At 58.7% G+C, this 112,626-nt stretch carries 109 protein-coding genes and 6 pseudogenes (1 of these 115 only partly in view); 67 read left to right on the forward strand and 48 right to left on the reverse strand.

The window, feature by feature from the left end; all coding sequences use genetic code 11:
• Window positions 1–543, forward strand: a 543-nt coding sequence (locus ACIK7D_RS22885; protein WP_400157426.1) for a LysR substrate-binding domain-containing protein, incomplete at its 5' end; no start/stop codon positions are given.
• Between the two features lie 209 nt (window positions 544–752).
• Here the strand turns inward: ACIK7D_RS22885 and ACIK7D_RS22890 are convergent.
• Window positions 753–1,270, reverse strand: a pseudogene (locus ACIK7D_RS22890) (helix-turn-helix domain-containing protein); the annotation flags it as partial.
• A 159-nt stretch (window positions 1,271–1,429) separates the two neighbouring features.
• Window positions 1,430–2,020: a recombinase family protein gene (locus ACIK7D_RS22895; RefSeq protein ID WP_400157427.1), complete on the reverse strand. Its 591-nt coding sequence runs from the start codon at window positions 2,018–2,020 to the stop codon at window positions 1,430–1,432.
• A gap of 527 nt (window positions 2,021–2,547) precedes the next feature.
• Here ACIK7D_RS22895 and ACIK7D_RS22900 point away from each other — a divergent pair.
• Window positions 2,548–3,324 carry an EAL domain-containing protein gene (locus ACIK7D_RS22900; RefSeq protein WP_400157428.1) on the forward strand — a complete coding sequence of 259 codons (777 nt, stop codon included), beginning with the start codon at window positions 2,548–2,550 and terminating at the stop codon, window positions 3,322–3,324.
• Between the two features lie 437 nt (window positions 3,325–3,761).
• On the opposite strand, the gene ACIK7D_RS22905 is transcribed toward ACIK7D_RS22900, so the two are convergent.
• Complete coding sequence (locus ACIK7D_RS22905) at window positions 3,762–3,926, reverse strand: hypothetical protein (protein ID WP_400157429.1); 165 nt, start codon at window positions 3,924–3,926, stop codon at window positions 3,762–3,764.
• A gap of 1,039 nt (window positions 3,927–4,965) precedes the next feature.
• Between ACIK7D_RS22905 and ACIK7D_RS22910 the strand changes: the two genes are divergently transcribed.
• The 6 genes from ACIK7D_RS22910 to ACIK7D_RS22935 all read left to right on the forward strand — a co-directional run bounded on the left by ACIK7D_RS22910 (window position 4,966) and on the right by ACIK7D_RS22935 (window position 9,839).
• The gene (locus tag ACIK7D_RS22910; protein ID WP_400157430.1) at window positions 4,966–7,155 is read left to right on the forward strand and encodes an autotransporter outer membrane beta-barrel domain-containing protein; all 2,190 of its coding nucleotides are present in this window, start codon (window positions 4,966–4,968) and stop codon (window positions 7,153–7,155) included.
• A gap of 128 nt (window positions 7,156–7,283) precedes the next feature.
• Window positions 7,284–7,973: an aquaporin Z gene (gene aqpZ, locus ACIK7D_RS22915; protein ID WP_400157431.1), complete on the forward strand. Its 690-nt coding sequence runs from the start codon at window positions 7,284–7,286 to the stop codon at window positions 7,971–7,973.
• A 121-nt stretch (window positions 7,974–8,094) separates the two neighbouring features.
• Entirely contained in the window at window positions 8,095–8,649 is a 555-nt protein-coding gene (locus tag ACIK7D_RS22920; protein ID WP_400157432.1) for an invasion associated locus B family protein, read from the forward strand.
• Between the two features lie 122 nt (window positions 8,650–8,771).
• Window positions 8,772–8,948 carry a YegP family protein gene (locus ACIK7D_RS22925; protein WP_400157433.1) on the forward strand — a complete coding sequence of 59 codons (177 nt, stop codon included), beginning with the start codon at window positions 8,772–8,774 and terminating at the stop codon, window positions 8,946–8,948.
• Complete coding sequence (locus ACIK7D_RS22930) at window positions 8,932–9,591, forward strand: L,D-transpeptidase (RefSeq protein ID WP_400157434.1); 660 nt, start codon at window positions 8,932–8,934, stop codon at window positions 9,589–9,591. The genes ACIK7D_RS22925 and ACIK7D_RS22930 overlap by 17 nt, the downstream gene beginning before the upstream one ends.
• A gap of 20 nt (window positions 9,592–9,611) precedes the next feature.
• Entirely contained in the window at window positions 9,612–9,839 is a 228-nt protein-coding gene (locus ACIK7D_RS22935) for a hypothetical protein (protein ID WP_400157435.1), read from the forward strand.
• A 699-nt stretch (window positions 9,840–10,538) separates the two neighbouring features.
• Here the strand turns inward: ACIK7D_RS22935 and ACIK7D_RS22940 are convergent.
• The 3 genes from ACIK7D_RS22940 to ACIK7D_RS22950 form a co-directional block, all read right to left on the reverse strand.
• On the reverse strand, window positions 10,539–11,489 hold the full coding sequence (locus ACIK7D_RS22940; protein ID WP_149744261.1) for a phytanoyl-CoA dioxygenase family protein: 951 nt from the start codon (window positions 11,487–11,489) through the stop codon (window positions 10,539–10,541).
• A 253-nt stretch (window positions 11,490–11,742) separates the two neighbouring features.
• Entirely contained in the window at window positions 11,743–13,941 is a 2,199-nt protein-coding gene (locus ACIK7D_RS22945; RefSeq protein WP_400157436.1) for an EAL domain-containing protein, read from the reverse strand.
• 762 nt (window positions 13,942–14,703) lie between these two features.
• The gene (locus tag ACIK7D_RS22950; protein WP_400157437.1) at window positions 14,704–15,348 is read right to left on the reverse strand and encodes a hypothetical protein; all 645 of its coding nucleotides are present in this window, start codon (window positions 15,346–15,348) and stop codon (window positions 14,704–14,706) included.
• A 271-nt stretch (window positions 15,349–15,619) separates the two neighbouring features.
• On the opposite strand from ACIK7D_RS22950, the gene ACIK7D_RS22955 reads away from it, so the two are divergent.
• Both ACIK7D_RS22955 and ACIK7D_RS22960 read left to right on the forward strand, forming a co-directional pair.
• Window positions 15,620–17,053: a sensor histidine kinase gene (locus ACIK7D_RS22955; RefSeq protein ID WP_400157693.1), complete on the forward strand. Its 1,434-nt coding sequence runs from the start codon at window positions 15,620–15,622 to the stop codon at window positions 17,051–17,053.
• On the forward strand, window positions 17,050–17,694 hold the full coding sequence (locus tag ACIK7D_RS22960) for a response regulator transcription factor (protein ID WP_149744263.1): 645 nt from the start codon (window positions 17,050–17,052) through the stop codon (window positions 17,692–17,694). Before ACIK7D_RS22955 ends, ACIK7D_RS22960 begins: the two co-directional genes overlap by 4 nt.
• On the opposite strand, the gene ACIK7D_RS22965 is transcribed toward ACIK7D_RS22960, so the two are convergent.
• Together ACIK7D_RS22965 and ACIK7D_RS22970 are read right to left on the reverse strand one after the other, a co-directional pair.
• Window positions 17,691–18,185 carry a hypothetical protein gene (locus ACIK7D_RS22965; RefSeq protein ID WP_400157438.1) on the reverse strand — a complete coding sequence of 165 codons (495 nt, stop codon included), beginning with the start codon at window positions 18,183–18,185 and terminating at the stop codon, window positions 17,691–17,693. The genes ACIK7D_RS22960 and ACIK7D_RS22965 overlap by 4 nt on opposite strands.
• Window positions 18,186–18,712: 527 nt before the next feature.
• Window positions 18,713–18,925: pseudogene (locus ACIK7D_RS22970) on the reverse strand (hypothetical protein); the annotation flags it as partial.
• 117 nt (window positions 18,926–19,042) lie between these two features.
• On the opposite strand from ACIK7D_RS22970, the gene ACIK7D_RS22975 reads away from it, so the two are divergent.
• Both ACIK7D_RS22975 and ACIK7D_RS22980 read left to right on the forward strand, forming a co-directional pair.
• Window positions 19,043–19,693 carry a LysE family translocator gene (locus ACIK7D_RS22975; RefSeq protein ID WP_400157439.1) on the forward strand — a complete coding sequence of 217 codons (651 nt, stop codon included), beginning with the start codon at window positions 19,043–19,045 and terminating at the stop codon, window positions 19,691–19,693.
• 115 nt (window positions 19,694–19,808) lie between these two features.
• A protein-coding gene (locus ACIK7D_RS22980) for an IS3 family transposase (RefSeq protein WP_400157440.1) occupies window positions 19,809–20,998 on the forward strand; the annotation gives its coding sequence in 2 pieces (ribosomal slippage) (window positions 19,809–20,058 and window positions 20,058–20,998; 1,191 coding nt in all).
• A 228-nt stretch (window positions 20,999–21,226) separates the two neighbouring features.
• On the opposite strand, the gene ACIK7D_RS22985 is transcribed toward ACIK7D_RS22980, so the two are convergent.
• The gene (locus tag ACIK7D_RS22985; RefSeq protein WP_400157441.1) at window positions 21,227–21,790 is read right to left on the reverse strand and encodes a hypothetical protein; all 564 of its coding nucleotides are present in this window, start codon (window positions 21,788–21,790) and stop codon (window positions 21,227–21,229) included.
• A gap of 287 nt (window positions 21,791–22,077) precedes the next feature.
• Window positions 22,078–23,013, reverse strand: coding sequence for an energy transducer TonB (locus ACIK7D_RS22990; RefSeq protein ID WP_400157442.1), 936 nt, complete (start codon window positions 23,011–23,013; stop codon window positions 22,078–22,080).
• 701 nt (window positions 23,014–23,714) lie between these two features.
• On the opposite strand from ACIK7D_RS22990, the pseudogene ACIK7D_RS22995 reads away from it, so the two are divergent.
• Window positions 23,715–24,023 (forward strand): annotated as a pseudogene (locus tag ACIK7D_RS22995) (ATP-dependent DNA ligase); the annotation flags it as partial.
• Between the two features lie 239 nt (window positions 24,024–24,262).
• Here ACIK7D_RS22995 and ACIK7D_RS23000 read toward each other — a convergent pair.
• The 8 genes and pseudogenes from ACIK7D_RS23000 to ACIK7D_RS23035 all read right to left on the reverse strand — a co-directional run bounded on the left by ACIK7D_RS23000 (window position 24,263) and on the right by ACIK7D_RS23035 (window position 30,091).
• Window positions 24,263–24,538, reverse strand: coding sequence for a hypothetical protein (locus tag ACIK7D_RS23000; RefSeq protein WP_400157443.1), 276 nt, complete (start codon window positions 24,536–24,538; stop codon window positions 24,263–24,265).
• 10 nt (window positions 24,539–24,548) lie between these two features.
• Window positions 24,549–24,848 carry a DUF982 domain-containing protein gene (locus ACIK7D_RS23005; protein ID WP_137454907.1) on the reverse strand — a complete coding sequence of 100 codons (300 nt, stop codon included), beginning with the start codon at window positions 24,846–24,848 and terminating at the stop codon, window positions 24,549–24,551.
• A 71-nt stretch (window positions 24,849–24,919) separates the two neighbouring features.
• Window positions 24,920–25,396 carry an Hsp20 family protein gene (locus tag ACIK7D_RS23010; protein WP_400157444.1) on the reverse strand — a complete coding sequence of 159 codons (477 nt, stop codon included), beginning with the start codon at window positions 25,394–25,396 and terminating at the stop codon, window positions 24,920–24,922.
• A 174-nt stretch (window positions 25,397–25,570) separates the two neighbouring features.
• A pseudogene (locus tag ACIK7D_RS23015) lies at window positions 25,571–25,834 on the reverse strand (ATP-dependent DNA ligase); the annotation flags it as partial.
• 151 nt (window positions 25,835–25,985) lie between these two features.
• A pseudogene (locus ACIK7D_RS23020) lies at window positions 25,986–26,150 on the reverse strand (Ku protein); the annotation flags it as partial.
• Between the two features lie 192 nt (window positions 26,151–26,342).
• A complete protein-coding gene (locus ACIK7D_RS23025; protein WP_400157445.1) occupies window positions 26,343–27,017 on the reverse strand; it encodes a hypothetical protein in 675 nt (224 codons plus the stop codon).
• Window positions 27,018–27,578: 561 nt separating this feature from the next.
• Window positions 27,579–28,964, reverse strand: a complete 1,386-nt coding sequence (locus ACIK7D_RS23030) for an MFS transporter (RefSeq protein WP_400157446.1) — start codon at window positions 28,962–28,964, stop codon at window positions 27,579–27,581.
• A gap of 179 nt (window positions 28,965–29,143) precedes the next feature.
• Window positions 29,144–30,091, reverse strand: a complete 948-nt coding sequence (locus tag ACIK7D_RS23035) for a dihydrodipicolinate synthase family protein (RefSeq protein ID WP_175416920.1) — start codon at window positions 30,089–30,091, stop codon at window positions 29,144–29,146.
• Window positions 30,092–30,255: 164 nt separating this feature from the next.
• On the opposite strand from ACIK7D_RS23035, the gene ACIK7D_RS23040 reads away from it, so the two are divergent.
• Complete coding sequence (locus ACIK7D_RS23040; RefSeq protein ID WP_400157447.1) at window positions 30,256–31,281, forward strand: LacI family DNA-binding transcriptional regulator; 1,026 nt, start codon at window positions 30,256–30,258, stop codon at window positions 31,279–31,281.
• A 413-nt stretch (window positions 31,282–31,694) separates the two neighbouring features.
• On the opposite strand, the gene ACIK7D_RS23045 is transcribed toward ACIK7D_RS23040, so the two are convergent.
• The 6 genes from ACIK7D_RS23045 to tmk all read right to left on the reverse strand — a co-directional run bounded on the left by ACIK7D_RS23045 (window position 31,695) and on the right by tmk (window position 38,405).
• Complete coding sequence (locus ACIK7D_RS23045; RefSeq protein WP_400157448.1) at window positions 31,695–32,804, reverse strand: hypothetical protein; 1,110 nt, start codon at window positions 32,802–32,804, stop codon at window positions 31,695–31,697.
• Between the two features lie 151 nt (window positions 32,805–32,955).
• On the reverse strand, window positions 32,956–33,564 hold the full coding sequence (locus tag ACIK7D_RS23050) for a hypothetical protein (protein WP_400157449.1): 609 nt from the start codon (window positions 33,562–33,564) through the stop codon (window positions 32,956–32,958).
• A 151-nt stretch (window positions 33,565–33,715) separates the two neighbouring features.
• Complete coding sequence (locus ACIK7D_RS23055; RefSeq protein ID WP_400157450.1) at window positions 33,716–34,057, reverse strand: exonuclease domain-containing protein; 342 nt, start codon at window positions 34,055–34,057, stop codon at window positions 33,716–33,718.
• A complete protein-coding gene (locus ACIK7D_RS23060; RefSeq protein ID WP_400157451.1) occupies window positions 34,057–36,075 on the reverse strand; it encodes an ATP-binding protein in 2,019 nt (672 codons plus the stop codon). The genes ACIK7D_RS23055 and ACIK7D_RS23060 overlap by 1 nt, the downstream gene beginning before the upstream one ends.
• Window positions 36,072–37,367, reverse strand: coding sequence for an SIR2 family protein (locus ACIK7D_RS23065; protein ID WP_400157452.1), 1,296 nt, complete (start codon window positions 37,365–37,367; stop codon window positions 36,072–36,074). Before ACIK7D_RS23065 ends, ACIK7D_RS23060 begins: the two co-directional genes overlap by 4 nt.
• Window positions 37,368–37,793: 426 nt before the next feature.
• Entirely contained in the window at window positions 37,794–38,405 is a 612-nt protein-coding gene (gene tmk, locus ACIK7D_RS23070; RefSeq protein ID WP_400157453.1) for a dTMP kinase, read from the reverse strand.
• A gap of 44 nt (window positions 38,406–38,449) precedes the next feature.
• On the opposite strand from tmk, the gene ACIK7D_RS23075 reads away from it, so the two are divergent.
• Window positions 38,450–39,835 carry a B12-binding domain-containing radical SAM protein gene (locus ACIK7D_RS23075; protein WP_400157454.1) on the forward strand — a complete coding sequence of 462 codons (1,386 nt, stop codon included), beginning with the start codon at window positions 38,450–38,452 and terminating at the stop codon, window positions 39,833–39,835.
• Between the two features lie 168 nt (window positions 39,836–40,003).
• The gene (gene dgt, locus ACIK7D_RS23080; RefSeq protein WP_400157455.1) at window positions 40,004–41,335 is read left to right on the forward strand and encodes a dGTP triphosphohydrolase; all 1,332 of its coding nucleotides are present in this window, start codon (window positions 40,004–40,006) and stop codon (window positions 41,333–41,335) included.
• A gap of 169 nt (window positions 41,336–41,504) precedes the next feature.
• Here dgt and ACIK7D_RS23085 read toward each other — a convergent pair whose 3' ends face one another.
• Window positions 41,505–42,413, reverse strand: coding sequence for a DUF4365 domain-containing protein (locus tag ACIK7D_RS23085; protein ID WP_400157456.1), 909 nt, complete (start codon window positions 42,411–42,413; stop codon window positions 41,505–41,507).
• Window positions 42,414–42,636: 223 nt separating this feature from the next.
• On the opposite strand from ACIK7D_RS23085, the gene ACIK7D_RS23090 reads away from it, so the two are divergent.
• The 4 genes from ACIK7D_RS23090 to ACIK7D_RS23105 are packed head-to-tail and all read left to right on the forward strand — an operon-like array spanning window position 42,637 to window position 46,380.
• Window positions 42,637–43,209: a hypothetical protein gene (locus ACIK7D_RS23090; protein WP_400157457.1), complete on the forward strand. Its 573-nt coding sequence runs from the start codon at window positions 42,637–42,639 to the stop codon at window positions 43,207–43,209.
• Entirely contained in the window at window positions 43,190–44,584 is a 1,395-nt protein-coding gene (locus ACIK7D_RS23095; RefSeq protein ID WP_400157458.1) for a 7-cyano-7-deazaguanine synthase, read from the forward strand. The genes ACIK7D_RS23090 and ACIK7D_RS23095 overlap by 20 nt, the downstream gene beginning before the upstream one ends.
• A complete protein-coding gene (locus ACIK7D_RS23100; protein ID WP_400157459.1) occupies window positions 44,568–45,758 on the forward strand; it encodes an ImmA/IrrE family metallo-endopeptidase in 1,191 nt (396 codons plus the stop codon). The genes ACIK7D_RS23095 and ACIK7D_RS23100 overlap by 17 nt, the downstream gene beginning before the upstream one ends.
• The gene (locus ACIK7D_RS23105; protein WP_400157460.1) at window positions 45,733–46,380 is read left to right on the forward strand and encodes a DNA-binding protein; all 648 of its coding nucleotides are present in this window, start codon (window positions 45,733–45,735) and stop codon (window positions 46,378–46,380) included. The genes ACIK7D_RS23100 and ACIK7D_RS23105 overlap by 26 nt, the downstream gene beginning before the upstream one ends.
• Window positions 46,381–46,452: 72 nt before the next feature.
• Here ACIK7D_RS23105 and ACIK7D_RS23110 read toward each other — a convergent pair whose 3' ends face one another.
• Window positions 46,453–47,583, reverse strand: a complete 1,131-nt coding sequence (locus tag ACIK7D_RS23110) for an RHE_PE00001 family protein (protein WP_400157461.1) — start codon at window positions 47,581–47,583, stop codon at window positions 46,453–46,455.
• 521 nt (window positions 47,584–48,104) lie between these two features.
• On the opposite strand from ACIK7D_RS23110, the gene ACIK7D_RS23115 reads away from it, so the two are divergent.
• Window positions 48,105–49,022 carry a recombinase family protein gene (locus tag ACIK7D_RS23115; RefSeq protein ID WP_400157462.1) on the forward strand — a complete coding sequence of 306 codons (918 nt, stop codon included), beginning with the start codon at window positions 48,105–48,107 and terminating at the stop codon, window positions 49,020–49,022.
• Window positions 49,023–49,202: 180 nt separating this feature from the next.
• Here the strand turns inward: ACIK7D_RS23115 and ACIK7D_RS23120 are convergent, their stop codons facing one another.
• Window positions 49,203–50,132, reverse strand: coding sequence for a LysR substrate-binding domain-containing protein (locus ACIK7D_RS23120; RefSeq protein WP_400157463.1), 930 nt, complete (start codon window positions 50,130–50,132; stop codon window positions 49,203–49,205).
• Window positions 50,133–50,240: 108 nt separating this feature from the next.
• Here ACIK7D_RS23120 and ACIK7D_RS23125 point away from each other — a divergent pair, with 108 nt between their 5' ends.
• The 4 genes from ACIK7D_RS23125 to ACIK7D_RS23140 all read left to right on the forward strand — a co-directional run bounded on the left by ACIK7D_RS23125 (window position 50,241) and on the right by ACIK7D_RS23140 (window position 53,516).
• On the forward strand, window positions 50,241–50,771 hold the full coding sequence (locus ACIK7D_RS23125) for an ester cyclase (RefSeq protein ID WP_400157464.1): 531 nt from the start codon (window positions 50,241–50,243) through the stop codon (window positions 50,769–50,771).
• Window positions 50,772–50,840: 69 nt separating this feature from the next.
• On the forward strand, window positions 50,841–51,590 hold the full coding sequence (locus ACIK7D_RS23130; protein ID WP_400157465.1) for a 3-oxoacyl-ACP reductase family protein: 750 nt from the start codon (window positions 50,841–50,843) through the stop codon (window positions 51,588–51,590).
• A 60-nt stretch (window positions 51,591–51,650) separates the two neighbouring features.
• Window positions 51,651–52,250: an NADPH-dependent F420 reductase gene (locus tag ACIK7D_RS23135; RefSeq protein WP_400157466.1), complete on the forward strand. Its 600-nt coding sequence runs from the start codon at window positions 51,651–51,653 to the stop codon at window positions 52,248–52,250.
• Between the two features lie 72 nt (window positions 52,251–52,322).
• A complete protein-coding gene (locus tag ACIK7D_RS23140) occupies window positions 52,323–53,516 on the forward strand; it encodes an MFS transporter (protein WP_400157467.1) in 1,194 nt (397 codons plus the stop codon).
• On the opposite strand, the pseudogene ACIK7D_RS23145 reads toward ACIK7D_RS23140, so the two are convergent.
• The 8 genes and pseudogenes from ACIK7D_RS23145 to ACIK7D_RS23180 form a co-directional block, all read right to left on the reverse strand.
• Window positions 53,510–54,145, reverse strand: a pseudogene (locus ACIK7D_RS23145) (sulfite exporter TauE/SafE family protein); the annotation flags it as partial. The gene ACIK7D_RS23140 and the pseudogene ACIK7D_RS23145 sit on opposite strands and share 7 nt — an antisense overlap.
• A 146-nt stretch (window positions 54,146–54,291) precedes the next feature.
• Window positions 54,292–55,488 (reverse strand): arsenite efflux MFS transporter ArsK, encoded by a 1,197-nt coding sequence (gene arsK / locus ACIK7D_RS23150; protein WP_400157468.1) that lies wholly within the window; start codon window positions 55,486–55,488, stop codon window positions 54,292–54,294.
• Entirely contained in the window at window positions 55,485–56,210 is a 726-nt protein-coding gene (arsH, locus tag ACIK7D_RS23155; protein ID WP_400157469.1) for an arsenical resistance protein ArsH, read from the reverse strand. The genes arsK and arsH overlap by 4 nt, the downstream gene beginning before the upstream one ends.
• Window positions 56,185–56,607: an arsenate reductase (glutaredoxin) gene (arsC, locus tag ACIK7D_RS23160; protein ID WP_400157470.1), complete on the reverse strand. Its 423-nt coding sequence runs from the start codon at window positions 56,605–56,607 to the stop codon at window positions 56,185–56,187. The genes arsH and arsC overlap by 26 nt, the downstream gene beginning before the upstream one ends.
• 4 nt (window positions 56,608–56,611) lie before the next feature.
• Window positions 56,612–57,652: an ACR3 family arsenite efflux transporter gene (gene arsB, locus ACIK7D_RS23165; RefSeq protein WP_400157471.1), complete on the reverse strand. Its 1,041-nt coding sequence runs from the start codon at window positions 57,650–57,652 to the stop codon at window positions 56,612–56,614.
• A 10-nt stretch (window positions 57,653–57,662) separates the two neighbouring features.
• Window positions 57,663–58,100, reverse strand: coding sequence for an arsenic resistance N-acetyltransferase ArsN2 (gene arsN2 / locus ACIK7D_RS23170; RefSeq protein ID WP_400157472.1), 438 nt, complete (start codon window positions 58,098–58,100; stop codon window positions 57,663–57,665).
• On the reverse strand, window positions 58,097–58,627 hold the full coding sequence (locus ACIK7D_RS23175) for an arsenate reductase ArsC (protein WP_400157473.1): 531 nt from the start codon (window positions 58,625–58,627) through the stop codon (window positions 58,097–58,099). Before ACIK7D_RS23175 ends, arsN2 begins: the two co-directional genes overlap by 4 nt.
• A complete protein-coding gene (locus ACIK7D_RS23180; RefSeq protein WP_400157474.1) occupies window positions 58,624–58,980 on the reverse strand; it encodes an ArsR/SmtB family transcription factor in 357 nt (118 codons plus the stop codon). Before ACIK7D_RS23180 ends, ACIK7D_RS23175 begins: the two co-directional genes overlap by 4 nt.
• Window positions 58,981–59,021: 41 nt before the next feature.
• On the opposite strand from ACIK7D_RS23180, the gene ACIK7D_RS23185 reads away from it, so the two are divergent.
• The 9 genes from ACIK7D_RS23185 (at window position 59,022) to ACIK7D_RS23225 (ending at window position 68,225) form a co-directional block, all read left to right on the forward strand.
• Window positions 59,022–59,543, forward strand: a complete 522-nt coding sequence (locus ACIK7D_RS23185) for a DUF6428 family protein (RefSeq protein WP_400157475.1) — start codon at window positions 59,022–59,024, stop codon at window positions 59,541–59,543.
• 154 nt (window positions 59,544–59,697) lie between these two features.
• The gene (locus tag ACIK7D_RS23190) at window positions 59,698–60,846 is read left to right on the forward strand and encodes a site-specific integrase (protein WP_400157476.1); all 1,149 of its coding nucleotides are present in this window, start codon (window positions 59,698–59,700) and stop codon (window positions 60,844–60,846) included.
• 187 nt (window positions 60,847–61,033) lie between these two features.
• Window positions 61,034–61,825 (forward strand): hypothetical protein, encoded by a 792-nt coding sequence (locus ACIK7D_RS23195; RefSeq protein ID WP_400157477.1) that lies wholly within the window; start codon window positions 61,034–61,036, stop codon window positions 61,823–61,825.
• A gap of 51 nt (window positions 61,826–61,876) precedes the next feature.
• Window positions 61,877–62,821 (forward strand): hypothetical protein, encoded by a 945-nt coding sequence (locus tag ACIK7D_RS23200; protein WP_400157478.1) that lies wholly within the window; start codon window positions 61,877–61,879, stop codon window positions 62,819–62,821.
• 10 nt (window positions 62,822–62,831) lie between these two features.
• Complete coding sequence (locus tag ACIK7D_RS23205; protein WP_400157479.1) at window positions 62,832–63,353, forward strand: hypothetical protein; 522 nt, start codon at window positions 62,832–62,834, stop codon at window positions 63,351–63,353.
• Between the two features lie 716 nt (window positions 63,354–64,069).
• Window positions 64,070–65,284 (forward strand): plasmid partitioning protein RepA, encoded by a 1,215-nt coding sequence (gene repA / locus ACIK7D_RS23210; protein ID WP_400157480.1) that lies wholly within the window; start codon window positions 64,070–64,072, stop codon window positions 65,282–65,284.
• Window positions 65,281–66,273, forward strand: coding sequence for a plasmid partitioning protein RepB (gene repB, locus ACIK7D_RS23215; protein WP_400157481.1), 993 nt, complete (start codon window positions 65,281–65,283; stop codon window positions 66,271–66,273). The genes repA and repB overlap by 4 nt, the downstream gene beginning before the upstream one ends.
• 195 nt (window positions 66,274–66,468) lie before the next feature.
• Window positions 66,469–67,740 (forward strand): plasmid replication protein RepC, encoded by a 1,272-nt coding sequence (gene repC, locus ACIK7D_RS23220; RefSeq protein WP_400157482.1) that lies wholly within the window; start codon window positions 66,469–66,471, stop codon window positions 67,738–67,740.
• Between the two features lie 242 nt (window positions 67,741–67,982).
• Window positions 67,983–68,225, forward strand: a complete 243-nt coding sequence (locus ACIK7D_RS23225; RefSeq protein WP_400157483.1) for a hypothetical protein — start codon at window positions 67,983–67,985, stop codon at window positions 68,223–68,225.
• A gap of 742 nt (window positions 68,226–68,967) precedes the next feature.
• Here ACIK7D_RS23225 and ACIK7D_RS23230 read toward each other — a convergent pair.
• Window positions 68,968–69,330 carry a transcriptional regulator gene (locus tag ACIK7D_RS23230; protein WP_400157484.1) on the reverse strand — a complete coding sequence of 121 codons (363 nt, stop codon included), beginning with the start codon at window positions 69,328–69,330 and terminating at the stop codon, window positions 68,968–68,970.
• Window positions 69,331–69,423: 93 nt separating this feature from the next.
• On the opposite strand from ACIK7D_RS23230, the gene ACIK7D_RS23235 reads away from it, so the two are divergent.
• From ACIK7D_RS23235 to virB11, 13 genes are read left to right on the forward strand one after another with little or no spacing between them, the layout of a single operon-like run.
• Window positions 69,424–69,963 (forward strand): hypothetical protein, encoded by a 540-nt coding sequence (locus ACIK7D_RS23235; RefSeq protein ID WP_400157485.1) that lies wholly within the window; start codon window positions 69,424–69,426, stop codon window positions 69,961–69,963.
• 2 nt (window positions 69,964–69,965) lie between these two features.
• Window positions 69,966–70,652 carry a lytic transglycosylase domain-containing protein gene (locus tag ACIK7D_RS23240; RefSeq protein ID WP_400157486.1) on the forward strand — a complete coding sequence of 229 codons (687 nt, stop codon included), beginning with the start codon at window positions 69,966–69,968 and terminating at the stop codon, window positions 70,650–70,652.
• On the forward strand, window positions 70,649–70,948 hold the full coding sequence (locus ACIK7D_RS23245) for a TrbC/VirB2 family protein (RefSeq protein ID WP_400157487.1): 300 nt from the start codon (window positions 70,649–70,651) through the stop codon (window positions 70,946–70,948). The genes ACIK7D_RS23240 and ACIK7D_RS23245 overlap by 4 nt, the downstream gene beginning before the upstream one ends.
• Window positions 70,949–70,950: 2 nt before the next feature.
• Window positions 70,951–71,292: a type IV secretion system protein VirB3 gene (locus ACIK7D_RS23250; RefSeq protein WP_400157488.1), complete on the forward strand. Its 342-nt coding sequence runs from the start codon at window positions 70,951–70,953 to the stop codon at window positions 71,290–71,292.
• Window positions 71,285–73,666, forward strand: a complete 2,382-nt coding sequence (locus ACIK7D_RS23255; protein ID WP_400157489.1) for a VirB4 family type IV secretion/conjugal transfer ATPase — start codon at window positions 71,285–71,287, stop codon at window positions 73,664–73,666. The genes ACIK7D_RS23250 and ACIK7D_RS23255 overlap by 8 nt, the downstream gene beginning before the upstream one ends.
• Complete coding sequence (virB5, locus tag ACIK7D_RS23260) at window positions 73,666–74,364, forward strand: P-type DNA transfer protein VirB5 (protein WP_400157490.1); 699 nt, start codon at window positions 73,666–73,668, stop codon at window positions 74,362–74,364. Before ACIK7D_RS23255 ends, virB5 begins: the two co-directional genes overlap by 1 nt.
• Window positions 74,361–74,594: an EexN family lipoprotein gene (locus ACIK7D_RS23265; RefSeq protein WP_400157491.1), complete on the forward strand. Its 234-nt coding sequence runs from the start codon at window positions 74,361–74,363 to the stop codon at window positions 74,592–74,594. Before virB5 ends, ACIK7D_RS23265 begins: the two co-directional genes overlap by 4 nt.
• Window positions 74,595–74,598: 4 nt before the next feature.
• Window positions 74,599–75,534: a type IV secretion system protein gene (locus ACIK7D_RS23270; RefSeq protein ID WP_400157492.1), complete on the forward strand. Its 936-nt coding sequence runs from the start codon at window positions 74,599–74,601 to the stop codon at window positions 75,532–75,534.
• A gap of 35 nt (window positions 75,535–75,569) precedes the next feature.
• Window positions 75,570–75,836, forward strand: a complete 267-nt coding sequence (locus ACIK7D_RS23275) for a hypothetical protein (protein ID WP_400157493.1) — start codon at window positions 75,570–75,572, stop codon at window positions 75,834–75,836.
• Between the two features lie 3 nt (window positions 75,837–75,839).
• Complete coding sequence (locus ACIK7D_RS23280; RefSeq protein ID WP_400157494.1) at window positions 75,840–76,511, forward strand: virB8 family protein; 672 nt, start codon at window positions 75,840–75,842, stop codon at window positions 76,509–76,511.
• Window positions 76,508–77,359 carry a P-type conjugative transfer protein VirB9 gene (virB9, locus tag ACIK7D_RS23285; RefSeq protein ID WP_400157495.1) on the forward strand — a complete coding sequence of 284 codons (852 nt, stop codon included), beginning with the start codon at window positions 76,508–76,510 and terminating at the stop codon, window positions 77,357–77,359. Before ACIK7D_RS23280 ends, virB9 begins: the two co-directional genes overlap by 4 nt.
• A gap of 12 nt (window positions 77,360–77,371) precedes the next feature.
• Window positions 77,372–78,541 carry a type IV secretion system protein VirB10 gene (gene virB10 / locus ACIK7D_RS23290; RefSeq protein ID WP_400157496.1) on the forward strand — a complete coding sequence of 390 codons (1,170 nt, stop codon included), beginning with the start codon at window positions 77,372–77,374 and terminating at the stop codon, window positions 78,539–78,541.
• 8 nt (window positions 78,542–78,549) lie between these two features.
• On the forward strand, window positions 78,550–79,551 hold the full coding sequence (virB11, locus tag ACIK7D_RS23295; RefSeq protein ID WP_400157497.1) for a P-type DNA transfer ATPase VirB11: 1,002 nt from the start codon (window positions 78,550–78,552) through the stop codon (window positions 79,549–79,551).
• 56 nt (window positions 79,552–79,607) lie between these two features.
• On the opposite strand, the gene ACIK7D_RS23300 is transcribed toward virB11, so the two are convergent.
• Window positions 79,608–79,952: a hypothetical protein gene (locus ACIK7D_RS23300; RefSeq protein ID WP_400157498.1), complete on the reverse strand. Its 345-nt coding sequence runs from the start codon at window positions 79,950–79,952 to the stop codon at window positions 79,608–79,610.
• Between the two features lie 472 nt (window positions 79,953–80,424).
• Between ACIK7D_RS23300 and ACIK7D_RS23305 the strand changes: the two genes are divergently transcribed.
• The 5 genes from ACIK7D_RS23305 to ACIK7D_RS23325 all read left to right on the forward strand — a co-directional run bounded on the left by ACIK7D_RS23305 (window position 80,425) and on the right by ACIK7D_RS23325 (window position 86,359).
• Window positions 80,425–82,584: a ParB/RepB/Spo0J family partition protein gene (locus ACIK7D_RS23305; RefSeq protein WP_400157499.1), complete on the forward strand. Its 2,160-nt coding sequence runs from the start codon at window positions 80,425–80,427 to the stop codon at window positions 82,582–82,584.
• Window positions 82,585–82,652: 68 nt separating this feature from the next.
• The gene (locus tag ACIK7D_RS23310; protein WP_400157500.1) at window positions 82,653–83,309 is read left to right on the forward strand and encodes a hypothetical protein; all 657 of its coding nucleotides are present in this window, start codon (window positions 82,653–82,655) and stop codon (window positions 83,307–83,309) included.
• A gap of 198 nt (window positions 83,310–83,507) precedes the next feature.
• A complete protein-coding gene (locus ACIK7D_RS23315; RefSeq protein WP_400157501.1) occupies window positions 83,508–83,930 on the forward strand; it encodes an antirestriction protein in 423 nt (140 codons plus the stop codon).
• Between the two features lie 152 nt (window positions 83,931–84,082).
• The gene (locus ACIK7D_RS23320; RefSeq protein ID WP_400157502.1) at window positions 84,083–85,273 is read left to right on the forward strand and encodes a DUF932 domain-containing protein; all 1,191 of its coding nucleotides are present in this window, start codon (window positions 84,083–84,085) and stop codon (window positions 85,271–85,273) included.
• Window positions 85,274–85,357: 84 nt separating this feature from the next.
• On the forward strand, window positions 85,358–86,359 hold the full coding sequence (locus tag ACIK7D_RS23325; protein WP_400157503.1) for a hypothetical protein: 1,002 nt from the start codon (window positions 85,358–85,360) through the stop codon (window positions 86,357–86,359).
• Between the two features lie 37 nt (window positions 86,360–86,396).
• Here the strand turns inward: ACIK7D_RS23325 and ACIK7D_RS23330 are convergent, their stop codons facing one another.
• Complete coding sequence (locus tag ACIK7D_RS23330) at window positions 86,397–87,587, reverse strand: DUF1173 domain-containing protein (protein ID WP_400157504.1); 1,191 nt, start codon at window positions 87,585–87,587, stop codon at window positions 86,397–86,399.
• Between the two features lie 251 nt (window positions 87,588–87,838).
• Between ACIK7D_RS23330 and ACIK7D_RS23335 the strand changes: the two genes are divergently transcribed.
• The 6 genes from ACIK7D_RS23335 (at window position 87,839) to ACIK7D_RS23360 (ending at window position 95,869) form a co-directional block, all read left to right on the forward strand.
• Window positions 87,839–88,153 (forward strand): DUF6117 family protein, encoded by a 315-nt coding sequence (locus ACIK7D_RS23335; RefSeq protein ID WP_400157505.1) that lies wholly within the window; start codon window positions 87,839–87,841, stop codon window positions 88,151–88,153.
• Window positions 88,137–88,481: a hypothetical protein gene (locus tag ACIK7D_RS23340; protein WP_400157506.1), complete on the forward strand. Its 345-nt coding sequence runs from the start codon at window positions 88,137–88,139 to the stop codon at window positions 88,479–88,481. The genes ACIK7D_RS23335 and ACIK7D_RS23340 overlap by 17 nt, the downstream gene beginning before the upstream one ends.
• Window positions 88,482–88,628: 147 nt before the next feature.
• A complete protein-coding gene (locus ACIK7D_RS23345) occupies window positions 88,629–88,973 on the forward strand; it encodes a hypothetical protein (RefSeq protein WP_400157507.1) in 345 nt (114 codons plus the stop codon).
• Window positions 88,974–89,071: 98 nt separating this feature from the next.
• A complete protein-coding gene (locus tag ACIK7D_RS23350) occupies window positions 89,072–93,508 on the forward strand; it encodes a strawberry notch-like NTP hydrolase domain-containing protein (protein WP_400157508.1) in 4,437 nt (1,478 codons plus the stop codon).
• Between the two features lie 4 nt (window positions 93,509–93,512).
• Complete coding sequence (locus ACIK7D_RS23355) at window positions 93,513–94,550, forward strand: toprim domain-containing protein (protein WP_400157509.1); 1,038 nt, start codon at window positions 93,513–93,515, stop codon at window positions 94,548–94,550.
• Window positions 94,551–94,927: 377 nt separating this feature from the next.
• Window positions 94,928–95,869, forward strand: a complete 942-nt coding sequence (locus ACIK7D_RS23360) for a DUF2493 domain-containing protein (RefSeq protein ID WP_400157510.1) — start codon at window positions 94,928–94,930, stop codon at window positions 95,867–95,869.
• Window positions 95,870–95,919: 50 nt separating this feature from the next.
• On the opposite strand, the gene ACIK7D_RS23365 is transcribed toward ACIK7D_RS23360, so the two are convergent.
• The 5 genes from ACIK7D_RS23365 to ACIK7D_RS23385 form a co-directional block, all read right to left on the reverse strand.
• Complete coding sequence (locus tag ACIK7D_RS23365; RefSeq protein WP_400157511.1) at window positions 95,920–96,225, reverse strand: HU family DNA-binding protein; 306 nt, start codon at window positions 96,223–96,225, stop codon at window positions 95,920–95,922.
• An 85-nt stretch (window positions 96,226–96,310) separates the two neighbouring features.
• Window positions 96,311–96,820 carry an RES family NAD+ phosphorylase gene (locus ACIK7D_RS23370; RefSeq protein WP_400157512.1) on the reverse strand — a complete coding sequence of 170 codons (510 nt, stop codon included), beginning with the start codon at window positions 96,818–96,820 and terminating at the stop codon, window positions 96,311–96,313.
• A complete protein-coding gene (locus tag ACIK7D_RS23375; protein WP_400157513.1) occupies window positions 96,817–97,302 on the reverse strand; it encodes an antitoxin Xre/MbcA/ParS toxin-binding domain-containing protein in 486 nt (161 codons plus the stop codon). The genes ACIK7D_RS23370 and ACIK7D_RS23375 overlap by 4 nt, the downstream gene beginning before the upstream one ends.
• Window positions 97,303–97,378: 76 nt before the next feature.
• On the reverse strand, window positions 97,379–97,963 hold the full coding sequence (locus ACIK7D_RS23380; RefSeq protein WP_400157514.1) for a nucleotidyltransferase family protein: 585 nt from the start codon (window positions 97,961–97,963) through the stop codon (window positions 97,379–97,381).
• A gap of 41 nt (window positions 97,964–98,004) precedes the next feature.
• Window positions 98,005–98,550 (reverse strand): peroxiredoxin, encoded by a 546-nt coding sequence (locus tag ACIK7D_RS23385; protein ID WP_400157694.1) that lies wholly within the window; start codon window positions 98,548–98,550, stop codon window positions 98,005–98,007.
• A gap of 204 nt (window positions 98,551–98,754) precedes the next feature.
• Here ACIK7D_RS23385 and ACIK7D_RS23390 point away from each other — a divergent pair, with 204 nt between their 5' ends.
• The 4 genes from ACIK7D_RS23390 to ACIK7D_RS23405 all read left to right on the forward strand — a co-directional run bounded on the left by ACIK7D_RS23390 (window position 98,755) and on the right by ACIK7D_RS23405 (window position 100,866).
• Complete coding sequence (locus tag ACIK7D_RS23390; protein ID WP_400157515.1) at window positions 98,755–99,021, forward strand: type II toxin-antitoxin system Phd/YefM family antitoxin; 267 nt, start codon at window positions 98,755–98,757, stop codon at window positions 99,019–99,021.
• Window positions 99,018–99,416 (forward strand): type II toxin-antitoxin system VapC family toxin, encoded by a 399-nt coding sequence (locus tag ACIK7D_RS23395; RefSeq protein ID WP_400157516.1) that lies wholly within the window; start codon window positions 99,018–99,020, stop codon window positions 99,414–99,416. Before ACIK7D_RS23390 ends, ACIK7D_RS23395 begins: the two co-directional genes overlap by 4 nt.
• Window positions 99,417–100,032: 616 nt before the next feature.
• Window positions 100,033–100,356: a DUF736 family protein gene (locus ACIK7D_RS23400; protein WP_099086584.1), complete on the forward strand. Its 324-nt coding sequence runs from the start codon at window positions 100,033–100,035 to the stop codon at window positions 100,354–100,356.
• A gap of 342 nt (window positions 100,357–100,698) precedes the next feature.
• On the forward strand, window positions 100,699–100,866 hold the full coding sequence (locus ACIK7D_RS23405; protein ID WP_400157517.1) for a hypothetical protein: 168 nt from the start codon (window positions 100,699–100,701) through the stop codon (window positions 100,864–100,866).
• Window positions 100,867–101,006: 140 nt separating this feature from the next.
• Here the strand turns inward: ACIK7D_RS23405 and ACIK7D_RS23410 are convergent, their stop codons facing one another.
• A complete protein-coding gene (locus tag ACIK7D_RS23410; protein ID WP_400157695.1) occupies window positions 101,007–101,345 on the reverse strand; it encodes a WGR domain-containing protein in 339 nt (112 codons plus the stop codon).
• A gap of 366 nt (window positions 101,346–101,711) precedes the next feature.
• On the opposite strand from ACIK7D_RS23410, the gene ACIK7D_RS23415 reads away from it, so the two are divergent.
• Together ACIK7D_RS23415 and ACIK7D_RS23420 are read left to right on the forward strand one after the other, a co-directional pair.
• Window positions 101,712–102,110, forward strand: a complete 399-nt coding sequence (locus tag ACIK7D_RS23415; protein ID WP_400157518.1) for a hypothetical protein — start codon at window positions 101,712–101,714, stop codon at window positions 102,108–102,110.
• A 164-nt stretch (window positions 102,111–102,274) separates the two neighbouring features.
• Window positions 102,275–102,424, forward strand: a complete 150-nt coding sequence (locus tag ACIK7D_RS23420; protein WP_400157519.1) for a hypothetical protein — start codon at window positions 102,275–102,277, stop codon at window positions 102,422–102,424.
• A gap of 4 nt (window positions 102,425–102,428) precedes the next feature.
• Here ACIK7D_RS23420 and traG read toward each other — a convergent pair whose 3' ends face one another.
• Genes traG through ACIK7D_RS23435 form a run of 3 tightly spaced genes read right to left on the reverse strand, consistent with a single transcriptional unit; the run spans window position 102,429 to window position 104,855 of the window.
• On the reverse strand, window positions 102,429–104,348 hold the full coding sequence (gene traG, locus ACIK7D_RS23425; RefSeq protein WP_400157520.1) for a Ti-type conjugative transfer system protein TraG: 1,920 nt from the start codon (window positions 104,346–104,348) through the stop codon (window positions 102,429–102,431).
• The gene (locus ACIK7D_RS23430) at window positions 104,345–104,578 is read right to left on the reverse strand and encodes a conjugal transfer protein TraD (RefSeq protein WP_400157521.1); all 234 of its coding nucleotides are present in this window, start codon (window positions 104,576–104,578) and stop codon (window positions 104,345–104,347) included. Before ACIK7D_RS23430 ends, traG begins: the two co-directional genes overlap by 4 nt.
• A complete protein-coding gene (locus ACIK7D_RS23435; protein ID WP_400157522.1) occupies window positions 104,568–104,855 on the reverse strand; it encodes a TraC family protein in 288 nt (95 codons plus the stop codon). Before ACIK7D_RS23435 ends, ACIK7D_RS23430 begins: the two co-directional genes overlap by 11 nt.
• Before the next feature lie 221 nt (window positions 104,856–105,076).
• On the opposite strand from ACIK7D_RS23435, the gene traA reads away from it, so the two are divergent.
• Genes traA through ACIK7D_RS23450 form a run of 3 tightly spaced genes read left to right on the forward strand, consistent with a single transcriptional unit; the run spans window position 105,077 to window position 112,481 of the window.
• Window positions 105,077–109,696, forward strand: a complete 4,620-nt coding sequence (gene traA / locus ACIK7D_RS23440) for a Ti-type conjugative transfer relaxase TraA (RefSeq protein ID WP_400157523.1) — start codon at window positions 105,077–105,079, stop codon at window positions 109,694–109,696.
• A 44-nt stretch (window positions 109,697–109,740) separates the two neighbouring features.
• Window positions 109,741–110,010 carry a hypothetical protein gene (locus tag ACIK7D_RS23445; RefSeq protein ID WP_400157524.1) on the forward strand — a complete coding sequence of 90 codons (270 nt, stop codon included), beginning with the start codon at window positions 109,741–109,743 and terminating at the stop codon, window positions 110,008–110,010.
• 2 nt (window positions 110,011–110,012) lie between these two features.
• The gene (locus tag ACIK7D_RS23450; RefSeq protein ID WP_400157525.1) at window positions 110,013–112,481 is read left to right on the forward strand and encodes a zeta toxin family protein; all 2,469 of its coding nucleotides are present in this window, start codon (window positions 110,013–110,015) and stop codon (window positions 112,479–112,481) included.
• 36 nt (window positions 112,482–112,517) lie between these two features.
• Here ACIK7D_RS23450 and ACIK7D_RS23455 read toward each other — a convergent pair whose 3' ends face one another.
• On the reverse strand, window positions 112,518–112,626 hold the end of the coding sequence (locus tag ACIK7D_RS23455; RefSeq protein WP_400157526.1) for a DUF2218 domain-containing protein. It continues 239 nt past the right edge of the window; the window shows 109 of its 348 coding nt (coding positions 240–348); its start codon lies off the right edge, out of view; it ends in the stop codon at window positions 112,518–112,520.

Raw genomic sequence — 112,626 nt, forward strand, 5'->3', positions numbered from 1 at the left:
ACTGCCGCGCCTCAGGTCGAACTCGAACTGGTGCAGATGGAAACGGCCGAGCAGCTTCAAGCGATCAATGCCGGCGATATCGATCTCGGACTTTCCCGCCCGCTTACCGGCAATCATCATCTGGAAAACCTGTGCGTTGCGCGCGAACCCATGATGCTCGCCATCCCCCGCGCGCATCCGCTTGCCGCAAAACGCCGACCTGCGCTGGATGCGCTCAATGGTGAGCCCTTCATCATGTTTTCCCCGCCCGCACGCTATCTGCACGACAAGCTGACCAGACTGATAGAGCAGAACGGTATTGCCCCCCGCGTCGTTCAAAGCATGACCCATTCTCAGGCCATCCTCTCACTGGTCAGCGCCGGCATCGGCCTGGCGCTAGTTCCGGCCGGCACCCAAAACGCCTGCTTCGATGATGTGATCTTTCGATCCTTGGATTTGCGAGAAGAATGTCTTGCAGAGCTTCACGCCATTTGGAGTCCCGACAACCGCAATCCTTTGCTGCCGGAAATACGCAACATCCTCACTCTTCGGCATTCCTCGTAAGCCACCGATCACTAGGATGCTTTTGAACCGCGTGGTGGCCAACGAAGTTATCAATGTTGTGAGCGTATTTGCCGTCCTCGGCACGTCGCCCATGAATGCCAAGCAGTTGATTTCCATCGGGTGGCGTAAGATACCCCGACCGTTGCAGGGGCCCCGGAATATAAAACCTCTTCTTCATGCCGGGCTACGCTGCCAAGCTCCAGTTCTGGCCCCGCTCGACAACGCTCACCTCGAATGGCACGCCCTCGCAGGCGCGCCATCTTCGTCGAGAGACCGGTTTCGTCTATAAAGATCCAGCTTCTCCGGATCGAGGCCGAGCTGCCCTTCAAACCAGGCTCGCCGGCGCTTCAAGACATCCGGTCGATCCTGCTCCAATGCATGTGCGGACTTTTAAACGTCCACCCGCGGCCTCGCAGCCAAGCACCGAGCGCACTCCGGCTGACGCCGACCTGCCGCTCAACGCACAGACGCTCGACCATTTCGTCCAGCGTCACGTCCTTGCAATCGTCGATCATCTCGACTACGAACGCCTCGTGCGCATCCAAGCTCGAGGACCTTCGCCAACCTTGCGGCCGTGATGTCGGCTCATCATTGCTGGCCCTTGCGATCCACCGGATTGCCGTCGAAATCGCAACCCCGAACCGGCGGCGGCCTGCCGTGCAGACATACCCGCCGCAGACGTTTTCAATACGGGTAATCGAAGATCGTCGCTCAGTGCTCGAGCCAACATCCACCTCTTCGCTGTGGATGTTGATCAGTTTCGCCGCGCCGCGTCACCTCACAATCGATTCATCAATAGCAGGATCTGCTCTAGTGAGCACCGAGTATGCTTCGCGGTGCATGACTTCGTCTTGTCGCTCCTCGTAAACGCTGCAGATGTTTCAAGTTAAACCGAACGCTCCTCTTCGTTCGCTTTCTTCATCAGTCGCAACTTGGTCAGTCGTCTGAGACTCCGTTGAGAGATGTCAAAACGCTTGGCTACATCCCCAAGATCTTCACGATTAATATGGACCGCGGCAATTGCCTCATCAATCTGTTCGATCGTTAGAGAAGGCCGCCGTCCCAGGTGTTGCCCGCGCTCCCTTGCGGCCCGCATACCGGCACGCGTCCTCTCGCTTATTAGCGAACGCTCGAACTCCGCAAGCGCTGCCATTACGTGGAAAATCAGTCTGCCGCCGGACGAACTTGTATCAATATTCTCGCAAAGTGAGCGGAATTCAATGCCACGCTCACCTAGCTCTTCAACTAGCTCGAGGAGTTTTGACAGCGATCTGCCGAGGCGGTCCAGACGCCACACGACAAGCATGTCGCCTTCTTTCAGGACATCAAGTGCCGCGCCCAAGCCACGTCGCGCGAACGACTTCCCCGATACGCCTCGATCTTCGTAAATCCGCAGACACCCCGCCCGCTGCAGTGCTTCCATTTGCAAGTCCAACTTCTGTTCTTCTGTTGAAACACGTGCGTACCCGATCTTCATTACTATTACATCTCGCTGGAATATTGACTTGCTCCAGCAAAACTCAATCAGACATAGTTTTTATATCGACTATCTCCATTGCGTAGATTGTCTGACGGTTTTGGTGAGCGCTGTTGACAATAAGGGTTCCCTTTCGCCAACTTCCGAACTCTCCGAAATCTGTAGTTGAAATTCTGACAAATCGCCGGGAGATATTTGGAACTGATCTCTGTCCTAATGCGTACTATAAGGGAACCCTTTGTGCGCTGAGGAATTGCAGAAGTCAGGATATATTGGCCTGTTTGGCGGGCCGATCACGGCTCGCCCGTTTGTGCCGGCTAATCCGCAAGCCAGCGAGCGAACAAGCTTTCTCCTTTCGCTTAATTTTTATGCATTGATTTTCCGTGCCATTCTATTTGGCAGCCACGATTCGGTGCAACCGAATTCGGCTCCCAGGCGGAACTGCAACCAGGTATTTTTGACCGCCTGCCTGCACATGTCGTCTGTCCTTGTGGTCCTCCTCTATCCTCCGATGGAAGGGGGGAGCCATGGCTGAAATGCGCGACGTCTTTAAAGCTGAAGTGGCAAGGATCGTCGAGGAAGCGATAACGAATGGCCGTGTGGGTCTCCTCATTCAGGATGTCAGCGCTGTCGATGATTTCGACAAGATCCTCTACGGCGAGTGCCTGGCTCGACTCGGCAGGCCAGATGGGCGCGTTTATGATGCAGCTGAATTTATCTCGTGTTTGGAGGTATCGGGTGCCGTATCGGCCTTCGATCAACATGTCGTAGGGCTCGTTCTGGATAAACTGGATGACGACCCGGACCTGGTCCTTAGCTGCAATCTGTCGGCGGACAATCTGCGCGGTCACGCGCAATGGGATGCGATCGCCGGGCAAATCCAGCTTCGCCCGCATCTGGCCGAGCGACTGGTCCTTGAGCTGACTGAGACGCAAGCTCTGCAGAACGTCTCCTTTGCTGCGACAATGATCGCCGGCATCCGCCACTGTGGCTGCAGGGTGGCTTTGGACGACTTCGGTACGGGCTCCGCCACTCCTGAACTGCTGCAGTTGATCGACTTCGATATCATAAAAATCGACAGGCTCTTCCTTCACAAGAACCGTCGTTCGGCTGATGGGTTTGACAGCATACGGCACTTGGTCGGGTTCGCATCCTGTTTTGCGCCGACAGTGGTCGTGGAAGGGGTGGAGACAGCCGCGCATGTGGCGCATGCCCGCATCGCTGGAGCGACCCACGTGCAGGGGCATTTTATCTCAATGCCGAACGCTCGCGATCACGCCGCCGCAAGAAGGCAGGAGACTTAACCTGAGCTGTCGCGACCGTACTTATTTCGCCCGAAGGGACCCGCCTCCTGTCTTCTATTTCAGACACAAGGCCGTTTTCACTTCGGCACTGTCTGCCATGTCCGGCCCGGTCTCTTCCTTTCCGGAAGTTTCGCCATCAGCGTCGCTATGCTGGTTTCAGGTTCGATCGCAGACCGGATCAGCCGGAGGACATGAGGGCTCTACGACTGAATGGAGCTTGTACTCACTTCTTTCCGGCTTCGATTTACACGGATCTTCAGGGGCGCCGGAGCGGCGGCACACATATCGACGCGGCTGGTCCCCGCAGAATACGGCATCTGCCTGTCTACCTATCGAAACAGGTTCAGGAATATCACCGGCGCCACAGAGTCGACAGGAGGCCCCCCTGACGACGGCCGCCGCGTCCCGCACGGGTGATCAGAACAGCTTGCTTACATTCAAACCGGGCATTCCAGGAAATGAGAAAATGGAGAGATACTCATGACGATCAACTGCGAGACAATCCCGCGTACTTCCAGGATCAGGGACAGGGTGAACAGCAGGTCGCCAGCCATCCCGCGCGAGGGCCGCATGACCAAGTGGAAGGGAATGGTCGCTTCCATTGCTCCAGTTGGCGATGCCGCTTTTCGGTCTGCGGTGTTTGCTGTTGTCGCTCCCGTATTTGTCGGGACCGGTTTGTCAATAGTGTCTGGCACGCCCGCTATGGCGGTGAACGAATGCGGTACGGTCGCGGCAGGTGGGACTGTTATCTGCAACGGTGATGGGACACCCGTAACCGACAGCAGCCCTTACGCCAACGGCATTTTCTATTTCACCCAGGACACGCGCCTTATCATTGATGGCACTGCCGGTGCGCTGACGGTACAACCGGCGACGTCGATAATCAGTATTGCCAACAGAGGCGGGGGCGGTGTCGGAACGCGCGAAGTCCAGATCAACGGCGATGTAACCATAATCACACAGGCGGATGCTACAGCAACGCCGATTTCTGGTGTCCAGTCGTATCAACAGCAGGGTGGCGACGCGCTTGTTGTGCAGAACGGGGGCTCGATCATCAGCCTTGGCAACGGTGCTTTCGGCGCCGTGGTCCGCACCGATGGAACAGGCAACGCAACTGCCATCCAGAATGGTGGTTCGATCTCGACAAATGGTACCGGAGGGTCCGGTGTCGCACTGTTCGCCGAGACCTATGGATCCGGTAATGCTGTTGCCACGCAGAACGGCGGAACAGTCACCACAGATGGATCACATGCCGTATACGCCTTGGCGCGCGGAAGCGGCAATGCCACAGCGACGCAAACCGGCGGAACCATCACGGCGTTGAGTACGACGTTCGTTAACGGAGGTATTGTTGCCCAAACTCTGGGCGTTGGTGACGCACGTGCGACCCAGTCTGGCGGAACCATCGTCACAAATGGCCAAGGCGCCGCGGGTGTGTCTGTCGCCAGTGGCAACGGAGACGCAATCGCTGAGCAGTTTGGAGGTACTGTTACATCCAATGGTAACAATGCGAGTGGTATCGGCGCCGTAACCAATGGAACCGGGAACGCAATAGTCATCCAAGGACCAGGAGGCAGCGCTACGGCGACCGGTGTCAACAGTAATGGTATTGTCGCCTTTGCCCGTGGAACCGGCCTGTACATGGTTTCGGCCGCCGGATCGGTGACCGGCGGTTCGGGAAGCGCTGCCGCTGCGGTCCATACTTCTGGTGCGGCAGGCGGAACGATTGATATCGCATCAAGCGCAGTCCTTGACGGTTCCCGATCCGGGATCGCCATCCTGGACGAGAGTGGTGCTGTCGTCGTGACGACATCCGGCGCTCTCAGTGGGGATATTCTGACGAATGGTGGAAACGACACCATTAACCTGATCGGTGGATCGGTTGCGGGAAAGATCGATTCCGGGGCTGACGACGACACCTTTGTCTGGACTGGCGGCACGCTGACGGGTGGGTTTTACGGTCAGAACGGCTCGGACACGGCGGTTGTGAGCGCTGCGGGGTACGATGGTAGCCAGGTGCTCGACGGCGGCGATGACGTGTCCGTGGCGGATGGCTGGGTGGACAGCCTGACGCTTTCGGGCGTGACGGTCACGGCTCCAGGAGCGAACATCGTCAACTGGGAGACGGTGAAGCTGGATGCGGCCAATCTGACGGTCTCGGATGGGGCGCTGACGGTCGGTTCCGATCCGGGCATGGGCCTTTTCCTGACCAGTGGCTCGACAATCGATGGTCTCAACGCCTTCGCGCTGACCGGCAACATGGATATCGACGGCACGTCGACCTTCACCGCGACAGGCAGCGGCGCCGGGGTCTATTCGGTCTCGGGTGATCTGGTGAGCGCCGGCATCATCACGATGCAGGACGGCGTGCCGGGTGATGTGTTGACGGTCGGCGGCAACTATATCGGCAACGGCGGCACGCTGGTGCTGGACACCTACCTGGGTACGGACGGGTCGGCTTCGGATCTGCTGCATGTGGTTGGCGACACGTCGGGTACAAGCCTGCTCAAGGTGGTCAATGCTGGTGGTCCTGGCGCACAGACGGTCAGCGACGGCATCAAGGTCGTGCAGGTCGACGGCGCCTCGAACGGTTCCTTCTCGCTTTTGGGCGATTACGTGCTCCGGGGCCAGCAGGTAGTGATCGGCGGAGCGTATGGTTATGCGCTCTACAAAAACGGTGTTGCCGATCCCGCCGATGGTGACTGGTATCTGCGCTCACAGCTTCTGCCGGTCGATCCAGTCGACCCCGTCGAGCCGGTCGTTCCGATCTATCAGCCTGGTGTTCCTTTGTATGAGGCCTACCCACAGGCGCTGCTGGCGCTGAACGGTCTTCCGACCCTACAGCAGCGCGTCGGCAACCGCTACTGGAAGGAAGCGACACCGCACGAGCCGCAGACCGTGTTCTGCAAGGATCCCGCGCAGAATTTCAAATGCGCAGTCACCGACGAGCAGGCCGGCTACTACGAGGACAACGGCGCGCGCTCCGTTATCGAAGGCAACGGCATCTGGGGTCGCATCGAGGGTGCGCACGGCCGCGTCGAACCGGCGGTCACCACGAGCGGCACGGATTACGATTACAATCTGTTCAAGCTGCAGGCTGGTCTGGACGGACTGCTTTCGGAAAGCGAAAGCGGCAAGCTGCTCGGCGGCATCACGGTGCATTACGGTTCGATCAACACGGACGTCCGCTCGTTCTACGGAACCGGCAGCATCGATACGCAGGGCTATGGCCTTGGCGCCAACCTGACCTGGTACGGGACGAACGGCTTTTATGTCGATGCGCAGGGTCAGGCGACCTGGTACGCCAGCGATCTTTATTCCGACATACTGGGCCAGACCATGGCCAATGGCAACAACGGCTTCGGTTATGCGCTGAGCCTTGAAGCGGGCAAGCGTATCGACCTGTCGGACGGCTGGGCTGTGACGCCGCAGGCGCAACTGGTCTATTCGTCGATCGACTTCAAGAGCTTCAGCGATCCGTTCGGAGCACGGGTGTCGCTCGATGATGGCGACAGCCTGCGGGGCCGTCTCGGGCTTGCTGTGGAGCGTCAGGCGATGTGGGACGAGGACGGAGAGATGCGTCGTCTGAATGTCTACGGCATCGCCAACCTCTATAACGAGTTCCTCGACGGGACGCAGGTGGATGTCGCGGGTGCGAAGTTCGAAAGCCGCAAAGACCGGCTTTGGGGCGGCATCGGGATCGGCGGTTCCTACAACTGGGCCGACGACAAATACTCCATCTATGGCGAAGTCGCCGCCAACACCAGCCTGAAGAACTTCGCAGACAGCTACACCGTCAGCGGTACAGTCGGATTCAGGGTGAAATGGTGATGGCTCGCCGGCACGCGTGATGCGAATCCACCCATGGCGCCTCCAGCAGGTGGATCTGCTCTCCCCCGGACGTCATCACCGTTCCGGGGGAGAGGTCAGAAACAACAAAATATGACAAAGGAAACAAAATGAACAAGCTCGCGGCGGAATTTATCGGCACTTTCTGGCTGGTGTTCGGGGGATGTGGCAGTGCTGTCCTTGCGGGCGCATTTCCGGAACTGGGTATCGGCTTCCTCGGTGTGGCCCTCGCATTCGGCCTCACAGTGCTGACGATGGCCTATGCCGTTGGCGGTATTTCCGGTGGTCACTTCAACCCGGCGGTCTCCCTCGGGCTTGTGATTGGTGGCAGATTGCCAGCCAGGGACCTCGTCCCCTACTGGATCGCTCAGGTTCTCGGAGCCATTGTAGCGGCTGCCGCCCTTTACCTGGTAGCGTCGGGGAAGAGCGGCTTCGTCGTGGGTGGGTTTGCGTCAAACGGTTATGGCGACCTGTCGCCTGGTGGCTACGGTCTGACGGCGGCATTGATGATCGAAGCCGTACTGACGGCTTTCTTCATCATCATCATTTTGGGCTCGACCGCACCGAACGCACCAGCCGGCTTTGCCCCCATCGCCATCGGTCTCGGCCTCACCCTCATTCATCTGATCTCGATCCCGGTCACCAATACCTCGGTCAATCCGGCCCGTTCCACCGGCGTTGCGCTTTTCGCGGAAACCGCCGCTCTCGGGCAACTCTGGCTGTTCTGGATCGCACCACTGGCCGGCGCGGCAATCGGAGCACTTGTCTGGAAGGGTTTGCTCGCCAAAAACCGGCTTTGAATATGGCTTGGCACAGTACTGTATATGGCGCGGAGTGGTCCCCTGAAACAAGGCCCTCACGCCATCGTCCCGCCCGGCCCGCACTGTCGGGTGGGACACACCCCCACATCAGGTCGATATAATGCTCCGCAAATCCAAAATCATATCATCCATCATTGCCATCGCCGGACTGGCAGTCGCTGCCACCAGCCACGAGGCTTTCGCTCAGGCCGGGGCAACCTTACCCGGTGGTGCCTCCTCGTTGCAGGAAACCTATGACGACTGGATGGTCGCCTGCGTTGTCAATGATCAGAGTAAAAACCAGAAGTTCTGTGCCCTGTCGCAACAGCAAGTCGACAAAAATTCGCGTCAACGGGTTCTGGCCGTCGAATGGCGTCCCAAGGGGGATGGCATCGAGGGGACTATATTCTTGCCTTTTGGCCTTGCTCTCGCCAAGGGTGCGGCCTTTCAGTTCGATGACGGCCCGTTCGGTAAACCAGCCGACTTCAGCACGTGTCTGCCTGCCGGCTGCCTTGTGTCAATCGACTTCAACAAGGACATTCTGGCAGCGATGCGCAGGGCGTCCCGTTTCAATGTCAAAGCCATCGGCCAGGACGGGAAGCACGTCTCATTCACCATTTCCCTCAAGGGATTTGCTACAGCCTTCGACAGAACAAAACAGCTCGTCGGAGGCTGATATCGGACCGATCTTCCACGCGTATCCGCAAAGCAAAAGCCAGGACGCTGCCTGAAGCAAATCAATCAGACGACGATCTTTCTTATCCACGACCATATCAATATAGTAAAACGGAAATCATCATGGCACATAAATTCGAAATCTATCGCGACAAGGCCGGCGAATATCGCGTTCGCTTCAAATACAACAGCGAGATCATATTCGCCACTGAAGGCTATACGTCAAAGTCGGGCGCCCAGAATGCCATTTCCTCTATCAAGAAAAATGGTCCGGAAGCGCCTGTTGAAGACAACAGCTGAAGTAATTCGCGATCCAACGATGTGCGTCTCAAAACCACTGAAGCTTCTTTTTTTCCTCGGTCTGTCGTACCTTGCGGCCTGTGCTCCGCAGGACAAGCTCGGCCGAACGCAGGCCGAACTGGAGCTTCTGCGGACTGGTTATGCCCAGGAACCTTACAAGGTCCACCTCGTGGACAGGAAGAAGTTCAACCGACGTTTCTGGCCCGCGACGGTGCCTGCGCCTGTCGCTGCGGATCCAGGCACCATTCTCATAGATACCAAGGAACGGTCGCTTTATCTGATCCAGCCCGGCGGTATGGCGAGGCGATACGGCGTGGCCGTCGGGGCCAGCGGCTATTCCTGGTCGGGAACGGCAACGATCGATCGCAAGGCGAAATGGCCGGCCTGGTATCCAACCGACGACATGCACAACAGGACACCCCATCTGCCGCGTCGCATTGAGCCCGGTGAACATAACCCCCTGGGTGCCCGGGCGCTTTATCTGTTCCAGAACGGACGGGATACGCTCTATCGCATTCACGGAACCTCGGAACCCTGGTCGATAGGAACGGAGGCATCCTCCGGATGCATCCGTATGCTTAACGAGGACATCATCGAACTTTACGACAGCGTTTCGATTGGAGCGCGCGTCATCGTCAAATGATGATCGCGAACGGAGGGCCAATGGCAGTACATAAGAACGTTTCATTCGGTGACGAGATCAAGCGAGCCGCGCAGGCATTGGAGACCGATAAACAGGGCCTCGCCCGGCATCTTGGCCTTCCTGTCGGAACCTTACGGTCGTGGGAAGCCCGCGGAGCTCCGGCTTATGCGCGTCTTGCCCTTGCAGCTCTCGTGGTCAATCTGAATCCCGATGATGTTCTAAACACGTCGGTAAAGTCCGGAAAGTGAAATCCTGCAAGGCAGCGGCCTCCTCGCCGGCTTGGATCATCCACTGAGGCAGCGTCTCTTTGCTGACGGTTTTGTTGGTTTAGGCTGAACCGCGACGTTCGATGCAATCCGACCGGCCCCATTTGTGGCGGCAGTTTATTTGAAACACTTCGCCAGTGTCCAGTTACGGGGCTTGTCATGGCTCCGTGGCAAAACCATAGCAATCTCGATGCGGTAACCGAGCCACCGCTCTGGTCAGATACATGAACGCCAATGGCAGAGATGGTTTGGCGGTCGGCGGATGACCGGGAAACCGTGTAAGAAAGGTGACGTGTTCGAGCGCGGTGTGTCTCAGTCTTTTCCAAAAGCCGTCGGGTGACAGATGCTGATGCTGGCTTCGGTGGGCCTATTTTGGGCCGCGTACATCTCCCTCGGTGCAGGGCGGGGTCAGCCGGCCAGTCGGCTTTCCGTGACACTATCCCGCACTGTGCCAAGCTAATTCGCAAAAAGCCTTCAGGCACTTGCCACGCCAGAAAAGAAGCCGCATCTACCGGTAAGCAAATAGATTTCCGGTCAGCTCTTACAACAATGTCGGAGAGGATTTCGATTACCGCTCCGCGGAACAGATGCAATGCGCATCCGGACATCCCGACCGGCGTAAAGGCCTCAAGTATGAGGCCTCTTCATTCATAGCCGCATGAGCCGGTTCTGGTTGATGAGTTAACGGACGATGGGCTCACCATGGTACCGCCGCTTTGACGGTTTCGAAACGCCGAAGCCCACCTCCATCATCAGGCGCGGGGTTGTCTTTGCCGGAGTTCCCATATGAAATCCGAAAGGATCTTCAACGAAGCCGGTTCCGGCTTTACCTGTCAATTCGACAACATTCTCTGAGCCGTAGTACTCCAGAATCTCTTCTGCAGGATGACCAACAAGAAGCGTGAGCTGATGTTTCAAACGACGGCGATTATGGCTGCCGCGAATATAGACGTGAGGGCCGCTGTCCCTGTCCACGTCCGACAGATAAAAAAAGAACTTCAGCATACGCCAGTCATCAAGATCGAAATGATATTTGAAGGACGCACGGCTCAGGTCTGCCTCGGATGCTGATTTCGTTGGAAAGCTCCACCAGGTCCGTGTGGTAATCAGTTTCGCTTCCCCGCCAAGATAGTGTCTGGCGATCGCGATGAGCAATGGATCCTCCTGGACAGCCAATGCGGCATTGCACCCCATCACTCTTTCGAAATGATGCCCGCTCAGAATCGTACGTCCGAAACGCCGTTCAGCCTCAGTATGTTCTGCGGGAAGGAACTCAAGTTTTCGTTCAAAATTTCCGAAGCAAGGCGTTTCACGACCAAAACTGGACAGTTCCCGTTGAATATCGGGTGGCAGGCACAAGCCGTTAAAAATGCCGGTTCGGCGCAATTCGTCAGCGATGATTTCCGGTCTTAGTTTCCCGAACATCGAGGAAGTCGTTTCCGTTGAACCAGGTACAGTACGGGCTGTGAGCCAATGGGCCTTGCGAAACGGCATCGTGCGGGCCAGCATGAACATGGGTAACCAGGCTGGATTCTCCCGGAAATCAGTTAGATATGTCGGTATACGCGCCGCCATACGCTGAAATTTGCCACCACGGCGGGCAACGGCTTCCAGATCGGGAGTAGTCGGCATCGAAAATCCTCGTAACTATTGACGCAAATTACCTCCCAAGCGTCATCAAATTAGTCACGCGCCCATGATGCTGCAAAGCAGCAAAAATAACCGATGACAACATATAGCCTTCCTGATGGAGCATAAATCCGCGCGTTTCCGTTTCACGGTTCAGACGGGTGATGAGGACCTGCAATCCACGGCAAGCCGTCATCGGTGCCCAAAGTCCTGTTGTCGGCTGATCATGAGCACTTCGAAGATGGCGCCGCTCAAGCTAGGAAATGCCTGCATAGCCTCGAAGGTTCGATGCCGTATCGGGGGAGGCTAAAAGCAGCGCGCGAGCCGCCTCGGGCGAAAGAGGTCGTGAAAGCAGGAAGCCCTGGAGATAGTGACAGCCCATATTCATCAAAATGTGGCGCTGCTCGTTTGTTTCCACACCCTCGGCCGTGATCTTCAAGCCTTTGGCTCGCGCGATATTGATCATCGCGAGGACGAGGGCCCTGCTATCGCTTCTGTGCATCTCCTCGATGAAAGATTTGTCAATCTTGATGCGATCCACCTCAATTTTCTGAACCCGCGAGAATGACGAGTATCCCGTTCCAAAATCATCGATGGCAAATCTAACGCCAGCTGCGCGCAGAGCTCCGATATTCCGCTCCGATCGACCGTCCTCACCCGTGGCAACGCTTTCCGTTATCTCGATTTCCAAGCGGTGAGCCGGTATTTGCCATTTTTCGAGCGCCGCTATTACGGTCAGCGGATAGGCAGGCGAACATAGCTCCAGAACGGAAGCGTTGAGCGCGATGTCGACATTGGGAAATTCAGCCATCATCGCACAGGCATCTTCCAATATAGCGCCACCGATTTCGTGGATCAGGCCGCACTCCTCCGCCAGCGGAATGAATTGCTCAGGACTTATGTAACCGAACTCTGGATGGTTCCAACGTGCCAGTGCTTCGAAAGAACAGAGCACACCCTCCCCTGCAGAAAAAACAGGCTGATAGAATGTTTCTATCTGCGCGCCGTCATTGACAGCTTTTCGCAGGTCAGCCTCCAAAGCCCTCCTCTTGCGAAGCAGCTCATCCATATGGTCACCGAATATCGCGTATGTATTTCTGCCGGCAGCTTTCGCATGATACAGCGCAATGTCAGCCTGCCGGATAGCTTCGTTTGCGTCGAAGACGCCTTGCTTCAGGGCGAGACCTACGCTTGCGCCGATGGCGATATGTGTGCCATCGATTTCGAAAGGCATTCGAAGTTCTACCACGATGGTCTTTGCGACCTGCTCTGCCTCGGGGAACTCGTTCAGCTTGACAAAGACGGTGAATTCATCGCCACCGATCCGCGCAACGAGCGCGTCGGGCAAAAGGCCCGTCAGTCTCGCAGCAACAAGGGAGATCAATTTATCCCCTGCGGGATGGCCGAGTGAATCGTTCACCTCCTTGAACCTGTCGAGATCGGTGAACAGCACGGCATGCACCTCGCCTTCCCTCGCATTTTGCGCGGCCACCGCAACTCGCGCGTGGAATTCGGAACGATTGGCAAGACCCGTGAGACCGTCATGTGTCGCCTGATATTGCAACTGCTCACGGCTTGCCTGAAGACGGTTCGATCGTCTCCAGAATGCATTTCCCCCGAAGCTTGCTGCACTGAATATAGCAAGAAATGCCACCGCAATTGCGGGAATAGTGGCCGCGAGAACTTTGTGTCCGGGTTTGAATGGTTGCCACTCGAAATAGCCTACCACATGTCCGGATCTCGACTGCAACGTCAGATATGAAAAACGAGGGTCCGTCGGATGATGAAGCGTGAAGCGCAGATTGCGGAACTGGTACTCCTGGCCCACGGTTGCCGCGAGATCTCCATCTAGAAAGCGAACGGCGACATGCAGATTTTGTTGTCCCGGCTGCTGCTCGATATCTCCCGTGTCGGAAACGATCGGTTTAACGCTGACGATTGCCGGACGTGAGCCAACGTAAACGATGTCCGCTTCGCCAATGGACAGGACCTTGCTGCTCGTTCCCTCCTCATCGCCTGCAACAAGCCGCTCCTTCAGCCTCTTTGCCAATGGCAGATAGGCGGCCGATAAACCACCGCTGATCCGGGCATCATTGGGATCGACAACAAATTGATAGATTGGATTGACATCCGCTGTCAGTACGATTGCTGCATCGTGCCCGAAATAGGTATTCATCCATACGCCGAGATTGGTGTCCATCCAGTCGCGATTTCGAGCGATGGAGTTGCTGACCGCATCATCCCAAACGGTGACACTTTCCTGATCATGAGCGATTGATGACTTCAATTTGGAAACCGTCAGAGCGACGACATCGCGTTGTCTCGCCACTGCGATCGCGTCGCTTGCGGCCGCTGCCCAATAGAGCGATAAGAGGAGAAGGCCACATACCGCCATCGATACCATGACGGGCAGGCTAAATCTCCAAAACCATTTCGACTGCAGCAGGGTTAGCATTCGTTCATATCCGCCTCTGTTTTGTCCACCCTATGTGAATGAAACTTAAAACTGCTGGAACCAATATAGTTAACTATGGCTAAGAAGGCGCTCGTACGGCGCCGTACAGAGCGATCTGCTGCCTTGCATAAAAGTGTATTGATTCAGCGAAGAACATAGCAGCCCGAGTCCTGATCGAGACTGTTGAGCGCAGCAGCGCCACGGCGGGGAGAGACGCTGGATATGTCACACGCCATGGCAGCCTGCGACATCGCATCGACAGAGGACCGGTCCGGTAAATGATCTTTGACATTTCATCCTCCGAAGGTTGGACGGATGGCACTGAGTGCCGAAGAAGTACCTTCGATGGTACGTCGGATACATTCGGTCGGGAAATGCGCGAAGCCCGCAAAGGCAATTTAAGAAAGATCTCCTGCCGCCACCGCGCGGCCAAAGGGAAAGGATGTAGTGTCAGATCGTAAGTTTCGGCCTTGCTGTTCCGCAAGGAGCCCTACTCAAAGGCTGGACAAGAAGATTCCCCTCGCCGGTGTTACGCATCCCATGTGGCCGCCCATATGATATCACCGGATCAAGCCCGCGGCGGGCGGCTTGATCCGGCGATAATGCCGGTTATGACTCCGGCAACGGGTTGGCGTCTGTCGGCGCCAGACTGGTAAATGACAGTTCAAAAAATCGCCGTCATGGACGTGGTGACTGAATCTAACCCCCTCATCGCGGAAGGGGCAGTACCTCAAGGTTGCCGCAGCACTATCGGCTGGTATCTCAGTTCTGGGCTTCCTCTTCGAGAGCCTCGCGAACCTCCGCGATTTTGCCTGTGTCTGTTCCAGCGCCCAGAATGCTCTTCGCCTCCGCGATCTCCTCGCTGGTCACCGGTCTGTTTGCCAACTGTTCCAACGCCGAAACCAGCGCAGTCTCGCTAAGCGCGGGATCCGTCGGCACGGCCGTTACCCCATACTGAATTTCGAATTCAGCATAAGCCTTCACATAAGCTGCAAGCGCTGCCATCTTGGGATCGTTGGAATTCAGATAGGCATGAAAATTTCTCTTCATCGAATTCAGGCTGCCAGTGCCCGACTTTGCGCTTTGCGTTTTCGATTTCTCGCCGTGTGTTTTTGAGGGCTTGTCTGAATGATGCGATTTCAACGATGCCGAAGAGCCCTTGTTCGCGGATGAGTTGGAGGAAGCCCGGCTTTCGCCGGCATCGGATTTCCCTCCACCATGGCCTCCCCCGTTGCCACCGCCGTTCCCACCACCGTTGCCACCGCCATTACCACCGCCGTTTCCGTCCTTGGCAAAAGCAGCATAAGTGAAGCCGACGGTATCTCCTGCCATCGGGGCAACGGCGAGGACAAGACTAAGGCTTGCGGTACCGATCACAGAGCGGATTTTCATGAGCAGGTCCTTCATAAAGTTGGGCACCGCCCCTGTCAGAGAGCCGCGGTCCCAGCAAATCGTTACGCACTACAATATTGCCGAAATTTCAGGTTTCTACTCCGCTCGGACCTATGCCTTGAGCATTCCGACCATAGTCCGATTGATCGCGCCCAATGGTCCCTGATTGTATGGACCGGAGAACTGGCTCATCTTCGGGACAAACCGTTGCCTCCTTCGGGAGACAACGGTTGACACTCCGCTTTGGCGGGATAGCTATAAAGGTTGGGGGAGATGAGTGCTGATCATGCGTGTTCTGCCGACAAGCCGTGAGTACAAAGTGCCTCTGGCAAGTCTGGTCGCACGCTGGAATTCTCAATCCCTCGCAAGGCAGTTCCTCTTTGCGGGTGGTGTTGTCGCGATCTGTGCGATGGTTGTCGTGGGTTACTTCGTTTCCAGCCTGATCGAAAACGCCGTGACGCGTAATTCCGCGGCGACGACGGCGCTTTATGTGGATAGCGTGATCGCCCCTCTTCTGCCTGATATGCAAACCACCCAGGCTCTGGACGATTCGATAACGCGGGCCCTGGACGAGACACTTGGCCAGGGCGCACTTGGAAAGCGCCTGTTTTCATTCCGGCTCTGGCGCAGCGATGGAACAATTCTCTATTCCAGCGACAAGAACCTTTCCGGCAAGCAGTTCCCGCTTTCTGATGACCTCAGAACGGCCTTTACCGGCCGAATGGCAGCAAGGTTCAATCGGATAGACGACGTCGAGAGCGAGGCCGAACGCGACAGTGACAAACCACTTCTGCAAATCTACAATCCGGTCCTGCAGCCCTGGTCTGGCAAAGTCGTCGCCGTCTCTGAATTTTTCGAGGTGGCCCATGATTTCGAATGGAGCCTTAATCGGGCCCGGCTGTTGAGTTGGGTAATGGTTGCTACATTTACGATGACATTTTTCGCCCTCTTGTCGATCATAGTCCTGCGTGGAAGCCGTACGATCGACAGCCAGCGCAAGGCACTCAGTGACCGCATCGGGGAACTGTCCGCACTGCTGCGACAGAACGAAGCGTTACGCGCACGTGTTCAGCGCGCCACCCAAAGGGCAACCTCCCTCAACGAGAGCTATTTGCGTCGCATCGGTGCTGACCTGCACGACGGTCCCGCACAATTGGTCGCCTACGCCTCTTTACGACTTGACAGCCAGACACTCACCGACCCTCGAACTCCCGCCGAAGAACGTGAAGCGTCCTTGACAAAAATCAAGGTCAGTCTTGACGACGCCATGGCGGAAATCCGGGGCATTTGTAGTGGATTGATGTTGCCACACATAGAAACGGATAGCCTTGCTGACCTGCTGAAACGTGCGGTCCTCGCGCATGAGCAGCGCACAGGCGTCTCCGTCGAACTCTCGTTGAACAAGAGGCCTGCGAGCCTTTCCACCTCGGCAAAGATATGCATCTATCGTTTTGTACAGGAGGCTCTGAACAACGGATATCGCCATGCTGGCGGCATCGGGCAAAAGGTTGCGCAAACATCTGAAAACGGACTGATTATCGTCGAAGTTATGGATAAAGGGCACGGCTTCAGCATGAGCGATGTTTCGCCCCAGAAACTCGGCCTTGCCGGCCTCCGGGACCGCGTGGAAAGCCTGGGAGGCGTCTTCCATCTTCGTTCATCAAGCCGGGGAACCATCGTGCGGATGTCGCTTAATATCGCGGAAATGGAGCAGGCATGACGGCGCAACAAATAAGCCTGGCAGTTGTGGACGATCACCCCCTCTTCAGGGAAGGCGTCATCCGAAGCCTGACGGAAATGGACGGATTCAATGTCGTCGGAGAGGGCAGCAGCAAGGAAGACGCTCTGCGCATAGCGGCAGAGCACCAACCCGACATCCTGCTGCTTGATATCTCCATGCCTGGGGGTGGGCTCGAAGCTATCTCGCTTATACTTGATCGGGTGCCCGGTCAGAAGATCGTGATGCTGACGGTTTCCGAGGCAGGCGATGACGTCATGGCGGCGCTGAAGAGTGGAGCGAAGGGCTACGTCCTGAAAGGGGTTGGATCACGCGCACTTGCCGATATCATTCGAAGCGTCGCGGCAGGTGACAGTTACGTTGCGCCTACCTTGTCCGCACGCCTGATTTCGGGAAGCGGATCAGGCGCCCGGGCCAATCCCTTTACCGCATTGACGGATCGGGAGCAGGAGGTGCTGGAGCTTGCATCTGCCGGATTAAGCAACAAACATATCGGTCTCAAACTGGACCTCCACGAAAAGACGATCAAACACCATATGACACAGATTTTCACCAAGCTTGGCGTAAGCAACCGGACGGAAGCCGCGATGGCGTTTCGCGACGAGATTGACAGGCGCCGTTAACGAAGGAAGGATCTGAGCCGCTGCTCGTCTGCAACCGTTGCATCGCGGTTGACGATTGTACGGCCCTTTGAGTCCTTCATCACGTATCGCCCCCGCTGCACAGTTTCACTGATGCCGTCCTTATGGCGAACGGTCAGGGCGCCGCCGGCTTCATTCGTTGCGTCATCGGCATCAGTCTGGCTTTTTGCAGCACTTCCAGTGCTCGACGACTGGCCGCTATTGTTTGCCTTGCCACCCGAATTGCCGTTGCCGTTGCCGCCACTGTTACCGTTGCCTCCTCCGTTGCCGCTTCCCCCTCCGTTTCCGCCACCTCCGCTACCTCCGCCGCCGCCGTTCCCGTTGCCACCGCCGTTGCCGCTTCTGGCCTCAGCCACTTGCTCGGCAAATGTCGCAGAAACACCGTGAATTTTTATTGTATAAGGGAGAGCCGCGTTGAAGAGAGTCAACAGCAGGTACGGGAAAACGGCGATCAGTTTGCGGCGCAATAACACATCTGGCTCCTGAGGTACCGATTGGATCCGGCAACGGGTAGCACGCGAGAACCGGTCGGCAAGGTTTTGAACGCCTTACAAATCGTCGCGACACCGCAAGTGGTCAAGCCCTGGCCTGAAGAGAAAACCTCCTTTGGACTTCAGCAATCGCCTAAGAGACTTTTGCACCTGAATAACATTAGACCAAAGTCGGAAGCGACATGGGCAGAAGCCTCATTGCCTGTTGGTTTCCACGCAGAACTGAGCCGGTTACCCGGCAACGATTGCTCTCTCTATAACGGAGATAATGTCGACGGGGTCATGCCTCTGAGAACAATCCCTACCGCGCTAGTGAAACACTCACAAGGGTTGCGGTAGGTCCGACGTCCTGAGGCACCCAAATCCACAACTCGCGGCGGAGGTCACGAGACGGGGAACCGTCATAGGGCAGCGAATTCGTCGCCGAGGGCGTCGTGATCTCCGCCTTCTTCATAGAACGGATCCCGAGCGCGATACGCGTCGATGACAGTTCTCAAGTGTCGGGAAATTTTCACGCGGAGAAATACCCGGATGCGATCAGTATCGTAGGCTTTGTCCGCCAGCACGATTGTTCCAGGTCCATCGTGGTCGAGCAGATGGTCGGCGGCTTGTCCGTCATGTTCTTGCCTGCCGCCATCGACGCACGGCACCCCCCGTGGCTTGTTGGGTAGCAGCGACTTAATCGCGCGCCATTCAAAGTCTGTCGGGTCATGTCGGCTCATAGGGACCGCTGAACCAGAAATCGGCGCGACGTGACAGCGTAAAAGCAGAACACGAGCTCGCATTGGAGGCAGCTCAATGCTATCGTTCGTGCAATAGAAAACGGGGGCAAAACAATCATGGATTTGGCAATTCCCAGCGCAACGAATCTTAGCCTGTTCGTCAGCGCCACGCTTGTGCTGCTTCTTGTGCCGGGCCCGGCAGTCCTTTACATCTTTGCGCGCTCGGTCGAGCAGGGTCGTTCTGCCGGCCTCGTTTCAATCCTTGGCATTCATACCGCCACACTTGTTCACGTCGTCGCCGCCGCTGTTGGGCTCTCGGCGCTTTTGGCATCCTCCGCGCTTGCCTTCAGCGTGGTGAAATATGCGGGCGCGGCCTACCTGATCTGGCTTGGCCTCAAGAAGCTCCTCGGGTCGTCGGACATTCCCGACGTCGAGGGCGGTTTGCCGAAGCGAAGCAGCATGCGCATCTTTCGTGAGGGCTTCATCGTCAATCTCCTCAATCCGAAGACCGCATTGTTCTTTCTGGCTTTCCTGCCGCAGTTCGTTGAGGTCGATCGTGGCCATATGGCAATGCAGATCGCCTTTCTCGGAATTCTCTACACGGTGATTGGTGTTCTGACGGATTGCACCTACGCACTTGCTGCCGGCACGGCCGGCAACTGGCTGAAGCGCAGTCCCGCCTATCTGAAGGCCGAACGCTGGGTTAGCGGCTTCGTTTACATCGGCCTTGGCCTGACGGCCGCTTTTGCTGGCAATCAAAAGAAATAGACCACCTGTCATACCTGTTGGACATTCTCGGACTCGGTGTGTCGCCGCCTGTGACCTTGCCCCGTTGAAATAATCCATTTTGAAGTAAGCTCTGGCCCATTGAGAGGACCAGGGAATGAAGCGCAATCGTTTTACAGACGAACAGATCATCGGCATTCTGAAGGAGCACGAGGCTGGCACTCCGGTCTCGGAGCTTTGCCGCAAGCACGGCGTCAGCGATGCCAGCATCTATAAGTGGAAAGCCAAGTTCGGCGGCATGGACGTATCCGAAGCCAAGCGCTTGAAGACGCTGGAAGACGAGAACACGAAGCTGAAACGGCTCCTGGCAGATGCGATGCTGGACAATGCGGCTTTGAAAGACCTTTTGGGAAAGAAGTGGTGACGCCCGCAGCAAGGCGAAAAGCTGTCGCTCATCTGATGGATCACCACCAGATGAGCGAACGGCGGGCGTGTAAAGCCATCGGCTTTTGCCGGATGACGATCCGTTACGAAACCAGGCGCAGCGATGATTATGACCTTCGTGAGCGGATGAAGGCGCTGGCGCATGAACGTCGCCGCTTTGGATATCGACGCCTTCACGTGCTGCTCAGGCGTGAGGGTCACCTTGTGAACCACAAGCGGCTTTTCCGGCTCTATCGGGAAGAGAAACTGACGGTGCGCAAGCGCGGCGGTCGGAAACGAGCGATAGGCACACGAGCACCGATGCTGATCCCGCTTGCCGCCAATGATCGCTGGTCACTGGACTTCGTGTCGGATCAGCTCACCGATGGTCGCAGGTTCCGGGTGCTTACGGTGGTCGACGATTGCACCAGGGAGTGCTTGGCTCTCCTCGCCGATACGTCGCTTTCCGGTCTGCGGGTTGCCCGTGAGCTGGACCGGATCATCGAGGGACGAGGCAAGCCGAAGATGATCGTCAGCGACAATGGTAGCGAGTTCACCAGCAACGCGATCTTGCAATGGACGGATCTGACCAAGGTGGAATGGCACTACATCGCACCGGGCAAGCCGATCCAGAACGCCTTCATCGAAAGCTTCAATGGGCGGCTGCGAGACGAGTTCCTGAATGAGACTCTCTTCTCGTCGCTAGCTCATGCTCGATCAGCGCTTTCAAACTGGCGCTACGATTACAACGATCACCGCCCACACTCTGGCCTCGGCTGGCTGACACCCGCCGAGTTCGCTCAGACAATCAACCCGCGACGTGATGCGGTGCTGCGCAGCCGAAATGGCTCCGCACCACACCCCGCCGCTACCGCCCCGAATACAGCAACCCAAAACCGCTGGAGCGAACTCAAAACTGGATAAAACTTGGGGGCAAGGTCACCTGAACCTAGCTGGGGAAGTATGCTCGTCGCTCAAAGTCAGTCATGGGGTGCGCAAGTGGCATCCGCACTCAGCTTCTTGATGATTGCGATCTTCGCCTTCAGTTCCAGCGATATTATCTCGCGAAAAACCTGAAACCTTTTACGTCTCGCATTTTGGGGCGGTCTGTCGGGTTGCGTGACAATTTACCTGCGGGTATACGCCACGACCTCACCGACTTGAGCCGATATTGATGACGGCGGACGAACCTACCTGAACAAAAGAATACTCGACCGCACCTCGTTTCCACCAGGCTGTCGTACTTTCGATCGCGTCATTCTTGTCCAGATTATCCGGTGCGCCAAGCCTCTCCGATAACGCATCCAGGAAACCGGCAGGTCTTGGCGTGGAATATGCGCATGCTTTGTGTCCGTTCGGACCAGTAGCAAGCCAAAAAGACAATGACTCGACTCCGCCTGCCTTCTCTTGCCGCCAGCCCACAAGGTCCACCGAACCGCCATTATAGGCGACGAAACTACGACGCCATTCCCCTGTTTCCGCATCGGTCAGCCGCGGCCAGCCAAGTTCGTCACCCTTGATCATCGCGGTCCGCACGGTAGGCGCTTCACAGATAGTGAGAAGACGCTCCGCCGTCATGTCCGCCGGCATCGCCGTGGCCACCCCGAAACTCAAAAATGCAGCGCAGAAGCTGCCAATGGTCAATATCTCAAGATACCGAAGCGGACTTGCTCGCTCTGCGCTCCTCATTTTCTTCTCCGGTTCGTCATCGTCCATGGGATCAGACCGCCGCGTCCGAAAGTAAACGTGCGGGATGGATGCAGCCAGTTGAGGATCATGCCCCGGCGTTCACACCGGGCGCAACAGGCTTCCTGTCGTTCGCAAACCCTCTTCCAGCAATTCCACAAGCTGCTCCTCGCGAATACGACCATGCCCCAAGCCGAGCTTCATGGCCAACTCGCGCCAACCATATGTCGGCCACCGCCGCTCATCTTCTACTCCTCCTTGGCTGGAATTAACTCGCTGTCGCGCTGTAGGATGCCACATGTCATGAAACCCTCCACCTATTGAATTACAAACGGGAGATGAAATTGGCCTTGCAAACCGAATTCCAGGTACGGCTGACATTTTTGAAGCGCCCTTATCGCTGCCTTACCAATGACCTCGCTTGCTTCGCCACCACCCTGCTCGATAACCACCGGCGTTCCTTCGAGAGCGCCCGCCTCGTTAATTTTGAATGAAACAACGGCCTTTCCCCCTACTCCTGCGGGCACGTTGAGGCAGGATTGTACCTTTTTTGCCAAGCGCGGCAGACCCTTTAGATTTACTCTTACGGGGCGGCTGTTTTCAGCCTGTAATTGTGCGGCCAGCTGCTTTGCCGTGTCAAACTTGGCTTCATCAATCGTGTTTTCAAAAGCGAGCACCCAGATGAGGATGGGGGATGTTTCGATCATCGTGTAAATCGAAATGCCGCCTCCCATTTCCTTGCCGGATTTGTCAAATTTTCGGATGCCGTAATACACGCCGTTTTCGTCGCTGCCGAGTAATGCGAAAACGTCGGCTGTCTCTTTCCGCGACCCAAAAAACGGCTTTGCGTCCTTATAACGCGGCGCGTCCCTCGCTACCAAAGCCGACACCAAATCTTTCAGATTGTATGGGATGGGAGGTGTCTGGTCTTTTGTACGCGGAATCACTGCGAGAAAAATCACATTCGTTGGCATTTTACCCGAAAAATCACCTTTCCGCGCCTGTTCCAGCGGAAGGCAATCGACAAACAATGTATGTGTCAATTCGGCCGTATTTTTATCAGGAAGACTAGTCCAAAGGTATTGGTCTGCTTTCGAGCGTGACGGATCGACCTGACAAAGACCCTTCGGTGGCGTGAACTGTAAATCTATCCCCTGTTCAATACTCGAAGCACCTATAGCAGGTGCAGCCAGTCCAGATAGCGCCACAACACTGGCCACGACGAGCCCTAATACAATCTGCATTTTTGGCATCATCGTCTCGCGCCTTTGTTAGAACTCAGTTTTGTCAATTCATGCCCAATCATTCACAGACTTCTGCGCTCGCCTCGGCCTCGAAGTGGCCGAGGCTATAAGCGAGATATCCTTGTGCGAAATTTCCATCGGGCAGCTACAACACAGGAAACCAATGCGGCATTTCCCTTATTTTGCTGCATGGTTGGTAGAGGGCATCGATACGACCGAAAGCGTAGAATTACTTCGTCGTCCGCTCATCGTCGCTGGGCGCGGAGGGGATTGGGTACGGCAAGAACCGCATGCGATACAGCCATTATCGATTTTCTGATCATGTAAACTCCAACACCGATTAAGTTAGAACCGGAGAGTTTTTTCTCCGATTTGTCCGTCTCTCACAATCACGCCGGGTGTCCAAAAGTTCAAGTCCGGACTTCAGCTTACGATCCGGCGCACTTTGGTTCACGGATAAACGACTCTCATCCAATTAGCTCTTGAACACTATCGAACCGGCGACCCCGTTATTCGCAGGACGGCGCGAGTGAGCTGAACTTCCGACGGGTGGCGCAAATGATCAGAGCGCAAGCTTCGCTGAAAACGTTCCGCGCGTGATAAGGACATAACAGGTCGTCAATGCCTGATCCGTGGCAGCCGATACCTTTCCACATTGAGCCGCACTTGTGCAGGACTAGAACGAAGGGCCTGCCGCGGAATGAGCAGCGGTCGGCGTCTTCGGAGGTAATCATTTCGTGTATGTGGGCCGGGTTGGAACCGGCTACGGTGCCAAAACGGTCGATATAATCTTGCCAAGGCTCCGCAAGATCGAAGCCGCCAAATCACCGTTCGCGGGCATCGGCGCGCCGAAGAAGGTTTCCAACATCGTCTGGGTCAAACCCGAACTGGTCGCCGAGATCCAGTTTGCCGGCTGAACGGCGGACGGACTGGTGCCTCAGGCGGCATTCAAGCGGCTGCGCGAAGACAAGCCTGCAGCCGAAGTCGAGGCAGAAAAGCCGGCGTCGCCGGCAATGACCGGATGGCTATGGCGGTCACGCCGTTGTCGCCGCGTGCGCGGCCGGGTGCTACCGTATCGATGCCGTGACCTGGACCCAGGTGAAGACCGATCTCGATCCGAAACGCTTCACCGCACAGTACAGGCGCTCCTCCAAAATACGAGCGCCTGACAGGATTATTGCGATGGCCAGCGTTCGTTGGAGCAGGCCATCAAGCGGCTGGCGAAGTCGATGAAACAGGCTGCCTGAGAAGCCAGAGATCAGAAGCCGTAGCGTCGATCAAGTTCTTGGAGGGCAGCCTGAACCTCATCGATGGAAACCGACTCCGGTGTTCCGGGAATATGGCGGAACAACGGCTTCGAATCGACCGCGTAGAAATCCGAGGCCCATGCCGCCAGGATGGTCCGCTTGTCGTGTGCGGTGAGAGCAGTCGCTTTTACGACATCGATCGGCCGCTCAATTTGCATCCCCTGAAGCAGGACCGCCGGCCCCATCGCCGCGGCATTGCTCACGGCCTGCTGTAACATCTCGTGCATGTCGGCCTTTCTATCGAACGTGTGGATCTTTGTCCCGCCGAAGGTGCGATGCCGCGATGGCATCATTCTCCGGCGCCAGCAGATCATGCTTTTCAGCGAAAGCGGCGAATAGGCCGCGCGCGGTCTCCGCTTCGATCTCGCCGCGCAGTGCCGCACTACAGGCTTTCAGCGCCATCGAGTGTGCCGTGTCACGCAACGATGCTGGCCATTCGGCAAGATGCCGGTAGGCATCCATGACGCTCCTGACCACAGCTGGGAAGCCAAGGCCGACAAGGATGGTAACTGGTTGTCTGAACATATCGGGTTTCATTGTCTCTCTCCTTCCCAACCCGTGATGTTAACGGGCGCCGCTGCGCGCGACGCCCTTCTCCGAAGTTTCGGTCAGGCAGCCTTTTGCGCTTCGATCTGCACCGGCGCGGTCGACTGCACGAGGGCCGGCTGGGTCTGGATGTCGATCTTCCGCGGCTTCAAGGCCTCGGGGATCTCACGAACGAGATTGATCGACAGAAGACCATTGTTCAAATCGGCACCATTCACCCTGACATGGTCGGCAAGCTCGAACCGGTGTTCGAACGGACGGCCGGCAATGCCGCGATGCAGATAACCTTCGGATGCCGCCTCCTGCTTCTTGCCAGTGACCGTCAGCAGATTGGACTGGAAGGTGATGTCGAGATCATCCTGGGCAAAACCTGCGACCGCGATCGAAATCCGGTAGCTATCGTCACCGATCTTGACGATGTCATAGGGCGGCCAGTCGCTGATCGAACGGGCGCGCTGAGCGTTTTCGAGAAGATTGAACACCCGGTCGAAGCCGACGCTGGAGCGGAAGAGAGGTGCGTAGTCGTAAGATGTTGCCATAGCCATATCCTCCTTGAAGCAACATGGGTACGGGAGCGCCGAAAGGCGGCGCTCCCAGCAAGGCCAGCCCTTTATCAGCGGTTGGCGGCAATCGATTTGGTTTTTGAGAATTTAGGATTCAAGAGCATCAGCCGAAAAAATTTAAGACCTCGCCGACGCACTGAAACCCTTTGCTCAGTTGAGGTCATAAACAGCGGCATTGTCCTGGATCTCGCGCAACCCTTTGTAAGATGCGTGTCGCAAATTGCCGTCGTCGGTCCAGCCGCGGAATTCAATTTCCGCGATCAAGGTCGGCTGCGCGTAAACGTAGTTCTTACCTTTAAGCGGCACGGCTGGTGTCCGTGTCTTCAGTGTGTCGAGCATCTTCTTCAGCTAGGCTGCATCCTCTTCCTTGAAGCCCGCGCCGACGGCGCCGACATAGGCCCAATCAGGACCGGTGGGCGGCGCCGTCCTCAACAGCGCGAGGCACGGCCCGAGGCGCTCGGGCATCGTATCCAACGGAAGATTCGGTTGAGCCGGGTCGCGCTTGGGAGCAGCCGCGATTTAGCGGAAAGACTACCGTCCTGTAGCAGTGGTTTGGCGCGTTGTCTCATTTGCCGGGCCGGCTTTCTGCTGCCACCGACTTCGTCAAGGCATCCATGATGTTGATGACATTTCTGGGCGTCGATTTTGCTGGCGCGGATGGCTTGCTCTTGGCCGGCGTCTTCATCGCCTTCTTCTTGGCGGCGATGATGTCGAGCAGCCGATCTCGTACTATTCGGGTGCCCTGTTCGGAAGCCCTTTGTCGTTTGGGTTCGGAGCCGGCGTCTCTCTTGTATCTCGCGGCGGATGTTGGTGATCGTCCGGCTCGGCAGGCGCTACCCGGTCGTCGGAACGGCGGGCAGGCTGCTCTTTAGGGGCAATCGTTTTGGAGGGGGCCGAAATTTTCTTGGGCATAGTCAGTTCCTCAAGCTTCACCGACAAGGGGCGCGATTGTGGTCCGAGATAGTAACCCTTTGATTGTTGTTCCGTCACCATACCGATCGCTGCGGATCGGGTTTGCGGAGCCCGATATGAGAAAGACCAAAATTCCATAACACGCTGCGGAGACGAGAGTGAGCGACACCAGTGTCGCGCCCTGCCATAAGAGGAAAGCCGTTAAAGCAGGCGCCATCGTCCATGCTAACGAAGACGACGCCCGGCCAGCAGCAAGGAGGAATGGACGTCGTTCTGCTGCGAGGCTCAATATCTGCTCGCGTAGGATTGCAAAGTTCTGTCCAGGTAGGGTCGCTGGAATTGGAAGGATCAGGATGAACACGACAGCAAAGAAGTAGTCCGATCGAGAAAGGAAGATAAGGAGAAAGGCCGCCGCGCCCAATGCCGCACTCAATCTGAGGAAAGTCGCACGATGTTGCGAATACCTATCAGCCAAAGATCCGATAGAGATTGCGACTAATACGGCGACGCCTGAATTGATAGCGAGCAGGAGCGAGTAAGTTTCAACGTTAAGCCCGAAAGTTTGAAGCGCTAAGAGCGTTTGATATGGGGCAAGTGCTGCTGACGCGAATCCAGAAAGAAATATTCCGAGGATCGCCGATCTCGTGGGGGTTTTTTGACGCATGCTGGTGATCGCGGTTACCATCTGACCTCGAGCGAGGATCGCCGATCTCTCCTGAGAGGTGAGCAGACTTTGCGACCATTGGGAGGGGATACCAAATTAATCTACCCTTCGTCGAAGGGCCTGTCCATGAGCCGTGATGCGCGTTTGATCAGCGTGCTCTATCTAGCGAACAACGTCAGTGCTTTCTGAGAGAACGCTCTTCGCTTCGGGCCATCAACCTAGCCAAACCGTTTTGCAGTTGAACAAATTCGAAGGTACGACCCGCTTTTTCACCGAATCCACAAAGCAGAGGCGAACCCGCCGACCTGACGAGTTTGATCAAACACGTTCATCGGCAGATCAGCTTTTGGCATCCAAACGCGTCCACTTCCACCCCCGGCAGGCCGGCAAGGCGGGGAAAACAGTTAGTGTCGCTCCTTCTCCGTGCGCAGTTTTATACTGTTAAAATGCCACCTCAGTTCCTTGCGAAAAAATGAGAGGTCCGCAGCAGGAACAAAATGACGTCACAGTAGTGGAAACGCGACCGCCTCTCGGGTGACCCAAGGGCGGTCGGAAAGCCGGTGAGGAAGCTCCGCTTCGCTCCTATGGGGAGAGTTCCTCCAAAACCTTGCCTTTGGTCTCCACCGCAAACAGCATTGTCACAACGGCACCAATGACCAGAATGGCGGCAAACGTCGCGAACACATACTGGATGCCCATGGAGGACATCAAGAAGCCTACAAGCATCGGGCCGGCGGAGGAGCCGAGACGAAGCCAGGCGCTGCCCGTCCCTGTGCCGATAGCCCGCAACCGCGTCGGGTAGATTTCCGCCGAATACAGATACAGCGAGAAGGTCACCGTCTGCACGATCGCATAGGCAAGGCCGGCCAGGATCACGACCTGCATCGGCGATGTTGCACCAAGCCACGCGAGAATGACGAGAGGTACCGGAGCAAGAAGCAGCGCACCCGTATACCACCGCTTACGGCCCACCCGATCGATTAGCAATGCGCAAATTACGGCGGCCACAACGCCCGCTGCAGACGTCATGAAACCATACAGAATGCTTGTTTCAAGCGGCAGATTGAAAGTCTGGCGATAGAGCGTCGGCAGCCATGTAATCGTCCCGTTCGCCACCATGTAGGCGCAGAACCACATCGCCCAGATCGACAGGGTGCGTTTCAGATAGATTCCCTGGAAGAGTTCCCTCCAATCGGACTTGCGCTTGACGGACGTTGCGATGATCCGAGGTTCGGGAAGCTCTTTTCCCGACGCTCGAGCGCTTTCTTCCATACGTGTCACGATGGCGTTGGCCTCGTCATACCGCCCGGTCGCCGCCAGCCAGCGCGGAGATTCTTTCAGGAACCAGCGCAATGGGATCATCAAAATGGCAGGTACCAGACCGACGACAAACATTGCTTTCCAGCCATAAACCGGCACCATGAAGTAGCCGATCAGACCAGCGCCGACGAGCCCGAGCAGGAACATGACTTCGTAGAGCAGGAAAAAGCGACCGCGGCCTTTCGAGCCGATCAACTCGTTGATGTAGGCGCTGGCGACGGGCACTTCGCCGCCGGTGCCTATCCCCTGCACGAAGCGGAACGCCATCATCATGCCCGCGCCCGCGGCAAAGAGGCAGGCAACATCCATGCTGACGAACAGGAGAATGGTGAACAACAGGACTTTGAGCCGACCGATTTTTTCCGCGAGCCAGCCAAACAGGATGGCGCCGATGAGTTGCCCCAGATATCCCATCGACAGGATCATTCCTGTCTGAGATGGAGTGAGCCCCCACTCGCGGACCAGAACAGGCATCGCGTAGGCTATGGCGATCACCGTATAGCCGTCGAAGAACGTCGCCGCTCCAACGATGTTACGGGCCCAAAAAACTTCTCTTGTGATAGGAAGGCGCTCCAGTCGGGCGCTGATGTCGGCCTGCGGATCGGCAACAGCCGTCGCGTCAGCCATCTGTGGCTGCATGATATTCATGATTTCCTCCTCGACCCGTCGCCTTTCTCGCTCCCGGCTACGGATACGCTCCCTGCGTTGTTGCTACGATGTTTCGGCGTTCCTGTCAGAGATAAACTTGTTCCGGTGCGGACCTGCTGCTTTGCTCAGGCCGGCCCCTTTGGCTTGCCGCCCCGAGCGCATGCAGGGGCGGCAAAAGATCATTCAGCGGCCAGCAACTGCTCGACGCGGCCGATGCCGGCGGCCTCGAAGGCAGCAAAGATTTCCTGCTCCGCCTTTTCGCCGAGGTTCTTCAAAGGCTCGCGGATCGTCGCATGATCGAGAACCCCACGGTGTACGAGGCCGAGTTTCAGGGCGACAGTGCCTTCCATATGTGAACCACGGTGGTAGACCGCACGGGTCACCGGCAGCAATTGTTCGAAGATCTTGCGCGCTTGCGGATAGTCCTGTGCCTTGCCCGCCTTGATCAGATCGATCAGAAGCTCGGGCGCGATATTGCCATAGCCGACGAGTAGGCCGTCGACATCGAACATCGTTGGCAGAAGCCATTCGTCGTGGCAGCTGAGGACCTGCAGGTTCGGATTGGCCTTCTTCAGCTCGGGGATTTCGACATACCAGCGCTTCATATTGCGCACGCCGTTTTTCGTCGCCACGACACCGGGCTGGGTAGCGATTGCCAGCTGCGTATCCAGGTCATAGGACGCCTTGGTCACATCCGGATACTGGAACAGGATTTCCTGCAGGCCTGATTCTTCCCAGATCGCCTTGTAACGGTCCTGTGGTGCACCCTTCTGGAAACCGAAGCGAAGCCAGCCGTGGTTAGGATAAACGAGCGCGCCGGTGGCACCAGCAGCCTTGCACTTCTTGGCTTCTGCTGCAGCCACCCGCGTACCTTCCCCGGTAATACCGGCGATGATGGGCAGCGAACCACCAACAGCATCAACGTAAATGCGGATGAGTTCCAGGCGCTCGTCTTCAGTCAGGAACGTGCCTTCGCCGGCATGGCCGAGAATGACGAGGCTCTTTACGCCATCCATCGAGGCAAGCCACTTGGCGATTTTTGCATTGGCTGCGTAGTCGACCTCACCATCACGCGTGAAAGCGGTGACGGGTGCCGGGCTGAGGCCACGAAGATCCATGGGTTGCATCTGATTTCTCCTCCTTATCAGCTGCTGTCCTTAATCGATCAGCAGACGGGATCGTTAATGGGAACGTTCCCGTTATCGATCTGAATTGTTCTGGAGTCAACCGCGTTTTTCGTGCAATGTATTCGGCGTGCGCCCGGCAACCGACGTGGAATGGAAAAAAGACAATGGAATCAAAAGAGCGTCCTCGACAACCGCGCGTGACCGTTCACAGTGTTGCCGCTGCGGCGGGAGTGTCGAAATCGACTGTCTCGCGCATCCTTGACGAGCGACTGCCGCGGTCCGACAGCGAAACTGCCGAGCGTGTGCGCAAGATTGCTGCGGAACTCGGTTATGTGAAGGATGTTTCGGCTGCCAGCCTACGGCGCGGTAGCACTATGACGATCGGCGTCATCGTTCCGCGGTTAACGGATACCGTCATGGCGATGCTGTATGAGGCAATCGTCAAAGCCTGCGCCCGGACCGGACGGTTTGCCATCGTTGCGACGACCGAGGATAAACCACAGGCGGACCGCCTGGCAGCTGAGTCGCTTCTCAATCGAGGTGTGGATGGGTTGATATTATCCACCGCGCGCGATGACGATAGTTTCCCCGATGAACTGAGAGAACGGGGAGTCCCCTTTGTATTGGCGCTGAGAACGGATCACCACAGCCTGTCTGCCGTGGGCGATGATCGGCTCGGCGGCTATCTCGCGACGCGTCATTTACTGGACTTGGGGCATGAGCGGATAGGCTTGATTGCAGGTCCGCACTATGCGTCCAGCGCGACCGGCCGCGTCGACGGATACAGCCAGGCCCTTGAAGAGGCATCGATTGCGATCGATCCCGGCCTGATCGTCCCGTCGACATTCAGTATCCAGTCCGGAGCAGAGGCAGTCGCGAAGCTCATGGCACTTGGCAATCGACCGAGTGCTATTTTTGCCGTCAACGACAATACGGCGATCGGCGCGCTCTCGGCATTGAACACGATGGGGCTCTCTGTGCCTGATGATGTCTCTCTGGTCGGCTATAACGATATCCCGATCGTCAGCCATCTCTCGACACCACTCACAACACTGCGCGTTCCCTTTGATCAGATCGCGGCCAACGCACTCGACTTGCTCACACATACAACTGCCGTCCGTGAAAACCAAATTCTCGTGTCAGCCCCAACTTTGATCCCGCGCAAATCGACAGCAAGGCTCCACGTTTAGTTCGGGCAGACACGTTTTGCCTGCAAGGGCGAAAGGTTTGGCGATCGCTGAAGCCGGTCAGGGGAGCTGAGCAATGCTCGAGACGGAAAAACCGCTTGACTTGCTTTGATTTCGACCGGCGCAGAGGCGACATGACGCCACCGCCGGCGCGATGTCTTCTGTGCGGCAGGCATCAGGATGGTATAGATAGCTGACGTCTTCTTCACCTTGAACGGATATGAACCAGCGTTAAGAGAAATGGTTAAAAATATCGTGCAATTTCAGGAAGATAACAGGATCAGAGGTGTGATCCATCCTTCGAGCGCCGCAAGGGACTAAGCAAAAGGAGTCCCGCAGTATGAATGCCCCACTTCGCGGCGGCTCTCAGCCCGTCTTCTGACCTTTCTCATTCCTCATCGAACACCAGGAGGACCTCATTCAGTGAGATAGATTTTCACGGTTTCCCGCTCTTTGTCGGCCGTTAAAGCAGTCTGCCAGCTAAATTCCTCTTTCAGCTTCTGCTGAACAACGTCTTTGATGTCAGTCGCCTCTGGGGGAAGTTGTTCCTCCGTAAAGAAATCTCGCCTGCCTGAGCCGAAGATAAGCGTACCGTCCTCAAGATATTCGATGGCTCCGGTCTGCGACAATCTGGTCAGCTGGCTTGATGCCAACGACATCACGGTTTCAATCGCAACAGGGCCGCTTGAGACGGCTTGCAGAATTTCGGTGAAGATGCCGACATACAGGCCCGAATTCGCTAAACCGGGAAGCTCAATGAGCGAGTAGCCCTCTATCAGGTCGTTTCTGAAGCGACTTTGATCGGCCTCCAGAAACAGTGCGTAATTACTGCGCAGGATCTCGGCCGGAGCAACAGTCGCATCCCACCCAGCACCTGGCGGGTCTTGGATGTCACCCCTAATACCGCTTGTGCATAACGTCCAAACACATCCGCTTCTGGAAGTCGGCGCAAGACCATTCACCGTGTTGATAGCAGAAACCTGCGCCATGGCGTCGTTCATGGCGGAATTCATGGTGGAGGCTGTCAAGCGGCCCGCTCCGTTTCGGACTGACCGACCTTTGGATTCCAGAACATGAATGCCGCCGGGACCGAATGCGAATAGGTCAGCCTCCTGCCGACCAACTGTAAGCAGCGGAGCTTTGAGTGCCGGACCGACTGCGGGCAGCCAAACTGATCGCGATGCGTGCACAACCTTAGGAGCGTTCAGCATCTGGCAAGCAAATAGCTTGGTGAAGCCCTGTCCGATATAGTAAGCGGCATGCTTGCTTTCGCTATTGTCCACATCGAAGTAGTAGCTCGACAACGCCAGAGCGCCGCCAGGACGCGTGTCCAGGAATGGGAGAACATTTCCTACGATATGGATCACCCTACGTGCCCAATCGGGACCGAAGTTTTTGAAAAAACCGTCATAACCGCATGACAAAGCCGCTAAAAACAGCTTCCATTTCGAACATCGAAGGCGTTTGCGACCATTCAATATGCTAAGTGAGCCGGTGAATCCGCTGCATTCGATTTCGATGGACATACTTTTGGACAGTATTTACGGAATGATTACCCGGTGTTTAGCTCATGAAGATGAATACATCATAAAAGGTGTTACGGAAATCCGTTATGGGACAACCTTGCTACGCAATAGGGTCAGGCATTGAGTAAAAACCACACCTGATCCACAAAGGTCACAGTTCAACCTCTTCAAATCCTTCGTCTGAGTATTCCGACCGAGGCCCCGACGCTCTTACCAGCGCGAAGGCGGTCGTGACATCCTCATCGCGCAGCTTCAAAGCAATACGAAAGTCGTCTTCCTCTGTGGCCGTCTGCACGAGCGATGCATCAAACAGCTCTGGCGCGACATCAAGGAGCCTTGGTCGCTTGCCCTGCTTTGCGTCACCATGTTTGACACAATTCACGATCATCCTCAGCCGGTCCAAGCCAGCTTCGTCAAATTGATACTCAGGTCGAGCTTTTGCAAGGCCGACCCATTCTTTAAACGTCTTGCCACCCAAACTGGTGCGGCATTGGTTTTCCCAGAAATGATAGATCATCATCGCAAACGCTTCTCGCAGCGTTTTCAACGACTGCTCGGCTTCCCAGTCAAGATCGATCAAGTGATCGACGTAATCCCGCTCTTCGTTATCGTTTGAAGCGGCCGCTATGGACGCTTGAATCTCGTCCATCTGGACCTTCACCGTTTCTTTCTCTCGCTCGAATGTTTTCCGGCTTTCCTGGTAAGCCCGCTCGATGCTTCGAAAGCCCATTTGAAAACCGATTGTCGCCCAGGTAACCATTGAAACCTCCAATATTCGTTTGTTTGCGGCTGAAAAGAAATGAACCGCCGACCAGCTCGTTGGATGATCCAAGGCGCTGTAAGCGCGTGATTTATCGGAAAGCAGCGGGAATGGTGACGCTGCGGTAAAATTTAGGTCTCACCCGAACGTCCTATCGACTTCCCTTCCCATCCACCATGGCGTCAGAAATACCGGTCAACGTCGTGATTTCTGGTGAAATCGGCTTCGTAGGCCGCGGAGACGGTCGAAGGGCTCTTGGCCCCCCACTCATCCCGTCCAGCCCACGTCGAAAAGGTACGATTGTCGGCTCAATAATCTTGTTCAGATCGGGATCGAGGCCTGTCGTCTCGACGTCGACCATTAAGCCCAGGCTCGTCTCCGCAGCGTCGTATCCTTCCACCGGCCTTCGCGGTCGAAGGCGCCGTAGTACCCGATAGTCTGAGCTGGCCTCTTGCGCCGCCGCTAACCCTTCCAATTTTGGGGCATCGATCATCAGTCGAATACGCCCCTTGCACCGACATTCTGGACAGATGACACAGCGATCCGAACCTGAGCTGCACGCCCCTCCTCGTGGAACCAGAGTTCCCCAATCTTCGCGTCATCACTTTTCGGAAGCGGTTTTGCTTCCCGCACCTTGAAGGTGGTCGGAAGGTTCACCGATGTTCCGAACACGAGCGCGTGCTGCTTCGGCAACGACGGCAAACGCTTCAGGACCGCTTCGGAAATGAATGGCGTCATCTGCCGGATCTGCGAAAGGTCATCCGGGTTCTGGATTCTATGGATCACAAAATTCGAGCATTGCGAGAGAACAGTTTTGGAAAGTTCGCTTGGTCGTTGCGAGGCGACCAACAGGAAAAGCCCGTATTTTCGCCCCTCTTTGGCAATGCGTTCATAGATCTTGCTGGCGTCGATCGCAAATTTCGAGGGAGTCTCGGAGATGTAGCGATGGGCCTCCTCAAGCAAGAGGTGAACAGGGAAACGGTTTCTTGGCTCGGCTTGCCGAAGCAACCGGAATGTCATGCGCGCAAGCACCGACGAAACGAGTTCGACCACCTCGTCCTCGACAGCGTTCATATCCACTATGATGATCTGATTGCGTTTTTTCCAATGCTCGCCAATTTTTGACAGCCCAAGTAACTGTTCGAGGAAAGCCTCCATTGTCGGGGTCGTTTCGCCCGGTTTGATGTCGTAACGCATGAAGGCATATTCGGATCTATCGCGAAGCGACTTGAACCGGGTAAACATCTGCGAGCAGTAATCACGAATTTGCCTGTTTCCATGCGCCTCTTCATAGAGGATCGCAAAATCCAAGCATTCTTCAAGATCATCGAACGTGAACGGCGTCCGCTTGTAGGACGGCAGATCAACATCCTCCCGAAGTTTTTTGCGAACTTCATCCAGAAATGGAGCCAGATTTCCCGCGGCGAAATTTCCGTACTGGTAGTTTGCTCCATATTTCTGGAGAAGATTTGTGTTCAGGTGTTTCGTTGGATACTTCTGCAACAACGATACGACGCGTTGAAACTTTGCGACGGGCGAGTCCCCATCGGCACCCCTGAAGCATTCAATGACACAGGTGGCGATAAAGTGCTCCTTGATCGCCAAGGCTTCCGGAGCGTTTTCCCGAAACAGCCCCGTCAGGCCCAAAGCTGTACGAAGAACCGGAATTTGCGTTCGCTCGCTGGCTTGCAGAAGCAGCTCCCATTCAGATTGTTCCAGGAACCAGTGCGGGAGACGGAATTTCCCGCTATTCGCAGTTCCGTCAAGCACGACATGGGCGACGCCAACGCCGTTCTCTTTGGCGAGCGGCATCAGCGCATTAGCGTATTCGCCGTTCACATCGAAAACCACGAACGTCGCCCCTCGGGCATGGAACTCGTCCGCCTTGTCGAACAACGACTGGAGTACCGAGGCCACGGTGCAGGATTTGCCGCTCCCGGTATTACCAAGGACAGCCGTATGGCCGCCGAAAAAGTCGTCAATCCGGACTTTGACATCATAACCCTCGAACACCACAGAGCGGCCGATCGACATGGCGCGAAAGCGCGTCGCATCTTCGGGTACTAGCGGCACACCATTGAGACCTGCAGCGGGTTCGCTCGGCTTGTCGGTCTCGAAAACGCGATCAAGCTCCGCATCAAGAGCATAGAGAGCATCTGCGTAGAGCGACGGAAAGACGGATACACCGAAGCGGAACTTCGCGCTCCGGTCTTGCGGGAGCATCCCGACCGGCACGACGTCGAGATATTTCGCGGACGCCGCCTTGTCCAGCTCCCCCTCGCCACGTCCGGCGCCGGCGATGTCCCGCTCTCGCAGGCCGACAACTTCCACCACGACATACTCCGTCTGAACCGGAATCATAAGGAACGAGCCGAGACGGGCAACATAGTGGACGTCATCGAACCCGACGACGGTGAAATTATCCGTACCTGCGTGCATCTCGACGACGAAGCGGTCGGCCGCGACGGAGACAACCTTGCCGATGGCGCGTTTGCGGTCGTCTCGGCTCATTCGCTGTCTCCATCTGTTGATGGAGCCTCAGCCTTCTTCGGGGACATCGCCTCCAGCACTTTCCGAATTGCATCGTCTATGCGCTCGCTCGGCCGCTGGGGCATGAACTCTTCAATGATCGTATCGAAATAATGCGCCTTGCGGTCGGTTTCCGGACCGCTGCCACCGATAATCCAGATGCGGGGATCGTTCAGGGCGCGGAGCTTGGCCACCTCTCCCTCCAGCGTCGGATCGACAAAGATTACCAGGCGGAACGTCGGTATGGTGAGCGCCTGATAAATGATATTGTTGATGTGTTCGTCGCCGAAGGCATATCCCATGGTGAAGAGAACGCTTTGCTCCCTCACGATCCGCGACTGAAACTCGCGGAACAGGTCGGCATAGGGCGATCCGAGGCTGGAGTTTTGCTTCGCAGGGGTGGGATAGATCATCACCTTTCCCGGTTCCTGCTCTTTCGAGACAGCCGTTTCGCGGATCGGGAACAGGCCGTGATCGTCTTCGGTCCAGCTAATCGACCCGTGAATCTTGCAGAGATAGACGAAGCCATCCACAGCCGACCATTTCCTATTGGTCAGATCGAGCTGCTCGGCAAGTGCGTAACGGAAGGTCGCCGGATTGAAGCGGCGTTCAACCACGCCGGAGAAGCCGTTGGCATAAGGCAGGCCGAGCCGGTCCATCGCCGTCTCGTTGAAAAGGTCGTAGTTGGTGGTGAAAATCCACGGACGCGGCAGCGAGCGGTCGCGCAGAACCAGCTTTCTGTAGAAGGTCTCGTAGAGCACTCCGACGGAGTGGTCGCCATTGGCGAACGCTCCGTTCGTGCATTTGTCCCAGAGGAAAGCCTGCACCTTCTGGATGATCGAATTGACGACCTTCAGATTGTCCTTTGCCTTGGGAAGCGTGCTTCGTGAGAGCGTGAACCGAAGGCTGAACAGCAGTTCCATCAAACGTTCAAGGTTGCGGGAATATTCCTTGTCCGCAATATCGATCCCGAACTCGTCGGCAAAAGCTTTCCGCTCGGCGGCAGTCGGGAACCCCGCCTCGTCAGCGGCCCGCGCCTTCGTGAACTCCTTGGCGAGCGGGGCCATGGTTGGGATGCCAACCTCCCGCCAGTCATCGCCGAGCAGATCGTCAGTTTCCTTGACATAGTACGACGAGCATCCTGCGCCAAGCAGGAACGCCACATTCTTTGCGTTCAGCGATTCCGACAACGCTTTCCTGACGACATCGGCGCCGGCTGGCCATTCAAGCTCACCGGCATCTGCCTCGACGCCCCGCAGAAATTTGAACGTCAATTTCTCAGGTTCTTCTCCATCGGAATCCGCCACGAACACCCCCTCGTTTAAAAAATGCCTCAACATCCGCCATCGGCCGGAACAATTTCATCGGCTGATCCGGAAACCTAAAAAGCTTTCGCGACCGTAGAAACGCACGCTCGCATCTTGGCGTCCACAATGACCGCAAATGACGCGAACTCTCTACGCACGGCCTATTAGAGCATCCGCGAGTTGGAAGCGCTCACCCCCTTCGCTGCCAGAACCGATCGACACATACTGATGCTTGGCTTTCCAGTCTGACTGGCCCACTGGACCTAGGGGCCATTTGCAATCCATCGCTAATAAAATGCAACCCACTTCTGCAACCCTTTCAAGGGTATCCGAGGCTTCATTCCGGAACGGGTCGCACCCTCGAATTTAGAAAAAACTGGCGTGCCTCTCACTCTAAAGTAGTGGTGTAATTCTCGACCATATATCGGCAGCCACCTCCTCCTCGGCGCGGTCAGCATTCACTAGATGGCAGCGGTCGGGGTCGTTCGCCGCGGCCGAACGGAAGCCATCTGCAATCTGTACGAAGTTGCGCCTGTCCTCAGCCGGATCACCGGGACCGTCATTCCGGATTGTCCTGCGTGCCGCTGCCCTGTCTGGTGACAAATCTAGTATGATAGTCACATGCGGGCGTGCGTCACCGACAACTGCGTGCAGGGTGGCGTCGAATAGAGGTCTGAGATCCTCGGCCGCACCGACGACTTGCAGGGCGTAGGTCGAATCGAAGTAGCGATCCGAGACGACCCAGTTGCCGCGGGCCAAAGCCGGGCGGATCACACTCTGGACGTGATCGTACCGTGCTGCATTGACCAGCAGCAGTTCCTCCACACGCTCCAGCTGCCGGTCGCCGTGGGTCAGGATGGCGCGGACTTCTTTTCCGAGCCGGCCGCCGTCGGGTTCCTTGGTTTGCACGACGCTCCTGCCTTCCACACGCAAGCGCTCGACAAGGCGTTTGACCTGAACGGATTTTCCGCTGCCGTCGATTCCCTCAATACTTACAAACGGCAAGTTGAACTCCTATATCACTAGCTGGCACCGCAGGAAGGCAATTCATGGCTCGATCAAATGTTGTTGTCTTTGTTTCCGCGGGTATGTCCGCCCCTAAAAAGCGCGACCATTCGCTAGCCCGTCGACAGCTCTACCTTAACTACGGCGCCTTGTCGTTGGCAACGATGTTGCAACTTAAGGGCTATGAAACGCTTCTACTTCATGGGGAGCATGACACGCCGGCTGCGGCAATGGATCGCCTCTTAGCGATGGGGGCAATGCCCTCGTCCTTTCCACTGATGGTTTCCATCCCGAGCTTCTACGCCCTCGGCTGGGCCAAGGCCTTCTGCGCCCTCGCAAAGATGGCGGACCCCGACTGTCGCATAGTCGTGGGAGGCCGGTGGGTGGTCGGGCCTGATGTCACGTGGTTGCGAACCAAGCTGCCCGAAGCCGACATTTTCGTCGAGGGGCTTGGCGAACCCATCGTCGAAAGCCTTTTGAGCGCGAACCCCGACCTTCGCAGGCTCTCGGCGCCGACACCCGGGTTCACTTTAAATCATCTGCTCGTGGACGGCTACGAGCGGTATCAGCCTAGCTTAGAGGCCTCTCGCGGTTGCGGCATGAAATGTGTCTTTTGCGAGGAGCGCGATATTCCGCTGGAAAAGCTGCGCGATCCTGATGACCTCGCCGCATCGATGGCTCTCGTCCAAGAGCAGTACCGCGGAGCTGAGATTCACCCTTACCTGCAGGCGTCAATGTTCGCGCCCGGCCGCCAATGGAGCGAGCGCCTCGCTTTCGCCGTCCAGCGTTTGGGGCTCCGCATCGAATGGCGGACGGACACCCGAGTTGATGCCATGACACCGGAAACGGTCGCGGCGCTGGCGCAGGCCGGATTGAAAGTCATAGACCTTGGGCTTGAGACAGCGTCTCCGGCCCAAATCTTGGCCATGGCGAAGTCCCGTGATCCTGACAGGTACCTAAGGCGTGCATCTGACCTCATCGAGGCGTGCAGCGAACACGGCGTGCGGGTTAAAACGAATGTGCTGCTCTACGCGGGTGAAACGCAGCAGACTCTTGAGGAAACATCGGCATGGCTCGACAACCATGCTTCGGCGATCACAGGCATCTCCGTAGGCCCGGTCATTGCCTACGGGCCACCGAAAACCGCGAACCCGCTACTGAGTGACTGGATGGAACGCGGGGCTAGGCCCGTAGACCCGGCAAGCGCCGAAGCAACCGGCATCACCTTGCTGCACCTCAGCAAGCACTTCGACGCTGAGGAGGCCGAGGCCGCGAGCCTTTCGCTTTCTCGTCGATTTATGGATACTAATTCCTATTTCGAGCTCAAAAGTTTTAGCTACTATCCACGGAACTACGGCCGCGCCGATTTCGATAGGGACGTAGCGGCTGCCGACCCAGCCCGGCTACCCTTTGCCTTGGAGCCCGCGTGAGTAACTGGCGATATGGGCGACCGACTGAGGGTGTTCGATGCCCGTTACCTCGGCTCGTATACGGCAGCAACCTTAGACGGATTTTAATTCCGTATCCGCGGTTTACACAACTTTCCTCAGCGGCTACTAACGTAGCAGTTGTGGCGCGCAAATAGTTGGAGAAATCACGTGGATTGGCAGAACCTCCTCGACCGAAGGCGTTTGTGCGACACGAACTACGTTGAGAAACCAGACCGACCGACGTTCATTCAAGACGCGGACCGAATTACATTCTCTGCTCCCTTCCGTCGCCTTGCCAACAAGACGCAAGTCCATCCCCTGTACGAAAACGACCACCTACACCATCGACTGATCCACAGCGTCGAGACGGCGAGCGTCGGCCGCTCCCTAGGCATTGCAGTAGGCGATTGGCTCGAGAAAGAGCATGGCCTCGGCGCGGGCGAGAAACACGTCGTCGCCGGAATGACTCAGGCTGCTTGCCTCGCGCATGACATAGGGAACCCGCCCTTTGGGCACTCAGGAGAGGCGGCGATCGGAAGCTGGTTCGCGGAGCGCTTCGACGGTTCGTCAGAACTGTTCGGTGCGATCGGGGCGCCGCTTCGGTTAGAATTCAAGGATTTCGAGGGGAACGCCCAGGGTTTCAGAATCATCAGCAGACTGGAGATGTACCGGAACGAGGGCGGCATGCGCCTCTCGATGGGGGTGCTAGGCGCCTTCGCGAAGTATCCGGTGACCGCCAAGGTCCGCGCTAGTGCAACCCAACCATATCGCGGGCTCAAGAAATTCGGTGTGTTCGAGAGCGATGCCGAGCTGTTCGCCCAGGTCGCCGAAGCGGTGGGGTTGCCTGCGGAAACCATCGGCGCCGACCGCTGGTGGCGCCGCCACCCACTTGTCTTCCTCGTCGAGGCCGCGGACGACATCTGCTACAACATTCTCGACCTCGAGGACGCGTACGCGTCCGGCGACTTTCCTGAGGACGTGGTCCTGAAGCATCTTCAGTCCCTCGCCGGCATACCCAACGTCCCTCTAGCCGACAGAACGACTGACGAGATCATCGCCTATGCCCGGGCTCGCGCGATCGGGTCGGCCATTGATGCCTGTGTCGCGGCCTTCAAGGAAAACTATGAGGCGATCATGTCAGGCTCTTTCTCAGGATCGCTTATCGAGGTTTCCGCTCGAAGCGGGGAATTTGCCGCGATTGAGAAGCTCTCCAAGCAGCGCCTGTTCACCTCTCCCCGCAAGACGGAGCTGGAGGTCTTTGGCAGGAACGTCGTGCACCGGGTGCTTGATGGACTGATCGGCGTCTTCGAGCAGTTGCGCGCCAGGAACTGGGAACCGGCCGGGCTCGACGGTTACCACGAGCAACTTCGCCGGGCAGCCAATCTCGATTTACGCGACGTTAAAGACGAATACACAGCCCTTCACGCGCTTGCGGATTACGTGTCAGGAATGACCGACCGTTACGCCGTCAAGATCGCCAAGCTCGTGGCCGGGATCTAGGAGCCGGCTGAACCCCGGATTATGTCGACCATCATTCCGCGAGTGTGATGTGGTTGACAAAGCCACAATCTAGATTCAACACTTGCCTGAGGCGTAGGGAGCGCGCTCCCGTCCGAGGTCCTTGGACCTTTGCGATCGAAAGACGCAGTGGTAGGAGGTTCCCTGCGTCTCACTTGCGGCCTAGCACATCCCGTCCCCTACGAGATTCGTAAATCGACCAAAAGCTGTAGTAGTAGTTTCCGACCGTGCCTCGCCGCCTCAAAATTAGCTTCACCATACAGGTTTGCCTGAACGGGAAGGTTAGAGCCACGCGCGCAATGACAAGACGCCCACCGTCAAATTCATCAGAAACCTCCAGCGCGGTTTCAGGCGTTGCCTCGATTACCCGACGGGTGCCTCCCAACACGAGCATCGACTGCAGTTGCGTTAGGCGTGCGCGAGACTGTCGGGTAATGTGGCGCCAGCCCTCCGAACTGAAATTGACCAATGGTCCACTTCCCCCCAGTCTCGGAGGATCAGCTCTCAGCTGTCGATAGAAGGCCTTTGCGTTGTTCTGAAGGTCCGTGGTACCTTTTTTCAGGTAGTCGAAGTCCGCGGTTTCAGTGTCGACACGCGCCTTTAGGAGATCGCGGTGAATGTTTCCACAGAGAATTGCGAGCCGCCGCGCACTTGATTGCCCAAAGCTGCACTTGGGGTCAACGAATACCTGACTTCCCTTTACCGCGCCAGGTTCAAGCAAATTGACCCAGTGTGTCGCATACGGAGGGGTAGGCGAAACATGAACCAAAATGGCGGCGCCTACAACCCGTCGCCACTGCTCGTAGTTTCGAGCAAGTCCCGCCTTCCTAAAGGAGACACAGATCCTGCCTTTAGTATCCGTGCGAGAATCGTGGCACTTCACCTGAACATAGATGATTTGCCCTGTAGGTATTCCTCCCGATTCTACAAAGATGAGACCGTCGACGCCATCGTCGTTTGCAGCATCGAGTTGTTGCCAACGCCACCCCATTTCGAGGACAACTTTCTCGACCTGATTTACCCCAAGCTGTCCGCGACGCTGCGATGAGTACGTTGCCATGTCCCTCAAATCCGTTGGTGCCGGTTCTATTCAAGCCCTCAGATAACCTGCTCAGCTTTCGAGTTAAAGGAACGTTGACAACCCGGCTGCTCGGCATGCCGGCATAAGTGTTCCCCGCCATCTTTGCTGGCTCATGGGCTGAACCGCAATATTGTCAGCTTTTTTTTGATGGAAGTTGACTTTGTCAGATTTCATGTGAATATTACCAACATTGGAGGCGATGATGACCGACGGACCTTTCCGAAATTCTGCATTGAGCAATAAGTGGAAGCAGTATGGACGGGACCTCGTCAATGACGCGGCCTCGCAGGACGAACGTGCTAAGCAGGCCTGTCATAGCGTTCTTGGTGCCATCGATATGAAGGCATTCGATCGCCTCTATCGTGAACTAGATTCTCGTGCATCGCGTGACCAGATGGATCTGGATTCCGTAGCCGCGACGGAATCCATATTCGACAATAACGAGCGCTCGTCTCTCGGCGACGCGCTCGAGCGAAATCTCCTTTGCAATCTTCGGGAAGGGATGTCCGAAAGAAAATCGCTCGACACGGCCCTCGGAAGCGCCGTCAGCGAGCTTCTCGAAAACGCCAAAAATCGTATCCACGAGGAATGCCTTCGCGCCAGAGATGTTAGAGATATGAGCCAATCGGATTTTGCAAAAGGCGTTCAACGGAATCTAGAAACCTTCGCGAGTATCGATGTTGGCAGCATTTGTGCTGCTCTCGAGAATGGCAATAAGAACGCGTTCCGCCGGAACGCGCGAACGGATGTGAACGATGGACCAGATGAAGACTGAAGCGCTCTCAGAGGTCCAGCAGGAAAAGCGCCTTTTCGCTGTTGAGAAAGGCCAGGTCGTCCAACCCCCAGGGTTGGATAAAACTGTCATTGCCGAGATCGGCAAGCATATACAGTTCGTTCCAGATATTCTTGACACCTTTGACGTGAAGGGGTTTGCGGCCAAACACTATGACCTGATGGTCTTGGCAGCCGCGATCGAGTTCGCCGACCGCCGGTGGAGGCGACCGGCATCATGGCTGCGCAACCTGCATGTTACGATCCCGGTTATCGACCACGCATGCTGGTCGAGGCCTGAGGTTCAGTCGTCACTCCGAAGCGCCATGAATTTTCTGACCGGCGACAGCTGGCGTTTCACTTTTGTTAAAGCCGCCAACGCGTCTCCGATAGGTTGGCGGCAGGTACCGCTTATGTTTGACCAGCCGAAGACTTTCGCTATCGCCTATAGCAACGGATTGGATTCGCGTGCAGTTTCCGCGCTGAGCGGCCCGCCCTCCGAGGCCTTGTGTATCCGCGTTGCCAGCACCAAGCAGCGCCGGATGGATGGCGACAGCCACTTCACTCAGATTCCGTTCCGGGTGAAGGGCTTCAAGGGCAAAGAGAGTAGCTTCCGATCTCGCGGTTTCCAGTTCGCGGCAATGGCGACGATTGCCTCGCATCTTTCCAATATCAGCAGGATTATCGTGCCCGAAAGCGGGCAAGGCGCACTCGGACCGGTGCTCGTACCCCTTTATAATATCTACACTGATTACCGGAATTTTCCGGCGTTCTTCAGAAAGATGGAGCGGTTTACGCGGGCTTTGCTCGACTGCAGCATAAAGTTTGAACAGCCACGCCTATGGTCGACCAAAGGTGACACGATGAAGGCGTTCCTTGGTTTGGCGGGCAGGAAACATCAGCATTTGATCAACACCCGTTCGTGCTGGCAGACGCGCAGGATCGTCAATGCCGAGCACCGGCGGCAATGCGGTCTCTGCGCTGCCTGCCTCTTGCGTCGAATGAGCCTTCACGCGGCAGAAGTCGTAGAGCCGAGTGACACCTATGTTGTCTCGGATCTTTCTTCTGCAGACGTTGAAACGGCGCTCGCTCGCATTACGGACAAAGCCGATCGTGACATCATGATTGAATATGGAAGCGTAGGAGCTCGCCACCTGGACCACCTCGCCGCAATGTCTGAATTGTCCGATGCAGTGTTGCGGCCATTTGCCTCGCAGGTTGCGGCCGCAACTGGTGAGGCCTATGAGCAGACCCTTCGAAACTTGAGAATAATGTTGATGACGCATGCCAGAGAATGGCGGGTATTCTTGTCCGCACAAGGTGAAAAAAGCTTCTTGAACAGCTGGATGGACGGAGGCCGCTATGACCGTTCTAAATGAGCTGAGCGCGCAAGAAATCGGTCGCCGGCTCAGGATTGCCCGCGAGAACGCCGACGTTCGCCAAGGTGACGCTGCGCAGTTCATCGGCGTCTCTCGACCGACGCTGGTCTCTATCGAGAAGGGCGTAAGGCGCGTTCGCATCCAAGAGATTCAGAGCTTGGCTCGCCACTACGGCGTGTCGGTAAATGCACTGCTGCGACGCGAGGCCGTCCATACGGACCTGATGCCGCGGTTCCGCAAGCTACGAGAGACGGAAGACGAACATACTCTAGAAGCAATACGGCTGCTCAACGACCTGATCAAAGCAGACGTGGAGCTCGAAAACATTCTCGGTATACAGCGTCGCCGTAACTATCCTCCGGAACGGGGACTCAACGAGGGTGACGCAGTCGCTTTGGGTGAAGCCCATGCGAAAGAGCTTCGAGACTGGCTCGGTCTAGGATCAGGCCCGATCGCAGATATCTTTTCAATCGTGGAGCAGGGGCTTGGCATTCGCCTTTACCAGCGGCGCCTTTCTTCACGGTCACGGGTAGCGGGTCTGTTCACTTACGATGATAACGTTGGCGCTTGCATTCTTCTGAACGCAAACCATCCACTGTCTCGCCGGGTCCAGACCGTGGCACACGAAACGGGGCATTTCTATGGGACGCGGCAAATGCCTGAGGTCCTTGAAGATGACGAGAAATTTCTGTCACGGGACGAGCGTTACGCAAATGCCTTCGGTCGCGCATTCGTTGCACCGGCGGAAAGTTTTGGCGAGAGCTTTCGAGAGCTGAAGGAGATTACTGGAAAGACGACGCGTCGCCTCGTCATTCTTCTTGCTGACCAATATGGGATTTCCCGCCAAGCCTGTGTTCTGCGGTTGGAGGAACTGGGGCTTGTGAAGAAGGGAACGTGGTCCTGGTTCGAAGATAATGGAGGTATAACGGACGAGCAGGCACGAGAAGTGCTTGGGAGCGCTGCAGATAGACGCGACGCCGGAAAGGCTGATGCAGATCGGTTGGTCTCGCAACGAATGAGTTTGATGGCACATGCGGCTTGGAAGCGGGAGCTAATGTCTGAGGGACAGCTCGCTGAACTCCTGAAAATCACCAGGCTGCAGCTGCGCGAGATCGTCGATGAAATCGAGCTTGAGGATAAAGAGACGGATGACCTACTCAAATTCCCTGAGTGACGAAACCGTCCCTTTGGTTCTTGATACGAGCGTGCTCATCAACCTGCATGCCTCCAGGTGCGGGGTCGATATTCTCACTTCGATTCCCAATCCGATCGTCGTCGCGAACATTGTAGCTGGCGAACCTGAAAACGAGACGAGCCGTCGCAACGGCGAAGAGGCATTTTTGCGAGCGCTTTCTGCAGCTGGACACGTCACGTTAGTTGATCTGTCGGATCAGGAATTCGAGATGTTTTTCGAGCTCACTTCAGTGTCGCCTTCACTCGATGACGGAGAGGCGGCGACAATCACGCTCGCCAGCGCAAGAGGACTCTATCCGGTAATAGACGAGAAACGCGGCCGAACTCGCGCCAATACCATCATGGGTGTTGAACCTGCATGGTCCCTCGATCTCGTCCTCCATCCGACCACTGCTGAGAGCCTGGGGGCGGAGGGCCATAGGGAGGCCCTTTTCCGAGCACTGCGCGATGGTCGAATGCGCATTCCTCAAGAAAGCACGTCCCATGTTGTCGACATCATTGGCATCGAAAATGCCGAATACTGTACCTGTCTGCCGGCCTACAAGCAGCTTTTCGCACGCCGCGGTCAGCGCCAACAGTCTGCGGACCCCTTGCTCCTTTAACACAGCGAACTTTTCTAATTCCGACGACTGAAATCTTGGGCACGGCGCCGCGCGCAATTGCCGACAGGCTAGCTACATAAGTCCCCACGCCCGAAACCTCCCCCTCCCCGTCATTTCCCGCAGGCCCAGCTCCAAAACAATCCGCCGCGCCGCCTGCGGCGTGACCTCGAGCGTCTTCGCCACCATCCCGGCCGACACCAATGGTTTTGCCATCACCAGCTCGACCAGCTCCGGCAGCTTTGAAGACGTCCGGCGTCCGTCCAGCTTTCGCTGGAACATCGTGCGCGCCAACGCGAGCCGGTCATGTTCTTTCAGACCGATCTCCGCGGCCGCCAAAAACCCTTGAGTGATGGCCAGCAGCCGCGTCTCCTGGTCGCGATGGCGGCGCCGATCGACGGGGATGGTTTTGAGGCCGAGATTGATGGCGGCAAGATGCGCACCGGAGGTGAGCCCGGCCTGTCGCAAGATCGAGGCGGCGAACAACCGGCCGAGCCAGGGCGCGTGCTGCAGGACGGCAAGCTCGTTCCAGGCGTCGAGGGCGACAATGGCCTGCAGCACCACCGGCAGGTTTTCAGCCTGCCGCAACACGCCGCGCCATTCGTCGAGCCGCGCATCCTCGTCCCAGTCGAGATCATAGACCAGCGGATCGGCCGGAGCCCGGCCGGGCTTTTTGGCTCGTTCGATCGCAGCGTCAGAGCGCGCGAGCAGCGCATCGATGGCGGCATAATCGACGCCGGGGAGATCTTGGGCGTCGTCGGCGTCATCCCCCTCCCCTTCCGCGTCGATCGCGATCGCCGGACGAATAACTCCGGTTGTCGTAGCCTCGTCCGCGCCGTCCGCCCCGATCTCCGCGGTTTTCCGCAGCGAGCGAATGCCGTCGGCAGAGAACGCCCAATCCGGTGACTGGCCGGAAATGCGCCGGCGGGTGCGAAGAACGTCGCGGGCGATGGTGAGTTCGTGGGTGGGTGTGCGGATATCGCGGGTGGCGTCATGGAGGACGAGGTCTTCGAGGTGGACGAGCTCGCCGTCGATCCACAGCGAGGCGCAGGCATCGGCGAAATTTTGCCGTTCGAGAAAGCCGGCGCCGACCGGCGAGCGAGCAATGCGCTCGTCGAGACGGGTCAGCGCGAGACCGGCGTCGAAAGCCGGTCGCATCAGGGCTGTCATGCTGATTTTCGCGAGATCGTAAGCCATTGAAATCATGGTAAATGATTTATTAAAGGAACTCTATATGAATATTGCGGTTCCTCACATGGTATGATCGTAAGTTGGGTTTTAAACCATCGATAAGTACCCCTTATCGATGGTAGTTGATTTAGCGGCGCAAATCGAGGATGTCGGCCGTCCTAATTGAGCGGATTCCCCACAAATCCGGGCTTTACGGGCGATTTTCACCCAAATTCGGCGGATAACGCACCCGCGGAAGCGCATTGAAACGCTCCATGCTCGCGCGCATGCCGACTGGCTTCACGGTGAATTTCAGTCGAGATGGATTGCGACGAGACGATTGTCGAAACTTATGCCTCCCAAACCCATATTTTACAGCACTTCCGCCACAGAACGCAGCTGACGAGCGTTTGGCGTGCCAGATGAGCAGAGATGCTCAAGTGGTCGCAAATTGCGCTGTACGGACTCGCATTTTACACCTAAAACACGCTTGCAAAGGAACCTTTATCAGCGCATTCCTTATTTGAACAACGATAACGGAATCAGGGCAAAAATCCATGGCAAAACCGGCGAAGAACATTGCCCCTCCCCTGTCCCGTCGGCTTATCGGCTATGCACGTGTTTCCACCGACGACCAGATCCATGATGCGCAGATTGACGAACTGCGGATGGCCGGCTGCGACCGCATTCATCAAGAGCATGGTTCTGGCGCCTCTCGTGCTCGGCCGGTTCTCACCAGAGTGCTGAAGGAGCTGTCTGCCGGCGACGTTCTCGTCGTCGTGCGACTGGACCGGCTGGCACGATCCGTCAGCCACCTGCTCGATGTCATCGAGAACCTCGAGGAACGCGGCATACATTTTCGATCGCTTCGCGATCCGATCGACACATCGACGCCACAGGGCATGTTCTCGCTGCAGGTCCTTGGCGCAGTCGCCCAGCTCGAGCGCGCGCTGATCGCCGAACGGACAAAGTCGGGGATGAGCGCGGCCAAGGCTCGTGGCCGTCTTGCAGGCAATCCAGGCCTTCGCGAGCGACGACCAGAAGCGATCCGCGCGGCCGCGGCCGCCAAAAACCAACTCTACCTCGACGAATTAATCACGTCCGCCCAAACCTGGCTTCCGACGGTAAAGCAGCTTCGACCGCAGCATAGCTGGGACAACGTTGTGCGAATCCTCAATCGGAAGGGCCACGACTGGACTGTCGAGCGCCTGCGCCGCGCCGTCCATCGCATGGTCAGGGAGAAGCTCGCAGACCCTGGATTGTTGGCCCGCTCTCCCCGCAGACCAGTAGACGATCACCATATGAAGCTCGCGGCGGCCATCGCTATTGCCGATCCCGGCCTGTCACTGCGAGACATTGCGGCTCAACTGGATCAGATGGGAGAACGCCCTGCGAGAGGTGGCAAGAAATGGCAGCCCTCTTCTGTCCGCGACCTGCTGAACGAAGCTCATAGGTTCGGCCTGATCCGTCCTTAATGACTGGTGGTGTCATTGCCCTCACAGGGCTGCTTAGATGATGGTGCTGAGCCCTCAGTGACGCCTCAGTAAGTTACGTAGCAACTACGGCGCGGGGACATGTCTGCCGAAAGTAGAGTAGCGTCGTTATTCCGCTAAACATCACACTGAGGCTTCTTCTAAAGCCCAAACTTTCCTTGGCTATCCCAAGCTTCCGGCAAAGCGTTCCGGCCACTTTTCACGCTGGAACACCTCCACGACGAAATCGACAAAGACGCGCGTCTTGAGCGGCAGAAGCGTGCGGTTGGCGTAGTAGATCGAGATCGGTCCGGCATCGGCATACCAGTTCGGCAGAATTCGGATCAGCTCTCCGTTTTCGAGATAGGGCAGCGCATCGGGCTTGGCGATCATCGTCACGCCCATGCCGATCAGCGCCGCCATGCGCATTGCGGCAGGGTCGTTGACCACCACCGTTTCGCGGAGCCGCGCGGGCTCTTCCCTCCCCGCCGCATCGCGCATCTGCCACTGCCGGATGCGGCCCGTTCGCAGCGAGCGCATGACGATACCTTCAAGCTCGAATAGCGCCGAAGGGTCGTGTGGCGGCACCTTGCCCGCCATATAGGAAGGCGCGGCGACCGCGATGATATGCGCCGGCGCGAGCGTGCGCGAAATCACGCCCGCCGTCAGCTCAAAACCTCCGCCAATCGCCACATCGTAGCCCTCGGCGATCAGGTCGATCTGCCGGTTCTCGAACATCCATTCGGGACGCACTTTCGGATAGCGTGAAGAAAACTCCGGCAGGAGTGGAAGAATATAACCGATGCCGAAGGTCGGGCTCATGCTGACCTTCAGCGTGCCTGCCGGCTCCTCCTGATCCGCAGACGCTTCGGCAATCGCCCCCTGAAGATTTTCGAGACTGTCGCGGATCGAGGTGAGGAACCGCTCACCGGGTTCGGTGAGCGTGAGGCTGCGCGTCGAGCGCTGAAACAGGCGGACGCCGAGATTTCCCTCCAGCGCCGCAACGTTGCGGCTGACCGCCGCAGGCGTCAGTCCGAGCCGCCGTGCCGCCGCGGAAAAGCCGCCAAGCTCGGCGCTGCGAACGAAGGATTCCAGGTTGGCCAGTGTTTCCATATCAACCTTCAAGCATTCATTGAAACTAATTACAGAAGATTACCACTAATCGAAAGGGAAATTGCAAGCGATATTCACTCCATCAAAACCGAACTGGAGTGAACGGCCATGACGCTCTCGACTAACAAAGCACAAGCCATCGACAATATAGATATCGGCCGCCGCACCCTGATCGCCGGCCTGATCGCTACAGCACTTCCCGTTCCCGCAGTGGCTGCAGTGCAGGGCGATCCTGGCGCCAACAAGGCCGTCATCCGTCAGTTGCTCGAAGGCGTGCAGCGCGATGGCGACTTTGATCTGTTCGAACAGCTGTTCGCACAAAATTATGTGGATCACACGCCCTTCGGTGGCTTTCCGCCGGACCGCAATGGCACCGGCCAAATCTACCGGACGTTCCGCGCCGCTTTTCCGGACTGGAATGCCGAGGTGCATTTCCAGATCGCCGAAGACGACCTCGTCAGTACCTACAAGACCTATCATGGCACGCATCTGGGTCCCTTCATGGGGATCGCCGCGACCGGACGCGCCACCCGCTTCAACGTCATGGACGTGATGCGGGTCCGAAACGGCCAGATCACCGACCACTGGACCGTCGCCGATGGCGCCGGGCTGATGGCGCAAATCAAGCAACAGGACTGAACTTTTCCAACCGACCGCAGGGATTTCCGGCGGTAATCCAACCCTCACGACATTTGAAAGGATCAAACCATGTCGAACACCCTCTCCCTGACCGGCAAGACTGCCCTCGTCACCGGCGGTTCGCGCTCCATCGGCGCGGCAATTGCAAAGCGTCTCGCCGCCGATGGCGCGGCTGTCGCCATCACCTATAGCGCTTCGCCGGACAAGGCGGCCGCTGTGGTCGCCGAAATCGAAGCAGCCGGTGGCCGCGCCATCGCCGTTCAGGCCGATGCCGGCGATCCGGCCGCCGTCCGCGCCGCCGTCGCCAAGACGGAAGAAGCCTTCGGCTCGCTCGACATCCTCGTCAACAATGCCGGTATCGCCCTTGGCGGGCCGATCGACGAGATCAAGTTCGAGGACTACGAGCGGATGATCGCCGTCAACGTCACCGGCGTCTTCGTTGCCACGCAGGAAGCAGCACGTCGCATGAAGCCGGGCGGGCGCATCGTCCATATCGGCTCGTCCATGACCCGGTATGCGGCCTTCCCGACGGCCTCGCTCTATACGCTGACCAAGGGCGCTGTTGCCGGCTTCAACCGCAGCCTGGTGCGTGACCTCGGGCCGAAGGGCATCACCGTCAACACCGTCCATCCCGGCCCGACTGACACCGACATGAACCCCGATGGCGGTCCCGTCTCGAAGATCGTCGGCCCCGGCATGGCGATTGGCCGCTACGGCAAGGACTACGAGGTCGCCAGCGTCGTCGCCTATCTCGCAAGCCCGGAAGCGGCGTTCGTGACCGGCGCGGATATCGTTGCAGACGGTGGCTTCACCGCCTGATCTGCCCCCGGCGCTCCAATGCGGGAGCGCCGGTTCCCCCTCACTCAAAGGAGAACCAGCATGTCTATCGGTATCATTGGAGCCGGCAATATCGGCTCGGCCTTCGCCCGCGCCCTTGCTCGCAACAGCATGTCCGCAACCATCGCCAACAGCCGCGGCCCGGCCTCGCTTGCCGTACTCGAAACGGAACTGAAGCCTTTCATCAAGGCGGGCACACTTGAAGAGGCGGCCAGCGCCGACATCGTACTGGTCGCCGTCAACTGGTCGAAGTTGCCGAAGGCGCTTGCCGGCCTGCCGGACTTCGGCGGCCGCATCGTCATCGACGCCAACAATCCCATCGAAGCGCCGCTGTTCAAGCCGGCCGAACTAAACGGTCGTCTTTCCACCGAGATCTTCGCCGATCTCGTTCCCGGCGCCCGCGTCGTCAAAGCCTTCAATCATCTGCAACCGCACCTGCTATCCGGCGATCCCAAAGCCGAGGGTGGCTCACGCGTCCTGTTCTATTCCGGTGACGACGCACGCGCGAAGGCGGAAGTCGGTGCGCTGATCTCCAGACTCGGCTTCACCGGCATCGATCTCGGCCCGGTCTCGGTCGGCGGCAAACTGGTGCAGTTCCCCGGCGGTCCGTTACCCGCCCTCAACCTCGTCAAGTTCGGTTGAACGATCTCAGATAAGCCGGAGAGCGACCCTTCCTCTCCGGTTCGCCCTGCTTTTCACCAAAGGAAACCTCCTATGGACATGCCAGTCTCCCGCAGTATTTCAGCAGGCCACGCGGACAGCAAACCGCTCGCTTCATGGGCCGCAGTCGCCAGCATCGGCGTCGGCGCTTTCGCTCTTGTCACCACCGAATTCCTGCCCGTCGGGCTTCTGCCGCTGATCGCGGCTGACCTTGGCATCAGCGAGGGGACGGCCGGACTGATGGTAACCTTACCCGGGTTTCTCGCAGCGCTTGCCGCGCCGATGACCCTCGGATTTGCCGCACGTTTCGATCGCAAGCGTGTGCTCGTTTCACTGCTGATGTTGCTCGTCGTCTCCAACGCCATCGTGGCGACCGCCCAAGGCTTTGCGGCGCTGATGTTCGGCCGGGTGCTGCTCGGTATCGCTGTCGGCGGCTTCTGGACGATCGGCGGTTCACTCGGCCCACGTCTGCGCCCCGGCGCGGAAGGACCGCGTGCAACGGCACTGATCTTCTCCGGTGTTTCACTGGGTACTGTCGCCGGGGTTCCCGCAGGTGCCCTGATCGGGGACCTGTTCGGTTGGCGCACCGCCTTCCTGCTCGTGTCGGGCGTCGCATTGCTTGTCGTGGCGGCGCTCCAGTTTCTGCTGCCGGCCATCCGGGCGCAGAAGGGTTCGGGATTGAAACAGGTTCCAGACGTGTTGCGTTTGCAACGAGTCCAGATTGGTCTGACGGCAGCCGTGCTCATCTTCGTCGGGCAGTTCGCGGCCTATACCTACATTACTCCCTTCCTAATCGGCGCAACCGGGATTGATACGGGCACACTCAGCATGGTGCTGCTCGGCTATGGCGCGGCGGGGTTCGCCGGAAACCTGTTCGGGGGCTGGGCTGCTGGCCGGAACTTCGTTTTTGCCCTTGCCGGCACTGCTTTTCTGATCGCCTTGTCTGTTGCGGGATTGTTACTGGCCGGTGGCAACACGCTTCCCGCAGTCGCCTGGGTTGTCGCCTGGGGGTTCGGTTTCGGCATGCTGCCGATCGCCATGCAAACCTTCCTGTTCACCTCCGCGCCCGACCGGCTGGAAAGCATCGCCGCGCTCTTCGTGTCAATCGCGCAACTGGCGATCGGGCTTGGCGCACTGGTCGGCGGCCTCGCGGTCGACAATTTCGGCGTGCCGAGTGCGCTCTGGCTCGGTGCGGCGAGTGCACTCCTCACCGCAGGCCTCATCACATTGACCTGCAAAATTCATTGACCCACGAAAGACCGGACGATCGTCGTCCCGGCCTTTCGTTCCCGTCTCGAGGTTGAGAGGTTCCGCGACCCGCCTAAACCGTGCCCAGCATATCGCGTGCCAACCGCGAGAGTGCTTGTGAGCGGTCTCGCGCCTTCAATCTCAAGAGACCATGCCAACGCGGATCTTTTATCGTCGCGGTAGCCAGGCAGGTCGGGCATGGTGGCCCATGCGCCTGCCAAGGCGGCCCCGGAATTGAGGAGGTTGAACACCGCCGAGATCGCCGCGACCTGACGCGTCCCTGCCCATCCCAGCGCCAGCACCAAGGGCGCAAGGAAGATGCCGCCGCCTACCCCCGTCACACTGGACACGATGCCCGCCACCCCACCAGCCGCGAGCGAAGGCATAAAGGGCGGACCTTTGCTGTGGGCTTCGCCGCCACGGCCAGACACCGGGCGCAGCATCTGCGCGCCTGCAATGAGCAACAGGCTTCCGACCGCCGGATGATACACCCCCGCAGGCAGGCGCAGCGCGCCGCCGATCAAAGAGAACGGCAGGCCTAGGATTGCGAACGGGTAACATGTGCGCCAGGTGACCAGACCCGCCCTGTAAAAGCGAACGCAGCCGATGGCCGACACGAGAATATTGAGGGCGAGAGCTGCAGGCTTGCACGGCGGGCGTAAACCCTGCCAGCCCCATCAGCGCCACGTAGCCCGTGCCCCCTGCCTGACCGACGGAGGAATAGAGCAGAGCGACTATCGCTAGGGAGAAGGCAAAGAGGATATGCAGCACGCGATCAGCCTACCATACCCTGGCGGCGAAAGCTCCCAAGGAGGACGAACAAGGCCAGGGCCAGCAGGCCGAGGCCGACGATGGCTGCCAGGGACAGAGAGATCCCCAGCCATTCCATCGCCAACGCCATGACAAAGGGGGCTGAAGCCGAAACGATCAGTCGAGCGCCCATCATCTTCCCCTGCAGCTTCCCGTATCCTTCACTGCCGAACAGCGCCAGCGGCAGGGTGCCCGTGACAATGCTCAGCAGGCCGTTGCCCATGCCGAACACCACGGCAAAAACCATGGCTCCGGGTATGGAGGGCGAAGTCAGCTCCAGGACCAGAGTGCCGGCGGGGATCAGTGCCGCTGAGATCATTGCCAGGTGCAGCGCGTCAAGGTGTTTTCCGAACAGCATGTTGATCAGCCGGCTGGCGACCTGAGACGGGCCGAACAGGGTGCCCACCAGCGCAGCGGTGGCGCCGAGGCCGAGGCCAGCGAGCAACGGCACCATGTGGACCAGGACAGAGGCACTGGCGAGGTACTGCACCGCAAAGGCCGTGGTCATCAGGGCAAAACCGGTGCGGCGGTGCGACGGCGCCAGGGATCCTGCCACGGGAGCGGCCTGTTGCCCGGCAGCGTGCCGGCGACTGTGTGCCAGGCCGCGCGAAAGCCAGGCATGGATCGGCAGGCACACCAGCAGATTGAGGCCAGCGAATATGAGGTAAACATTCTGCCAGGACAGCTGCGCGTGGAGTGCCGAGGTGATCGGCCAGAACATCGTTGAGGCAAACCCTGCGAGCAGTGTGAGATAGGTAATGCTTTGCTGCGCCACCGCCGGCCGCAGCTGGACCAGGAGTGCGAACGCTGCCCCGTACTGTACCAGGTTGGCGGCGACCTCGATCGCGATCAGTGCCGCGACATAAGTACCCCTTCCCGGCGCGTAGGCGCAAGCAACTAAGGCTACGGCCGCGACGGCGGAGCCAATGGTCATCACCCGCCCTGCCCCAATGCGGTCGATCAGCGTGCCAAGCCAGGGGGCGGTCAATCCGCCGATCAGCAGGGCGACCGAGAGGGCGCCGAAGATCCATTCCTGAGACCACGACAGGCTTTCAGCCATATCCGGGGCTAGGATGCTGAAGCTGTAATAGAGGGTGCCGTAGCCGATGTTCTGGGTGACACCAAGGGCGAGGATCGCGCCGATCGGCAAGCGCTGGGTCATATGGACTTGAGGCTTACGCGCTGCTCGAGCTTTTCGGCCTCTTCCTTTCGCTCGCTGTAGCGATCGGTGAGGTAGGCCGAAGCGTCGCGGGTGAGCACCGTGAACTTGACCAGTTCCTCGCAGACGTCGACGACGCGGTCGTAATAGGAGGAGGGCTTCATGCGGCCATCAGCATCGAACTCTTGGAACGCTTTGGCCACTGAAGACTGGTTTGGGATCGTAATCATCCGCATCCAGCGTCCGAGGACGCGCAGCTGGTTGACCGCGTTGAACGACTGCGAGCCGCCGGAGACCTGCATCACCGCCAGGGTTTTGCCCTGGGTCGGCCGCACGGAGCCGACGGAAAGCGGGATCCAGTCGATCTGCGCCTTCATGATGCCGGTCATCGCGCCGTGGCGCTCAGGGCTGACCCAGATCTGGCCTTCCGACCATTGTGTCAGCTCACGCAGCTCCTGGACCTTCGGATGATCCACCGGCGCCGCATCGGGCAGCGGCAGGCCTTCGGGATCGAAGATCTTCACCTCGCAGCCAAAATGCTCGAGCAGACGCGCTGCCTCGTGCGCCAGCAGGCGGCTGTAGGAGACCGCGCGAAGAGAGCCATAGAGGATCAGAATGCGCGGTTTGTGCGACGAGAACGGAGGACGCAGCGCGTCCAGGTCCGGCTGACGAAGATGCGACAGGGATGCGGCAGGCAGATCAGACAATGCGCTTGCCCTCCGCATCGAGGACCCGTTCCCCGTCTTCCTTGGTGAAGGCACCCTTGTGGGTATCCGGCAGGATGTCCAGCACCACCTCCGAGGGCCGCGTCAGGCGCGTGCCTATGGACGTGATAACGAATGGCCGGTTGATCAGGATCGGATCCTTGAGCATGGCGTCGAGCAACTGGTCATCGGTCAGCTCCGGGTCGTCGAGGCCGAGGTCGGCATAAGGCGTGCCCTTCTCGCGGATCGCCTGACGGACGGTCAGGCCCGCGTCAGCGATCATCTTGATTAGCTGAACGCGGCTGGGCGGGGTTTTCAGGTATTCGATCACGGTGGGCTCAATGCCAGCGTTGCGGATCATCTCCAGCGTGTTACGCGACGTTCCGCAGGCGGGGTTGTGATAGATTGTGACGTCCATGGTTTCAGGCCCTTTCGATGGCGGAAGCGGAGGAGCGGACGGCGGCGCCGCGCTCGTACCAACCCCTGCTGCGGTTGACGATCCAGACCACCGACAGCATCACCGGCACTTCGATGAGGACGCCGACGACGGTGGCCAGCGCCGCGCCCGAGTTGAAGCCGAACAGGCTGATGGCGGCGGCCACCGCCAGTTCGAAAAAGTTGGACGCGCCGATCAAAGCCGACGGGCCGGCGACACAGTGCTTCTCCCCGCTCATGCGGTTGAGCAGGTAGGCGAGGCCGGCGTTGAAATAGACCTGGATGAGGATCGGAACGGCCAGCAGCGCGATCACGCCCGGTTGCGCGAGAATCTGCTCGCCCTGAAAGCCGAACAACAGCACCAGGGTCGCAAGCAACGCAACGAGAGACACCGGCTGCAGTCTGGCGCCAAGACGGTTCACGTCTGTCAGCCGGCGCAGGATCTGTGCCGCGATCACCGGCAGGACGATGTAGAGCACGACCGACAGGAACAACGTATCCCAAGGCACCGTGATGGCGGACAGACCCAACAGCAGCCCGACGATCGGCGCGAATGCCACCACCATGATCGTGTCGTTCAGGGCGACCTGGCTCAGCGTGAAATGCGGTTCTCCTTTTGTCAGGTTGGACCAGACAAACACCATCGCGGTGCAGGGCGCCGCTGCCAGGATGATCAGGCCGGCGATATAGGAATCGATCTGGCCGGCCGGCAGGTACGGACGGAACAGATAGCCGATGAACAGCCAGCCAAGCAGCGCCATCGAAAATGGTTTTACGGCCCAGTTGATGAACAGGGTGACGCCGATCCCTCGCCAGTGGCGGCCGACCTGACCGAGGGACGCGAAATCGATCTTGAGCAGCATCGGAATGATCATCAGCCAGATCAGCACTGCAACCGGCAGGTTGACCTTCGCGACTTCGGCCGCACCGATCGCTTGGAAGGCGCCGGGCAGGAGGTGGCCGAGCGCCACCCCGACGACGATGCAGGCAAATACCCACACCGTCAGATAGCGTTCAAATGTGGACATGATCTTATCCTCAGATAGATTTGGCGAACAGACCCGCAGAGGCGGGGCACAGGCTTGCCGCCTGGCGTGTTTGCAGGATGACGGCCGGCGCCGCCGTGCGCTCGACTTTCACGAACCCCAGATGCTTGAAGAAGGTGTCGGCCGATTCCGTCAGAAGATAGACAGTGCGGGCGCCTCCGCGCCCCGCCTCGTCAAGCAGCCGGCGTGGGATCGCTTCGCCATAACCACGCCCGCGTTGTTCTGGCAGGACGACCACGGAGCGCAACAGCGCGCAGTCGCCATAGGGCTCCAGCCCGCCGAAGCCGACGATTTGACCCTTGTCGGCAAAGCGGAAGAAGGTGCGCCCACTTTGCTCCAGATCGTCGACCGGAAGTCCCGCCGCCTGCAGGGCCGCCCGCAGGTCCTGATCGCGCCCGCTGGCCGGCTGCTGATCCAAAACGTAGCTCACGCGACGTCGCCCCTGCGGCTGCTGCTACCGTCCATCGTGCCGATGGTGCGGAGCTGGGTTTCCAGTGCCAGCTTGTCGATCGAGGCCAGGGGCAGGCTTAAGAATGCGGTGATGCGGTTCTTGAGATAGCGGGCCGCCTGGGAGAAGGCCTGGCCCTTTTCGATGAGGGAGCCCTCGACAGCTGCCGGATCTTCAACGCCCCAGTGAGCAGTCATCGGGTGGCCGATCCAGACCGGGCAGGCTTCGCCAGCGGCGTTGTCACAGACCGTGAAGATGAAATCCATCTGCGGTGCGCCGGGCTCCGCGAAGACGTCCCAGCTTTTTGAGCTGAACCCCGTCGCTTCGTATCCGAGGCCACGCAGCGTATCCAGGGCTAACGGATGAACCTCGCCCTTGGGCTGGCTGCCAGCAGAGAACGCGCGAAACTGGCCCTTGCCCTCGCTATTCAAAATGGATTCGGCAAGGATCGAGCGGGCTGAATTGCCGGTGCAGAGGAACAAGACGTTGTAAACGCGATCAGCGGTCATTGCAGGTTCTCCTTCGGGTTTGGCGCGCAGCAGGCGGCGATTTCGGTGGCCGGTGCGCATATCTCCGGGTGACCGGCGCAGCAATCTTCCATCAGGAAGCGGACCAGCGCGCCCAGGCCTTCGTAATTTGCGGTGTAGATGATCGAGCGGGACTCCCGCTGCTGGTTGATCAGCCCAGCGCGCTCCAGCTCCTTCAAATGAAACGAGACGTTGGACGGGGAGACCTCCGCCTTTTCCGCGATCGCACCGGCAGCCATTCCGTCCGGACCGGCCACCACCAGCATGCGGACGATGTGGAGCCTGGTTTCCTGCGACAGCGCCGCAAATGACATGAGGGCTTGACGTTCTTCCATATTTCTACAATCCTTGAAGTATTGAAACAGGAGTAGCCGAAATGAACGCACTCGACAAGCCCCTTCTCGAAACCGATATCAGCCTTGGTCGCCTGCTCGACACCATCGACGGCGTCCGGGACATGCCACTGATCTTTTCCTACGACGGCCGGCCGGTGAAGGGCGGCTATCACGTGACCGAGGTGAAGGCGGGACAGTTCGCTGCACTCGATTGCGGCGCAGTGCATGAGGAGTGGTCGGAAATCTTCGTGCAGCTGTGGGACATTGAGGAGGGTGACCGCACCCACATGCCGGCCGGGAAGTTCGCGGCAATCATCCGCAAGGTTTCGGAGCACTTGCGGCTGGATGGATCCGCCAAGCTGACCTTCGAAGTCAGTGACGGGGTGCGGCCGATGCAGCTTTACTGCGCGGCGGCCCCTGCCCTGCACAGCGGCGCGCTGCATGTCGACCTGGTGCCACGTCCCGCGAGCTGCAGGCCCCGCGATCGCTGGCTTGCGGAAAAAACTCAGAAGGCCTCGGCGTGCCGCGGTCCGGCACAGCAAACAGGATCATGCTGCTCCTGAGTCCGCTCAAGTAGGGTGAGTCCGGCGAATAGGGAGAATGCCTTGTTCTTTCGAATCAGCGAGATAGAATCCGCTCAATAAGGACGGCCGACAAGCAAGAATCGAGGCAAATCACGGCCTCCGAGGCCGCCGAAACCGTCCTTTTGGAGCGTCCGTGGCCAAGACCAAAACATCCCTGACTGCCGTCGAGCGCCGCGCCGAAGAACTCGATACCATTGCGTCCGTCCTGCCGCTCGAACGCCGCGACGAACTTGCCGAGCTTCTCACCGACCAGGATGTCGAAACGCTCAAGCATCTCGTTGAACGCGGCATGGGCGACAATACGCTGAGAGCGCTCACATCCGATCTCGCCTATCTCGAAGCCTGGGGACTGGCCGCGACCGGATCCTCCCTGCCTTGGCCAGCGCCGGAAGCGCTGCTGCTGAAATTCGTCGCGCATCACCTGTGGGATCCGGAAAAACGTGCCGGCGACCCCAACCACGGCATGCCCATCGATGTCGACGAGAACCTCAGGCGTCAGCGCTTCCTGAAATCCATCGGACCGCACGCCCCGGACACGGTGCGCCGGCGACTGGCCTCGTGGTCGACGCTGACGAAATGGCGCGGGCTTTCCGGTTCTTTCTCCTCTCCTGCCCTCAAACAGGCGATCCGGCTCGCCGTTCGGGCCACGCCACGGCCACGAAAGCGAAAAAGCGCCAAGGCGGTGACATCAGATGTTTTGGCAAAGCTGCTGGCGACCTGTGCCCCAGAAAACCTGCGGGATCTGCGCGACCGGGCCCTACTGATGGTCGCCTTTGCGTCCGGCGGCCGCCGGCGCAGCGAGATGTCCGGGCTGCGGGTCGAACAGCTGGTTGTCGAGGCTCCGGTTGAAGTGGTCGACGGCCCTCCCCTCCCCTCTCTCGCCATTCATCTCGGTCGGACCAAAACCACATCCGGCGAACAGGACGATGTCGTTTATCTGACCGGCCGACCTGTCGAAGCGCTGAATGCCTGGATGGCGACGGCAAAAATCGAAAAGGGCAGCGTATTTCGCGGGATCGGGCGCTGGGGCACGGTGTCTAAACGAGCGCTTGATCCGCAGTCGGTCAATGCCATTCTCAAGCAACGGGCAGAGATGGCTGGGTTGGACAGTGGGGAGTTTTCGGCGCATGGGCTGAGGTCGGGGTATCTGACAGAGGCCGCCAACCGCGGTATTCCTCTCCCGGAGGCAATGGAACAGTCGCGCCATCGATCGGTCCAGCAAGCATCCAGCTACTACAACAGCGCAACACGGCGTAGCGGACGAGCAGCAAGGTTACTCTGAAACATACGTTAGAACCGAAAGGGGGTGCCCACTACAAACTTCCTCTAAATCACCCTTAAGTTTTAGATTGAATTACCCACAATCCATGGTACGCTTTTGTTGGGGAATGATGCTGAGAAGAGCACATTGCAAGTACCCACATAGCTCCTTCAACTGCATCGAAATCTTATGTTTGTCGAGGGAAGTAATGCCTAAATTCGGCTCGCATATGCTGTTCGCTGAGACCGCCAGTTCTTACAGGCCGGATCTTTTCGATAACCTCCATCTCAACGCGTTGCGGGCGGGCGCAGTTGGTCCCGACACCACACTTTTCATGTTCGATCCCGCCACGAGTAACCCCGACCTTCGTAAGGGCATTTCGACGGCTCTTGAAGTGCTGGAAGACATCCAGTCAATCAAGGAAGAGTTCGAGCGCATAATCACCGAGCTCAACCGCCCATTCAATGACATCAAGGACTGGCTGTCCGGCGGGCTTAGCACAGATCTCCAATACACATTGAACATCTCGCTTGAGGCCTTATTCCTTGCAGCGAAACTCGGCGTTGCCGTCGGAATGGGCACGATAAACATAAAAAATCCTGTATTTACCCAGCTTCAAAACCTACCGGCTGGTTTCGTAAAGGATCCGGCGCACACCGCGCCGAACTGGCTGATCTCCGCCACGGACAATTTCGGTTTCCCGTTCCGTATGTTTGGTCACCCATTCACGTCCGACGGCAATTGGAAGCAACCCGTTCCTCCTGGCGACTACTCCGAATGGTGGTGGATGGACCTGCTGCACTATCGTAAAACCGGCCAATTCGCCTCGCGCCTGATCGAAAATGCCCGCGACGATGTCGAAATATCCTATGCACGCGGATACATGACCCACGTGGGTGGTGATGTTTGCGGCCACCCTTTCATCAATGCGCTGGTCGGCGGTCCTTTCAGAAACCATGCTTACCGCCATCTAGTGGTCGAGACGATGGCGTATACATAGCTGTGGAGCGCCCAGGGACGAGGCGATGTTCTCGGCGCCCGATTTGACCAGTTGATCGATCTGACCGGATCCGAAGAAGACAGGATCGCGAACCTCATCGTCAAAACCATGCGGGAAATCTATGAGGTGCCGATGGTCCCGAGCATGCTCGCGAACGGATATCCGACACCTGACGAATGGAAATTTGCCTTCAGGCTGATGCAGCAATACCTGCGTCTGTCCACGAGCGCAGCTGTGCCAAGGCCACGCACGCCGCCGGACACGCCGCAGGAAGTCTTCGTAGAGATGAAGGAGCTCCTCAAGAACAATTTGCCGGGTTCCTTTCCGCACTGGAACGGCAACGTCGCCGACTTCTTGAAGGCGCTGTTTAGCTGGTTCGGCAAGGGGCTGGCTCTTCTGGTGATGCTGGCAACCCTTCCCGGCGCGGTCTTGATGCGGTTCATGATGCTCGCACCGCGATGGATCATCTACCTCTTCAACCTCTCAATCTACTACATTGTGAGCGCCATCAGGACGATGCTGTGCTTCACCGGTTGGGGCTACTGCAGCAAGGAGGATTTCACCAATTTCGGCTTCCTCAACTCTTGGATCTCGACGCCACCCTTTGAATTCAACACCTATCCGGCAAAGACACTGCCCAATCTGAAGCCACCATTCTACTGGCTCATTCCGCCGGAATGGATCAACAATCGCGAGGCGGAATCTACAGTCCCAATTCCGAAACCGAAACGCGGCCTGCGGCCTGAATGGATGATGGACCCCGCGAATATTATGGACGAGAACGCCGTTCAGGCCTTCATCGCGGCAAGCACTCCGCATGACACGCGTCAACTCGAAACGCGCAACAGTTTTTCGTTCGGAAACGCCGTCGAATTCAGCATCGCATTGCTGGAGGGGCGCTTCGGCAACCCTGTTCCGGACTTCGATTTAGATGGCGACAGAGGCTTTGGTTACCATGGGTGGGAAGAGCTTCCTCCCTCCGAACTGTATGTGTGAGGAGACAAAGATGGGTTGGGAAACCTCAAATCTCACGATCACAGACGAGGACAGCGATGGCGCAGCTTATATCTACTTTCCGCTCTACGATGGCGATGTCGGAGCACCGACGGGGCGAACGGGAAAACAGGAATTCATGAACCGTCGGCCGCGCTGTATCAGCAGCTTTGACCAGACGGGCCTGACGATCGAAATTGCAAATTCCGGCCAAACCTTGAGCGATGCAGTCTCGCTCACCTATCAGATCGTCTTTTGCACCCTCTCCTCCCACGGCCCTCAAGACGGGTTCAGGGCTGACCATGCCAGCGAGGCTAATAGTGCCGCCATGGACAAATACCTAAATGTCGATTTCGTCGAACCAGGAAGTTCCGTCTTTCGACGCATCGATTTTCCTGATCCGGGCTTTGGTGGGTTAGCTAACGTTTATTTTCGTGCTCGCGTCTCGACCCTCTGGAGCCCGTCAGTCCCCATTGACCAATGGAAATTTGAGAACGACCCAGCAGTCACAGAAGCCCATTGCAGGCTTGTGTGAGCCTCATTCGGTCAGAGGTCACATAAGCGCATCTTGTTCGGGGAGCACAACTGGATGAAATGGGAGGGCGGCCAACGCGCTGCGGGGTCCGGTTCGCCGACTTCGCGTTTTGCTTAGAGGACATTTGCGCGACCCTTTTCTATCTCTTCGATTCATCCATGCGCTTTTGTCACTCGCCTTGCGTCGGACAAACAGCAAATTCTAAACCGCATCCCTTGCGCCACGGGGAGGGGGCCCTTGGGAGAGGCATCCATTAGACCCCCGTGCGTCTGTCAAAGAATTCCAAGAAGAAGGGTCACTTGAAGTCGTTCCGGACAGCGTTGCGCAGGCCTCGGCATCCATGAAGAAATAGCCTCCACACTGACGCCTTAATGCGCCAACTAACCGTTCCCAACTCCTCTCCAATTTCGTTCACTTCAGAACAGTCGCGCCGTTTGCGGGACCACCGAGATGATGAGCCTGCTACCCGTTTAAACAGCCAGTTTGGGTGGGCGCAACCTGACGTTCGTCGGACTTTACAATTGTAAACTTCGCAGAACACCACAAGGACTTTACAATTGTAAAGTTGTCGAGGCACGCAGGGAATCATCCCGATAGCCAAGAGCGGTTCGACGTTAACTTTTCATTAACTAAAAACGCCTTGTGGAATCGGATGCTCTCTGGCATCGTCGACGGAAATAACACCTTGAAGTGCCAATAACCGTCAAGAGGAATTGATGCCACAAGCCGCAGCCCATAACGTCAGGGACACCGCGTCAAAGATCGAAGCCTACACTACAAGGCTTTCGGCTGAGCTGCGTGATATGCGCGAAGCGGCTTATCCACCAGAGGCCCGCAAATCATTCACTAAAACATTCTCCACAGTAGACCTAGCACGCTTGCTGAATGTGCCGGAAAGCACCCTAAGGCAATTGACGATCGAAGGGAAAGGACCCCAACCTGATCGCGCCGACAACAACCGTCGAACTTACACGATTAGCCAGGTGAGGGAGCTCCGCTCATTCCTTGCGGCTCTTCGCCCAGACGAAGCCCCCCAGTTGCTGCCGTCTCGTCGAAAAAGTGAAAAACTGCAAGTTATTGCAACCGTCAACTTCAAAGGCGGAAGCTCAAAAACCACAACATCCATACATCTTGCGCACTTTCTCGGTCTGCAGGGTTACCGCGTTCTCTGCATCGATTTGGATCCGCAAGCGTCGATGACGGCGATGTTCGGAATTCAGCCCGAATTCGACCTCGGCCCAAATGAGACAGCATATGCAGCGATCCGATACGACAACGAGCGCCGTCCGTTCGCAGATATCATTCGCTCCACGTATTTCCCCGGTGTCGATCTCATTCCTGGGAATCTGGAACTCATGGATTTCGAGTTCGACACGCCAACCTACCTTACCTCAAAGACCAGGGATGAACTTGGGCTGTTTTTCGAGCGCCTGAGTGCCGCCCTGAGGAGCGTGGACGATCAGTATGATTTCATCATTCTCGATACTCCACCTTCATTGGGATACTCAACACTCGCAGCTCTCTACGCTGCAACGGCACTCGTCGTCACTGTACACCCTGCAATGCTGGATGTGGCATCTTGCAACCAGTTCCTGATCATGATTTCCGACCTTTCAGAGGTGCTTGAACAGTTCGGCGCGCAATTTGAGCATGACTTCTTTCGTTTCTTACTCACCCGCGTGAATCCCAATGATGGCCCTCAAAAGTATATGGCGGGCGTAATGCGACGGCTGTTTGGTGATGACGTCCTGGTCGCCGAGGCTTTGGAATCAACCGCTATTGCCGGTGCAGCAGTGGCCAAGAAAACACTCTACGAACTGGAAACAGGCGAAGTAGGGAGAGAGGCGCTTAAACGAGCCATTGAAAGCGCCGATCGGGTGAATTTCGAGATTCTTAGTCTGGCTCACAGAGTATGGGGGCGTGATATATGAAAAAGAGCATTCTCAAGCGCATGGCCGAAGAAGTATCGAGCCGTGTAGATATGCCGGAGGACGAAACTCAGGAAAAGGTACTGCCTTCTCGTCGCAGTTCTTCTCCAGTCATCTCCAACGTCGGAAGAGCGTTGAACCATTTATCTGAGGACAGTATTCTTTCGCTAGACCCGGCCAAAGTTGACCGCTCCCCCTATCACGACCGGTTTGAAAACGATCACGATGCCGAAGTTGAACTCGATCTTTTGAAGGTCTCGATTGCGACGGAAGGGCAGAAAATCCCTGTTCTTGTCCGACCACACCCGTTAAAGCCCGACCACTATCAACTCGCATATGGGCATCGCCGCCTTCTCGCGATCAAAGCAATGATGGCTGAGGCGGATCGGCCAGAAACCATCAAAATTAGGGCTTATGTCCGCGATTTGACCGATCGGCAGCTCATTGAGGAACAGGCGCTGGAGAATGGAGTGAGGGAGAACCTCACTTGGATCGAACTCGCGATGTGGGCCGTTCAACTCAAGGAAGCAGGTCTATCTCATCGAGCAATATGCCCTATCCTTGGCCAGTCAGAGGCCGCCGTATCTCATCTGTTTCGCGTGACTTCTGTTATCCCGACCGACATCATTTATGCAATCGGCCGCGCCAAGCTCGTAGGACGCCCGAAATGGACGGCGTTTGCGGAGCTGCTGAAAAGCTCGGGTAAGATTGATGCCATCCGTACAGTCCTCGGGACGGAAGAGTTTCGCAAAGCTGACGGCTCTGGGCGCATCGCTATCGCGACCAGAGCTATCAACGGGGCTTCTAAAACCAATCCTAGGGAAGAGTCTACGACGGTTGATTTTGCCTTGGGCAAACGTCTCTTCGGCCGCATGAAATCATCATCATCAGGGACCGTCGTTACGATCCCGAGAAAAGAAGATCATTTCGCACAATGGCTGGCAGATCGCATGCCGGAGTTGATGCGTGAGTACGAAAACCACGCTGGCTGAACGCACGACAGCTAAGCTAACTCGCAACTCAAAAGGAGCAGCAGCACAAAGAAAAAGGCCCCCAAAACGTTTCCGTCGTGGAAGCCTCTCTATTCCTTAGCAAGATTGAGAATCGCATTTTCACGAATCCTAGTCAAGAGTCTTGGCACCGTTTTGGTGAGCTGATTTCTTTTGCCTGAAGAAAGGTGAAGGAAAATGCAGGATAGCACGGTGACGACGCCTTTTGGGCGGCGACCGATGACGCTTGCTTTGCTCGCAAAGCATAAACAAGTCGATCAGCCAGTCCCGGAAACAAAACGCAACAAGTGGAAGCTCTTTCGGACCATTTGCGAAGCTCGCCAAGCGCTTGACGTTAGTGACCGATCCCTAACAGTTCTCGACGCTCTACTTTCGTTTTACCCTTCGGAAGAACTCTGCTCTTCCAACAGTTTAATCGTGTTTCCGTCGAACGCACAGTTGTCTATTCGAGCTCGCGGAATGACTGCGGCTACGCTCAGACGACATCTTGCGGCTCTTGTTGAAGCCGGTCTCATCTTGCGCAGAGATAGCCCAAACGGGAAACGTTTTGCCCGCCGGAGCAGCGCAGGGGAAATTAATCAAGCCTTTGGCTTTAGTTTGGCCCCACTCGTGTCCCGCGCCAAGGAACTCGAAGATATCGCTGGTCGAGTTATAGCCGACCGTGAACTCATTCGTGCGCGGCGTGAACAGATCAGTCTCTACCGACGCGAAATTACCAAACTTATTCAAGCGGCATTGGAAGAAAGAGTTGAGGGCGAGTGGAATACCCTCCACAACCTCTTCAGGTCTCTCCTATCGTCATTTCCGCGCCGTCCTTCTATCGATGACCTAGAAGAACTGTTGAGCCGTTTGACCAAACTCCGCTCAAAGATCATCAAGCTATTGGAAGATCATTATAAATCGCAAAATATGAGCTCCAATGAATCCCAAAATGAGCGCCACATAGAGGATTCAAAAACAAATTGCGGTTTTGAATCTGAAGGCAATTATGAAACCTCGGGCAGAGCGCCGTCATCTCCGAGAAATGAGGCTGATGATCGCGGAGAATACCAAAAGAAAAGTCACCAGGGTGGCCAAAGTATCGCACCCCCGAGCTTGTCGTTGGATGCCGTGTTGCGGGCCTGCCCTGAAATCAAACATTATGGTCCAGGCGGCTCCATCAAAAGCTGGAGAGATCTTGTAGCGGCAGGCTCGATCCTGGGCTCCATGCTGCAGATCAACCAACTAGGGTTCAAGGCGGCATGCAGGTCGATGGGCCCGGAGAATACAGCCATTGTCATTGCCTACATTTACGAGAGGGGAGGGGACGTCAAGTCGGCTGGAGCCTATCTCAAAGATCTGAGCCGACGGGCATGCGCTGGACAGTTTTCTGTAGCTCCGATGCTCTTGTCACTTCTGAGAGCGAGATCAGGAGCCGAAAGCAGCCCACGGTCCATCATGCCGAATTAGTTCAAGCGTAAGCCGCTATCAAATCGAGTGGTTCGATAAATTGCGCCTCCGGGGCCGGCCGGCTTGTCATGCTTTAAAGTTATTCTCAAGCGATGTGACATCGTTGGTTTCAACGCGATCTGTCGATTGTCGCCGAGTGTCGAGCAACTCGGGACAACACGCTCCCTCACCTGAAGAGCCAGAGAGTGTTGACCCTTCGGACAGATGCCTTAGGATTGCAATTCGATTGTCCGAGGTGTCATTTGAAAACACTTGAACTTGTTTGGTTGATTTGCGGTATTTTGGCTTTGGGAACCTTGCTCTATTCGGATGAATATGGAGCGCATGGCGCTTTCGTAGTGATATGCAGTCTTGCGGGCGCCTCAATTTATCTCCTTTTGAGGTCGAAGGAGAAAGTCTATCGGTTGTTTGCCTGTGTTTCGCTCACCGTCATCTCCGCAGCGCTCGGAGTAGCTTTGCTGCGCATGGTGGGGTTAGCAGGATAAAATTTCTGCCAACCCAATCGGGATGCCCCTTAGGGCGACCTACTTCTACAGCGATCTCCCGTGCGCGCTGTGAGGCACCATGACAATTCGGGAGGCACGACGAGCACCTTGCAGACTCGATCCTGGCTGACGCAATCGCGAATGGCGTAGAAAACGCTGACGACGCTTTCAGCATGACATGCGACAGGCGAGGACCCGAGCGGTGCTGGGTGCGGCGATCCTATGATGTCGCGATAGGCATATTCGATCAGATTCCAATGAGGTTAAGCAGCCAGCTCCAAGGCGGCCCGGCAAACGAATCCCAATGTGCAAGCCCGTTGCGAATACTGGCCAATGTCGTTGGCCCCGGCCCGACGCGGGCTTTTTCGCGCCTGTTTCGCAGCGTCGATTTCAACGAGAATCGCTTGAAACGAACCATTGTAAAGTCGTGTGAAGGAGAGCTTATCGTCGGTAAGCCCCCTTAGCTCAGGAGCATACTGGACGGCTCGCCCATGGTTCAGTTCCGGCTCGTGTTGTTGCAACACCTAAAGCAGTCGTGCGCTTGCAGCGTTGCAGACGACCGAATCGCCGGCTCCGAAACATCGCGGGATTTAGCACCACTCGTTTCCACGGAGACCGCCCGACGATACTGGCCTGAGATGCGGTGCGCCAAGCGCGGAGTGTTAAAACAGCGCTCAACCGGGACCTCGGTGCTGCCAAACCCCGGCTTCATCAGATAGTCCACATTATCTGCTGACTAAAATCAGCGCTTTCCATCTCCGACAACCATGCGCAGGCTCTCGAACACCCCTGGTGCGAACTGGAACTGACGCGCCGTCCCGCGTCCCATCGAGTTCTTTCCCAGCGTCTCGAGCAGGATGCCCCGCTCAACCAGAAGGTCCATTGTTTCGATAACGCCACCGCGCGTCATGCCCGTAATGTCAATTATATTTGAAAGAGTTAGCTTCTCGTGTGCCTGGTGCATCATGTACAGGATGTTCATCATCCCGATCTGCTTGATACGGGACTGCGCCGATTCACCTTCGATCGGCTTTTCCAGAATTTCACGCACTGCGAAGACAGATAAAGCTTGGCTTTGCCATCGGTCGCTCAAATTGCTTGCCATTGGTTTAACTATCTATTATTTGAATAGTATGTGGATTGAGACGAGTCGCTTCTCGATCCAGGCTGACATTGAGGAATCTGGAGGGTAGGGGACATGCGAGGCCTTTTCTTTCAAATGATCGTAGCCGGGTTAGCGTTCGCCTCACTCTATACTATTTCGGCGCGAAGCGCTCGTGCCGACGAATGGGGTTGCCAGGTTATTCTGTGCTTATCCAATCCGGGCGGCCCGACGCAATATGGCGAGTGCAGGCCCCCGATCGAGAAGCTCTGGAGCTGGCTTTCGAGAGGGCGTTCGTTTCCGACCTGTACAGGTGTCGGCTTTCAAAGCTCCCGCCCACGTTACGAGCCATACTACTGCAATGCCGGCTACCGTCTGTCTGCTGGCTATGGCCCTCGGGGAAGTGAGGCGACGTGCGTCTCGACGTCGCTACAGGTCGTAAGCAACAGCCTTTGCCAGCGGGATCGGGACGGCGGTGGTTCGGCCGATGGCTCAGCGATATCGCCACGCTGGCAGAGGGAACACGGTCGCTATCAGTGCATGGCCTATACCGTGACCCGTCCCTTGGCGCGCGAGAAACCGCGTTACGTCGATGTGACGATCGACGGGGTTGGTAAGCAGAGGGTCTGGTTCTGAATATGCCTGTTGCATTCCTAGATCTAGCGCAGAACTGCGCACCCATCGTTGCATCGGAGACCCTTGCGGGCGTCGTCAGCCTTGAGAGCCGGTTCGCCCCGTTCAACATCCGGATCAACAGCGGCGCTCCGCTCAAGCGTCAGCCTGGCACAAAGGCCGAGGCTATCGAAGTCGCCACATCCCTAGCGGCAAAGCGCCATGACATCCGGATGGGGCTTGGCGGGATTGGATTGGAAGAACTGCAGAGACTGAACCTCTCGATATCCGACGCCTTCGATCCGTGCCTCAACCTTAAGGCCACAGCGACTTTGCTCGACGGCTACTACCGCCTTGCGGCTCGGGCGGGGGCGGACCCCGCCCGGGCCGAACAGATCATGCTGCAATCCTATTACGGACGTGACGATCCGTCCGTTGGCGCCATGGTCAGCTACGACGATCAGGTGCATCGCGAAATCAAGCGGCTCGATCCGACGATGGCCAAGTTGACGATCAGCGACACGGGGGAGGTGACGGCGACCGGCGTTCCCACTGAGGTTCCCCAGGCTGATGTCGTCGCCGAAGAGGTGGCGGAGAACTCCGCACAGAAAGCAGCCCCGATCTCTGACACGCCGACATGGGATGTTTTCAAGACCCGACGCCGTTCGTCCGTCCTGGTGTTTCAGGGCAACCAATTGGAGCAGAGTGAATGACAATAACTTCCCGAATCCGACCCGTTTTCGCTTCGTCCGTGATGGCCGCTGCCATCGTGGTTATGCTTGTCGAACCAGCATTCGCGCAGGCCGCCGGCATCGAAACGGTGCTGCAGAACATAGTGACAATGCTGACCGGCAACATCGCCAAGCTTCTGGCTGTCATCGCGGTCATCGTCATCTGCATCGCCTGGATGTTTGGCTATATGGACCTGAGGCGCGCAGGCTTCTGGATCATCGGCATCGGCGGCATTTTTGGCGCCACCGAACTCGTCAACACCATCGTCGGTGGCTGAAGATGGCGGGCGAACGTGCTGTTCTCGAAGAAGACACGCTGTTCATCGCGTGCACGCGGCCGGCGATGATCGCTGGCGTGACCATGGAGGCGATGGGCTTCAACATCATGCTCACGACGATCCTCTACATCGTCGCCGGGTCGATCGCCTACTTGGCTGTCGGCGTCGTGTTCCACCTCATCTTCCGCGCCCTGGTGAAGCACGATCACAACATGTTCCGCATCCTGCTCGCCTGGGTCGAGACGCGCGGCCGATCGCGTAACAGCGCCTATTGGGGCGGAGCAACACTCTCGCCCCTCAGACTGGCCCGCCGCTTTGACGAGAGGGATATTGGATATGCCTAGTATCGCTACCCTCAGATCCCGCGAGCTCTCTCCGGAAGCTTTCATTCCGTACGTTCGGCACATCGATGAGACGACCATCGCCCTCGACTCCCGAAGCCTGATGGTCATGATCGCCCTCGAAGGCGTGTCATTCGAAACCGCTGATGTCCTTGACCTCAACGCGCTCCATCGTGATCTCAACACGTTTTACCGAAACATCGCCGACGAGCGGCTTGCCCTCTGGACGCACATGATCCGCCGCAGGGACCGCGACTATCCGGATGGGACGTTCACAACGCCATTCTCCGCCGCGCTAAATGATAAGTACCGGGAGCGCATGGTGCGCGAGGACCTGTTCCGCAATGATCTTTATCTTACCGTCCTCTGGTCACCGACCCGCGATCCAGCCGACAAGGCGACTAAACTGCTCTCGCGCCTCCGGCGTGCAAAGCACGGTGGCTTCGAGCTTGACGAGGAAGCCCTCAAACAGCTTCAGGACAAGGTCCTCGATGTCACCGCTGGCCTGAAGCGTTTCGAACCGCGCGTACTCTCCCTGTACGACCAGGACGGTATGCTGTTCTCCGAGCCGAGCGAGGTTTTGCATCAGATCGTTGGCGGAAGGCGCGAGCGGGTGCCGCTGACGGAAGGCCGCATCGCCTCGGCGATTTACTCCGACCGCGTCATCATCGGGCGCGAGACGATCGAAATTCGGCATGAGGCGGCAACTAGGTTCGCCGCCATTCTGAGCTTCAAGGAATACCCGGCCCGCACAAGGGCCGGCATGCTGGATGGCATCCTGACCAGTCCGTTCGAACTGATGCTTTCCCAATCTTTCTCCTTCGTGTCGAAGGCGGACGCCCGCGTCATCATGGGGCGAAAGCAGAACCAGATGGTCAGCAGCGGCGACAAGGCGGCTTCGCAGATCGACGAACTGGACGATGCCATGGACGATCTGGAGTCCAACCGGTTCGCGATCGGCGAGCATCACCTGACACTCTCCGTTTTTGCGTCGACAGTGAAGGAACTGACGGACAATCTCGCAAAGGCTCGTGCGAGCCTGACCAACGGCGGCGCCGTCGTGGCAAGAGAGGATCTTGGTCTCGAGGCAGCCTGGTGGGCGCAACTGCCGGGCAATTTCCGCTATCGGGCACGATCTGGCGCCATCACCTCAAAGAACTTTGCGGCCTTGTCGCCATTTCACTCTTATCCGATCGGTCAGAAGGACGGCAACGAATGGGGGCCCGCCGTCGCTCTGCTCAAGACGGCCTCGGGGTCACCGTATTACTTCAATCTCCACTACGGTGATCTCGGCAATACCTTCATGTGCGGGCCATCCGGCGCCGGCAAGACCGTGATCGTCAATTTCATGCTGTCACAGCTCGAGAAACACGATCCCCATGTCGTCTTCTTCGACAAAGATCGCGGCGCGGACCTCTATGTGCGCGCCGCCGGAGGCACCTACCTCCCCCTGAAGAACGGGGTTCCGACCGGCTGCGCTCCTCTCAAGGCCCTCGACCTGACACCGGAAAACAAAGTCTTTCTGGCGCGCTGGGTCGGTAAGCTTGTCGGATCCGGGACGCGTGAACTAACGGTCACAGAACTTCGCGACATCGCCGGCGCGATCGATGGCCTTGCCGACCTGCCCGTGGACCGTCGAACGATCGGCGCGCTGCGGACCTTTCTCAATAACACCGACCCGGAAGGGATCGCCGCCCGCCTCCGGCGGTGGGAAAGGGGAGGGCCGCTTGGCTGGGTCTTCGACAATGTCATCGAGGACATCGGATTTGGCGATTTCGGAGGGTCAGGCAAGTTCATTGGCTACGATATGACCGATTTCCTCGACAACGAGGAAATCCGCACGCCTCTGATGGCCTATCTCTTCCACCGCGTCGAACAACTGATCGATGGCCGTCGGATCATCATCGTCATCGACGAATTCTGGAAGGCGCTTCAGGACGAAGGGTTCCGTGATCTTGCACAAAACAAGCTGAAAACCATCCGCAAGCAGAACGGCCTGATGCTGTTTGCCACGCAGAGCCCACGCGACGCGCTGATCTCGCCGATCGCCCACACGATCATCGAGCAATGCCCGACACAGATATTCCTCCCCAACTCGCGCGGCAGCCACGCCGACTACGTCGACGGTTTCAAGCTCACGGAGCGGGAATACGAATTGATTGCCCGCGAGCTTTCCGTCGAAAGCCGGAGGTTCGTGTTGAAGCAGGGACACAACAGCGTCGTCGCCGAGCTCGACCTCAATGGTTTTGACGAGGAACTCGCCATCCTTTCCGGTCGAACCGCAAATGTCGAACTCCTCGACGCGATCCGCGCGGAAGTGGGGAATGACGTCAAGGACTGGCTTCCCATTTTCCAACAGCGAAGGAGTGCAAGCTGATGGCTTCCTATCGACTAAAGGCCGCGATGCTCGCGACAGTGCTCATCCTTTATGCCCAAGGTGCGGGGGCCCAAGGGATTCCGGTTAACGACCAGACCGCTATCGCCAAGCAGATCGAAAGCATCGCGCAGCTCAAATCACAACTCGACGCGCTAAACACGCAAATCGAGAAGGCACAGCAGCTCTATGGTTCGCTCAACAAGCTGACCGACATGGCCGATGTCGCCAGCGTCCTCAACGATCCGGCGATACGCAAGGCGCTTCCGTCCGATTTCGCGGCGATCGAGGGCCTCTTCAAAGGCAATGGCACCGGCGTATTCAAAGATTCCGCCTCGAAATTCCTGGATAGTAACGCGACCTACCGCACCAGCGCCGACGATTTCTACGCCAAGGAATTGTCGCGTATTCAGAGCCAGAATGCCGGTCAAATGAGCCTGGGTCAGCAGATATATGACGCTGCGACCAAGCGCATCGACGGGATCGATCAGCTCCGTGAGAAAATATCATCGGCCAGCGATTCCAAAGACATCGCGGACTTGCAGGCCCGGCTTCAGGCCGAACAGGCCTTCCTTCAAACTGACGTGCTGCGGATGGAGGGTTTGCGGATGGTGCAGCAGGCACAGACCCAGGTCGATGAACAGCGCAAGGCCGAGGATTGGCGCCAGCGCATGGACGCGATGAAGGCGGCGCTGCAGTGAGGCGGGTTCCGATTTTCGTCTCGCTGTTGCTTCTCGCAGCCTGCTCGCAGGAGGCCGAGCGAACCTACACGGTCGAGGAGTTCGTCGCCAACACCGAGCTGCTGACCCGTACGATTTCTGATTGCCGAGACAATCCGGGTGAATTGCGCGACACGTCGAACTGCCGGAATGCGGAAGCTGCAGACGGCAGGCTTCGCCTTCAGAATATGCGCAAAGCGCTGGGAGGTTGATCCGATGTATCAGGTGTTCGAATTCATCGATGGACAGTTCAAGCGGCCGCTGGAGACCTTCGTCTCCGAGGGGACTTCGAACATCGCCGAATGGGTGACCGGGCCGTTGACGGCGGCCGTCACACTTTACGTGGTCCTCTATGGCTATCTGGTCCTGCGCGGGTCGGTGCAGGAGCCCATCCTCGATTTTGCCTTTCGCGCGATAAAGCTCGCAATCATCGTCATGCTGGTCAAGAACGCCGGCGAATACCAGACCTATGTAACCAACATCTTCTTCGATGTGTTGCCACGCGAGATTGCCCAGGCCCTGAATTCGGGGGCGGCGCCGAGCGCCAGCACGTTCGACAGCCTGCTGGACAAGGGGCAAGCTTCGGCGACTGATATCTGGTCGCGCGCCTCCTGGCCGGTCGACATCGTCACCGGGGTCGGTGGCATGATGGTCATCGGCGTCAGCTTTCTGGTTGCAGGCATCGGTTACGTCGTTTCTCTCTATGCACGGTTGGCGCTGGCAATCGTGTTGGCGATCGGGCCGATCTTCATAGCGCTCGCCATGTTCCAGTCGACGCGGCGCTTCACAGAATCCTGGATCGGGCAGCTTGCGAACTTCGTGATCCTGCAGGTTCTCGTCGTCGCTGTCGGTTCGCTGCTGATTTCCTGCATCGACTCGACCTTCACCGCGATCGATAGCTACACCGACGTTCTCATGAGACCGATTGCGCTCTGCGCCATAGGCATCGCCGCTCTTTATGTTTTCTATCAGCTTCCCGGCATCGCGTCAGCCTTGGCTTCTGGCGGTGCGTCACTGGCTTACGGCTATGGCGCTGCCCGAGATGCGCACGAAGGCATGCTGGCTCGGGGAACATCCTATACCGGCCGGATGATTGGTCGCGGGGCTCGCGTTGCCGGCCGCGCGTTCGGATCGAGAAATGCCGGCACATGACACCCGCACAAGACAATAAGAAAAGGCCTGCCTGCATGATAAAGCCTGCCCTGTTGCTCGTTCTTGCTGCCACGCTCGGCGGCTGCGCATCGCTGACCTACCCGTTACCGAAATGCGATGGCTATTCACGCCGCCCCCTGAACCGTTCGATGTGGGAATGGGAAGACGACAGCAAGCTGAAACAGCGGCAATCCAATGCAAGTTCCCCGACATCAGTGACGCCCTTTGTCGAGGAGGCCAGCGAGCCCGCAGCCTTCGCGCACATGGACATCGACGGTTCCTATCGCCGCTGTGAGGGATGAGACATGGTGACGGCAGATAATCTCAAGAGTTATTTCGACAGGGCCCGTCGTTTTGATCAGGATCGACTGATCCAGATCGAACGTTCGAACAGGGTCGCCTGGTCGATCGCGATCGCGTCCGGCATCGTCGCCAGCGTATCCGTCTTTGCCATTGCGGGTCTCACGCCGCTGAAGACGGTCGAACCTTTTGTCGTGCGCGTCGACAATTCGACAGGCATTGTCGATGTCGTTTCGGCGTTGACGTCGACGGCCGGCACCTATGACGAGGCGGTGACAAAATACTTCGCTGCCAAATATGTGCGCGCCCGCGAGGGTTATGTCTGGAGCGAAGCGCAAGAGAATTTCCGCACGATCGCCCTTTTGTCCACGCAACCGGAACAGACACGCTTCGCAGCCATGTACCGAGGTAGCAATCCGGACTCGCCTCAAAACGTCTACGGCCGAACTGCCACGGCGAGGATCGATATCGCCTCGATCTCCCTCATCAATCAGAATGTTGTCTCCGTGCGCTATATGCGCACCACGACGCGCGGCGAGGATATTCGAACGACCCACTGGGTTGCGACACTGACCTTCTCGTATGTCAACGCTCCGATGTCGTCGACGGACCGGCTTGTGAATCCGCTGGGTTTTGTCGTCAGCGAATATCGAGCAGATCCGGAGGAGGTAAGATGATGCGCAGCGTTCCAATCGTCGCATTCGTCCTATTCGTTTCCATGTCCCCGGCGCTCGCTCTGGAGATCCCGCGCGGTGCCTCGCAGGACAGCCGGGTCCGATTTGTGAACTACCAGCCCTTCAACATCACGAGGGTCGTCGGAACCTTGCGATCATCCGTACAGGTCGAATTTGCCTCTGACGAGGAGATCGCCCACGTGGCGCTCGGCAACAGCGTCGCCTGGGAAGTTGCGCCGGCAGGCAACATCCTGTTTTTGAAACCGCGCGAGAACCAGCCGGTGACGAATATTTCCGTGGTGACGACGCGCCGGGATGGCTCGACGCGAAGTTATCAGATGGAATTGACGGTACGAGACGGTTCTGTCGAAGCCGGGCAAAACACCTATTTCTACGTGAAGTTCAGATACCCCGAAGATGAAGCTGCGTTTCGCCGGCAGCAAGCTGCGTCCAGGGCCCTCGCGGCTCAGGCGAAGGACGCGGACAATGTGCTGGCCCTCCACGAAGCGTATGGTCCTCGAAACTGGCGTTATTCGGCCCAAGGCTCTCAGGCGCTGGAGCCACAAAGCGTTTACGACAATGGCAAGATCACGACCTTTGCCTTCATCGGCAACCAGGAAATGCCCGCGATCTATGTGGAAAATTCGGACGGGTCAGAAAGCCTCGTTCCGAAGTCGGTCGATGGCAATCTCGTCATGGTGCATGCGATCAGCCGCAAGTTCATCCTGCGGGGGGGCAAGGACGTGCTCTGCGTGTTCAACGAGGCCTACGACCGTGTCGGCATCAATCCCGATACCAACACGACGTCTCCCTCGGTGGAGCGCGTCGTGAAAACCGACAACGCGCAATAGGGAGCGACATCCATGATTCAAGAAGATGAGACGCGCATTCCCGGAGAGCGTGCGGAAACAGTCACCGGCCGGCGGATCGACAACAATCCTCTGTTGAAACGCGGCGCGGTCGCGATTGCGATCGTCGCGTTCGTCGGCTTTGCCCTTTGGTCGACGATGGGAAAGAAGGCAAAGGATGACAATGTCCAGCCTGAACGCGTGGTTATTCGCCAGACAAATCCGTTTGAGGCCGCCAAGGAAAGGGCCGATCCGGTTCAGGTCGTCCCGGAAGTGAAGTTGCCGACGCCCGTCGTCGAACCCGTCGTGGAAGAACAGGACAAACTTCTCGATTCCGCCCGCCGCGCCCCGGTGATGGCCTTCAGCAGCGGGCAGAAAAACGCCAACGACCGACGGGAGGCCGAAAATCCGAATTCGCCTGACAGCAATTTCGTGCCGTTCGACAGCAATATGATGGGCCAAAACCAGCAGAACAACGACCAGCAGCGTTTCGACGGTCTCCTGCGACCGACCCGGCTCGAGGGGTCGCGCGCGGGTACGCTCGGCAATCGGGACTTCATTGTGGCGATGGGGACTTCGATCCCTTGCGTGCTGGAAACGGCGCTGGCATCCGACCAACCGGGTTTTACCAGTTGCGTGATCAACCGCGATGTTCTTTCCGATAACGGCCGGGTCGTGCTGATGGAAAAGGGCACGCAGGTCGTCGGGGAATATCGGGGCGGGCTCCAGCGCGGACAAAAACGTCTCTTCGTTCTCTGGAACCGGGCAAAAACACCGAAAGGCGTCATCGTCACGCTTGCGTCTCCGGCGACCGATGCCCTTGGACGCGCCGGCGTCGATGGCTATGTCGATACCCATTGGTGGGAGCGCTTCGGTAGCGCCCTTCTGCTTTCGATTGTTGGTGACGCGACCAGCTATGCCAGCAGCCAGTTGCGGGATAGCGATGTCGACGCACAGAACACCACGAGCGCCGGCCAACAGGCGGCCGCGATCGCTGTCGAACAATCGATCAACATCCCGCCAACGCTGAACAAGCATCAGGGCGAACAGGTTTCGATTTTTGTTGCTCGCGATCTAGACTTTTCCGCAATCTATCGTCTGCGGGTAACCGAACCCAAGAACCGCATATTCGACCGCGCCGCATTGGGCGATTTTTCGCCGCGGTCGACGCTCCTGACGAAGTAGGATAGGCAATGTCGGAGGGGCACGACTCGGGTGTTGTAAGGGAACTCTTGAAGCCGTTTTCGCCATTTCTCCAAGACCCGTCCCTTTATGAAGTGATCGTGAATCGGCCCGGGCAGGTGCTGACAGAAGGTTCAGGCGGTTGGCGGACCCATGATAGGCCGGAACTGACCTTCGAAAAGCTCATGCGCCTTGCCCGGGCCGTCGCCAGTTTTTCTCATCAGTCGATCGATGAGACGCGCCCAATCTTGTCGGCAACGCTTCCAGGCGACGAGCGGATCCAGATCGTCATCCCCCCGGCCACGCTGAAGGACACGATCAGCATTACAATTCGAAAGCCTTCGTCGGTGGATTTCAGCCTTGACGACCTGGAGGCAAACGGTTTCTTTGAGAGAACCCGCGCAGCGTCTCATGGTTCATCCTCTCGGGATGCGGAACTGACCGAAATCTACCGTGCCGGCCGCTTCAAGGATTTCCTGCGCCAGGCAGTCATCGCCCGCAAGAACATCATTATCTCCGGCGCAACCGGTTCCGCGAAAACCACCCTTTCGAAAGCGCTCATAAAACATATTCCCGAAGCCGAGAGGATCATCTCGATCGAAGACACGCCTGAGCTGGTGATCCCTCAGCCAAATCATGTGCGGCTGTTCTACTCAAAGGGCGGGCAAGGACTTTCCCGTGTGGGGCCGCGTGAGCTGCTGGAGTCATGTCTTCGTATGCGGCCAGACCGCATCTTGCTACAGGAGCTTCGCGACGGAACTGCGTTCTATTACATCCGCAATGTCAATTCCGGCCATCCCGGCTCGATAACGACTGTTCATGCCAATTCAGCGGAACTTGCCTTTGAGCAGCTGGCGCTCCTGGTAAAGGAGTCGGACGGCGGAGCCGGCATTGATCGCGCTGACATCCTCACGATGCTGAAAGCGGGCATTGATGTTGTGGCGCAGTGCAAGCGAGAGAATGGTACATTCCGGTTAGCGGAAGTGTTGTTCACAGGCGCATCGAAAGATTGAGTTTCGGCCCAATTATTCTAACGCGCGCGCTGGTGTCGAACTCTTCAAAAGAAGCGTCATACCCGACTACTCGACCCACGCACTGCCTTGGGACCAAACGTCTCGATGATCTCACACCGCGCAACCACGCCTCCGGGCCCATGATTTAGCAATGCGAGCACAGCGGCCCGATCCAACGGGACCGTCTCCATCTTCTCAAGAACCGTCGTCGCCCATTCCATATCGGGGTCGGCCTCAACGTCCTCGCGCAAAGCAATCACCGCACTGCGGGCTTCCTCAAGACTGTCAAAAAAGATTTCCGCAATCCCCGTTGGCTTCCATCGTTCCTCCGGAGGGAGGCCGGCCATGGAATAGGTGTAGAATGTAAAAGAAGGAGCTTTCACCGATTTCTCCTTGAGCATTGTGTGCGGTACGTCCCCGCCGTTCGTGCTCATTGACCCCTGGTGATCGGGGAGTTGGAAAACCGAGCGTACTCGATCCCTGGGGCCTTTAGCTCAAAGAGCCTGTTGCATACGCCACAGGCTCCCCGACCATAAGGTCAAGGAGTCGAAGCCATTCTGGTTGGCCTCCGACCAGTACGCTTGGGGTTTCCACGCCCCGAAGCAGCACGTACCGCTTCAATCTGATGCTTATGACATCCGACAGTATTTGTCCTGAATTTTCTGCCGCACCATGGTGTCGAAAAAGGGATTTGCCCTTGAGCGGGGCGGATAGCGGCGGAGGGAGAAGGGTTGGCCGTTGGCGACACGGTAAATGCGGGCCGGGAGCGGTGAGGGCGGTGGGTGTGGTTGGAGGAAAAGGGGGGAAGGAGGGTTTGTGGCGGATTGAGGTTGTCGGAGAGAGGCTCCGGCCGACCCGCCACGGAGAAACGACATGGCACAGGCCATCCAGAAAATCACGCTCAACGCCGGGCGCGACATCCCCTTCAACAAGCTCGTTCTCAGCCAGCAGAACGTTCGTAAAACCAAGGCGGGCATCTCGATCGAGGAGCTTGCCGAGGATATCGCCCATCGCGGATTGCTGACCAGCCTGAATGTCCGCGCTGAAGTCGATGGCGACGGCAACGAGACGGGCATCTACCGCATCCCGGCGGGTGGTCGCCGTTACCGCGCTCTGGAGTTGCTGGTGAACCAGAAGAAGCTGTCGAAGACGGCGGCGATTCCCTGCATCGTCAGCAAGGGCGACACCCTCGAAGTCGAGGATTCGCTTGCCGAAAACGTCAGCCGCGTCGATCTGCATCCGCTGGACGAGTTCCGGGCCATCATGACCCTTCGCGAGCAGGGCCTGGACGAGGAAGAGATTGCCGCCCGCTTCCATATGTCGGTCGCCACGGTGAAGCAGCGTTTGCGCCTGGCCTCGGTCTCGCCGCGTCTCCTCGAGTTCTACGCCAATGACGAGATGAAGCTCGGCCAGGTGATGGCGTTCTCCATCACCAATGATCACGTTCGCCAGGAACAGGTTTGGGACACGATCTCGCGGTCGCATAACCAGGACGCCTATTATATCCGGCGGATGCTAACCGAAACCGCCGTCCGGGCATCCGATCGTCGCAGCGTTTATGTCGGTATCGACGTCTATGAAGCGGCCGGCGGTGTCGTTATGCGTGACCTGTTCGAGCAGGACAATGGCGGATGGCTGCAGGATCCGGCGCTGCTCGAGCAGCTCGTTCTCGAAAAGCTGACCGCTGAGGCGGAAACGCTGAAGGCTGATGAAGGCTGGAAGTGGGTCGAAGCCGCGTTCGACTTTCCCTACGGCCACACCTCGGATCTTCGCCGCTTCTACGGCGAGCGGCTCGAATACAGCGAGGAGGAGCTTGCGCGGCATGATGCGCTGAAGGCGGAATACGACAAGCTCGATGCGGAGTATGCTGAGGCGGAGAGCTATTCCGAGGAAACCGAGGTGCGGCTTGAGGAGCTCGGCAATGCGCTGGATGCGCTGAACGACCGGCCCTACGTCTTCGACAGCCAGGACGTCGCCCGCGGCGGCGCCTTCATCTCGCTTGGTGCCAATGGCGAGCCTAGGATCGAACGCGGTTTCGTCCGGCCCGAAGACGAACCTGTCGCAGAGCCGCAAACCGGTGATGCCGATTATGGCGACAGTGATCGTCAGGGTGAGACTGAGACTGGAACGACTTCGGCAAATGGCGGCATCTCGGTCAACGGCACGCCAGTCGGCATCGAGGAACCGGAGGAAGACGACGGTAACGTTCGTCCGCTTTCCGATCGTGTCATCGAGGATCTAACGGCGGCTCGCACCGTTGCGCTGCGCAACGCGCTGGCGAACGATCCCGTGATGGCTTTCATCGCCGCCCTGCATGTCGCGGTTCTCAAAATTTTCTACCGATACGGAGCGGACTCGTGCCTGGAGATCACCCTCCAGCACACCGCGTTCAGCCAGACGCAGGGGCTCGGCGATACGATCTGGGCAAAGGAGATCGAACAACGGCAGGAATCCTGGGGCTATGACCTTCCCGGCAACGCCGACGAGGTCTGGAACTACCTGATCGCGCTCGACCAGGATAGCCGCATGGCGCTGTTTGCCCATTGCGTCTCCTTGTCGGTGAACACCACCGTGCAAGCGTGGAGCCGGCGGACAAAGGAAACGGCTCACGCCATGCAGCTTGCCCATTCGCTCGGCTTTGGCATGGTCGCCGCCGGTTGGACGCCGACGGTCGACAACTATCTCGGCCGCGTCACCAAGGCGCATATCCTGCAGGCGGTCCGCGAAGCGAAGGGCGAGCAGTCGGCGCAACTGATCGACCATCTCAAAAAGCCCGACATGGCGCGCGAGGCCGCCCGGCTGCTCGATGGCAGCGGATGGCTCCCTGAAGTGCTGCGGCTCCCGGTCGATCAGATCGCCGTGGTGGCAGAGGCCGATGCGCCGCTCGTCGACGGGGGCGTCGAGGGCGATACAACTCAGGCCGCCGACTTCGATCTTCCGGCCTTCCTGACGGTTGATGAGGAAGCCGAGGGAGCGGCTACCGGCTCGACCGATGGCGACGACGACGGCGAGCATCTCGAAGCCGCCGAATAAGGCCCTAGACCTTCACTCACAAAAGCCCGGCCCCTGCGCCGGGCTTCTCTGTTTTCAGGAGCGCCGTCATGCCTGCCTATACGATTGAAACGACCTACACCCTGCCGCTATTTCGGCATGGGACCTATATCGCCGACACGCCCGAAGCCGCCTGCAAGGCGGCCCTTGACGACGACAACTGGGAGTCTTCGAAGAAAGACTACGACTCTTCGGGCGAAATCCATGTGACCGGCATCTGGGAGGGCGATAATGCCGCTTATGCCGGATCGCCGATCACAGTGCCGTCGCACTTCGAGGAATCCGTTCGACGCCGGGCTCGCCACTTCGAGATCCTGCTCGGTCTGTTGAAGATGCTGTTCCACGACGTCCAGGCGGGGCGATCTCCGTCAGGCGACTGGCTGGCGAAATCGTCCTGGGCGATCGCGCGAGGTGAGGCTATCCTTGCTAAGGCAGCCGATCCCATTGAGGCGCCCGACACGCCAAAGCCAAGCCATGTCCTCGCACGTTTAGAGGAGGAGCGCGTCCGCAGCGCGATAGCTGCAGTCCTCGAGGTCGATCGAGACTTCGATGGTCTTTCGCCGGTATCGGTGAGCGATGCGGAGATCCAATCGGCATGTGTGTCCGTCGTAACCGCGATGGACCTCTCCGATGCTGTCAGCAATGCCGAGTTTCATGCGGCAATGGCATCGATCCGAGCGGCCTACGGTCGCCTCCATCCAGGCTAAGTCCTTTCCGATCCCTCTGACCTTCGAACCCGGTCCGCTTTCCACTCAACTCAGGCCGACCTCCTTCCTGCGTGCAACAGAAGAAGGGGGCGGCTGCGGCCAGCCAAAAAGGAAGAGTAGGGCCGGGGAGAGGGGCGAACCGGGCGGTGGAGAGAGGGTGTCCGGCCAGAATGATGTTTCCTCTCTGGAGAAAGATCGATGTCGATATCCGAACTCACACCCCAAACTGCTTCCATTGTCTCCGACGAGCGCCGCCTGGAATTTCTTCCCGCGCTGTTCGGGCGCTCGCTCCTGATCATCGGCGAGAACGCGGTCTACAGCCTCATGGAGCGGCTCAGCCCCCTCGATTATGGTGGCGGGTTCTGGGATTTCTACGAACACGACGACAAGCCGCTGTTTCTGGCTCCGAGATCCAAATCGCGTTACCGGATAACCGGCGAGATCACCGGGTTTCAGGGGGAAGTCTCGGCGGAGGCTACCGGGATTATCGCCACGCTGTTTGCCTTCTCGCATCTCTCCTTCCAGTATCAATCCGAGCAACTCTCGGATGGCTACGGCCGCCTCTACGCCTATGCGGCCGAGCACACTGAGGCCGCGGAGATCTTTCAGGCGATCGATTGACCAGTTGCCCGGGCTCGCCCTCGGGCGGCGCGTTTGTCTTTCCTGACCGCACTGCCCTGTCGGGTCTTGCCGCCGCACTTCATCCTCCATCCCACCAGCCCGGTCGTCGCAAGAGCGGTCCGCCGGGCTCTTTCGTTTCAGGAGACTTCATCATGAACAGTATGATTTCTAACCCCCGACCGACATCGGCCGGATTCAAAGTCGATATATCCCGCGGTGAACGCGTCGGCCGCGTTTCGTCAGAATGGTTTTCGCGTCCCGATGACGAGCGTTATCTGTCACTTTCGGATCTGCATCGTGCCGTCAGCGCCAGGACTGAACGCGCTCGCGTTCGCACAGTCGAGACGTCCGAGATCCGCGTCGAGGCCACCCGCGACAACGCCGAACGCCTGTCCCTGGTCGTTCCCGGCGGGCGCGAGCCAGTCGCGCCTACGCACTGGAGTTACGGTCAGCTCTGCAGCCTGGTTGGTGCACCTGCGGGCTACATGCGTCAGTTGCCAGCACCTCTGGCGGCGATCAATCTGCAGCACGGGCTGCTCAATCATAACGCCGAAATGGTCAAGACGCTCGAGATGGACGACGGTCGCGTGGAGTTGCGTGCGGTGACCGGTCCTGAATACGGGCGCATCTGGGATAGGGATTTGATCTCGGCCATCATGAATATTGCTGGCAACGGCACAGGCGATACGATCTGGAAGGTTCCCGGTCTGCTCGACTGGTCCACGATGACCCACAATCCTTTCGTCGATATCACGAAGGATACGACCACGTTGTACGCCAGCGATCGCGACGTATTCGTCTTTCTCTGCGATGACACTCACCCGATCGAAGCGGGACGATTGCCGAACGGCGAGCCTGATTTGTATTTCCGTGGCTTCTATGCCTGGAACAGCGAGGTCGGCTCGAAAACGCTCGGAATTGCCAGTTTCTACCTGCGTGCCGTGTGCGCCAACAGGAATCTCTGGGGTACCGAAAATTTCGAGGAAATCACCATCCGTCACTCGAAGTTCGCTGCCCAGCGCTTCGCCCACGAAGCCGCCCCAGCGCTGACGAACTTCGCCAACTCCTCGCCCGCACCGTTCATTGCCGGCATTCGCGCCGCCCGTGAACGCATTGTCGCCCGAAACGAGGAAGATCGCTCGGACTTTCTGCGCAGGCGTGGCTTCTCCAAGGCCGAAACCGGCAAGATCATCGAAACCGTTCTTTCCGAGGAGAGAAGACCACCGGAGTCGATTTTCGACTTTGTGCAGGGCATTACCGCCCTTGCGCGGGCAAAGTCGCATCAGGACACCCGGCTCGAACTTGAAGCCAAGGCGAAGAAACTGCTCGAAAGCGCCGCCTGACTGCGTCCCTACTGCCCATCGTCATCCGTCCCTTTCATCGCCCGGCGGCCGCGCCGGGTTTCCTGTTCACGGAAAGGAAACATCATGACCACGCTCGAAACCAGGATTTACAGCCATCCGCCCATTCCGCTGGCAGACATCAGCCAGCTCGAAATGCTGATCCTCACCAATGTGCTCGAGTGCAGCGAGACCGAAGAGGGTCTTGTCCTATTCACGGATGTCGGACCGACCAATCCGATCCGTGTGAGGCGCGGCGAGCTGGTCGCTGCGTTTGGTGCCTCAGCGAAGAACGCCGGGGACCCGGTCAACGTCTTCATCGCCGACCGTGTCCTCGCTCTTCTGCCGGCAGGCGGCAAAGTGGTCGAGGACGATGTCATGGTCGACGTCGACCTTAGCCATTTCCCGTGGCAGTTCGTGGTGCAGGGCATCGTCGCGCGATCACCGGATCTGGACGAGGTCGCGGTAATCCAATGGACAAACCACCCCTCGCAACGTCCGGAGAGTTTTGGCGCCGGCGTCTCGCTGATCACCGCCAGGGCCATCCATCACGCCACGAGTGAGGATATTCTCGGCCGGTTTAGACTTCAGGACAAGGCCCTCCCGGCTGCCACATCGGCTGTTCCTCCTTGCCGGGACAACGGCGCTCCGGCCGGTAGCGCTGCAAGCGATCTATTCACGGTAAAGGAGATCGAGACGGCTCTTTGCCTCTGGGAGGCGATGCTTTATTTTCGTGGTCTGCATCAGGATGAACGGCCGGTTCCGGATACTATCGCCCGGATGTCGGACCTCTGGGATGCTATCGGATGGCAGGAGATGCGGTCCCATGTCCGCGAGATCGTGCCCCTCGCACTCGCCGTCTATGACGACATCTGCGAAGAGCTTGAGAAAGAGGGGTTCGCCTTCGATTTCGATTTCGCGCCGGCGTTTGTCGAGACCCTGTGCTGGTCCGAGGACGCGGCGTCCCGCAAAGGCGAACCTGAAGAGCTCCGTGAAGACGTGATGGCGGCCGTCAGGCGCCATCGGCAGGATGTCGTCGCGCGACATAGGCCGAGCTCCGACCCGGCGCCATGTCACGTCGACCGTTGAAGGAAGGCGTTGGCGGCCGAGCCGTGTCGCTCGCGGATCAGGGAAGCCGCGGGATTTCGCCCTCCGCAACCCGCCAGACCCAGGGCGTGATCTCCGGCCTCGTCTCGATCATCTCCGCAAGCGCCTGTTCATAATCCTCTCCGGCGCTCGGCGGAACGATGAACATGGCGACTGGAGCCGGTTTCTGCTCCGGCAGCGTCACCGACACGATGGGCGCATCGCGTGGCAGGTTGAACCGCAAGCCTTTGACGCTCTTTCGCTTGAGGTGACCGAGCTTCTCCAGAAGCCGCAGCTCGTGGGTATCCTCGAAGGGCAGCCAGTGCTCGTTGACCACCATCAGCGATACCTCTTCGATCGCCGCAATGCCGGCGGCCGAGACGCCGAAGGTGGCGATGACGATCAGATGGAATGCCTCGTTCGAGCGCCACAGTTCAAGCTCGACTTCATGGCGGGCGGCGAGCCGCCGCCATGCGCTCTCCTCGATCATCAGCGGAAAAGGCGTGTGCCGCACGACGACCCTCTGCCCCTCACGCGCGGGGGAAAACTCCTTCACTTCCGCCACGATCATCATCAGCTTGCGAGGACCCGAACCGGCTGCCTGCACGCCCTTGAGCACCGCGGCGCGCCGGGCGGCGATCCCATCCTTGTCTTCGGCATGAAATACCTCCGGCACGAAGAGCATGTCGGCCAAAGTCGTGCCCCTGGCCGTCATTTGCGCGGCCGCGTTCAGAAGGCTTGTTCGTACCCGGCCCCAGCCGCGTCTGCCGGCCCAGGTCGAACGCCATTCCGTCAGTTCGCCCGCCTCCCAGAGATAATGCAGCATTGCCCGTAACGACAATTTCTTTGGTTCGCTGCGAATGCCGTGTTCGGAAGGTTCGCTTACCGCACCGGGTGCCGCGCGGGGCCCGCGCTTCGTCAGCGAGAAATCCAGTTTCAGGTCGGCCTTGCCGTTGGCGTCGATCTGGATAGCGTTTCCCATAAGCGGCCCCAGGCCCGAAAGCTCGTAAGGAGGCTCATAGGAGGGGCATGCTGAATCATGATCGCGTCCAGATAGCGGCATTCGCTTGATGACATACAAGTCTTCGACCTTGGCGATGTACATCGGGACGGACGGTTCTTTGCACATGCACATCGGGCGAAGCCGTTGCTCGTAGGCCTGTGGAAGGAATGCACGCAATTCAGGCGACGCCTCTTCCACCACCCGACCATCGATTGTGAATGTTCGCACTTCTGCTCTCCCGTTCGGATTTCGAAGCTACGCGACTACGACGTATTTTACTATCTAAAAATAGTCAGTAAAGCGCTGCGATCTCAGCGACTTCAGCCTGAATCCGAGCCTTCGCCGTTGAGCGGCATGTGTGAGCGCCATGTCGCCCGATGCGAGATCTCTCACACCTTCCGGTGGTGAAATTGACAGTCACCGGGATTGAGAAACCCTTCGCCCGGCGCATGCCAGGCTTATTCCGCCAGGAGGATAAAATGACAATACCCGACCATGCCAGGACCAATTTCCACACCCTCTTGCGCGCAGCCGCAGACGGTAACCTCGCCCTGATGGAATGCCTGGATTCCCGGACAAGCGAACCTCGTTATGTCCTGTGCGCTGTCGGGCACGACGGGATAGACCGGGTGTTCACACCGTTTGGACACCTTGCCGACGGCAACCCGTACGACGCTTATTTGCCGCCCGATCCTGACAACCCTCAAGGCTTTCTGGTGCCGGCTCAGGCTCGATCCGAAAGCCGCTTGCTAGCCGCCGAGGACAAGGGAGAGAGCAATGCGGATCAGGCGTAAACCCCGGCCAGGAGAACAGCCGAACTATCTCGCACACTCCCTCTACGCGGCAGAGCTCGGGGCGCCCGACCCCGGCCATTATCGTTCGACAGCTCCCGGTGCGCCGGATGTCGCTGCACTCGTCCATCCCGGCACGGTGATCCGCACGTCGTACGGCACGGGCGGAACGGTGATCGGGCTTGAAGGACCCTTTGTCCATGTCGCGCCGGATGGCAGCGAGTATCCGCATTTCACGATCGTCTACGTGCCTTCCGAGCGGTTCGGCCGGCACGGCAAGGGCGATCTCAACTGGATCAACGAATGCGTCGCTGTCGACGGCCTGACCTGAAGCTTCTCGAAGTCGATCTCGACGAGGTCTTTCTCGAAGGTCCGCTCTTCGGTCGCGGCTGACGCTGGGAGCACCTCCAATCTTCCTTCTAACCAGGCCCGGTGCTCCGAAGAGTGCCGGGCCTTTTCGCGTTTTCAGGAGAGCATCATGACCATGCCCGCACTCGACTGCCCCAACCCGGCTTCTGCGCCGATCGCACCAGTATTTCTCAATTTCCGTTCCCAGATCGTTCGGCCCGTCTGTTTCGCCATCGTCTGTTGGGACGGCCCGGGCGATACCCTCTACGCCTTCGAGGACCGCGGCGCCTTCGAGAGCCAGCGCACGACGGCCGAGCGAAATTTTGTCCATGTCCATGAGTTGTCGGCCGAGGAAGCGGCCGAATGGATCGCAGCCGGCGTCAACGCCGTCGTGCACGAGGTATCGCTGGCTGGCGTTACGGCATTCGGAAAGTTGAAACTCGCGCCGGCTGAAGCCGGACGCCCTCCGCCTTGATCGCTTGGAGGGAGAGAGGGGCCGGAAAAGGGCGGTCTGCCGGGGCTTGGAGAGCGTCCGGGCGGGCCAGTCCTTTCCCGCTCTCGACAGGGTTTCCCATGAACATCGCCCCTTCCCACATCGCAAACGCAACTACCAACACGCTCCTTGCTCCCGCCGATATCGCCAGCCGAGCAGACAAAATCTTCCGTTCCGGTGAAGTGCTTCTGAAGTCTCTAGAACATGGCCAGCTCATCGGCGCAGCCGATCTTCGCACTGTTCTGACGGACACCTTCGGCGGCTCGGATGCAGAAGGCTTGTGGTCATGGAAAGACGCCTACGAGGGGACCGAAGTGGCGCAGGTCCTGTTTCTGCGCAAGTTCGGTGAAGCGATCGCCACCCGCGCAATTGCACCGCAGTCACTGCTGGCGATGCTGACCAGGGTGGCGGGTTTGATCCCGACTCACACGAGGCGCTCCGAGGAAAGCCAGCAACTCCAGCAATTTTCGACGCCGGTACCATTGGCTTATATCGCGGCCCGCGCGGCCGGCATCGTGGCTGATGATACCGTGCTCGAACCCTCCGCCGGGACCGGGCTGATGGCAATCTTCGCCGAACTCGCACGTGCGCGACTGTCTCTCAACGAATATGCGCCCCTCCGGCACGGTCTTCTGCAGTTGCTCTTCCCCGGGTCGGCCGTATCGCAGCATGATGCCGCCCAAATCGATGACTATCTCGATCGTTCTATCCGCCCGACCGTCGTTTTGATGAATCCGCCGTTTTCCGCCGGCGTTCATGTCGAAGGCCGTATCGCAGACGCCGCATGGCGTCATCTCGCCTCCGCCTTCGCACGGCTTGCCCCCGGCGGACGACTGGTTGCGATCTCCGGCACAAGTCTCTCTCCCGACAATCTCACATGGCGCGACGCTTTCGTCCGTCTGCAGGAGCGTGGCACGGTCCTGTTCAGCGGCGCGATCGATGGCTCCGTTTATGGCCGGCACGGCACGACGATGGAGACCCGCCTGACCGTGATCGACAAGATCGCCTCCGCCGATCCGACGCGCCTCATCGCCTCGCATGGCATCGCCCCTGATCTCGAGACCTTGCTGTCGTGGACGTCGAGCCTGCCGCCTCGCTCGCCGACGTCCGCGTCACAATCGATCGGCGCTCCTTTCAACGAAACCGCCTGCGCTAGCGCGGCGAAGATGGCCGCCCGAAACACATCTACACTGCGGCACGCTACCGTATCAGCACCAATCGTGCGTCCTCTCTCCGCTACTCGCGCACCGCGCCCTGTTTCCTCACTATCCCCACGCGTCGATGATGTCGTGGTCGAACTCTCCTACGAACTCTGCGATGCGGCAGCGACGACCCGCTGCGACGTCACTGAGGGCATCTACGAGCCTTACCGGCTGCAGGCGATCCGCATTCCCGACGCAAAACCGCATCCGGACAAGCTCGTCGAATCCGTCGCCATGGCATCGGTCGCACCGCCCAAGCCGAGCTATCGGCCGCATCTGCCGAAGTGCGTCATCACCAGCGGCGACCTTTCAGACGCGCAGCTTGAAAGCGTGATCTATGCCGGCGAGGCCCATTCGGGTTACCTCGCCGGTCACTGGTCCGTTGACGCCAGTTACGACAACCTCAAAGCCGTCAAACCGGAGGATGAGGGCTCTGTCCAATTTCGCCGGGGCTGGTTTTTGGGGGATGGCACAGGTGCAGGCAAAGGTCGGCAGGCTGCCGGTATCATCCTCGACAATTGGCTCAAGGGTCGCCGCCGCCATTTGTGGATTTCCAAATCCGAGACACTGATCGAGGACGCCCAGCGCGACTGGAGCGCGCTCGGCCAAGAGAAGCTGCTTGTGACGCCGCTGTCACGTTTCCGCCAGGGCAAGCCGATCAAGCTCGACGAGGGAATCCTCTTCGTCACCTTTGCGACGCTGCGGACCGACGAGCGCGAGGGCAAGCGATCGCGCGTCCAGCAGATCGTCGATTGGCTGGGAGGTGATTTCGATGGGGCGATTGTCTTTGATGAGGGTCATTCGATGGCCAACGCGGCGGGCGGCAAGTCGGAGCGCGGCGAAAAGGCAGCCTCGCAGCAGGGCCGTGCCGGTCTGCGCCTGCAGCGTGCTCTCCCCGATGCCCGTGTCGTCTATGTTTCGGCGACCGGCGCGTCCGAGGTCGAGTCGTTGGGTTATGCCGAACGCCTTGGCCTTTGGGGCGGCACGGATTTCCCCTTCTCGACGCGATCGGAGTTCATCGCCGCGATCGAGGACGGCGGCGTTGCGACCATGGAAGTGCTCGCTCGTGATCTCAAGGCCATGGGCCTCTACGCTTCCCGGTCCCTGTCCTTCGAGGGTGTAGAATATGACATCCTCGAACACGAGCTGACCGAGGAACAGGTTCGCATCTACGATTCCTATGCCGAAGCGTTCCAGGTCATTCACAACAATCTGAACGCCGCGCTCGAAGCCTCCGGTATCAGCAGTAGCAAGGGAACGCTCAACAAAAACGCCAAAGCCGCCGCCCGCTCGGCCTTCGAAAGCTCGAAGCAGCGCTTCTTCAATCATCTGCTGACATCCATGAAGACGCCGGCGTTGATCGACGCGACGACCAGGGACGTGGCGGAGGGTCATGCAGCGATCGTCCAGATCATTTCGACCGGCCAATCCCTGACCGAACGCCGGCTCGCGGAAATACCGACAGAGGAGTGGGGCGATATCCAGGTTGATGTCACGCCGCGCGAGATCGTCGCGGAATATCTCAACCACTCCTTCCCGACCCAGCTTTTCGAGGAATATTCCGACACTGAGGGCAATCTCCTGTCGCGGCCGGTTTATGACGCCGACGGCAACCCCGTCATGTGCCGGGAAGCTGTCGCTCGCCGGGATGCGTTGCTCGAACGTCTTGGCAGCCTGCCGGCGATCCCGACCGCGCTCGACCAAATCGTCCAGCACTTCGGCAGTACCCAAGTGGCTGAGATCACCGGCCGCACGCGCCGCATCGTGCGCCGCAACGACGGCGGCCCGATCGACCGCTTCACTGTTGAAAGCCGGCCGGGCAGCGCCAATCTCGACGAGACCCGCGCCTTCATGGACGACGAGAAGCCGATCCTGATCTTCTCCGAAGCCGGTGGTACGGGACGGTCATATCATGCCGATCTCGGTGCGAAGAACCAGCGCCTGCGCCTTCACAACCTCCTCGAAGCCGGCTGGCGGGCCGACGTGGCGATCCAGGGTCTCGGGCGAAGCCATCGTACAAACCAGGCGCAGCCTCCGCGCTTCCGCATGATTGCCACCAACGTCAAGGCCGAGCGTCGCTTCCTATCGACAATTGCCCGGCGTCTCGATACGCTCGGCGCCATCACCCGCGGGCAACGTCAGACAGGCGGGCAGGGGATGTTCCGCTCGGAGGATAATCTTGAATCCCAGTATGCCCGCGATGCGCTGCGCCAGTTCTACAAGCTGATCTACAGTGGCGGCGTCGTGGGATGCTCGCTCGAAAAATTCGAGGCGATCACCGGTCTTTCGCTCAGCGCGGAGGAGGGGGGTCTGAAGGACGAGTTGCCGCCGATCCATACCTTCCTCAACCGCATGCTCGCGCTCACGATTGAAATGCAGAACCTGCTGTTCGACGCCTTCGAGCAATTGCTGGCCGCCCGCATCGAGGGCGCGATCGCAGCCGGCGTCTATGACAAGGGCCTCGAGACGCTGGTCGCCGATCGCATGACGGTGAAAGAAAGGCGATTGGTTTACACGCATCCCGTTACAGGCGCCCAGTCGCATCTGTTGACCATCGAACGCATGGATCGCAATCAGCCGATGCAGATTGCCGACGCCCTTGAACTCGTCCAGCGCGACCCACGGGCAAAGCTGATGATCAACGGCAAATCCGGCCGCGCTGCCGTGCAAATCCCGACGCGATCGATCATGCTTGACGACGGCTCGGTCCAGCCGCGCGTGGCGCTCATCCGGCCGATGGACGAAATCCGTTTCGAGCTGCGCCAGCTCGAGGAAACCAACTGGGAAGAAGTGGACGAGCAGGGCTTTTCCGCTGCCTGGAGCTCAGAAGTCGCCGATCTCCCCGAGTTCTCTATTTCGACGATGGACGTCGTCTCTGGCCTCCTCTTGCCGATCTGGAAACTGCTGCCGCAGGATTATTGCCGGGTCTATCGGCTTGAGACCGACGAGGGCGAGCGGATCGTCGGCCGCTTGATCTCGTCGGAAGGGCTTTCCAGGCTTTGCCGGAATTTCGGGCTCGAACAGACAGAAGTTGTGAGCGTCGAAGAGGTGTGGCAATTGCTGCTCAGTGGTTCCGCGGTCGTGGCACTCGCGGGCAATATGACGCTGCGACGCGTTCGGGTGATGAACGACTATCGCATCGAGCTTGCCGGCTTCACCGATGGGATGCGCGAGAGGCTGAGATCGATCGGCCTTTTCTCCGAGATGATCGCCTGGAAGGTTCGGTTCTTCATCCCGGCCTCGAATGACGGACAGGCCGTGTTGTCGCGCCTCATTGAACGGCATCGTATCATCGATGTCGCCGGCCGGAGCTGACCCCATGCTGTCAGCTTCCGAACTTTCAGACCGTCTGGCGCGCGATGCCGAGGCGGTCTGCCGCCATTACCTCTCCGCTGGCCGCAGGGCCGGCAGGTATTGGATCGTCGGCGATACCGCCAACAACAAAGGAAAGTCTCTCTACGTTCATCTCACGGGCCCGCGAGCGGGGCGGTGGGCAGATGCGGCGACCGCTCAATATGGCGACCTGCTCGACCTCGTGCGGGAGACCTGCGGACTGATCGACTTTCGCGATGTTGCAGATGAGGCGCGGCGTTTCCTGAACGAACCACGGGTCAGCCAGGTCCCTTCCGGCAGGGATGATAAGCTCGATAGCCAGCCGGTTGAAAGACCGGCAGCTGAACGTGCGAGACGCCTGTTCCAAATGGCGCAGCCGCTCGCTGGCACGCTGGCCGACAGCTATCTGCGTCAGCGCGGCATCCTGCGCGCCTCTCTGCATTCCTCGCTCCGCTTCCACCCGTCCTGCTATTATTGCGATCTCGTCAGCGGTGAAACCCGCAGTTATCCCGCGCTGATCGCAGCAGTGACCGACCAGGCGGGCACCGTCACGGGCGTGCATCGCACCTGGCTCGATCCGGACGGTGACGGCAAAGCTCGGGTCGAGGATCCCCGCCGTGCACTAGGTGGGCTGCTCGGCAACGCCGTGCGGTTCCGCTTTCCCGTTGATGGCCCCGTGCCGGTCATGGCGGCAGGCGAGGGGCTCGAAAGCATGTTGTCGCTCTCGCATGTGATGCCCGACATGCCTGTGGTCTCGGCACTGACGGCCAATCACCTTGCCGCCTTCCGGCCGCCAGCCGGGTGTCTGCGTCTCTACGTAGCCGCCGACGCGGATGCCGCCGGCCGGCATGGGATGGAGGGACTGAGCCACCGGGTGCAGGGGCTCGGCATCCTGCCGCTTGTGCTCACCCCGGATCTCGGCGACTTCAACGAGGATCTGCGCCGGCTTGGACCGGACCGGCTCATCGCAAATCTTCGGGCCCAACTCGCACCGGAAGATGCCTCGCTCTTTCTTCCCCCGTAGTGCGGCCGAGAAGGGGATGCTGGACGGGGCCCGGGCGTGGCTGGCAAGGCCGGTCCTGTCGGTCTCTGTCCTGGTGGGGCGCGCCTGCGGGCCTGCCGAGAGGCGACCCTTACCAGTCGGCTGCCTGGCCTTCAGCGGGTCGGTCGGGTTTCTTCCCCGCGCCGGCTTTTTAGACCGCATCGGCTGTTCCGAAAACCGGTTCCCGGTTTCGGGCCGATGCGGCAGCCGGCGCTCCTCGCGGCCCAAGAAACCCTCCCTCAACCGCCCGGCGCTGCGCTGGGCCGCTTCGCTGCGCTCGCGGTTCCGGCCTGCCCGCCGCCTGGACAGGGATCGCCGTCAGGCCGCAAGAGGCGCGGCCCAAACCGACGGAGACCATCATGAACCTTACCCTTCCCATCGACGACACCTTCGAACCCGAACACGCGTCTTCCCCGACAGACCGCGTCATCTACGAGATGCAGGTCTTTGGCTACCGGCCGTTTCAGGACGAGGCGGATCCCCGCCCGCTGCCCGAGGAGCCAATGGTCCAGTCGGCGCTGACCGCGATGTTCTCGGCGATGTTCGAAATGCTCGGCGACACGCGGCTGGAGCCTGATCTCGAAGACCTACTCTGGTCGACGGTCAATCTCTTCCACCGCGCCGGCGAGCGTATCCAGCGCGAACTTCAGCGCAATGAGGACGCCCAGCGCACCGGCCAGCGCGAGCAGGACGGCTCTGAGGTGAAAAGCGTCGAGCTTGAGCGCCATGTCGTCGAGGGCATCACGCTTCTCGAACGCCGCAACGCATTCGAGTTCATGCGCGACTATGCAGCCGATCTCTTCGAAGCCCAGACCGGTTCGGCATGGCGACCGCGCGCCGGTTCCAAGGTCAACCACGCCAACATGACGGCGGCGATGATCGACAGCAGAGATTTCCTGTCTGCCCGCCGGCACGCCGAAAACACGGTGCTTGTCCCGGCCGGGACCAAGATCGCCTTCGGTGGCGGCATGGACTACAATGATCACGACCGGATCTGGGCCGCGCTCGACAAGGCCCATGCCAAGCACTCGGACATGATCCTGCTGCATGGCGGCTCGCCCAAAGGCGCCGAACGCATCGCCGCCTGCTGGGCCGAGGCCCGCAAAGTCACCCAGATCGCCTTCAAACCCGACTGGAACAAGCACGCCAAGGCTGCCCCGTTTCGCCGCAACGACGACATGCTTTCGGTCATGCCATCAGGCGTCATCGTCTTTCCCGGTTCCGGCATCACCGACAATCTGCGCGACAAGGCGCGCCGGCTCGGCATCAATGTCTGGGAGCTCAAAGGAGATGGCGCGTGAGCGCCATCGTCTTCGCAGGATGCCATCTCGCCCTTGTCTTTTGCCCGAGACTACTTGTTCAGCGCGTCCTTGAGCGCCTTCGCCGGAGTGAAGGCAACCTTTTTCTGTGCGGCGACCTTGATCATCGCCCCGGTTGCCGGATTGCGCGCTTCGCGCTCCGGTGCGTCCTTCACCTTAAACTTGCCAAAGCCGGGGATGGACGTTTCCGCACCGGACGTTGCAGCGGAGGTGATGGCGGAAAATACTGCTTCAACGATAGCTTTGCCTTGAGCCTTGGTCAGGCTGTGTTCGGCGGCGATCTTGTCTGCGATTTCATTGGTCGTGGTCATATGAAGTTCCTTTCCTCTAGTAACCAAAGCCTTTCCACCCGGACAGCCCGCTGTCACGGGGTTCGTACCTTGTTAGCGGCTGCCTTAGCCACCTTTCCACAGGTTCTGGTGATTAGACGGCCGCCGGTGGGTGCAGACGGGTATCAAGGGCGAAGGTCTCCTGGAACTTCAGCGAATAGCTGCCGGCCGCCTGGCTCGCGACAAAGATCAGGTTCCAGCTGTGCGTGGAGACCGCGCTTGGGATTGCGACAAAGCGATGCTGCCGCAACAGGTCGTCGCCGAACGCTTGCTGACCGGCGCTCGGAATACCGGGCCGAAGCCAGTTCGGATTGGGAACGGTGGCCGGATCGACGACATGCACCGCGGCGGTGTCGGCGATGACAGCGGCCGTCAGGATATGCGGGATTGTATCGAGCGCGCGAAAACCCTTGTGGACTGCGACCTCAAGGATCGCCGTGGACGGGTCGATGGAGCAGTAGATAGCCCGTACACCCTTGCTGTTCCAGCGACCGCCGACACGATAAGCGCCTTCACCGCTATCCCATGTCGGGGCATAAGCGGCCTGGTCGAGCCGCCATGCGATCAGCTCGGAGCCCCCAAGCGCAATCGGCAAAGGCGTCATGCGTAGACGCCATATTCGAGCCGTTCCAGATAGTCCTCGACCAGCTCGACGCCAGCGGGCGTCCCGAGCAGGTCGATCGGGCGGCGCTGATCGAGCCCGATGGCCGGACGCTCCAGCCATTGCTCTGCTTCCGCCTGCGTTCCCAGCACATCCGTCGCCTTCGACAGGATTTCGGCGAACTTCCATGCCCGGCCGCTCTGCTCCGGGCTCAGTGGCTTTGACGGCGCGTCCTTTCGGCGTTGCCAAGTCCTGAGGCTCATACCAACTGCCTTCTCGAGGGATTCGGTCTTACCGATAAAGACCAGGCTTCCGACGAGGTGATCGACTGCAGAGGCCGGCAGTCCGACTAGAAGCAATTCATGTGCGTCGAGCGCCGTGGTCAACCGGCGCGACAGCACTCGAGCGCCACCAAGTAGGGCCTCGATCTTTTGCAGTTCCCCGCCGCGTGTGATTGAAGAAGGTGCTTTTGCTGCGACGGCCATCACGGTCTCCTGTGTCATCTGTCGCTCTAAATATGACATCTGTCGCCGATCGTTTCAAGTACCGATACGACTTGCGTTACGCCTTGGGATAATCCCAAGGAATCACTGTCAGATCGGGCCATCGATCAAGCCACTTCGAAACTTTCGCTTCAAATATTTCGCGGGTGATCTGCGTCTGGTTCGCCCTGACTATCCCGCTAAGGAGATCACCAAGGCCGAACGGCGCGTAGACCTCGGCCCCCGCCCCTGAAGGACGGATGCCCACCGCCGTTGCTGTTGTGGGAAACGTATCGATCGCATCTTCCATGGAAGAGTAAGGTTCAATCGGATAGCCGAATTTCTCCTCATACCAAAAATGAACGCGCGCCTCGTTCTTCACATCAATCCAGACGGGTAGATGCGCAAGCATCTTCCGGATTCGTTCGCCATGCTGCTCTTCGCTCTCGGCCGAGACGTCGTCGGGGTCGAAATATACCAGGTCAAGATCGGAGATGGCATGTTCGAGCGGAAAGCCAAATCGCTTGTTCCATACGGTCTGAGCCAGGCAGCCGGCAACTAGCCAACATTCGGGGAGATCAAGTCTCTCCCATTCATCCCAAACCGCTCGTACCAGGGGATTTGAAAGAACAATCGCTTCAAAGTTTGCTATTTCGGTGGACACCCGCTTTCCCCATTTCCTCTGCGCCTGGTTCCGGGACAAACTCAGGCTTTACGCGACGAAAGCCACGCAATGACGTCCGCCGCGTTTTGGTCAGGCGGAAACACGGGATAGAACACGTGCTCGACCTTACCGTTCGCAACGATCAGGGTTAGCCGCTTGAGAAGCGTCATCCCCCCAGCCTCGAATACGGGAAGATTGAGAGCGTGAGTCAAACTCAAGGAAACATCTGACAATAAAGAGAAGGGGAGATGAAGGCGCTCAACAGCTTCCCTTTGATACTCTGTTTCTTGAGTTGAAAGGCCGAATACGCGCTCAATGCCAAGCGCTCGCAACTCGGCAAAGTGATCGCGAAATGCGCAAGATTGCGGTGTGCAGCCACGAGTGCCGGGTATGGAATCCCATCCTTCGATTGCGCCGCCAGTGGACGGACTCGTGCGGGGATAGGCGTAGACGACGGTTGGACCACCTTCGGAGAGATTGACGTTCGTGCCATCAGTCGCGGGCAACAACATACTGGGCATAGACATGCCTGTAAGGTGCGCCGCTTTTCCGTCATCTATCGGAATCATTTGAGCTTCCGTTCCCATCTCACCTATCCCGTCGCGAAAATCCCCGTTAAACGACACTCGTTCACGGACTTTTGCTACGTCGCAGAATAGAAAGTTTTGCGATGCCCGCAACATCTCCTGTTGGCGCATCCCATTCGAAAGCGCCATTCCTCACCTTGCCAAAGAATCCCTTGCATTTTTGAGGAATTGTGTACACATTTCTCCCTCAAACGGAGCCTCTCAATGCCTCAGTCCCGGCCACAGACACCTTCTCCCCGCCGTGTCGGCGTGCGGGAGTTTCGCGGCAATCTTACGTCTTTCCTCAAGCAGGTTGAGGATGGCCAGCGGTTTGTTCTCACCTCCCATCATAAAGTCGTTGCGGAAATCGGGCCACCATCAAAAGACATTGTGGCTCGCAAACCCGGCGCGTTGCGCGGCAAGATCAAAGTTGCCGAAGACTTCGACAGCTTGCCGGCGAACGTCCTGGCCGCGATGGAAGACGAGGCGTGAGGCTTCTCCTCGATACGCATGCCTTGTTGTGGTGGTTGAACGACGACGCGAAGCTAGGCAGCCATGCGCGTGGCCTTATCGGCGATCCTGAGAACGACGTTCTTGTCAGTGTTGTCTCCCTTTGGGAGATCACCGTGAAGCTGCGGATCGGCAAGCTCGACGCCGATATAGAAGAGATTCTTGCGGTCTTGCCGGATCAGGGATTCGATCGGCTGGAAATCACAGATGCTCACCTCGTCGCTCTTGCTGGTCTTCCGCTTCATCACCGCGATCCCTTCGATCATCTCCTCATGGCGCAGGCCGCGGCGGAGGGCGCACATTTCGTGTCGCAGGATCGGAATGTTGCGCTTTACGGTATTCCGTTCGTCACGTGCTCGGATCTTGTCGCCTTGTGATTTTCGCGGGTTTGAATCTGACGATGAAGCCGGCCCCGATCGGCTGGGCGGGTCGCTTGCCTATAGCGGTGTCCCGGGCGGATAAGGACCGCTCAGACGGCCGGGTGCTGCCAGGCGAATGGTCGAAAGCCCGGAGTCGATACTCCACGCGAGCCGCATCATCCGATATTGCAAACAGTCTGAGAGCCGCGGTGCGGTCACCGTGCCGACCGCGCGGACACGCAATGTGTGATGTTGGTGGGAGGCGTGCTCGTCCGCATGTTCAGTTGAGACCAGGCGAGGGCGCGACATTGACCCGGATGGCGGCGAAGCGCTCATGAGGCGCGACGCCAACTTCCCGCAGCGCTGAGCCGGGCAGCCATGGGTTAACGCACCCTTCAGTTGCCCCGAACCATTCCCGAATTTATGTCGCTCGTATAGACGACCGCCTGCTTTTGCGGCCAACCCCTGAAGGGGTAAGACTCGGCCAAAATTTTTGCGAAATTCAATTTTGGTTGTTCTCCTCTGGCGGAAAATAGAATTTCGCAAAATTTTTGTCCGAGCTGACCGCAGCAGATCGGCCGTCTCTTCGTGCGCCATCGGGAAATGGTCCCGAGCAACCGAAGGAGACAAAACCATGGCCACCACGATCGCAACCCTGACGCAGAAGACCGACGGCATCCTCGAAGGCGTCTTCGCCACCATCCGGGTCAACGCCCCGATCGCCATCATCCCGAACGCCAGCAAGGCTAGCGAGGAAGCCCCCGACTACCGCGTCATCCACCGCAAGACCGGCTTCGAGATCGGCGCAGGCTGGAACCGCATAGCCCGCCAGACCGGCGAGGAATACCTCTCGGTGAAGCTGGAAGCGCCCGAGATCGGCGTGATCTTCGGCAACCTCGCCCAAGCACCGGGCGGCGATCCGAGCAAGAAGGTGATTCTCTGGAACAACCCGAACTGAACGGCGAGCATCGGCCCCGAGCGATCGGGGCCGGCTCTAGCGTGTGCGGCCAGCCCGCCGGAACAATTGGCTGAAATGATCGCGGGCATCGAGCCCGCGATCATTTCTCTTGGTGCCACACGAAACCAAACCCTGTCTGCTCAGAGCGCCAAGTCTGCCGTGAGCATCGCGCCGCCTCAAGGACATCGCGGCCCCTCCAATTTTCAGCCGGCGCCCTGAAGGGCGCCGTCAGAAAATCGGTTCCTCCGCTCGCCGCCTCCGGCGGTCGCGTGCCGCGATCCTTGACCCGGCCCGATCCTCACGACCTCGGGCGTCATCTTTCACACTATCAAGGAGACGAAGATGACGTTGGAACATCACATTGAAGAATTGCGCGCTGAACTCAGGAACTGCTGGGACCTCGAGGAGCGTCGCGAAATAGAGGCGGAGCTGGAAGCTGCGGTTGCCGAGCTCAATATCTGGATCGACGAACTGACGCAGGATCTGCGGGATCAGAAGCCTCCCTTTTGAGGGAGGCGCTTACCGCGACGCCAAGCCGGGCTCGCCGGATCGACCGGCGAGCTCGGCTCCAATGCCGTTGCGCGTATCAATGAACAGCTCTGCCCCTCCCATGTATCCAGCCTGCAGGGCAGCGCCAGCCGTAGCGTTCGTCAACAGATGCGTTGATGCCTGATCGTCCTCAGACTGTAGCCGCGGGCCCGTTTCCGGCATAGGAGATCGAGAAACATAGCGACGGCCTCCATTTCCCCGTCGAAGTGATGTTCGATTGATTGTCCGCTGGAACCGATGCGGCCCCATCGCCGAGTCAAACAGAAAGTGCCGAACAAGGTCGTTTCGATCGAGAGCGCATAATAACGCGCCATGTTCCTGGTTGGGTCCGTGCGTTCGATATAGAGTTGGTAGTGTTGAGCGAGCATGGCCCAAGAATCGCCGATCATGGAACCCCGGTCCAACGACAGTTTTGAATCGAAACGCCTGCATCGATTCATTTTCGTGATCTCTGGTTGTGATGTCATGGCTGTCGGCGCGGACAGTGTTCGGGCGAGCCGGCCAGTGGCCGACCGTGCTCTACTCGCGCCGTGCCGTCGCTCCCCGAGCCGACGCTGTCGTCTCGGCCCTCGGTAACGATCACTCTCGCGGGCAAACCGCATCGACTGGCCGCCACCCCAGCGGTCCCTCCTCGCGCGTTGCACCAACCGCGTCGGCCATGCTCCCTCAAGCATTTTATGGCCCGGCACCATTGTCATAGTCGCCGTATCCTCCGGCACCACTCCATCAACCTCGTTCTTGCCCTAGCCCGCGGCTTCGGTCTAGAATCTCCTGTGACCGCAATTCCTCTATCGATGGAGACCGCAATGCCGACAAAACCGCCGGCCGCCGAAATCGAGTCCGAGGCGACGGAGCCCCGCAGCACCCGGCGAGCGTATCCTGCAGTCGCGCGACTTCTCTTCCGGATTGTCCGCGGGCTGACGACGGCGACGCTCTACACCGCATGGTGTCTCACCTTCTACATCCTCAGCATGTTTCGCCCGTTCACCGGGATGGCGATGCTGGCGGCAATGGTCATGGTGCCGCTCTCGATTGCAGCCTTCGTCAAGCCCGAGGCAGCGAACGGTATGCCGTTCTGGGCCTTCATTCTGATGACCTTCGGTTTCGCCGGCTTCTCCATCGGATACACGATCTTTCTCGACTGGATCACGCCGCCCGGCCTCCAAGAAACGTCCGCACGGTTCCGCCGCGGTGACCGCGGCTGATCAATCAGCGAAGAGTTCGGCTCGCTTTCACTGGTCGGTCGGGCTATGTTCGAAAGATCGCACCATCTCCAACGAGGAGTATCAGATGGCATCCATTGAAGAAGCGGCGGCAGCGACAAACTCCATCCAGGAGCACGTGTCATCCGCGCTGGAAAGGTTGCAAGGTGGTTTTAACGGTCGCATCGTATGCCGATCCGTCAAACCGGCGCTACGACCTCATCGAGGCGCGCAAGGCAATCGACGCGGCTCTGACTGTCATGAAGGAAACGAAATGGCCGACAGAAGCCGAATACGACGCGCACGAAAACGCCTGAGCCGTTAAGGTCTCAGCTTGGCGAACCTGTTGGGTTTGGCCTGCGTGTCCATGTCCTTTCTCCTGAAATAGATCGCCCTGCCGCAACGGATCGGACTGTGGCCCTGGACGACGATGATCTGCTCGTCCTTCCTCATCGACTGTGTGATCTCATGCGGCATGATCAGCGGTCGGCGCTGGAAATTGACGCTCTCCGATTTACGCGATGCGCTATTCTTCGTGTCCCATCCAATGTTGCGGGAACTACCTTTCACCTCGACGGTCATCTCCCCACATTGAGCCGAGACGTTGCGCGCCGTCTCCAACGCTTTGATCGCGGCGTAGCTCGCGAACGCGCAACCGTCGATCCAGGAGACCGCGCCGTCCTTTCCAAAATGCCGTTCAAGTTGGCCGACGGACTGGTAGAGAAGCATCATGCTGACGCCATACTTGCGACCGCGGTCGCGCGCCTCTTCGAGAACGCGCATGTAGCCGAGAAGGTCGACCTCATCCAACATGAACAGCGCCCGACGCTGAAACGCGCCGTCAGCCTCGATCATGGCATTGATCAGCGAGCCAACGATGACACGGCCGATCCCAGGATAGGAACGCAGGATCGAAGCGGGGATATTGAGAAACACGTCTATTTTGCCGCCGATGAGATCGCTGGGTTTGAACGTATTGCCACACACCAGGGCCGCATAATTGTCGAGCGACAGCCACTGCGTATCCTTCGACGCGGTCGAATAGACGCCCGAGAACGTCTGCTCGGTCATGTTGACGAACACGCCAAGCGTTTCGCTGATGAACTTCGATGCCGAATTCTGCTGCACGTCGCGGAGCATTGCGAGAACCGAGGTCTCCGGCTCGGAGACGATCTGACGAAGACTGCGCAGGTTTCGTCGTCCTGCATATTCGGGCGAGAGCATTACATGCGCCAGAAGGCCGGTCAGAAGATTGTGTGCCTGCGATTGGAAGTAGGACCCGGTCGACGATTCGAAGCGCACGCTTTCCGACAACAGCATGTGGGCGATGCCGACAATGTCCTGTTCTTTCTGCTTGGAGGTCTCGATGCCATCAAGCACGTTGAAGCCCATGATCGGGTTTGTCGGGTCGAGCACCATCACCTGACGTCCGAGTTTCTCCCGCCGATGCTCGACGACTATCGGCGCGACCTCGGTGGACGGATCGAGACAAATCAGCGGTCCGGAATATCGAAGGGCAGTCGGGATCACGTTGCTCGTGGTTTTGTACCCACCCGACCCCGCGAAAAACAGCATGTGAGTGGAATCGAAATCTTGGCGGTAGGTGAGCAGTGGGGCCTTGCCGCCTTGTCCCCACGTCGAGGGATCCTTTGGATCGAAGGGCAGTTCATGAACGATTTCCCTGTCGACACGATAGCGCTCGCCTACGACAATCTCGCCCTCGTCGGGAAAGAGCCGGCCCGCCGCGGACATGGAGAGCCAGTCCGCATCTCCGAAGGTGCCACGCTTGGCGCGCTTCACCGGTTCGGAGACCACCGTCGAGAAGCGTGCGGATGCCGCCGTCGCCATGAAGCCGACGACGGCCGCGACGACTGCTACCATATCAATGAACGACAGCGCCTGGCTCCACGTCACCGCGCCGCTCTCTACGGACGGTGACAGCCGGCCGAACTCTCGAAGCCCATAAAAGCCGGCGACGGATAAAAAGCAGATGAGGGTTGTCATAGCGATCGGCTTTCGCCGATGCAACGGCAAAGCCCAGACGGTCAGAAGCCCTGCCAGTGGTCCGAACAAAAGAACCGGCACGGGAGATGCTCGGAGAAACCAATATTGGGTTTTCCCCGTCATGCCCGCAGCGAGTTCCGGCCAACGCCAGCCGACGACATAGGCCGCAAACGCTGTGACTGTGACCGGCACGAGTATGAGCAACAGGCTTGGATGCGACTTTGCCCTGATTGTCATTCTGCCGCCTCGACCATGAGCGGCGTGCCACCCTCCAGCATCGGGACCTTGAAAGCCTCCTCACCGATCCCCCGAAGCCGCCGATGCTCGGCTGAACTCGGTGCAATCCTCGCAAGCTCGAGCAATCCGCCGAGCAGGAAGGCGCGGTCTGCCTTCGACAGTCCGGCCCGGATGACGATGCCGCCGAGCAGAAACTTGTCTCTCGCCTCCCTCTTGCGGTCAGCTGTCATGAGAAACCTCCGTCTCCGCTCCAGCCCCACCACCTGGCTGTCCAGCCGGCGGAGAAGATGCGCGAGTAGGCCCTTTCTTCTCACCCTTGCGAAATCGCGCTGCGATCTCTTCGAAGATGCGATCGACCTCCTCATCAGCGATCTCCATTTCCGCCAGCCCCGACTTCGTCGCAGCGCGCGCGAAACGATCGGCGGATTTTACTATCAAAGTTTTCTTGCGCTCCCGAAGCTTCTCGATTTGAGCGTCTATGTCCAGAATTGCCGATTTGGTTGCCATCGCAAAGGCCTTTCAGATACTCGAAAATTGCTGTTTTGTCATTTAACTGACTAGAAAATAGTAGTCAAATAAGCTACCTTGCACAAGTCCAAAAACATCGACGCCGGAATTCCGGCTTGGGCCGTCTTCCGGAAAAGCGGCATCGGCCTTGTCAGGCCGATCGATTTGAGGGCGCAATATACGTCGCTGGCGCGACGTGCTCGAGAGGTCTGGAGACGACAGTGGCGATCATGTTCGTCAGAGCGCAGGTGATCAGCAGGGGAGCGGGACGCAGTATCATCTCGGCCGCCGCCTACCGTCACCGCGCAAGGATGATGGATGATCAGGCCGGAACCTCCTTTAGCTATCGTGGCGGGGCGGCTGAACTGAAGCATGAAGAGCTGGCCTTGCCGGACCAGGTTCCGGCCTGGCTGCGCACCACCATCGACGGGAAGACGGTCACCGGCGCGAGCGAGGCGCTTTGGAATGCCGTCGATGCCTTTGAAACACGTGCAGACGCGCAGCTTGCCCGCGAACTGATCATCGCGCTGCCGGAGGAGCTGACGCGGGCGGAGAACATCGCGCTTGTCCGGGAATTCGTGCGAGACAATCTGACCTCGAAGGGGATGATCACCGACTGGGTTTATCATGACAGGCAAGGCAATCCGCATATCCATCTTATGACGACTCTGCGTCCGCTGACGGACGAGGGGTTCGGGCAGAAGAAGGTGCCGGTGCTCGGCGCCGACGGTGAGGCGCTCCGCGTCGTCACGCCCGACCGGCCGAACGGTAAAATCGTCTACAAGCTTTGGGCCGGCGACAAGGAAACCATGAAGCACTGGAAGATCGCCTGGGCGGATACGGCCAACCGGCATCTGGCGCTTGCCGGCCATGATATCCTTCTCGACGGGCGATCCTATGCCGAGCAAGGACTCGACGGTATTGCTCAAAAGCATCTCGGACCAGAGAAAGCAGCGCTCGCCCGCAAGGGCGTCGAGATGTATTTCGCGCCGGCCGACCTCGCCCGCCGGCAGGAGATGGCCGACCGGCTGCTGGCCGACCCGGCGCTCCTCCTAAAGCAGCTCGGTAACGAGCGCTCGACCTTCGATGAAAAGGACTTTGCCAAGGCGCTGCATCGCTATGTCGACGATCCCAGCGATTTCGCAAACATTCGCGCGCGGCTGATGGCGTCCGACGATCTCGTGCTCCTGAAGCCACAACAGGCTGACCGGCAGACTGGCAAGGTTAGCGAGCCTGCGGTCTTCACCACCCGCGATATCCTGCGGCTCGAATACGACATGGCGCGGTCGGCGGAAATCCTGTCGCAGCGCAAAGGTTTTGGCATCGGCGAGGGCCGGATTGCGGCGGCGGTTCGTTCTGTCGAAACGGCTGACCCGGAAAAGTCGTTCACGCTCGATCGTGAACAGGTGGAGGCCGTCCGTCATGTCACCGGCGACAATGGCATCGCGGCGATCGTCGGTCTAGCCGGCGCGGGCAAGTCGACGCTGCTCGCCGCCGCGCGCGTCGCCTGGGAAAGCGGAAATCATCGCGTCTTCGGCGCGGCTCTTGCCGGCAAGGCGGCCGAGGGGCTGGAGGACAGTTCCGGCATCAAATCGCGAACGCTCGCATCGTGGGAGCTCTCTTGGGAGACCGGTCGCGGTCTACTCGGTCGTGGCGACATCTTCGTTGTCGATGAGGCCGGAATGGTCTCGTCGCAGCAGATGGCGCGCGTGCTCAAGGTAGCCGAGGAGGCTGGCGCGAAGGTGGTTCTGGTCGGCGACGCGATGCAGCTTCAGCCGATCCAGGCGGGTGCTGCTTTCCGAGCCATATCGGAACGAACCGGTTTTGCCGAACTTGCCGGCGTCCGTCGCCAGCGGGACGCATGGGCACGCGATGCGTCGCGGTTCTTTGCCCGCGGCAAGGTCGAGGATGGGCTCGATGTCTATGCGCAGCACAGTCGCATCTTCGAAGCGGAGCACCGAGCCGATATCATCGAGCGTATCGTTGCGGATTGGAGTGCGGCGCGCAAAGAAGCCATCGCGTGTTCGCGCGCGGCGGGTGACGACGGCCGGTTGCGGGGCGACGAGTTGCTCGTGCTCGCCCACACCAACGACGATGTGAACCGGCTCAACGGATCCCTGCGCACCGTCATGAACAGGGAGGGCGCGCTGACGAACGCGCGAGAATTCCAGACCGAGCGCGGCGTTCGGGAATTCGCCGTCACCGATCGCATCATCTTCCTCGAAAACGCCCGTTTCCTTGAACCGCGGGCGCAGAAGCTCGGGCCGCAATATGTGAAGAACGGGATGCTTGGCACGGTCGTTTCCACCGGCGACAAACGCGGTGACCCTTTGCTGTCGGTCCGTCTGGACAATGGCCGCGACGTCGTCATTAGCGAAAACAGCTACCGCAATGTCGACCACGGCTATGCAGCGACGATCCACAAATCTCAAGGGTCGACCGTCGACCGGACCTTTGTGCTCGCCACCGGCATGATGGACCAGCATCTGACCTATGTGTCGATGACAAGGCATCGGGATCGGGCCGATCTCTATGCGGCGCGCGAGGATTTTCAGCCGAAACCGGAATGGGGTGGAAAATCCCGTGTCGATTATGCGGCCGGCGTCATCGGCGATCTGGTCGAGACCGGGATGGCAAAGTTCCGGCCGCAGGATGAGGATGCCGACGAAAGCCCCTATGCTGACATCAAGACCGATGACGGGGCAGTCCATCGCCTCTGGGGCGTGAGTCTGCCGAAGGCGCTGGAAGAGGGCGGCGTCTCGGAAGGTGACACGGTGGCGCTGCGCAAGGACCGAGTCGAACGGGTCAAGGTCACCGTGCCTGTCGTCGATGAGAACACGGGAAATAAGAGTTTCGAGGAACGGACGGTCGACCGGAATGTCTGGACCGCGGAACTCAAGGAAACGGCCGATGTCCGTCACGCGCGGATCGAGCGCGAGAGCCACCGGCCGGACTTGTTCAAACAGCTCGTGGAGCGTCTTGGTCGGTCCGGCGCCAAGACGACCACACTCGATTTCGAGAGCGAGGCCGGCTACCAGGCGCATGCCCGCGATTTTGCCCGTCGGCGCGGCATCGACTTGGCTGCTGCGGTCGCGGCCGGAATGGAGGAGGGCGCTGTCCGGCGGCTGGCGTGGCTGGCAGAGAAGCGCGAGAAGGTGGCAAAGCTTTGGGAGCGGGCCAGCGTGGCGCTGGGCTTCGCGATCGAGCGTGAAAAGCGCGTGTCCTACAATGAAGAGCGCGCCGAGACCCTTTCTGTACAAATCCCGGTGAACGGAAAATATCTGATTGCGCCGACGACATTGTTTTCCCGAAGCGTCGAAGAGGAGGCACGCCGCGGCCAGCTTGCATCGGATCGCTGGAAGGAGCGGGAGGCGATCCTTCGTCCGGTCCTGCAAAAGATCTATCGCGATCCCGATGGCGCGCTCGCCAGGCTGAATGTGCTTGGCTCCGATGCGCGGATCGAGCCGCGCAAGCTCGCCGACGTCCTTACGGCCTCGCCGCAGCGTCTCGGTCGCTTGCGTGGATCGGAGCTTCTGGCCGACGGCCGCGCGGCCCGCACCGAGCGCGATGCGGCGATGTCCGCGCTCTCGGAACTTCTGCCGCTGGCGCGTGCCCATGCAACAGAGTTCCGCCGCCAAGCCGAACGCTTTGGCATTCGTGAGGAACAGCGCCGCGCGCATATGTCCTTGTCGGTTCCCGCGCTTTCGAAACAGACAATGGCGCGCCTCGTCGAGATCGAAGCCGTGCGCGAACGCGGCGGGCAGGATGCCTACAAGACGGCCTTCACCTACGCCGTCGTAGATCGCCTGCTGGTTCAGGAGCTCAAGGCGGTAAACGATGCGCTGACGGCGCGCTTCGGCTGGTCCGCCTTCACCGACAAGGCAGATACCATAGCAGAGCGAAATATGATCGAGCGCATGCCGGAGGATCTTGCTCCTGACCATCGCGAGAAACTGGCGCGCCTGTTTGCCGTCGTGCGCCGCTTTGCCGAGGAACAGCATCTTGCCGAGAGGAAGGATCGCTCAAAGATCGTGGCCGGCGCCAGCGTCGAGCCGGGAAGGGGGACCATGCCCGTGTTGCCGATGCTCGCCGCCGTGACGGAGTTCAAAACGCTTGTCGAGGACGAGGCACGGGAGCGGGCGAGGGCTGTTGCGCACTACGCTCACAATCGTGCGGCACTTGTCGAAACGGCGGCGCGTCTCTGGCGCGATCCTGCCGGCACTGTTGCCAAGATCGAGGCGCTGATCCTGAAGGGCTTCGCGGGCGATCGGATCGCGGCGGCTGTCGCCAACGATCCCGCAGCCTATGGCGCCTTGCGCGGCTCCGATCGCATCATGGACAAGTTGCTGGCGGGCGGGCGTGAGCGAAAGGACGCACTTCAAGCCGTTTCGGAAGCCGAAAGCCGCGTCCGGTCGTTGGGTGCGTCCTATGCCACGTCTCTAGAGACCGAGACACTGGCGATTCTCGAGGAGCGTCGACGCATGAGCATCGCCATTCCTGGCCTGTCGGTTTCTGCCGAAGAGGCGTTGCGAGAACTCTCAGCGGCGATGAAGAAAAAGGATGCCAAGCTCGAAGTCACCGCTGGCTCGCTCGATCCCGCCATCCGCCGGGAGTTCGTCGAGGTCAGTCGGGCGCTTGATGATCGCTTCGGTCGAAACGCCCTCCTGCGCGGTGAGAAGGACGTCATCAATCGCGTAGCGCCGGCGCAACGCCGTGCGTTCGAGGCCATGCAAGAACGGCTGAAGATCGTGCAGCAGACTGTCCGCATGCAGGCCAGCCAGGAAGTCGTGGCTGAACGCCAACGGCGGGTTCTCGACCGCGCCCGGGGCGTGATCCGCTGAACATTTTTGAAGAACGACTTTGAACAAACGACAAGGAGATCAAAATGGCTGAACAGGAAATTTCTTACGACGTGATCCTCCGCACCGAGATCGCCATCGAGATCCTCAACCAGGCGCGCGCTATTGTCACGGCCCGCGTCTATGAGCTCGAAGGGGCGGATCCCGAGGCGGCGGAAGCGCTGCGGCTTCGCCGCCGCGAACTTATCGCCGTTCAGAACAGCGTTGCTGTTGCCGATCGCCAAACCGTCGAAACCCTGATCGCGCTCTGGGGGCCGCGCGTCAAGGACGAAGCCCGGTTCTGGGCGGAGTTCTGATCATGGCGGATGGGCAGGAATCCGGCCCGCTCTCGCTGGAGAGGAACGAGAGCATTTTCCGCAACGACATTCTGCCCGACTATCTGCCGGACGGTACCGGCCGGGCAGGGCGACCCCGCCTTATCCTGCTCGGCGGCCAGCCGGGCGCCGGCAAAACCGCGGTGCTGATTGCCAGCCACGCCGAGCTCGATCGATCGGGGCCTACGATCCGCATCGTGGGCGACGATCTGCGCTCCTATCATCCGCAATTCCTGGCGTTCCAAAGACGGGATCCTGAAACTGCCTCTCAGTTCACCCAGGCCGACGCCGGCCGCTGGACGGAAAAGCTCCTGGTCGCGGCCACGGAGCGCAATGTCAACATCGTCTTTGAGACGACCATGCGGACGCCGGAGAATGTCGCCCGCGTTGTCGGCATTGCCCGTGCCGCCGGCTATGACGTTGAGGCCCGGGCCGTCGCCGTCAATCCACGGCTCAGCTGGCAGGGGAACCATTATCGCTTCGAGGAGATGCTGCGGGCAGGCGATGCGGCGCGCATTCCACCGCAGCACGTTCACGATGCCGCAGTCACCGGGCTGGGCGTCAGTCTCGAGAAGCTTGAGAGTGAGAACCTGGTCGATCGTGTTCAGCTCAGGACGCGCGGTGGGACAATCCTTTACGACAACGAGCACAGTGGGGGCGCACGGTCACAACTACCCCAGGCGCGGCTAGCCCTCGAACGCGAGCAATCGCGACCGATGACGGCGGGGGAGCTGCAGCGGTTCTCCGACGACTGGAACCACGTTCTCGCGCGCATGGAGGAACGGCGGGCGCCGGACGATCGCATCGCCGCCGTCAGGGCGCGCGCCGTCGAGGACGTGCAGCAGCTGCTCGCCCAGCGGCGCGATTCCGACGGCGAGAATGGGCAAAGGCGAGGGCGATCCATCTTTCAGAGCCGCGCCGATGCGCTCGGCCTGTTCGTCGAGCTGTATGACAACGCGCTACGCGACGCGGAGCGTCGGCCGATCGGCAATATTGAATCCCATGCGGGCGGTCGACTGACACAGAGCTACATGGCTCTGAAACTGGTTGAAGCCGCCCGGGACCTCGGCCTACTGCCTGATAACGCGACGATCGTAGCGACGCGCGCAATGGTTCAGGATAAGCATGGCACCCGCGAGTTCCCGGCGGCCCACCGATTGCCAGCGGATCTTGCGATCGAAATGCCGAACGGATCCCGACGTCGGCTGACGGATAGTTTTGATTTCGCGCTAAACCGGACTGCCATCGATCGCGACATCTTTGGCAGAACCGATCGTCTGTCGCGGCTCGCCAACGTCGTCGATTCCTGGCTTGAGGCGGCCGGGATGCGCACAACGCTTGCCCGCGCCGCTAACGCCGTCGCTTCCGGCATGTCGGCGGACGTAGCCATGTCTGATGTCGTCGAGCCGGGATATGCGACGGCAGTTTCTCAGGCGCGCGATCGGCTTGGGCGCAACATGGCCGTTGCTGAGCGTTCCGCGATAGCGGCGATGATCGTGGATGAAAAAGGCGAGCCGCTCCGTACGCTGCGCGACGAGCTTCGGCTACGGACCGCTAATCTGGAAATCCGGGCACGAGCCAAAACCATGATGGAGGCAATCCTGAGCGAAACGGCACGGCATACCCGCCTCCATGCCGGAGGACGACGCGAAGCCGGCGAGCTTATTCGTGGTATTGCCGACAACGAGCGTAATCTTGGAACGAGCCGGACCCAGGAGAGGAGTGCGGTTCGATCCGACGCCCTTGTTCCGACGCGGAATCTGCCGGATCTGACCGAGAGCGAGATCGCGGATCGGCTGCGTGTGTCTTCACGGCTTGCCGATAAACGGGCTGAAATTGACAACCTGTCCCGAATGGTGTTCGGCAACAGTAATGCGGTCTCGGCCTCAGTCGCGCGGATCTCCGGTGCGCAGAGCGGCGCGGCCGTCGGCGATGACGTGCGCGAGGGTCGCCTCGGCGAAATGGCCGGCGAGGGGCGCACATGGCTAAAGGGACCAAGTCCGGCCCGCCAGGCAGCCGAGGCACACGCTCCGCAGCTCGCGGCGGCATTGGCGGATTATGGGATGGCGGTCGATTTTGAGCGACATCAGATCAATCTTCGCCACGGCGAGGAGCAGGCGCGGCACAGGGTGGAAGTTCCCATGCCATCGAAAGAACTTGCCGCCTTGATGTCGGGGAGTGACCAGGATCAGGCCCGTCGCTTGGACGCGGATTCAAACCTCCGCCGTGAACTCGAGAAGCTCACTCTGGCGATGACCAAACGTCTTTCCTCGACGGATCGAGCTGATCTCAAAGAGCAGAATTTCGCCAAGCTAGGATCTTCCCTTGGGATAACTCCCGAGCAGTCTGCTTCCCTCAAGCTCATCCAGGACCGCGCCGGCGCGCTGCAGGACCGGTCGCTTCGACAGACGCGCCAGATTGCGAGCAGCCAACAGCTCGAGATGAAACGTTAATCCTACCCGTCGTCGCCGGTTAACCGGGTAGGGACGTCAGCATCCGCCCGTGCGGCCCGCCCGCCGTCCGATCAGGTCTGTCAGCTCGTCGACAGCTGGATCCCATTCGACGTGGCCGGACTGGTCGTTCGAGACCCGGGACAGG

Origin of the sequence: Agrobacterium sp. P15N1-A, from assembly GCF_044626815.1 — a bacterium.
In the GTDB taxonomy this organism is placed as follows: domain Bacteria; phylum Pseudomonadota; class Alphaproteobacteria; order Rhizobiales; family Rhizobiaceae; genus Agrobacterium; species Agrobacterium leguminum.

Bases quoted from the DNA above. Each gene is read 5' to 3' on its own strand.
- ACIK7D_RS22895 (WP_400157427.1), bottom strand. From the start codon at position 2,020: ATGAAGATCGGGTACGCACGTGTTTCAACAGAAGAACAGAAGTTGGAC.
- ACIK7D_RS22900 (WP_400157428.1), top strand. From the start codon at position 2,548: ATGGCTGAAATGCGCGACGTCTTTAAAGCTGAAGTGGCAAGGATCGTC.
- ACIK7D_RS22905 (WP_400157429.1), bottom strand. From the start codon at position 3,926: ATGGAAGCGACCATTCCCTTCCACTTGGTCATGCGGCCCTCGCGCGGG.
- ACIK7D_RS22910 (WP_400157430.1), top strand. From the start codon at position 4,966: ATGGTTTCGGCCGCCGGATCGGTGACCGGCGGTTCGGGAAGCGCTGCC.
- aqpZ (WP_400157431.1), top strand. From the start codon at position 7,284: ATGAACAAGCTCGCGGCGGAATTTATCGGCACTTTCTGGCTGGTGTTC.
- ACIK7D_RS22920 (WP_400157432.1), top strand. From the start codon at position 8,095: ATGCTCCGCAAATCCAAAATCATATCATCCATCATTGCCATCGCCGGA.
- ACIK7D_RS22925 (WP_400157433.1), top strand. From the start codon at position 8,772: ATGGCACATAAATTCGAAATCTATCGCGACAAGGCCGGCGAATATCGC.
- ACIK7D_RS22935 (WP_400157435.1), top strand. From the start codon at position 9,612: ATGGCAGTACATAAGAACGTTTCATTCGGTGACGAGATCAAGCGAGCC.
- ACIK7D_RS22940 (WP_149744261.1), bottom strand. From the start codon at position 11,489: ATGCCGACTACTCCCGATCTGGAAGCCGTTGCCCGCCGTGGTGGCAAA.
- ACIK7D_RS22945 (WP_400157436.1), bottom strand. From the start codon at position 13,941: ATGCTAACCCTGCTGCAGTCGAAATGGTTTTGGAGATTTAGCCTGCCC.
- ACIK7D_RS22950 (WP_400157437.1), bottom strand. From the start codon at position 15,348: ATGAAGGACCTGCTCATGAAAATCCGCTCTGTGATCGGTACCGCAAGC.
- ACIK7D_RS22955 (WP_400157693.1), top strand. From the start codon at position 15,620: ATGCGTGTTCTGCCGACAAGCCGTGAGTACAAAGTGCCTCTGGCAAGT.
- ACIK7D_RS22960 (WP_149744263.1), top strand. From the start codon at position 17,050: ATGACGGCGCAACAAATAAGCCTGGCAGTTGTGGACGATCACCCCCTC.
- ACIK7D_RS22975 (WP_400157439.1), top strand. From the start codon at position 19,043: ATGGATTTGGCAATTCCCAGCGCAACGAATCTTAGCCTGTTCGTCAGC.
- ACIK7D_RS22985 (WP_400157441.1), bottom strand. From the start codon at position 21,790: ATGGACGATGACGAACCGGAGAAGAAAATGAGGAGCGCAGAGCGAGCA.
- ACIK7D_RS22990 (WP_400157442.1), bottom strand. From the start codon at position 23,013: ATGCCAAAAATGCAGATTGTATTAGGGCTCGTCGTGGCCAGTGTTGTG.
- ACIK7D_RS23000 (WP_400157443.1), bottom strand. From the start codon at position 24,538: ATGCACGAGATGTTACAGCAGGCCGTGAGCAATGCCGCGGCGATGGGG.
- ACIK7D_RS23005 (WP_137454907.1), bottom strand. From the start codon at position 24,848: ATGAAACCCGATATGTTCAGACAACCAGTTACCATCCTTGTCGGCCTT.
- ACIK7D_RS23010 (WP_400157444.1), bottom strand. From the start codon at position 25,396: ATGGCAACATCTTACGACTACGCACCTCTCTTCCGCTCCAGCGTCGGC.
- ACIK7D_RS23025 (WP_400157445.1), bottom strand. From the start codon at position 27,017: ATGGTAACCGCGATCACCAGCATGCGTCAAAAAACCCCCACGAGATCG.
- ACIK7D_RS23030 (WP_400157446.1), bottom strand. From the start codon at position 28,964: ATGAATATCATGCAGCCACAGATGGCTGACGCGACGGCTGTTGCCGAT.
- ACIK7D_RS23035 (WP_175416920.1), bottom strand. From the start codon at position 30,091: ATGCAACCCATGGATCTTCGTGGCCTCAGCCCGGCACCCGTCACCGCT.
- ACIK7D_RS23040 (WP_400157447.1), top strand. From the start codon at position 30,256: ATGGAATCAAAAGAGCGTCCTCGACAACCGCGCGTGACCGTTCACAGT.
- ACIK7D_RS23045 (WP_400157448.1), bottom strand. From the start codon at position 32,804: ATGTCCATCGAAATCGAATGCAGCGGATTCACCGGCTCACTTAGCATA.
- ACIK7D_RS23050 (WP_400157449.1), bottom strand. From the start codon at position 33,564: ATGGTTACCTGGGCGACAATCGGTTTTCAAATGGGCTTTCGAAGCATC.
- ACIK7D_RS23055 (WP_400157450.1), bottom strand. From the start codon at position 34,057: ATGATCGATGCCCCAAAATTGGAAGGGTTAGCGGCGGCGCAAGAGGCC.
- ACIK7D_RS23060 (WP_400157451.1), bottom strand. From the start codon at position 36,075: ATGAGCCGAGACGACCGCAAACGCGCCATCGGCAAGGTTGTCTCCGTC.
- ACIK7D_RS23075 (WP_400157454.1), top strand. From the start codon at position 38,450: ATGGCTCGATCAAATGTTGTTGTCTTTGTTTCCGCGGGTATGTCCGCC.
- ACIK7D_RS23085 (WP_400157456.1), bottom strand. From the start codon at position 42,413: ATGGCAACGTACTCATCGCAGCGTCGCGGACAGCTTGGGGTAAATCAG.
- ACIK7D_RS23090 (WP_400157457.1), top strand. From the start codon at position 42,637: ATGACCGACGGACCTTTCCGAAATTCTGCATTGAGCAATAAGTGGAAG.
- ACIK7D_RS23095 (WP_400157458.1), top strand. From the start codon at position 43,190: ATGGACCAGATGAAGACTGAAGCGCTCTCAGAGGTCCAGCAGGAAAAG.
- ACIK7D_RS23100 (WP_400157459.1), top strand. From the start codon at position 44,568: ATGACCGTTCTAAATGAGCTGAGCGCGCAAGAAATCGGTCGCCGGCTC.
- ACIK7D_RS23105 (WP_400157460.1), top strand. From the start codon at position 45,733: ATGACCTACTCAAATTCCCTGAGTGACGAAACCGTCCCTTTGGTTCTT.
- ACIK7D_RS23110 (WP_400157461.1), bottom strand. From the start codon at position 47,583: ATGATTTCAATGGCTTACGATCTCGCGAAAATCAGCATGACAGCCCTG.
- ACIK7D_RS23115 (WP_400157462.1), top strand. From the start codon at position 48,105: ATGGCAAAACCGGCGAAGAACATTGCCCCTCCCCTGTCCCGTCGGCTT.
- ACIK7D_RS23120 (WP_400157463.1), bottom strand. From the start codon at position 50,132: ATGGAAACACTGGCCAACCTGGAATCCTTCGTTCGCAGCGCCGAGCTT.
- ACIK7D_RS23125 (WP_400157464.1), top strand. From the start codon at position 50,241: ATGACGCTCTCGACTAACAAAGCACAAGCCATCGACAATATAGATATC.
- ACIK7D_RS23130 (WP_400157465.1), top strand. From the start codon at position 50,841: ATGTCGAACACCCTCTCCCTGACCGGCAAGACTGCCCTCGTCACCGGC.
- ACIK7D_RS23135 (WP_400157466.1), top strand. From the start codon at position 51,651: ATGTCTATCGGTATCATTGGAGCCGGCAATATCGGCTCGGCCTTCGCC.
- ACIK7D_RS23140 (WP_400157467.1), top strand. From the start codon at position 52,323: ATGGACATGCCAGTCTCCCGCAGTATTTCAGCAGGCCACGCGGACAGC.
- arsK (WP_400157468.1), bottom strand. From the start codon at position 55,488: ATGACCCAGCGCTTGCCGATCGGCGCGATCCTCGCCCTTGGTGTCACC.
- arsH (WP_400157469.1), bottom strand. From the start codon at position 56,210: ATGCGGAGGGCAAGCGCATTGTCTGATCTGCCTGCCGCATCCCTGTCG.
- arsC (WP_400157470.1), bottom strand. From the start codon at position 56,607: ATGGACGTCACAATCTATCACAACCCCGCCTGCGGAACGTCGCGTAAC.
- arsB (WP_400157471.1), bottom strand. From the start codon at position 57,652: ATGTCCACATTTGAACGCTATCTGACGGTGTGGGTATTTGCCTGCATC.
- ACIK7D_RS23175 (WP_400157473.1), bottom strand. From the start codon at position 58,627: ATGACCGCTGATCGCGTTTACAACGTCTTGTTCCTCTGCACCGGCAAT.
- ACIK7D_RS23180 (WP_400157474.1), bottom strand. From the start codon at position 58,980: ATGGAAGAACGTCAAGCCCTCATGTCATTTGCGGCGCTGTCGCAGGAA.
- ACIK7D_RS23185 (WP_400157475.1), top strand. From the start codon at position 59,022: ATGAACGCACTCGACAAGCCCCTTCTCGAAACCGATATCAGCCTTGGT.
- ACIK7D_RS23195 (WP_400157477.1), top strand. From the start codon at position 61,034: ATGCCTAAATTCGGCTCGCATATGCTGTTCGCTGAGACCGCCAGTTCT.
- ACIK7D_RS23205 (WP_400157479.1), top strand. From the start codon at position 62,832: ATGGGTTGGGAAACCTCAAATCTCACGATCACAGACGAGGACAGCGAT.
- repA (WP_400157480.1), top strand. From the start codon at position 64,070: ATGCCACAAGCCGCAGCCCATAACGTCAGGGACACCGCGTCAAAGATC.
- repB (WP_400157481.1), top strand. From the start codon at position 65,281: ATGAAAAAGAGCATTCTCAAGCGCATGGCCGAAGAAGTATCGAGCCGT.
- repC (WP_400157482.1), top strand. From the start codon at position 66,469: ATGCAGGATAGCACGGTGACGACGCCTTTTGGGCGGCGACCGATGACG.
- ACIK7D_RS23230 (WP_400157484.1), bottom strand. From the start codon at position 69,330: ATGGCAAGCAATTTGAGCGACCGATGGCAAAGCCAAGCTTTATCTGTC.
- ACIK7D_RS23235 (WP_400157485.1), top strand. From the start codon at position 69,424: ATGCGAGGCCTTTTCTTTCAAATGATCGTAGCCGGGTTAGCGTTCGCC.
- ACIK7D_RS23240 (WP_400157486.1), top strand. From the start codon at position 69,966: ATGCCTGTTGCATTCCTAGATCTAGCGCAGAACTGCGCACCCATCGTT.
- ACIK7D_RS23245 (WP_400157487.1), top strand. From the start codon at position 70,649: ATGACAATAACTTCCCGAATCCGACCCGTTTTCGCTTCGTCCGTGATG.
- ACIK7D_RS23250 (WP_400157488.1), top strand. From the start codon at position 70,951: ATGGCGGGCGAACGTGCTGTTCTCGAAGAAGACACGCTGTTCATCGCG.
- ACIK7D_RS23255 (WP_400157489.1), top strand. From the start codon at position 71,285: ATGCCTAGTATCGCTACCCTCAGATCCCGCGAGCTCTCTCCGGAAGCT.
- virB5 (WP_400157490.1), top strand. From the start codon at position 73,666: ATGGCTTCCTATCGACTAAAGGCCGCGATGCTCGCGACAGTGCTCATC.
- ACIK7D_RS23270 (WP_400157492.1), top strand. From the start codon at position 74,599: ATGTATCAGGTGTTCGAATTCATCGATGGACAGTTCAAGCGGCCGCTG.
- ACIK7D_RS23275 (WP_400157493.1), top strand. From the start codon at position 75,570: ATGATAAAGCCTGCCCTGTTGCTCGTTCTTGCTGCCACGCTCGGCGGC.
- ACIK7D_RS23280 (WP_400157494.1), top strand. From the start codon at position 75,840: ATGGTGACGGCAGATAATCTCAAGAGTTATTTCGACAGGGCCCGTCGT.
- virB9 (WP_400157495.1), top strand. From the start codon at position 76,508: ATGATGCGCAGCGTTCCAATCGTCGCATTCGTCCTATTCGTTTCCATG.
- virB10 (WP_400157496.1), top strand. From the start codon at position 77,372: ATGATTCAAGAAGATGAGACGCGCATTCCCGGAGAGCGTGCGGAAACA.
- virB11 (WP_400157497.1), top strand. From the start codon at position 78,550: ATGTCGGAGGGGCACGACTCGGGTGTTGTAAGGGAACTCTTGAAGCCG.
- ACIK7D_RS23300 (WP_400157498.1), bottom strand. From the start codon at position 79,952: ATGCTCAAGGAGAAATCGGTGAAAGCTCCTTCTTTTACATTCTACACC.
- ACIK7D_RS23305 (WP_400157499.1), top strand. From the start codon at position 80,425: ATGGCACAGGCCATCCAGAAAATCACGCTCAACGCCGGGCGCGACATC.
- ACIK7D_RS23310 (WP_400157500.1), top strand. From the start codon at position 82,653: ATGCCTGCCTATACGATTGAAACGACCTACACCCTGCCGCTATTTCGG.
- ACIK7D_RS23315 (WP_400157501.1), top strand. From the start codon at position 83,508: ATGTCGATATCCGAACTCACACCCCAAACTGCTTCCATTGTCTCCGAC.
- ACIK7D_RS23320 (WP_400157502.1), top strand. From the start codon at position 84,083: ATGAACAGTATGATTTCTAACCCCCGACCGACATCGGCCGGATTCAAA.
- ACIK7D_RS23325 (WP_400157503.1), top strand. From the start codon at position 85,358: ATGACCACGCTCGAAACCAGGATTTACAGCCATCCGCCCATTCCGCTG.
- ACIK7D_RS23335 (WP_400157505.1), top strand. From the start codon at position 87,839: ATGACAATACCCGACCATGCCAGGACCAATTTCCACACCCTCTTGCGC.
- ACIK7D_RS23340 (WP_400157506.1), top strand. From the start codon at position 88,137: ATGCGGATCAGGCGTAAACCCCGGCCAGGAGAACAGCCGAACTATCTC.
- ACIK7D_RS23345 (WP_400157507.1), top strand. From the start codon at position 88,629: ATGACCATGCCCGCACTCGACTGCCCCAACCCGGCTTCTGCGCCGATC.
- ACIK7D_RS23350 (WP_400157508.1), top strand. From the start codon at position 89,072: ATGAACATCGCCCCTTCCCACATCGCAAACGCAACTACCAACACGCTC.
- ACIK7D_RS23355 (WP_400157509.1), top strand. From the start codon at position 93,513: ATGCTGTCAGCTTCCGAACTTTCAGACCGTCTGGCGCGCGATGCCGAG.
- ACIK7D_RS23360 (WP_400157510.1), top strand. From the start codon at position 94,928: ATGAACCTTACCCTTCCCATCGACGACACCTTCGAACCCGAACACGCG.
- ACIK7D_RS23370 (WP_400157512.1), bottom strand. From the start codon at position 96,820: ATGACGCCTTTGCCGATTGCGCTTGGGGGCTCCGAGCTGATCGCATGG.
- ACIK7D_RS23375 (WP_400157513.1), bottom strand. From the start codon at position 97,302: ATGGCCGTCGCAGCAAAAGCACCTTCTTCAATCACACGCGGCGGGGAA.
- ACIK7D_RS23385 (WP_400157694.1), bottom strand. From the start codon at position 98,550: ATGGGAACGGAAGCTCAAATGATTCCGATAGATGACGGAAAAGCGGCG.
- ACIK7D_RS23390 (WP_400157515.1), top strand. From the start codon at position 98,755: ATGCCTCAGTCCCGGCCACAGACACCTTCTCCCCGCCGTGTCGGCGTG.
- ACIK7D_RS23400 (WP_099086584.1), top strand. From the start codon at position 100,033: ATGGCCACCACGATCGCAACCCTGACGCAGAAGACCGACGGCATCCTC.
- ACIK7D_RS23405 (WP_400157517.1), top strand. From the start codon at position 100,699: ATGACGTTGGAACATCACATTGAAGAATTGCGCGCTGAACTCAGGAAC.
- ACIK7D_RS23410 (WP_400157695.1), bottom strand. From the start codon at position 101,345: ATGAATCGATGCAGGCGTTTCGATTCAAAACTGTCGTTGGACCGGGGT.
- ACIK7D_RS23415 (WP_400157518.1), top strand. From the start codon at position 101,712: ATGCCGACAAAACCGCCGGCCGCCGAAATCGAGTCCGAGGCGACGGAG.
- traG (WP_400157520.1), bottom strand. From the start codon at position 104,348: ATGACAATCAGGGCAAAGTCGCATCCAAGCCTGTTGCTCATACTCGTG.
- ACIK7D_RS23430 (WP_400157521.1), bottom strand. From the start codon at position 104,578: ATGACAGCTGACCGCAAGAGGGAGGCGAGAGACAAGTTTCTGCTCGGC.
- ACIK7D_RS23435 (WP_400157522.1), bottom strand. From the start codon at position 104,855: ATGGCAACCAAATCGGCAATTCTGGACATAGACGCTCAAATCGAGAAG.
- ACIK7D_RS23445 (WP_400157524.1), top strand. From the start codon at position 109,741: ATGGCTGAACAGGAAATTTCTTACGACGTGATCCTCCGCACCGAGATC.
- ACIK7D_RS23450 (WP_400157525.1), top strand. From the start codon at position 110,013: ATGGCGGATGGGCAGGAATCCGGCCCGCTCTCGCTGGAGAGGAACGAG.